72 protein-coding genes, 2 tRNA genes, 3 rRNA genes and 3 pseudogenes (2 of these 80 cut by a window edge) are annotated in these 115343 nt (G+C 60.4%); 49 read left to right on the top strand and 31 right to left on the bottom strand.

Translation table 11 applies throughout. The features are described 5' to 3' along the window. Nucleotides 1–45, top strand: partial view of a TetR/AcrR family transcriptional regulator gene (locus KJF94_RS17375; RefSeq protein ID WP_214377507.1) — the end only. It extends 516 nt beyond the left edge of the window; the window shows 45 of its 561 coding nt (coding positions 517–561); the start codon falls outside the window, past its left edge; its stop codon occupies nt 43–45. A gap of 15 nt (nt 46–60) precedes the next feature. On the opposite strand, the gene KJF94_RS17370 is transcribed toward KJF94_RS17375, so the two are convergent. Further along, the gene (locus KJF94_RS17370) at nt 61–342 is read right to left on the bottom strand and encodes a hypothetical protein (protein ID WP_084323506.1); all 282 of its coding nucleotides are present in this window, start codon (nt 340–342) and stop codon (nt 61–63) included. 170 nt (nt 343–512) lie between these two features. After that, nucleotides 513–1400 (bottom strand): threonine/homoserine exporter RhtA, encoded by an 888-nt coding sequence (gene rhtA / locus KJF94_RS17365; RefSeq protein ID WP_214377506.1) that lies wholly within the window; start codon nt 1398–1400, stop codon nt 513–515. 670 nt (nt 1401–2070) lie between these two features. Here rhtA and KJF94_RS17360 point away from each other — a divergent pair. The 5 genes from KJF94_RS17360 (at nt 2071) to rrf (ending at nt 7268) form a co-directional block, all read left to right on the top strand. Further along, nucleotides 2071–3607: ribosomal RNA gene (locus tag KJF94_RS17360) — 16S ribosomal RNA — on the top strand. Between the two features lie 82 nt (nt 3608–3689). Beyond that, a tRNA-Ile gene (locus KJF94_RS17355) sits at nt 3690–3766 on the top strand. Nucleotides 3767–3794: 28 nt separating this feature from the next. Next, nucleotides 3795–3870, top strand: a tRNA-Ala gene (locus KJF94_RS17350). A gap of 236 nt (nt 3871–4106) precedes the next feature. Next, nucleotides 4107–6998, top strand: a 23S ribosomal RNA gene (locus KJF94_RS17345). A gap of 154 nt (nt 6999–7152) precedes the next feature. Continuing rightward, nucleotides 7153–7268: ribosomal RNA gene (rrf, locus tag KJF94_RS17340) — 5S ribosomal RNA — on the top strand. Together the 16S, 23S and 5S rRNA genes with 2 tRNA genes alongside form the textbook arrangement of a ribosomal RNA operon. A 113-nt stretch (nt 7269–7381) precedes the next feature. On the opposite strand, the gene KJF94_RS17335 is transcribed toward rrf, so the two are convergent. Then, nucleotides 7382–8305 (bottom strand): TIGR03571 family LLM class oxidoreductase, encoded by a 924-nt coding sequence (locus tag KJF94_RS17335; protein WP_214377505.1) that lies wholly within the window; start codon nt 8303–8305, stop codon nt 7382–7384. A gap of 273 nt (nt 8306–8578) precedes the next feature. On the opposite strand from KJF94_RS17335, the gene mrdA reads away from it, so the two are divergent. Continuing rightward, a complete protein-coding gene (mrdA, locus tag KJF94_RS17330; RefSeq protein WP_214377504.1) occupies nt 8579–10471 on the top strand; it encodes a penicillin-binding protein 2 in 1893 nt (630 codons plus the stop codon). Between the two features lie 12 nt (nt 10472–10483). Here the strand turns inward: mrdA and KJF94_RS17325 are convergent, their stop codons facing one another. Continuing rightward, a complete protein-coding gene (locus KJF94_RS17325) occupies nt 10484–11440 on the bottom strand; it encodes a LysR family transcriptional regulator (RefSeq protein ID WP_084321076.1) in 957 nt (318 codons plus the stop codon). A gap of 156 nt (nt 11441–11596) precedes the next feature. On the opposite strand from KJF94_RS17325, the gene KJF94_RS17320 reads away from it, so the two are divergent. From KJF94_RS17320 to qhpG, 12 genes are all read left to right on the top strand, one after another. Further along, on the top strand, nt 11597–12898 hold the full coding sequence (locus tag KJF94_RS17320; protein WP_214377503.1) for an MFS transporter: 1302 nt from the start codon (nt 11597–11599) through the stop codon (nt 12896–12898). Then, entirely contained in the window at nt 12895–13650 is a 756-nt protein-coding gene (locus tag KJF94_RS17315; protein WP_214377502.1) for a class II aldolase/adducin family protein, read from the top strand. Before KJF94_RS17320 ends, KJF94_RS17315 begins: the two co-directional genes overlap by 4 nt. Next, complete coding sequence (locus KJF94_RS17310; protein ID WP_214377501.1) at nt 13647–14576, top strand: 2-hydroxyacid dehydrogenase; 930 nt, start codon at nt 13647–13649, stop codon at nt 14574–14576. Before KJF94_RS17315 ends, KJF94_RS17310 begins: the two co-directional genes overlap by 4 nt. Nucleotides 14577–14696: 120 nt before the next feature. Then, complete coding sequence (locus tag KJF94_RS17305; RefSeq protein ID WP_214377500.1) at nt 14697–16076, top strand: MFS transporter; 1380 nt, start codon at nt 14697–14699, stop codon at nt 16074–16076. 18 nt (nt 16077–16094) lie between these two features. After that, nucleotides 16095–16487, top strand: a complete 393-nt coding sequence (locus KJF94_RS17300) for a RidA family protein (protein WP_214377499.1) — start codon at nt 16095–16097, stop codon at nt 16485–16487. Further along, complete coding sequence (locus tag KJF94_RS17295; protein ID WP_214377498.1) at nt 16480–17091, top strand: RraA family protein; 612 nt, start codon at nt 16480–16482, stop codon at nt 17089–17091. The genes KJF94_RS17300 and KJF94_RS17295 overlap by 8 nt, the downstream gene beginning before the upstream one ends. Before the next feature lie 90 nt (nt 17092–17181). Beyond that, entirely contained in the window at nt 17182–18411 is a 1230-nt protein-coding gene (locus KJF94_RS17290) for a Zn-dependent hydrolase (protein ID WP_214377497.1), read from the top strand. Nucleotides 18412–18576: 165 nt separating this feature from the next. Then, complete coding sequence (locus tag KJF94_RS17285; RefSeq protein WP_214377496.1) at nt 18577–19602, top strand: histone deacetylase family protein; 1026 nt, start codon at nt 18577–18579, stop codon at nt 19600–19602. A gap of 232 nt (nt 19603–19834) precedes the next feature. Next, on the top strand, nt 19835–21739 hold the full coding sequence (locus KJF94_RS17280; RefSeq protein WP_214377495.1) for a sigma-54-dependent Fis family transcriptional regulator: 1905 nt from the start codon (nt 19835–19837) through the stop codon (nt 21737–21739). After that, nucleotides 21739–23457: an ABC transporter ATP-binding protein gene (locus KJF94_RS17275; RefSeq protein WP_214377494.1), complete on the top strand. Its 1719-nt coding sequence runs from the start codon at nt 21739–21741 to the stop codon at nt 23455–23457. Before KJF94_RS17280 ends, KJF94_RS17275 begins: the two co-directional genes overlap by 1 nt. After that, nucleotides 23447–24124 carry a subtilisin-like serine protease QhpE gene (gene qhpE, locus KJF94_RS17270; protein WP_214377493.1) on the top strand — a complete coding sequence of 226 codons (678 nt, stop codon included), beginning with the start codon at nt 23447–23449 and terminating at the stop codon, nt 24122–24124. Before KJF94_RS17275 ends, qhpE begins: the two co-directional genes overlap by 11 nt. After that, on the top strand, nt 24121–25410 hold the full coding sequence (gene qhpG / locus KJF94_RS17265; protein ID WP_214377492.1) for a flavin-dependent monooxygenase QhpG: 1290 nt from the start codon (nt 24121–24123) through the stop codon (nt 25408–25410). Before qhpE ends, qhpG begins: the two co-directional genes overlap by 4 nt. Before the next feature lie 112 nt (nt 25411–25522). Here qhpG and KJF94_RS17260 read toward each other — a convergent pair whose 3' ends face one another. After that, entirely contained in the window at nt 25523–27013 is a 1491-nt protein-coding gene (locus tag KJF94_RS17260) for an aldehyde dehydrogenase family protein (protein WP_214377491.1), read from the bottom strand. 273 nt (nt 27014–27286) lie between these two features. On the opposite strand from KJF94_RS17260, the gene KJF94_RS17255 reads away from it, so the two are divergent. Next, a complete protein-coding gene (locus KJF94_RS17255; protein ID WP_214377490.1) occupies nt 27287–27541 on the top strand; it encodes a DUF1652 domain-containing protein in 255 nt (84 codons plus the stop codon). A gap of 48 nt (nt 27542–27589) precedes the next feature. Here KJF94_RS17255 and KJF94_RS17250 read toward each other — a convergent pair whose 3' ends face one another. After that, a complete protein-coding gene (locus KJF94_RS17250; protein WP_214377489.1) occupies nt 27590–27946 on the bottom strand; it encodes a hypothetical protein in 357 nt (118 codons plus the stop codon). 344 nt (nt 27947–28290) lie between these two features. Between KJF94_RS17250 and peaA the strand changes: the two genes are divergently transcribed. The 4 genes from peaA (at nt 28291) to peaD (ending at nt 32852) form a co-directional block, all read left to right on the top strand. Continuing rightward, the gene (gene peaA, locus KJF94_RS17245) at nt 28291–29871 is read left to right on the top strand and encodes a quinohemoprotein amine dehydrogenase subunit alpha (RefSeq protein ID WP_214377488.1); all 1581 of its coding nucleotides are present in this window, start codon (nt 28291–28293) and stop codon (nt 29869–29871) included. 81 nt (nt 29872–29952) lie between these two features. Then, nucleotides 29953–31383, top strand: coding sequence for a quinohemoprotein amine dehydrogenase maturation protein (peaB, locus tag KJF94_RS17240; RefSeq protein WP_214377487.1), 1431 nt, complete (start codon nt 29953–29955; stop codon nt 31381–31383). Between the two features lies 1 nt (nt 31384). Beyond that, a complete protein-coding gene (gene qhpC, locus KJF94_RS17235) occupies nt 31385–31708 on the top strand; it encodes a quinohemoprotein amine dehydrogenase subunit gamma (RefSeq protein WP_008027961.1) in 324 nt (107 codons plus the stop codon). Nucleotides 31709–31733: 25 nt separating this feature from the next. Next, nucleotides 31734–32852, top strand: a complete 1119-nt coding sequence (gene peaD, locus KJF94_RS17230) for a quinohemoprotein amine dehydrogenase subunit beta (protein WP_214377486.1) — start codon at nt 31734–31736, stop codon at nt 32850–32852. Nucleotides 32853–33006: 154 nt separating this feature from the next. On the opposite strand, the gene KJF94_RS17225 is transcribed toward peaD, so the two are convergent. Both KJF94_RS17225 and KJF94_RS17220 read right to left on the bottom strand, forming a co-directional pair. Further along, on the bottom strand, nt 33007–33408 hold the full coding sequence (locus KJF94_RS17225; RefSeq protein ID WP_214377485.1) for a lysozyme inhibitor LprI family protein: 402 nt from the start codon (nt 33406–33408) through the stop codon (nt 33007–33009). A gap of 48 nt (nt 33409–33456) precedes the next feature. Beyond that, the gene (locus KJF94_RS17220) at nt 33457–34380 is read right to left on the bottom strand and encodes an ADP-ribosylglycohydrolase family protein (RefSeq protein WP_214377484.1); all 924 of its coding nucleotides are present in this window, start codon (nt 34378–34380) and stop codon (nt 33457–33459) included. Nucleotides 34381–34579: 199 nt separating this feature from the next. Here KJF94_RS17220 and KJF94_RS17215 point away from each other — a divergent pair, with 199 nt between their 5' ends. Next, the gene (locus tag KJF94_RS17215; protein WP_214377483.1) at nt 34580–35068 is read left to right on the top strand and encodes an SRPBCC family protein; all 489 of its coding nucleotides are present in this window, start codon (nt 34580–34582) and stop codon (nt 35066–35068) included. Between the two features lie 711 nt (nt 35069–35779). Here KJF94_RS17215 and inhA read toward each other — a convergent pair. Continuing rightward, on the bottom strand, nt 35780–36475 hold the full coding sequence (gene inhA, locus KJF94_RS17210; protein WP_214377482.1) for an isonitrile hydratase: 696 nt from the start codon (nt 36473–36475) through the stop codon (nt 35780–35782). Between the two features lie 90 nt (nt 36476–36565). On the opposite strand from inhA, the pseudogene KJF94_RS17205 reads away from it, so the two are divergent. Then, nucleotides 36566–37547, top strand: a pseudogene (locus tag KJF94_RS17205) (GlxA family transcriptional regulator). On the opposite strand, the gene KJF94_RS17200 reads toward KJF94_RS17205, so the two are convergent. From KJF94_RS17200 to KJF94_RS17185, 4 genes and pseudogenes are all read right to left on the bottom strand, one after another. After that, nucleotides 37516–38418, bottom strand: a complete 903-nt coding sequence (locus KJF94_RS17200) for an alpha/beta fold hydrolase (RefSeq protein ID WP_214377481.1) — start codon at nt 38416–38418, stop codon at nt 37516–37518. The pseudogene KJF94_RS17205 and the gene KJF94_RS17200 sit on opposite strands and share 32 nt — an antisense overlap. A gap of 27 nt (nt 38419–38445) precedes the next feature. Continuing rightward, entirely contained in the window at nt 38446–38841 is a 396-nt protein-coding gene (locus KJF94_RS17195) for a hypothetical protein (RefSeq protein WP_214377480.1), read from the bottom strand. A 318-nt stretch (nt 38842–39159) separates the two neighbouring features. Beyond that, entirely contained in the window at nt 39160–40986 is a 1827-nt protein-coding gene (locus tag KJF94_RS17190; RefSeq protein ID WP_214377479.1) for a glycoside hydrolase family 15 protein, read from the bottom strand. Further along, nucleotides 40979–41077 (bottom strand): annotated as a pseudogene (locus tag KJF94_RS17185) (sugar dehydrogenase); the annotation flags it as partial. The pseudogene KJF94_RS17185 and the gene KJF94_RS17190, both read right to left, overlap by 8 nt. A 217-nt stretch (nt 41078–41294) precedes the next feature. On the opposite strand from KJF94_RS17185, the gene KJF94_RS17180 reads away from it, so the two are divergent. The 10 genes from KJF94_RS17180 (at nt 41295) to KJF94_RS17135 (ending at nt 72923) form a co-directional block, all read left to right on the top strand. After that, entirely contained in the window at nt 41295–42467 is a 1173-nt protein-coding gene (locus KJF94_RS17180; protein WP_214377478.1) for an MFS transporter, read from the top strand. 217 nt (nt 42468–42684) lie between these two features. Continuing rightward, nucleotides 42685–43419: a thioesterase II family protein gene (locus KJF94_RS17175; RefSeq protein ID WP_214377477.1), complete on the top strand. Its 735-nt coding sequence runs from the start codon at nt 42685–42687 to the stop codon at nt 43417–43419. 232 nt (nt 43420–43651) lie between these two features. Beyond that, entirely contained in the window at nt 43652–52903 is a 9252-nt protein-coding gene (locus tag KJF94_RS17170; protein ID WP_214377476.1) for a non-ribosomal peptide synthetase, read from the top strand. A 54-nt stretch (nt 52904–52957) separates the two neighbouring features. Beyond that, nucleotides 52958–54016 carry a TauD/TfdA family dioxygenase gene (locus KJF94_RS17165; RefSeq protein WP_214377475.1) on the top strand — a complete coding sequence of 353 codons (1059 nt, stop codon included), beginning with the start codon at nt 52958–52960 and terminating at the stop codon, nt 54014–54016. Between the two features lie 11 nt (nt 54017–54027). Beyond that, a complete protein-coding gene (locus tag KJF94_RS17160) occupies nt 54028–57126 on the top strand; it encodes a non-ribosomal peptide synthetase (RefSeq protein ID WP_214377474.1) in 3099 nt (1032 codons plus the stop codon). Continuing rightward, nucleotides 57123–68921 carry an amino acid adenylation domain-containing protein gene (locus KJF94_RS17155; RefSeq protein WP_214377473.1) on the top strand — a complete coding sequence of 3933 codons (11799 nt, stop codon included), beginning with the start codon at nt 57123–57125 and terminating at the stop codon, nt 68919–68921. The genes KJF94_RS17160 and KJF94_RS17155 overlap by 4 nt, the downstream gene beginning before the upstream one ends. A 222-nt stretch (nt 68922–69143) precedes the next feature. Then, on the top strand, nt 69144–70109 hold the full coding sequence (locus KJF94_RS17150) for an alpha/beta hydrolase (protein WP_214377472.1): 966 nt from the start codon (nt 69144–69146) through the stop codon (nt 70107–70109). Between the two features lie 116 nt (nt 70110–70225). Continuing rightward, on the top strand, nt 70226–70681 hold the full coding sequence (locus tag KJF94_RS17145; protein WP_214377471.1) for a GNAT family N-acetyltransferase: 456 nt from the start codon (nt 70226–70228) through the stop codon (nt 70679–70681). Nucleotides 70682–71022: 341 nt separating this feature from the next. Beyond that, nucleotides 71023–72177, top strand: coding sequence for an MBL fold metallo-hydrolase (locus KJF94_RS17140; protein WP_214377470.1), 1155 nt, complete (start codon nt 71023–71025; stop codon nt 72175–72177). Then, nucleotides 72174–72923, top strand: a complete 750-nt coding sequence (locus KJF94_RS17135) for a class I SAM-dependent methyltransferase (protein ID WP_214377469.1) — start codon at nt 72174–72176, stop codon at nt 72921–72923. Before KJF94_RS17140 ends, KJF94_RS17135 begins: the two co-directional genes overlap by 4 nt. 212 nt (nt 72924–73135) lie before the next feature. Here KJF94_RS17135 and KJF94_RS17130 read toward each other — a convergent pair whose 3' ends face one another. From KJF94_RS17130 to pvdM, 6 genes are all read right to left on the bottom strand, one after another. Then, a complete protein-coding gene (locus KJF94_RS17130) occupies nt 73136–74296 on the bottom strand; it encodes an alpha/beta hydrolase (protein WP_214377468.1) in 1161 nt (386 codons plus the stop codon). Nucleotides 74297–74490: 194 nt separating this feature from the next. Then, entirely contained in the window at nt 74491–76905 is a 2415-nt protein-coding gene (locus KJF94_RS17125) for a TonB-dependent siderophore receptor (protein WP_214377467.1), read from the bottom strand. Nucleotides 76906–77027: 122 nt separating this feature from the next. Continuing rightward, the gene (locus tag KJF94_RS17120; protein ID WP_214377466.1) at nt 77028–78689 is read right to left on the bottom strand and encodes a cyclic peptide export ABC transporter; all 1662 of its coding nucleotides are present in this window, start codon (nt 78687–78689) and stop codon (nt 77028–77030) included. Between the two features lie 101 nt (nt 78690–78790). Then, the gene (pvdO, locus tag KJF94_RS17115; RefSeq protein ID WP_250548173.1) at nt 78791–79813 is read right to left on the bottom strand and encodes a dihydropyoverdine dehydrogenase; all 1023 of its coding nucleotides are present in this window, start codon (nt 79811–79813) and stop codon (nt 78791–78793) included. Nucleotides 79814–79842: 29 nt separating this feature from the next. Beyond that, complete coding sequence (pvdN, locus tag KJF94_RS17110; protein ID WP_214377465.1) at nt 79843–81123, bottom strand: pyoverdine-tailoring periplasmic protein PvdN; 1281 nt, start codon at nt 81121–81123, stop codon at nt 79843–79845. Between the two features lie 28 nt (nt 81124–81151). Next, nucleotides 81152–82501: a pyoverdine-tailoring dipeptidase-like protein PvdM gene (pvdM, locus tag KJF94_RS17105; RefSeq protein ID WP_214377464.1), complete on the bottom strand. Its 1350-nt coding sequence runs from the start codon at nt 82499–82501 to the stop codon at nt 81152–81154. A gap of 243 nt (nt 82502–82744) precedes the next feature. On the opposite strand from pvdM, the gene pvdP reads away from it, so the two are divergent. After that, nucleotides 82745–84373, top strand: a complete 1629-nt coding sequence (gene pvdP / locus KJF94_RS17100; RefSeq protein WP_214377463.1) for a pyoverdine maturation tyrosinase PvdP — start codon at nt 82745–82747, stop codon at nt 84371–84373. Nucleotides 84374–84477: 104 nt separating this feature from the next. Here the strand turns inward: pvdP and KJF94_RS17095 are convergent, their stop codons facing one another. From KJF94_RS17095 to KJF94_RS17085, 3 genes are read right to left on the bottom strand one after another with little or no spacing between them, the layout of a single operon-like run. Further along, nucleotides 84478–85872 carry an efflux transporter outer membrane subunit gene (locus KJF94_RS17095; protein ID WP_214377462.1) on the bottom strand — a complete coding sequence of 465 codons (1395 nt, stop codon included), beginning with the start codon at nt 85870–85872 and terminating at the stop codon, nt 84478–84480. A gap of 7 nt (nt 85873–85879) precedes the next feature. Beyond that, nucleotides 85880–87853 (bottom strand): MacB family efflux pump subunit, encoded by a 1974-nt coding sequence (locus KJF94_RS17090; RefSeq protein ID WP_214377461.1) that lies wholly within the window; start codon nt 87851–87853, stop codon nt 85880–85882. Then, nucleotides 87854–89026, bottom strand: a complete 1173-nt coding sequence (locus KJF94_RS17085) for an efflux RND transporter periplasmic adaptor subunit (RefSeq protein ID WP_214377460.1) — start codon at nt 89024–89026, stop codon at nt 87854–87856. A gap of 323 nt (nt 89027–89349) precedes the next feature. Here KJF94_RS17085 and KJF94_RS17080 point away from each other — a divergent pair, with 323 nt between their 5' ends. The 7 genes from KJF94_RS17080 to KJF94_RS17050 all read left to right on the top strand — a co-directional run bounded on the left by KJF94_RS17080 (nt 89350) and on the right by KJF94_RS17050 (nt 99946). Beyond that, nucleotides 89350–89829, top strand: a complete 480-nt coding sequence (locus KJF94_RS17080) for a sigma-70 family RNA polymerase sigma factor (RefSeq protein WP_214377459.1) — start codon at nt 89350–89352, stop codon at nt 89827–89829. A gap of 130 nt (nt 89830–89959) precedes the next feature. Beyond that, entirely contained in the window at nt 89960–91297 is a 1338-nt protein-coding gene (locus KJF94_RS17075) for a lysine N(6)-hydroxylase/L-ornithine N(5)-oxygenase family protein (protein WP_214377458.1), read from the top strand. 527 nt (nt 91298–91824) lie between these two features. Further along, nucleotides 91825–94527, top strand: a complete 2703-nt coding sequence (gene mgtA, locus KJF94_RS17070; protein WP_214377457.1) for a magnesium-translocating P-type ATPase — start codon at nt 91825–91827, stop codon at nt 94525–94527. 192 nt (nt 94528–94719) lie between these two features. Next, complete coding sequence (locus tag KJF94_RS17065; RefSeq protein ID WP_214377456.1) at nt 94720–95436, top strand: MgtC/SapB family protein; 717 nt, start codon at nt 94720–94722, stop codon at nt 95434–95436. A 123-nt stretch (nt 95437–95559) separates the two neighbouring features. Then, nucleotides 95560–95973 (top strand): ANTAR domain-containing protein, encoded by a 414-nt coding sequence (locus tag KJF94_RS17060; protein WP_214377455.1) that lies wholly within the window; start codon nt 95560–95562, stop codon nt 95971–95973. 109 nt (nt 95974–96082) lie between these two features. Beyond that, on the top strand, nt 96083–96709 hold the full coding sequence (locus KJF94_RS17055) for a response regulator transcription factor (RefSeq protein WP_214377454.1): 627 nt from the start codon (nt 96083–96085) through the stop codon (nt 96707–96709). Then, a complete protein-coding gene (locus KJF94_RS17050) occupies nt 96710–99946 on the top strand; it encodes a transporter substrate-binding domain-containing protein (protein ID WP_214377453.1) in 3237 nt (1078 codons plus the stop codon). A gap of 3 nt (nt 99947–99949) precedes the next feature. On the opposite strand, the gene dkgB is transcribed toward KJF94_RS17050, so the two are convergent. The 3 genes from dkgB to KJF94_RS17035 form a co-directional block, all read right to left on the bottom strand. Further along, entirely contained in the window at nt 99950–100753 is an 804-nt protein-coding gene (gene dkgB / locus KJF94_RS17045; RefSeq protein ID WP_214377452.1) for a 2,5-didehydrogluconate reductase DkgB, read from the bottom strand. Between the two features lie 231 nt (nt 100754–100984). After that, nucleotides 100985–101524, bottom strand: coding sequence for a PaaI family thioesterase (locus KJF94_RS17040; protein WP_214377451.1), 540 nt, complete (start codon nt 101522–101524; stop codon nt 100985–100987). Nucleotides 101525–101620: 96 nt separating this feature from the next. Beyond that, complete coding sequence (locus KJF94_RS17035; RefSeq protein ID WP_214377450.1) at nt 101621–102529, bottom strand: LysR substrate-binding domain-containing protein; 909 nt, start codon at nt 102527–102529, stop codon at nt 101621–101623. A gap of 104 nt (nt 102530–102633) precedes the next feature. Here KJF94_RS17035 and KJF94_RS17030 point away from each other — a divergent pair, with 104 nt between their 5' ends. The 3 genes from KJF94_RS17030 to KJF94_RS17020 all read left to right on the top strand — a co-directional run bounded on the left by KJF94_RS17030 (nt 102634) and on the right by KJF94_RS17020 (nt 105866). Beyond that, nucleotides 102634–103500: a pirin family protein gene (locus KJF94_RS17030; RefSeq protein WP_214377449.1), complete on the top strand. Its 867-nt coding sequence runs from the start codon at nt 102634–102636 to the stop codon at nt 103498–103500. A gap of 126 nt (nt 103501–103626) precedes the next feature. Beyond that, nucleotides 103627–104253 (top strand): isochorismate family cysteine hydrolase YcaC, encoded by a 627-nt coding sequence (gene ycaC / locus KJF94_RS17025; protein ID WP_008011497.1) that lies wholly within the window; start codon nt 103627–103629, stop codon nt 104251–104253. Nucleotides 104254–104423: 170 nt separating this feature from the next. Further along, the gene (locus tag KJF94_RS17020; RefSeq protein ID WP_214377448.1) at nt 104424–105866 is read left to right on the top strand and encodes a mechanosensitive ion channel domain-containing protein; all 1443 of its coding nucleotides are present in this window, start codon (nt 104424–104426) and stop codon (nt 105864–105866) included. 59 nt (nt 105867–105925) lie between these two features. On the opposite strand, the pseudogene KJF94_RS17015 reads toward KJF94_RS17020, so the two are convergent. From KJF94_RS17015 to KJF94_RS17005, 3 genes and pseudogenes are all read right to left on the bottom strand, one after another. Continuing rightward, nucleotides 105926–108355: pseudogene (locus KJF94_RS17015) on the bottom strand (TonB-dependent siderophore receptor). Between the two features lie 99 nt (nt 108356–108454). Then, nucleotides 108455–109414 carry a FecR domain-containing protein gene (locus KJF94_RS17010; protein WP_214377447.1) on the bottom strand — a complete coding sequence of 320 codons (960 nt, stop codon included), beginning with the start codon at nt 109412–109414 and terminating at the stop codon, nt 108455–108457. Then, nucleotides 109414–109920, bottom strand: a complete 507-nt coding sequence (locus KJF94_RS17005) for a sigma-70 family RNA polymerase sigma factor (RefSeq protein WP_214377446.1) — start codon at nt 109918–109920, stop codon at nt 109414–109416. Before KJF94_RS17005 ends, KJF94_RS17010 begins: the two co-directional genes overlap by 1 nt. Nucleotides 109921–110239: 319 nt before the next feature. Between KJF94_RS17005 and KJF94_RS17000 the strand changes: the two genes are divergently transcribed. Beyond that, nucleotides 110240–110680 (top strand): carboxymuconolactone decarboxylase family protein, encoded by a 441-nt coding sequence (locus KJF94_RS17000; RefSeq protein ID WP_214377445.1) that lies wholly within the window; start codon nt 110240–110242, stop codon nt 110678–110680. Here KJF94_RS17000 and KJF94_RS16995 read toward each other — a convergent pair whose 3' ends face one another. The 3 genes from KJF94_RS16995 to KJF94_RS16985 form a co-directional block, all read right to left on the bottom strand. Further along, the gene (locus KJF94_RS16995) at nt 110681–112273 is read right to left on the bottom strand and encodes a DHA2 family efflux MFS transporter permease subunit (protein WP_214377444.1); all 1593 of its coding nucleotides are present in this window, start codon (nt 112271–112273) and stop codon (nt 110681–110683) included. After that, nucleotides 112270–113391 carry an HlyD family secretion protein gene (locus tag KJF94_RS16990; RefSeq protein WP_214377443.1) on the bottom strand — a complete coding sequence of 374 codons (1122 nt, stop codon included), beginning with the start codon at nt 113389–113391 and terminating at the stop codon, nt 112270–112272. Before KJF94_RS16990 ends, KJF94_RS16995 begins: the two co-directional genes overlap by 4 nt. Before the next feature lie 97 nt (nt 113392–113488). Continuing rightward, nucleotides 113489–114253, bottom strand: coding sequence for an AraC family transcriptional regulator (locus KJF94_RS16985; RefSeq protein ID WP_214377442.1), 765 nt, complete (start codon nt 114251–114253; stop codon nt 113489–113491). Nucleotides 114254–114353: 100 nt separating this feature from the next. On the opposite strand from KJF94_RS16985, the gene KJF94_RS16980 reads away from it, so the two are divergent. After that, nucleotides 114354–115343: the 5' portion of an MFS transporter gene (locus KJF94_RS16980; protein ID WP_214377441.1), read on the top strand. 147 nt of this gene lie beyond the right edge of the window; 990 of the gene's 1137 nt are visible here — the first part of the coding sequence; its start codon is at nt 114354–114356; its stop codon lies beyond the right edge, outside the window.

Below are 115343 nucleotides of genomic sequence, written 5' to 3'. Positions count from 1 at the left end.
AGTTACGATGAGATTGGCCGTCAGATCGCAGGCCCACGAAACTGAAAAGATGGCATTAACCTATTTGCAGATGACGATCATGCTGCGGCTGGTGTAGCCGGCGGGATTGAGACCAAACGGATAATCGCCCGGTTCTTCCACGCCATCCCCGGACTTGGCGATGACTTTGTATCCCTTCGGCGCACACGAATTGGCGGCGCTGGTGTAGCACTTGTCCCAGGATGACGAGAGCCCGGAGCAGTTGACATGCAACCCTTTCTTGCCACGTTTGGTATGGGTTTCCGATGTCGCCGCGCAGCCCGCAACTGCAAGTACGGCGATCAGTATCAAAATTCGTTTCATTGCTGTCCTTAAAGCGTCCCCGGATCTTTGCGCCCGGGTCTGGCTGCATTCGCTTTCGTTCGAAGCGTCTCTGATATCCCTGTCCTGAAAAGTCCATGTCTGACATTGGGTTGCGGGCCTAAACATGGCCTAAATGCGCGGTAAATGCCAGAGCTTCGTCAAATCCTGTATCAATCCGCCGCGACGGCGGGCTTGGCGGCGCTTCCCATGGTCATGGTCGCACCGACGGAAGCCAGAATGATGCACAGGATAGCCATCCACTGTGACAGAGAAAGAAACTCATGGAGGAACAGCAAGCCTGACAGCGCGCCGAATGCAGGTTCAATACTCATCAGTGTTCCGAACGTGCGTGCCGGCATTCGGGTAAGGGCGACCATCTCCAGCGTATAGGGCAAGGCGGTGGACAGGATGGCGACGCCAATGGCCACAGGGATCAACGATGGCGTCAGCAGCGCGGCGCCGGCGTGAACAATGCCGATAGGCGCGACGAACAGCGCGGCGATCATCACCCCCAGTGCGGCAGTCTGCACGCCGTTGTCGGCGCCGGCCTTCTGGCCAAAGAGGATATATAACGCCCAGCAGACACCAGCGCCCAAGGCATAGCCCGCACCGAGCAGATCAATACTGGCAGATGTTGCTCCTGTCGGTATTAACAGCAGCAATCCAACGGTGGCCAGGGCGATCCACAAAAAGTCGATCGCTCGACGCGAGGCATAGATGGCAACCGCCAGGGGGCCGGTGAACTCCAGCGCTACCGCGATGCCCAGAGGAACGGTACGCAAGGACATATAGAAGAGGAAATTCATGCCGCCCAGCGCCATTCCGTAGACGATGACGGTACGCAGGGATTTTGTGGTGAGCTTCGCGCGCCACGGGCGCAGAAGCACGATCATGATCAGGCTGGCGAAGATCAATCGCAGGGTAGTCGTTCCTTGGGCGCCGATAACAGGGAACATGCTTTTGGCCAGGGAAGCTCCGGACTGGATCGACGCCATGGCTATTAATAGCAAGCCCACCGAGAACAAGGTGGAGGCAAGGCTGCGAGGCTGGTCATTCATTGCGTGGCATCGTCCAAGGCAGGGAGCGAAAGGGTTGTTTCGTGTGTTGGGCAATATACTGCGCATTCAAGGCGGGCGCGTCTATATATAAGCGGTGATTTTGAACATCCTGATAGAAAAGCCAAATCAGGGGTTGACGGCAGATTCTGGAAGTCTATAATTCGCCCCACTTCCGGCGCAGTCGAAACGGAAAACTCCTTGGTAAACAAAGAGTTACGCAGTTTTCGACAGCGAGTTGCTTCAGTTCATCGAGGCCTGGAAGGAGTTGAAAGAGCGGTGTTGTTGGGCTCTTTTGACGGTTCGATCGTCTCGGTCGAAAGCGGAGAAAAAGAGGTGTTGACAGCAGCGAACAACGCTGTAGAATTCGCCTCCCGCTAACGAGAGATCGGAAGCGCAAGTGGTTGAAGTTGCAAAGGAAACTTTGAAAACTTCTGAAAATAACCGCTTGACAGATACAGAGGACGCTGTAGAATGCGCGCCTCGGTTGAGACGAAAGATCTTAACCAACCGCTCTTTAACAACTGAATCAAGCAATTCGTGTGGGTGCTTGTGGAGTCAGACTGATAGTCAACAAGATTATCAGCATCACAAGTTACTCCGCGAGAAATCAAAGATGTAACCAACGATTGCTGAGCCAAGTTTAGGGTTTCTTAAAAACCCAAAGATGTTTGAACTGAAGAGTTTGATCATGGCTCAGATTGAACGCTGGCGGCAGGCCTAACACATGCAAGTCGAGCGGTAGAGAGAAGCTTGCTTCTCTTGAGAGCGGCGGACGGGTGAGTAATGCCTAGGAATCTGCCTGGTAGTGGGGGATAACGCTCGGAAACGGACGCTAATACCGCATACGTCCTACGGGAGAAAGCAGGGGACCTTCGGGCCTTGCGCTATCAGATGAGCCTAGGTCGGATTAGCTAGTTGGTGAGGTAATGGCTCACCAAGGCGACGATCCGTAACTGGTCTGAGAGGATGATCAGTCACACTGGAACTGAGACACGGTCCAGACTCCTACGGGAGGCAGCAGTGGGGAATATTGGACAATGGGCGAAAGCCTGATCCAGCCATGCCGCGTGTGTGAAGAAGGTCTTCGGATTGTAAAGCACTTTAAGTTGGGAGGAAGGGCAGTAAATTAATACTTTGCTGTTTTGACGTTACCGACAGAATAAGCACCGGCTAACTCTGTGCCAGCAGCCGCGGTAATACAGAGGGTGCAAGCGTTAATCGGAATTACTGGGCGTAAAGCGCGCGTAGGTGGTTTGTTAAGTTGGATGTGAAATCCCCGGGCTCAACCTGGGAACTGCATTCAAAACTGACAAGCTAGAGTATGGTAGAGGGTGGTGGAATTTCCTGTGTAGCGGTGAAATGCGTAGATATAGGAAGGAACACCAGTGGCGAAGGCGACCACCTGGACTGATACTGACACTGAGGTGCGAAAGCGTGGGGAGCAAACAGGATTAGATACCCTGGTAGTCCACGCCGTAAACGATGTCAACTAGCCGTTGGGAGCCTTGAGCTCTTAGTGGCGCAGCTAACGCATTAAGTTGACCGCCTGGGGAGTACGGCCGCAAGGTTAAAACTCAAATGAATTGACGGGGGCCCGCACAAGCGGTGGAGCATGTGGTTTAATTCGAAGCAACGCGAAGAACCTTACCAGGCCTTGACATCCAATGAACTTTCCAGAGATGGATTGGTGCCTTCGGGAACATTGAGACAGGTGCTGCATGGCTGTCGTCAGCTCGTGTCGTGAGATGTTGGGTTAAGTCCCGTAACGAGCGCAACCCTTGTCCTTAGTTACCAGCACGTAATGGTGGGCACTCTAAGGAGACTGCCGGTGACAAACCGGAGGAAGGTGGGGATGACGTCAAGTCATCATGGCCCTTACGGCCTGGGCTACACACGTGCTACAATGGTCGGTACAGAGGGTTGCCAAGCCGCGAGGTGGAGCTAATCCCAGAAAACCGATCGTAGTCCGGATCGCAGTCTGCAACTCGACTGCGTGAAGTCGGAATCGCTAGTAATCGCGAATCAGAATGTCGCGGTGAATACGTTCCCGGGCCTTGTACACACCGCCCGTCACACCATGGGAGTGGGTTGCACCAGAAGTAGCTAGTCTAACCTTCGGGAGGACGGTTACCACGGTGTGATTCATGACTGGGGTGAAGTCGTAACAAGGTAGCCGTAGGGGAACCTGCGGCTGGATCACCTCCTTAATCGACGACATCAGCTGCTCCATAAGTTCCCACACGAATTGCTTGATTCATTGAAGAAGACGATAAGAAGCAGCCCGAAATTGGGTCTGTAGCTCAGTTGGTTAGAGCGCACCCCTGATAAGGGTGAGGTCGGCAGTTCGAATCTGCCCAGACCCACCAATTTTTGTGTGGGATCCTGTAGCAATACGGGGCCATAGCTCAGCTGGGAGAGCGCCTGCCTTGCACGCAGGAGGTCAACGGTTCGATCCCGTTTGGCTCCACCACTACTGCTTCTGATTGTATAAAGCTTAGAAATGAGCATTCCATCGTGATGGTGGTGAATGTTGATTTCTAGTCTTTGGCTAGATCGTTCTTTAAAAATTTGGGTATGTGATAGAAAGATAGACTGAACGTTACTTTCACTGGTAACGGATCAGGCTAAGGTAAAATTTGTGAGTTTAATCGCGAATTTTCGGCGAATGTCGTCTTCACAGTATAACCAGATTGCTTGGGGTTATATGGTCAAGTGAAGAAGCGCATACGGTGGATGCCTTGGCAGTCAGAGGCGATGAAAGACGTGGTAGCCTGCGAAAAGCTTCGGGGAGTCGGCAAACAGACTTTGATCCGGAGATGTCTGAATGGGGGAACCCACCTAACATAAGTTAGGTATCTTAAGCTGAATACATAGGCTTAAGAAGCGAACCAGGGGAACTGAAACATCTAAGTACCCTGAGGAAAAGAAATCAACCGAGATTCCCTTAGTAGTGGCGAGCGAACGGGGACTAGCCCTTAAGTTGATTTGAGATTAGCGGAACGCTCTGGAAAGTGCGGCCATAGTGGGTGATAGCCCTGTACGCGAAAATCTCTTATCAATGAAATCGAGTAGGACGGAGCACGAGAAACTTTGTCTGAATATGGGGGGACCATCCTCCAAGGCTAAATACTACTGACTGACCGATAGTGAACTAGTACCGTGAGGGAAAGGCGAAAAGAACCCCGGAGAGGGGAGTGAAATAGATCCTGAAACCGTATGCGTACAAGCAGTGGGAGCCCACTTTGTTGGGTGACTGCGTACCTTTTGTATAATGGGTCAGCGACTTATTTTCAGTGGCGAGCTTAACCGAATAGGGGAGGCGTAGCGAAAGCGAGTCTTAATAGGGCGTCTAGTCGCTGGGAATAGACCCGAAACCGGGCGATCTATCCATGGGCAGGTTGAAGGTTGGGTAACACTAACTGGAGGACCGAACCGACTACCGTTGAAAAGTTAGCGGATGACCTGTGGATCGGAGTGAAAGGCTAATCAAGCTCGGAGATAGCTGGTTCTCCTCGAAAGCTATTTAGGTAGCGCCTCATGTATCACTGTAGGGGGTAGAGCACTGTTTCGGCTAGGGGGTCATCCCGACTTACCAAACCGATGCAAACTCCGAATACCTACAAGTGCCGAGCATGGGAGACACACGGCGGGTGCTAACGTCCGTCGTGAAAAGGGAAACAACCCAGACCGTCAGCTAAGGTCCCAAAGTTATGGTTAAGTGGGAAACGATGTGGGAAGGCTTAGACAGCTAGGAGGTTGGCTTAGAAGCAGCCACCCTTTAAAGAAAGCGTAATAGCTCACTAGTCGAGTCGGCCTGCGCGGAAGATGTAACGGGGCTCAAACCATACACCGAAGCTACGGGTATCACTTAGGTGATGCGGTAGAGGAGCGTTCTGTAAGCCTGTGAAGGTGAGTTGAGAAGCTTGCTGGAGGTATCAGAAGTGCGAATGCTGACATGAGTAACGACAATGGGTGTGAAAAACACCCACGCCGAAAGACCAAGGTTTCCTGCGCAACGTTAATCGACGCAGGGTTAGTCGGTCCCTAAGGCGAGGCTGAAAAGCGTAGTCGATGGAAAACAGGTTAATATTCCTGTACTTCTGGTTATTGCGATGGAGGGACGGAGAAGGCTAGGCCAGCTTGGCGTTGGTTGTCCAAGTTTAAGGTGGTAGGCTGGAATCTTAGGTAAATCCGGGATTCTAAGGCCGAGAGCTGATGACGAGTGTTCTTTTAGAACACGAAGTGGTTGATGCCATGCTTCCAAGAAAAGCTTCTAAGCTTCAGGTAACCAGGAACCGTACCCCAAACCGACACAGGTGGTTGGGTAGAGAATACCAAGGCGCTTGAGAGAACTCGGGTGAAGGAACTAGGCAAAATGGCACCGTAACTTCGGGAGAAGGTGCGCCGGTGAGGGTGAAGGACTTGCTCCGTAAGCCCATGCCGGTCGAAGATACCAGGCCGCTGCGACTGTTTATTAAAAACACAGCACTCTGCAAACACGAAAGTGGACGTATAGGGTGTGACGCCTGCCCGGTGCCGGAAGGTTAATTGATGGGGTTAGCTAACGCGAAGCTCTTGATCGAAGCCCCGGTAAACGGCGGCCGTAACTATAACGGTCCTAAGGTAGCGAAATTCCTTGTCGGGTAAGTTCCGACCTGCACGAATGGCGTAACGATGGCGGCGCTGTCTCCACCCGAGACTCAGTGAAATTGAAATCGCTGTGAAGATGCAGTGTATCCGCGGCTAGACGGAAAGACCCCGTGAACCTTTACTATAGCTTTGCACTGGACTTTGAATTTGCTTGTGTAGGATAGGTGGGAGGCTTTGAAGCGTGGACGCCAGTTCGCGTGGAGCCAACCTTGAAATACCACCCTGGCAACTTTGAGGTTCTAACTCAGGTCCGTTATCCGGATCGAGGACAGTGTATGGTGGGTAGTTTGACTGGGGCGGTCTCCTCCTAAAGAGTAACGGAGGAGTACGAAGGTGCGCTCAGACCGGTCGGAAATCGGTCGTAGAGTATAAAGGCAAAAGCGCGCTTGACTGCGAGACAGACACGTCGAGCAGGTACGAAAGTAGGTCTTAGTGATCCGGTGGTTCTGTATGGAAGGGCCATCGCTCAACGGATAAAAGGTACTCCGGGGATAACAGGCTGATACCGCCCAAGAGTTCATATCGACGGCGGTGTTTGGCACCTCGATGTCGGCTCATCACATCCTGGGGCTGAAGCCGGTCCCAAGGGTATGGCTGTTCGCCATTTAAAGTGGTACGCGAGCTGGGTTTAGAACGTCGTGAGACAGTTCGGTCCCTATCTGCCGTGGACGTTTGAGATTTGAGAGGGGCTGCTCCTAGTACGAGAGGACCGGAGTGGACGAACCTCTGGTGTTCCGGTTGTCACGCCAGTGGCATTGCCGGGTAGCTATGTTCGGAATAGATAACCGCTGAAAGCATCTAAGCGGGAAACTAGCCTCAAGATGAGATCTCACTGGGACCTTGAGTCCCCTGAAGGGCCGTCGAAGACTACGACGTTGATAGGTTGGGTGTGTAAGCGCTGTGAGGCGTTGAGCTAACCAATACTAATTGCCCGTGAGGCTTGACCATATAACACCCAAGCAATTTGACTACTCGAAAGAGCATCAGATTGCGGTGTGTGAAGACGAAACGAACCGAAAGTTCGAGAAACAAACACACAAACTATCGCATACCCATTCGCTGGAGCGTGAACCGCAAGGTACACGAGCTGGCTACCGAATTTCTTGACGACCATAGAGCATTGGAACCACCTGATCCCATCCCGAACTCAGCAGTGAAACGATGCATCGCCGATGGTAGTGTGGGGTTTCCCCATGTGAGAGTAGGTCATCGTCAAGATTAAATTCCGAAACCCCTATCTGCGTATGCAGGTAGGGGTTTTGTTTTGCCCGCAGGAAAGTGGCGAAAAAAATGGGCAACCTCATCGGCTGCCCCTGAACTCACTGACATAGTTAATGAAACTTCGGCAGAACGTATTCAGCGATCTCTTCAATAACGTCGGCAACCGGCCGTTCGCTACGACGCACATGCAGGCCAACATGCTGCACACCTGCTTCACGCAATGCCTGAAGCTCATCAATCAACGCCAATCGCCCGCAAATACCGCCGAAACGTACACGTCGCATCGGAGCATGAGGATTGGCCGCCAGATCGAGGTGGACGAAGCTGATGTAAGGCTTATCTCCACCCACTTCCCTCCATAGCCCCACCCGGCGACGATGTTCATCCGGCGTTCCGGGGTAGGCGAGCCAGCCATCCATATGTTCGCCAATCCAGGCAGGTGACTGCTGACCAAGACCTGCCACCAACAATGGCACTGCCTGGTCCCGCTGCGGAAGCAATTGCGCACCTTCAGGCAAGCGGCCTGCACCCTGGTCTCGCAGCAATTCCACCGTATCGCGGAAGATCTCTGCGCGCTGATCGTAATCCACACCAAACAACGGATATTCCATCGGCCGGTCGCCACTGGCCACGCCGAGCAGCAAGCGTCCATCACTCAACTCATCAATACTGTTTGCTGACTTCAAGGTGAGCCAAGGCTGACGCAACGGCAGTACTACCGCCGCTGTACCCAACATGATGTTGTCAGTAATTCCGGCCAGGTATCCAAGGTAGGAAAAGGTTTCGAACACCTGTGCGGCATCGCCGAAATTCGGATCGTAAACCGGTACATCGCGGACCCAAAGAGCTCGGAACCCAGCCTTGTCCGCCAGCCGCGCCATCGCCGCATGTTGCTTCAGGTCCGGAACACCGAAAGGCCGTTCTTCAGCAATCCTCCGCCGCTGGCCATCACTGGACCAATCATTATCCAGTGGCAGCTCCAGGCCAATGGAAAACCCGCTGGAGCCCAGTAATCGTTTGAATCGTGAATGCATGAAAAGACTCCCAGACAACAAAATGGAATGACATGCACACAGTATCCATAGGCCAATCGGCTAGAAAAATGCACGAATGGGAATATCAATCTTGAGCAAAACGCACGAGTACAACCAAAAGCCAGCCGTCGTTTTGGCCCTCAAGGACAACCGTTAGGGGAAATCGCGCTAAATCGATCGCACGGTTTTTGGTATGGTGCAGCTCGTTTTTTAACGGACTGATTTCAAGCCTAGGGATCGGCGCCCCATTTTTGTCAAAGAGCAGCTACAGAAATGCCCGAGCCAATACCGATCAAGGATCACGAAAAAGAGACGCGCCTGGTCAACAAAAGACTGATGGCTTGCGCCTTGTTCGTCGTCTCTATCACCTGCGCACTGGTGGTGCGCCTGTACGTGCTGCAAGTGGTCGAGTTTGACTATCACTCGACCATCTCCGAAAACAATCGCGTCCACGTATTGCCGATCACCCCCACGCGCGGGTTGATCTACGACCGCAATGGCGTGGTTCTCGCGGACAATCGCCCCAGCTTCAACCTGACCATCACCCGCGAACGCGCCTCCGACGTCAAAGAAGAGTTGGACGAGGTGGTCAACCTCTTGCACCTGCCCGCTGAGGACCGGACGCTGTTCGACAAGGCGATGAAGCAGACACGCCACCCATTTGTGCCTGTCACCCTGTTCTATGAACTCAGTGAAGAGCAAATCGCCGTACTCGCCGTCAACGAATTTCGTCTGCCCGGAATCGATGTCGAGCCACAATTCGTTCGCCACTACCCGATGGGCGCACACTTCGCGCATTCGATCGGCTATGTCGGTCGCATCAACGAGAAAGAATCCAAAGCCCTGGATACGGTCGAGTACCGTGGCACTCAATCCATCGGGAAGACCGGGATTGAAAAGTTCTATGAGTCAGAGTTGCACGGCCAGGTCGGTTACGAAGAAGTCGAAACCAACGCTCAGGGCCGCGTTCTGCGGGTGCTCAAACACACCGATCCGATCCCCGGTAAAAACATCGTCCTTAGCCTCGACGTCAAACTTCAGGAAGCCGCTGAAGAGGCCTTGGGTGATCGTCGCGGTTCCGTGGTCGCGCTCGATCCTTCGACCGGCGAAGTCCTGGCCATGGTCAGTAAACCGAGCTTCGACCCGAACCTGTTCGTGACCGGGATCAGCTTCAAGGAATATGCGGCGCTGCACGATTCCATCGACCGGCCGCTGTTCAACCGTGTGCTGCGCGGCCTCTACGCTCCGGGCTCGACTATCAAGCCAGAAGTGGCCATTGCCGGTCTCGACGCCGGCGTGGTTACCCCGCAGACCCGCGTCTTCGACCCCGGTTACTACCAACTTCCCGATTTTGATCACAAATACCGTAACTGGAACCACAGCGGCGACGGCTGGGTGGACATGGACGCGGCGATCATGCGCTCCAACGACACCTACTTCTACGATCTGGCCCACAAGCTGGGCATTGATCGCCTGCACGACTACATGGCGATGTTCGGACTCGGTGAGAAGGTCTCGCTGGACATGTTCGAAGAGTCTGCCGGCCTGATGCCGTCCCAGGCCTGGAAGCGTGCCACGCGCCGTCAGGCATGGTTCCCCGGCGAGACCGTGATCCTCGGCATCGGCCAGGGTTACATGCAGGTCACGCCGCTGCAGCTGGCTCAAGCCACTGCGCTGATCGCCAACAAAGGTATCTGGAACCGACCGCACCTGGCCAAGACCGTAGACGGTGTTGCGCCGGTGGATGAGCATCCGATGCCCAACATCCTGTTGAAAGACCCGCGTGACTGGGAGCAGGTGAACCACGGCATGCAAATGGTGATGCACGACGCACGCGGGATTGCCCGAGCGGCGGCGCAGGGTGCTCAGTACCGGATCGCAGGCAAGAGCGGTACGGCGCAGGTGGTCGCGATCAAACAGGGCGAGCGTTACAACCGGGCGAAAACCCTGGAGCGTAACCGCGACAACGCCTTGTTTGTCGGCTTCGCTCCGGCCGAGCATCCGAAGATTGTGATCTCGGTGATGATCGAGAACGGCGAGGCCGGCGGTCGCGTCGCTGGCCCTGTGGTGCGGCAGATCATGGACGCCTGGTTACTCGATCAGGACGGTCACCTGAAGCCGCAATACGCCACGCCGAGTAAAGCGCCGGGCGATCCTCACGTTTAACTGCTCAAGGCTTCACAGCACAGGCTCACGAATGCTGAGCATGTGCTGGAAGCTTTCGAGGAACACGGTTTCGGCCTGACTCATCTTCTGCTCGCGATTCCACAGCAGCTGGATATCGAAGTCCACCACCCCGTCTTCCGGCGGCAAACGCCAGAGCAATCCTTGCTCGACATCCCTTCGCACCAGATGCGTCGGCAGGCAGCCAATCCCGTAGCCTGCGCAAATCAAGCGATAAATCTCTTCGAAACTCGTCGATGAGGCGACGATCTTGCCGGTAAAGCCCTGCTCGTCGCGGAACAGTGTCAGCGGCGAAAGGTTGCCGCCGAGTTGATCACTGGTGAAACTGACGAAGTTCTCCGCCGCGAGCTGTTCCAGCGTCAGATTTTCTTGTCCGAACAGTCGATGACGCTGGCCACAGAAGTACGCATAGCGCTCGCGAAACAGTACCCGCTGCTCCAGCCGCGGCTGCGGTAAACGACACAGCCCGACGCCAATGGTCGCGGTCTTTTGCAGTAACGAACTGATGATGTTCGAGCTGCCCATCACTTCGACTTCCAGCTCGATTTTCGGATGGGTTTCATGGAAGTCGGCGAGGAAGTCATCGTAGTGTCGCGCCTGCACGCCGCTGACGGTGAGGATTCGAATCTTGCCCACCACGTCGTCGTGACGACTCTCTACTACCGTGCCCAATCGCGAAATATCGCCGTAGATATCCGCCGCAATGCGCAGGACTTCTTCCCCGGTTTCTGTCAGATCGAACCGTCGCCCGCTGCGGGCAATTAACACACATTCCAGTTGTTCTTCCAGTCGTTTAAGCGCCTGGCTGACCGCCGACTGCGTTATGTGCAGCCGCGCAGCAGCACGGCTCATGCTGCCTTCCTGGCCGATCACCAGGTAGGTGCGCAACAGGTTCCAGTCGAGGCGATCGTTGAGAAAACGTCGGCCCACCCAAGGGTTAGTGGAGGTCATGACAATTCCATGTAGTAGCAGTGCTAATAGTAAAGATAAGAATATGAAAATTGACTAATCCTGGCACGGAAGCGATAAAGCCCACAAGCGCCACAGAGTGCAACCATCAACAGCCTTCAGTACCTGCCCAAAACTATAAATACACAGGGTCCTTGCATGCACACCACCGCACAACCGCGAAGAGCCGCGGCCGCCGCTTTCATTGGCACGACAATCGAGTTCTACGACTTTTACATTTACGCCACCGCGGCGGCGCTGGTGCTTGGGCAAGTGTTCTTTCCCAGCAGCGACCCGGTGATGAGCACCCTGGCCGCCTTCGGTAGTTTCGCCGTCGGCTTCATCGCCCGCCCAATGGCCGGCATGGTGTTCGGTCACTTGGGGGATCGCCTCGGCCGCAAGAAAATGCTGCTGGTGACCATGGCGCTGATGGGCCTGGCGACTGCCGGTATCGGCCTGCTGCCCAGCTACGCCAGTGCCGGCATCTGGGCGCCGATCGGTCTCATCGTATTGCGCCTGATCCAGGGCATTTCGGTGGGTGGCGAGTGGGGCGGGGCGGTGCTGATGGCCAGCGAGCATGCGCCGGCCAAGCGCAAAACGTTCTACGCCTCGTTTGCCCAGCTCGGCAGTCCTGCGGGTTTGTTACTGGCCCTGATCGCCTTTCGCCTGGTGACGTCCCTTGAGCCTGAGCAATTCTTGTCCTGGGGCTGGCGTCTGCCGTTTCTCGCCAGCGGTGTGCTGATGATGGTCGGCCTGATGATCCGTTCCGGCGTGCACGAGTCGCCGGAATTCGCCAGGGCCCGAGACAACAAACAAACCGCCCAATACCCGGTGAAAGACGTGATCCGCACCTGCTGGCGGCAGATTCTGTTCGCCGCTGCGGCGGTGACCATTGGCTCCGCCGGATTCTTCTTCACCAACACGTTCATGATCACCTACGTCACCCAATATCAGGGCATCGCGCGCTCGACGATTCTCGATTGCCTGTTTTTGGTGACTGTCATTCAGTTGCTCTCGCAACCGCTCTCCGCACTGCTCGCCGAGCGCATCGGCGAGGGGCGCTTCCTGAAGCTCGTCGCGCTGTTGTGCATGGTCACGCCGTACCCGATGTTTCTGCTGGTGGGTACGCAAAACATTCTGTTGATGACCCTCGGCATCGCCCTGGCGGTGGTGATTCTGTCGGCGCTGTACGCGGTGATCGCCGGTTACATGACCCAGGCGTTCCCGGTGCATCTGCGCTACTCGGGCATTTCCATCGCTTACCAGTTGAGTTGCGCGCTGGCCGGCGGCACCACGCCGCTGATCGGCACGCTGCTGGCGAGCAAGTTTTCCGGACAATGGCTGCCGCTGGCGGTGTTCTTCACCTTGCTCTCGGCCCTGTCCCTGATCGGTGTTTGCGGGCTGGCCCGCCTGCGCGCCAACCCGGTCGTCACCCACGCTGCTAAAGAGGTGTATTCGTGAGTAAACCTGAACACATCGGCCCGGTTGAATGGAAGGCCCGTTGCGAACTGGCTGCGCTGTATCGGCTGGTCGCGCACTTTCGCATGACCGACTTGATCGACACCCACATCACCCTGCGTATTCCAGGGCCGGAACACCATTTCCTGATCAACCGCTACGGGGTAATTTTCGACCGCATGCGCGCTTCGGACCTGGTGCGTATCGATCAGGACGGGCGCATCGTCGATCCGGCCTACGAAGGCCATCGAGTCAACGCCGCCGGCTTCGTCATTCATTCGGCGATCCACATGGCCCGCCCGGATCTCAACTGCGTGATTCACACTCACACCGCCGCCGGCATGGCCGTTGCCGCGCAGAAGCAAGGTTTGCTGCCGATCAGTCAGCACGCGCTGAAGTTCTACGGCAAGTTGGCGTATCACACCTATGAAGGCATCGCGCTGTCGCTGGATGAGCGCGGGCGCTTGATCGACGACCTGGGGCCGCACCGGGCGATGATCCTGCGTAACCACGGCTTGCTGGTCGGTGGGTCGAGCGTGGCTCAGGCGTTTCAGGAAATTCACTTTCTTGAGCGTGCCTGTCAGGCGCAGGTTGCAGCGCTGGCCGGTGGTTGCGAACTGCATTACCCGTCCCCGGAAGTCTGTGCACACACCGCCGAACAGTTTGACCGCGATGAGCAGGACAACATCATCGACCTGGCCTGGGAGGCCGCTTTGACCCTGATCGAATCCCAGCGTGAGTCCTATCTGTCATGAACACCGTTGTTTTGCTGTCCCGCGACACCTTGCTGCTCAAGCAACTGCAAGCCGCGTTTTCTCGCAGCGCGCCGCAGCTCAACACCGTGCTGGCGGATGATCCGCTGGCCAAAAATGCGCAGATCGCGGCGTGCTGGTTTCCCTTGCCGGGCAGCCTTGCGGCATTGCCGAATCTGCAAGTGATTCACTCGGTCGCCGCCGGTATCGATCATCTGGAAAACGACCCGTCGTGCCCGGATCTGCCGGTTTGCCGGGTGGTCGATCCCGGCCACCGTCAGGGCATGACCGAGTACGTGCGTTGGGCGGTGATTCACTATCACCGTGGCTTTGATCAAGTGTTGGAACAACAACGCAAACAACACTGGGAGCGGCCGCTGCAACGGGCGGCGGGGCAATTCAAGGTCGGGGTGATGGGGCTGGGATCGTTGGGTAGCGCCATTGCCCAGGATCTGGCCGCTTCCGGTTATGACGTCCGTGGCTGGGCTCGCCGCAGCAAGGCGTTAACCGGCGTCCAGACATTCGCCGGTGCGCAAAACCTGAACCCGTTTCTTGATGGCGTGGAGGTGCTGATCAACCTGTTGCCGCTGACCCGGGAAACTCGCGGCATCCTCGGTCAGTCAACGTTCGAGCAGCTTGCCAACGGCGCCGCACTCGTCAATTGCGGACGAGGCGGTCATCTCAATATCGACGACCTCGAGCAAGCCCTGCAACTCGGAAAACTGCGCGGCGCGCTGCTGGATGTGTTCGAACAGGAACCACTGCCGGCCGATCACCGTCTCTGGACAATGCCCGGCGTCACGATTACTCCGCACATGGCTTCGGCAGCCTCCCACGACTGTATTGCCGAGCAAGTGGCGGAGAGCTTCCGCCGCTTGAATGCCGATGAACCGTTACTGAACAGCGCCGACCGATTATTGGGTTATTGACGTCACAAACTCGCCCATCAAGTTGGGCGATACATAACAACAATCTCGCACTTTCAACCGATTTACTGCCAGTCAAAACAATTAAATAAACGAGTTCTCAAAGAATTCCTGGAGTCAGTGATGAGCGATCTATCGTCCGCAGAAAAGTCAGGCGCACCGCCGGAAGTTGCTATCAGCATGAAAAAAGTCGCCGTGGCCAGTGTCATTGGCACGACGGTGGAATGGTACGACTTGTTTGTTTTCGCCACCGCGTCAGCGCTGGTGTTCAACAAGGTGTTCTTCCCGGACTTCGTGCCTTTGATCGGGACGTTGCTGGCGTTCGGCACGTTCGCTTCGGCGTACCTGGCGCGAATCGTCGGCGCCGCATTGTTCGGGCATTTCGGTGATCGTTTGGGTCGCAAGTCGATGCTGCTGATTTCGCTGCTGACCATGGGCGCCGCCACCTTCGCAATCGGCTTGTTGCCCAATTACGCGGCCATAGGCATCTGGGCGCCGATCCTGTTGTTACTGCTCAGGGTCATTCAAGGCCTGGCACTGGGCGGCGAGTGGGGCGGGGCGGTGTTGATGGCGGTGGAGCATGCACCGGCCAACAAGCGCGGCTTGTACGGTTCCTGGGTGCAGATCGGCGTGCCCGCCGGGACCATGATTGCCAACCTGGCGTTCCTGGTGATCGCGGCGTGGCTGTCGCCTGAAGACCTGCTGGCCTGGGGCTGGCGCATTCCGTTCCTGGCCAGCGTTTTGCTGATCGCCGTGGGCTTGTACATCCGCCTGAACATCGCTGAAACCCCGGCTTTCAACAAGGTCAAGGAAGCTGAAGTCCAAGTGAAAATGCCGTTGGCCGAAGTCTTTCGCAAGTACTGGAAACAAGTGGTGCTCGGCGGTATTGCGACGATGTCGACCGGTGCGTCGTTCAACATCATCGTCGCGTTCGGCCTGACGTACGGCACGCAGAATCTGGGCTTCAGTCGCAGCGTGATGCTCGGCGTGGTGCTGCTCTCCTGCGCCTGGTGCATCGTCATGTTGCCGGTATTTGGTGCGCTGTCGGACCGTTACGGACGCAAGCCGATCATCGTCGCCGGCATCGTCGCTGAGGCGTTGGTGGCGTTCCCGATGTTCTGGTTGATGGACACCAAAGAGCTGTCATTGGTGATCTTCGGCTACTTGCTGTTGATGACCGCCTTCGCCGCCAACTACGGGCCGATTGCAACCTTCCTTGCGGAGTTGTTCGGTACGCGGGTGCGCTATTCGGGGCTGTCGATCAGCTACATGTTGTCCGGGCTGCTCGGCAGCGCAGCAACGCCCATCGTCACCACCGCGTTGCTCGCAGCCACTGGCAAAGGCTCGTCGGTGGCCTGGTACATGATTGGCGCGGCGCTGATTTCCCTGCTGGCGCTGTTGCTGTTGACCGAGACCTTCAAGCGAGACATCAGCGAAATCCCTGCGGCGGTGACCGCCGACGATCAACCCGCTCGCAAACCTTTCAAATCGGCTGCGGCCTGATCCATGGAGTTCAACAGCATGCGCAGAATCCAGTCAGCCCCGGGCTTCATCGGCCCGGTCGGGCCTTACTCTCAAGCGGTGGTCAGCGGCCATCTGGTGTTCACCGCCGGGCAGATTCCGGCCCAGAGCGGGCTCGACGACCAGCCCGCCGATTTCACTGAACAAGTGCGGCAAACCTTGCGCAATCTCGAGGCGATCCTGATCGAGGCCGGCTCGGACTTCAGTCATGTGATCAAGGTCAATGCGTACCTGACCGATCCCGCGCAACTGGAGCCGTTCAACGCGGTATACCGCGAGTTTCTCGGCCATGCGCCGCCCGCGCGAACCACGGTTTGTGTGGCGCTGTGGGGCGTTTCGCTGGAAATCGATTGTGTGGCCGAGTTGATTGCCAGGGAGTTGCAGCATGGATAAGTCGCAGCTGATCGAGCAGTTCAAAGCGGTGAGCTTTCCTACCCTCGGGCATTTTCTGGAGGAGGGCTTTGCCGACTCGCAACTGCGAGCCATGGTGCCCAATGTGAAACTGGTCGGCCGGGCGTTGACGCTGAAACTGGTGGGCGCCGATGCCATCGCCGTCAACCAGGCGTTGGCGTTGATAACACCGGGCGATGTGCTGGTGATCGACACGGGAGGCGACTGGCAACACGCCCCGGTCGGCGCGGTCACCAGTTGTGCCGCGAGCTGCGCCGGTGCGGCGGGAATCGTGGTTGACGGCGCGGTCACCGATCTGCTGGAGCTGCGTGAAGGCGGGTTACCCGTCTTCGCTCGCGGCACCAGCCTGCTGACCACCAAGTTACATGGCCGGGGCGACAGCGAAATCAATCAGCCAATTCATTGCGCAGGTGTCACGGTGCAGCCGGGCGATCTGGTGCTGGGGGACGACAACGGTGTGCTGTTTCTCGACTGGTCAACGGCGGCCAGTGTGATCGAACAGGCGCTGGCGTCCGATCACGCCGAGCCGCGTTTGCTTGAACGTTTACGCGCTGGCGAACCGGTCGCGCAGGTGTTGCGTGTTTAGGTCGCCACCACCACCACGCGCTCGGCCCGGCAGCCGATTGCGCACAACCGGACAGATCACCTTTTCAGCTGGATTTTCGTGGAGTGATTTATGTTGAAGATTAATGGCGAACGCCTGTGGGCGAGTCTGATGGCGATGGCCGAAATCGGCGCCACCGCACGCGGCGGCAGTTGCCGTCTGGCCCTTAGCGATGAAGACAAGGCCGGCCGCGAACTGTTTGCCCACTGGTGCCGCGAAGCCGGCATGACCCTGAGCGTGGACGCTATCGGCAACCTGTTCGCCCGCCGCGCCGGCACTGATCCGGACGTCGCGCCGGTGATGATGGGCAGCCACCTCGACACCCAGCCTGAAGGCGGACGCTTCGACGGCGTGTACGGCGTACTCGCCGGCCTGGAAGTGGTGCGTTGCCTCAACGACCTCGGCATCCAGACCCGCAAGCCGCTGGAAGTGGCGGTGTGGACCAACGAAGAAGGCGCGCGTTTCACCCCGGCGATGTTCGGCTCGGCGGTGTTCACCGGCATCATGCAACTGGACACGGCGCTGGCGGTGCAAGACATCGATGGCATCAGCGTCGCTGATGAATTGCAGCGCACCGGTTACGCCGGTGAGCGTCCATTGGGTGGCGCGGTGGATGCGTATTTTGAAGCGCACATCGAACAGGGGCCGATCCTTGAGGACAACGCCAAAAGCATCGGCGTGGTCAGCGGCGGCCAGGCGATTCGCTGGCTCGACGTGCGGGTCGAAGGCATGGCCGCCCACGCGGGCACCACGCCGATGCCTCTTCGCAAGGATGCCTTGTACGGCGTGGCGCAGATGATTCAGGCGATCGAAGGTCTGGCGTCTGATTTCGCGCCGGAAGGCCTGACCACCGTCGGCGAGTTGAGCATCAACAAGTCGTCGCGCAACACCATTCCGGGGCTGGTGAATTTCACCGTCGACCTGCGTCATCACCGCGACGAAGCCATCGAGGCGATGGAGCAGCAGGTTCGTGCACGCCTTCAGACGATTGCCGATGAGCGCGGTCTGAAACTGACGATCACCCCGCACTGGATCAGCCCGGCGACGCCGTTCGACGCGGACTGCGTGGCGGCGGTGCAGCAAGCGGTGGACGCGCTGGGCTACGCTCAACAATCGATTGTCAGCGGCGCCGGGCATGACGCGATTCACCTGGCGCGGTTCTGTCCGACAGCGATGGTGTTTATTCCGTGCGTTGGTGGCTTGAGTCATAACGAAGCGGAAGACGTGGTGCCTGAAGATGTGCGGCAGGGTACCGATGTGTTGCTTAACGCCGTGCTGTCCCGCGCCGGCATTGCCAATTAAGGAACAGAGCTGCGAACACAACACCTGTGGCGAGCGAGCTTGCTCGCGCTGGGCTGCGTAGCGGCCCCAAAATTCTGGCAGTTGATGTGAGTGCTGCGCACTCAAGCGCGAGCAAGCTCGCTCGCCACAGGGAATTCGTCCGGATTCAAGATTAGGTATTTGACCATGCGCAGTTTTTTCCATCCCGAACAATTGCTCCATCATCCACGCAGTTACTACTCGCGTGGGCAGATGCGTACGCCGCAGGAAGTGCCCGAGCGCGCGCAGCGACTGGTGCAGGCGTCTCACTCATTGGGCTTTAAAGTCGAGCAACCGGTCGATGCCGGACTTGATCCGCTGCTGGCGGTGCACGGTGCGCCTTACCTGGCGTTTCTGCAGGAAGCGCATCAGCGCTGGAAGGAAATCCCTGAAGATTGGGGCGACGAAGTGATGTCGAACATCTTCGTCCGCGAGCCCAACGCCCTGCGCGGGATTCTGGCTCAAGCCGCGCGGTATCTGGCGGATGGCAGTTGCCCGGTGGGCGAACAGACCTGGCGTTCGGCCTATTGGTCGGCGCAAAGCGCGGTGGCCGGGGCACAGGCGTTGCTCGATGGCGAACCGGCGGCTTACGCCTTGTGCCGTCCACCTGGGCATCACGCTCGAGCGGAGGCGGCGGGTGGTTTCTGTTATGTGAACAACGCGGCGGTGGCGGCGCAGGTGTTGCGCGGCGGGTTTGATCGAGTCGCGGTGCTCGATACCGACATGCACCACGGACAAGGGATTCAGGAGGTTTTCTACGACCGTGATGACGTGCTGTATGTCTCGGTGCATGGCGATCCGACCAATTTCTATCCAGGGGTTGCCGGGTTTGGGGATGAGCGCGGTGTCGGGGCGGGTGAGGGGTTCAACCTCAACTTGCCGATGGCGCATGGTTCGAGCGAGGCGGACTTTCTTGAGCAACTGGACGTGGCGCTGGCAGCGGTGAAGGATTTTGGAGCGCAAGTGCTGGTGCTGTCGTTGGGCTTCGACATTTTCGAGCTGGACCCGCAGAGCAAAGTGGCGGTGACGCGGGAAGGGTTCGCACGGCTGGGTGAGCGGATCCGCAGCCTTGGGTTGCCGTGTCTGATTGTGCAGGAAGGGGGGTATCACCTGGAGAGTCTGGAGGATAATGCGCGGGCGTTTTTTGTGGGGCCGGAGGTGTGGAAGCTCTGATTTTTTGGGGGCTGGGAGGCCGCCATCGCGAGCAGGCTCGCTCCCACAGTGTCCGAGTCGAACCGCCTATTTGTGAACGACGCTGACCCTGTGGGAGCGTGGCTTGCCCGCGAAGAACGATAACGCGGTGCAACGGATGAAACACACTTGCCATCGCCCTGACGTTAACGTAAAGATTGCGGCAGGGCGCTGAACTTAAAAGAGCGCAGGGCGGACCGATCCGGAGCGCTTGATGACGCTAATAAAAACAACTTCCCCCAAGCTGCACCATGAAGCCCGGCTGGCCCGGGAAAAACTCCATCTCGAGGGCGAAGTTCCCGATGGCGTGTTGCGGGCAGAAATCGATGCGTCGTGGCGACGCAGCCTCAGCCATGGCGTGCATTTCAACAGCAAACATGAACTGACACTGGAATCGAGCGCGAGCCTCGATGTGCTGCTGTCGAGCAATCGCCTGCTGATCGACGCGGCGTTGCCGGCCATCGATTACCTGGCCGAGCGCCAGGGTAAGGAAGGGCTGATCATCCTCGCCAATTCCGACGCCACCATCCTCGCCGTCGAAGGCCGTGCCGATCGTCTCAAGGGCAGTGGCCTGCAAGACATCACCCTCGGGGCCTGCTGGAGCGAAGCCGCTCGCGGTACCAACGCGCTGGGCACCGCACTGGTGGAAGCCCGGCCGACAATGATCGATTGCGGCGAGCATTACCTCGATCGCCTGACCGATTTCTCCTGCACCTCGGTGCCGATTTATTGCCCGCAAGGCGACATCCTCGGCGTCCTCGACCTGACCCGCGAAGGCCCGCTCGGCCGCGTTCACGACAGCACCGCGCTGCTGGCCATGGCCGTCAGCCAGATCGAAAGCCGGGTGTTCAACGCCAGTTTTCCCGACCAGATCGTCCTGGCCTTCCACAGCCGTCGGCAATACCTCGAATCCCCTTGGCAAGGCCTGTTGGCGGTGAGTCTCGGCGGGCAGATTCTCGCGGTCAGCGCCCAAGCCTGTCAGTTGCTGCACGCCGAACGCTCGGCATTGGTCGGCCGTCGTTGCGAGGAGTTTCTCGGCGTCGATGGCTTGCAACTGCTGTCGCGTTTGCATCAGGGCGGGGTCGGCAGTCTGCAGACCGCCAAAGGCGAGTTCTTCTACAAAACCCTGCGCGCGCCGCAGCGGTCGATCAACGTCAGCACGCCGCCGCGCAGCACCGCCAAAACCGCTAAACCGCAACCCGATCTCGACACCCTGGCCGGCAGCAATGTCCGCTATGCCCGCGCCTTGCGCATGGCACGCCAGGGGCTGGCCAACGAATTGCCGGTGTTGCTGCTCGGCGAAACCGGCACCGGCAAGGAAGTCATTGCCCGCGCCTTGCACATGGCCGGCAGTCGTTGCGACAAACCCTTCGTCGCGGTGAACTGCGCGGCGATTCCCGAAGGCCTGATCGAGTCGGAACTGTTCGGCTACCGCGAAGGCGCATTCACCGGTTCCCGTCGAGGCGGCATGGTCGGGCGTCTGCAACAGGCTCACGGCGGCACGTTGTTTCTCGACGAAATCGGCGACATGCCGCTGGCCTTGCAGGCGCGTCTGCTGCGCGTCTTGCAGGACCGTAAAGTCGCACCGCTAGGCGCCGGCGAAGAACAGGACATCGACGTCGCCCTGATCTGCGCCACCCACCGCGACCTCAAACGCTTGGTCGAAGAAAAACACTTCCGTGAAGACCTGTTCTATCGCGTCAACGGCATCAGCGTGATGCTGCCGGCTCTGCGCGAGCGCGACGATTTCAGCGGGCTGGTCAGTCGACTACTGGCAAAACTCGACGCACCGACCATGGTCCTGCATGACGACTTGAACCGCTTGCTCGCGGGCTATCACTGGCCAGGCAACATCCGCCAACTGGAAATGGTGTTGCGCACCGCGCTGGCCATGCGCGAGCCGGGGGATACGGTGCTCACCCTCGACCACTTGCCCGACAGCATGCTCGACGAACTGAACGCCAGCGAACGCCCTCCGTCGGGCAGTATTCGCGAAAACGAACTGGAGCTGATTCGCCAGTCCCTGGACAGCCATCAGGGCAACGTGTCGGCCGCCGCCGACGCCCTGGGTATCAGCCGCGCGACCCTGTATCGCAAGCTCAAACAGTTGCGCTCGTGATGCAGCGCCTGATCGTTCGGCTGATTGACAGCCAGAATCCCGAAGCCCTGCAAGCGGCATTGCGCTGGCTGTACAGCTTTGTGCGGCCGCACCGTCTGGCGATTGCCGGACTGTTGGGATTGTCGGTCTGCGCCTCGTCGCTGGTGCTGGTGCAGCCCTGGCTGACCAAGCTGTTGATCGACGATGGCTTGCTGGCGCGCAACTTCCCGATGCTGGTACTGATCGCCGGGCTGATGATCGTCGCCGGGTTGCTTGGGACGGCGTTGTCGGGGATCAATCGTTACCTGCATACGCGTTTGTCCGGGCGGATTCTGTTCTCGCTGCGCGACGACCTTTACCGGCATTTGCAAACCCTGTCGCCGAGTTTCTACGGTCAGCGGCGCATCGGTGATTTGATGTCGCGCCTCGATGGCGATGTTGCGGAGATTCAGCGCTTCGCCGTGGACTCGTTGTTTTCGGCAGTGTCGAGCGTGATCGGTCTGGTGGTGGCGGTGGCGATGCTGCTGACCTTGTCGTGGAAACTCTCGCTGTTGGCATTGGTGCTGATTCCGCTCGATGTGCTCTGGCTGCGCTGGATGCGGCGCAAGGTCGAGCGCGATGTTCGGCAGTTGCGTGAGCGTTCGGCGGACATGTCGTCGTTCATGGTCGAGACCTTGCCGGTGATGAAATTCATTCAGTCGGCCGGTCAGCAACAACGAGAGTCGCGACGACTGGAGGCATTGGGCCAAGGCTATATGAGTCAGTTGCTGCGCCTGCAAGTCACTGAGTTTTTTACCCAGGCCGTGCCGGGCACGTTGACCTCACTGTCCCGGGCCTGTGCGTTTTTGATTGGCGGTTACTGGGTGGTGCAAGGGACGTGGCAACTGGGCGCGCTGATCGCGTTTTCCACGTACCTGGGGATGGCCGTAGGACCGGTTCAGAGCTTGCTCGGACTCTATGTCGCGATTCAGCGGATGACCGTCAGCCTCGGGCGCGTGATGGAATTGCGTGGTGAAAAACCGACGGTACTGACCCCCGTTGAACCCAAGCCAATGCCAACCTCCGGCGAACTGCGTTTCGACGACGTGCACTTCAGCCATGCCGGCCGGCCGAGCACCTTGAGCGGCATCGAAGCGCGAATTCCCTACGGCTTGAAAGTCGCCCTGAGCGGCGGCTCCGGAGTCGGCAAATCGACGCTGATCGACCTGTTGCAACGGCACCACGATCCGCAGTCCGGTCGGGTATTGTTGGGCGAGGTCGACCTGCGGGAACTGGACCTGTTCCAGTTGCGCCGGCGGATTGCCGTGGTCAGTCAGGACATCGTGCTGTTTCGCGGCAGTCTCGCCGAAAACCTGGCCTACGCCGTGCCCGACGCCAGTCGTGAAGCGATTGCCGAAGTGGCGCGGCTGGCGCAACTCGACAGCCTGATCGCCTCGTTGCCCGAAGGCCTCGACAGTCCGTTGGGCGAGCGCGGTCAGCAGTTGTCCGGCGGGCAGAAACAACGCATCGCCATCGCCCGGGCGCTGTTGCAGGATCCACTGATTCTGGTGCTGGACGAAGCGACCTCGGCGGTGGATGAAGCCACCGAGCGCGAAGTGATCGAGGCCATCGATCGACTGTTTGCCGGGCGCACGCGCATTCTCATCAGTCATCGCCCTTCAACCCTGGCCGACGCCGATCTGCGCTTCGAATTGCTCGACGGCGTGCTCACTTCGAAAACGGTGCAGCATGAAGTCTGAACTGCGAATCGGAGTGGTAGACAGCGGTCATTCGGCGGCGCAGCGGGTTCAGGTGATCGCGGGGCGACGCTTCTCGTTGCTGGAGGACGGACTGGCGGAAAGCGCTTTGCGCGATGATCCGCTGGGCCACGGCAGCGCGGTGATCGAGGCCATCGGTCGGCGGGCCCCTTCGGCGGTGTTCTGCGTGGCTCAGGTTTTCGATCAGCGTGGTGTCACCAGTGCCTTGCAGATCGCCACGGCCATTGACTGGCTGGTGGAGCAGGACGTGCGCCTGATCAATCTGAGCCTCGGGTTGCGACAGGATCGCAGCCTGTTGCGCGAGGCGTGCGCAGGGGCGGTGGCGCGGGGCATTTTACTGTGTGCGTCCAGCCCGGCCCAGGGCGAGGGTGTGTTCCCGGCGAATTATCCGCAGGTGTTGCGCGTGACCGGCGATGCGCGTTGTGCCGAACAGGAGTGGTCGTGGCTCAACAGTGCCCAGGCGGATTTCGCCGCGTGCGTACACGGGACGTATCCGGGGCAGTCCGGCGCCAGTCTGGGCTGCGCGGCGTTGAGCGGGCACATTGCGGGTTTCCTGGTTGCACAACCCGAGGTGAGCAACGAGCAGGTCATCGACTGGCTGCGGGAAAACGCGCGTTATCGCGGGCCTGAGCGGCGTTTGGGCCCATGATTCTGATTCTTGGCGCAGGGCCGGCGGGCGCGGCGGTGGCCCTGGGTTTGCGGCGGCTCGGTTACGCGGTGACGCTGGTCAGCGAGTGGCGACGGTTTGCGGCGCTGGAAGGCGTTTCCATCCGGGTGCTGGAAGCCTTGCGCGGTGCCGGTCTGCATCAAGCGTTGGCGGATGCGGCGTTGCCGTCTCAACGGCAGGTGTCGTGGAACGGCCAGCAGCATGCGCAAAACATCGAGTTTCTGCTGGACCGCCCGTACTTTGATCGAGGCCTGCGTGAAGACTTGCACCTGGCGGGCGTTGAGTTGGTCGAAGGTCGAGTGCTGAGCGTTCAGACCTCGGCTGCGGGACATCGGGTCGAGATTGAAGGGCACGAAGCGCTGGTCGCCGATTTTCTGGTAGAGGCACGCGGACGCCAGGCGCCGGCGCTCGGCAAAGGCTTGCGCGGGCCGGAGACGGTCAGTCTGCTCAATCGTTGGCAAGGCGCGCCGGGCGCCACCGCCAGCGCCGTGGAAAGCCTTGAGGACGGCTGGGCGTGGATGGCACGGCGGGCGGACGGTCAGTGTTACTGGCAGTGGACGGTGGACGTGGCCAGCGCGCATTTGCCGGGCAAGGCGCAGTTGCTCGATTACTGCCGCCAGCGGCGCCGGAATTCCACGTTGGCGCAGGCGTTTTTTGGGGGTGTTCCCGAGGTCGATCTACAACTGCATGCCCGCAGCAGCACCGCGATTCTGAGCCCGCAGGTGTGTGGCGAAAACTGGATTCGGGTCGGCGATGCGGCGATGGCGGTGGATCCGCTGTCTGGCAATGGCATCTTTCAGTCCTTGTCCTCGGCGTTGCAGGCGCCGACGGTGATCAATACGCTGTTGCGAAAACCTGAGCGGGCGGCGTTGGCCCAGCGTTTTCATCAGCAACGGGTGGCGCAGTTGTTTTTGCGGTTTGCGCGGATCGGGCGGGATTTTTATGCCGATGAGCAGCGTTGGCCGGATCAGCCGTTCTGGCAGGCGCGGCGGCAGTGGCCGGATGCGCAGGTGGCGCATGCCGAAGCGGATTTTTCTTCGTTGAGAATCGAGCGAGCACCGGTGTTGAAAGAGGGGTTTGTGGATGAGGCTGAGGTGGTGATCACGGCGGATCAGCCGTTGGGGATCTGGCATGTGCAGGGCGTTGAGCTGGCGCCGTTGGTGCGGCGGTTGCGGACCGAGTCTGCTGAGCAGGTGTTGGCGGGATTGACGGTGGAGCAGGGGCGGGTGATGCGGAGTTGGTTGTTGGCTCAGGGGTTCAAACCTTGAATGTGTGGTGACTGGTGTGGCCTCTTCGCGGGCAAGCCTCGCTCCTACAGGGGGGCGCATTCCCTGTAGGAGCGAGGCTTGCCCGCGAAGGCGGCCTGAAGAACGATGAAGATCAGAGCTTGATCAACACCGACTTCAACTCCGTGTAATGCTCAATCGCCGCATACCCCATCTCCCGCCCAACCCCCGACATCTTGTACCCGCCAAACGGCAGCGCCGGGTCCAGGGCGCTGTGGCAATTGACCCACACCGAGCCGGACTTGATCCGCGGAATCATCCGGTGCACTGCCGCCAGATCATTCGACCAGATACTCGCCCCCAACCCGTACGGGCTGTCATTGGCCATGCGCAACGCATCGGCCTCATCATCAAACGGAATTGCGACCAGCACCGGGCCGAAGATCTCTTCCTGCACCAGCGAATGCTTCTGATCGACATCGACGATCACCGTCGGTTTGACGAAGAATCCCGGCCCGAATTGCTCACCACCGCAGGCGATGGTCGCGCCACTTTCCCGGCCTTTTTCGATGTACCCGTAAACCCGTTCCTGCTGCCGCGCGGAGATCAGCGGCCCCATCTCCACGCTCGGGTCCAGCCCGTTGCCGAGCTTCATGGCGTTGGCAATGTCGGCGATGTCCGCCACCACATTGTCGAAATGCTTGCGCTGCACATACAGGCGCGAACCGGCACAGCATACCTGGCCCTGATTGAAGAAAATCGCACTGGCGGCGCCCGCGGCGGCGGTCTTCAGATCGGCATCGGCCATGACGATGGTCGGCGATTTGCCACCCAGTTCCAGGGTGACCCGGGTCATGGAGTCCATGGCGATCTTACCGATCTGCTTGCCCACGGCGGTGGAGCCGGTGAAGGTCAACTTGTCCACCAGCGGGTTTTGGGTCAGGGCTGAACCGGCAGTGATGCCAGTGCCGGTGACCACGTTGAACACACCTTCGGGGTAACCGGCTTCCAGCACCAGTTCGGCGAGTTTCAGCGCGGTCAGCGGGGTTTCGTCGGCAGGCTTGAGCACCACGGTGCAGCCGGTGGCCAGGGCCGGGCCAAGTTTCCAGCAGGCCAGCAGCAACGGAAAGTTCCAGGCGACGATGGCGCCCACCACGCCCACCGCTTCGCGACGAATGAAACTGTGAAACTGATCGTTCGGCATCAGCGGCAACGACACTTCAACGCTGGAACCTTCGATCTTGGTCGCCCAACCGGCCATGTAGCGCAGGAAGTCGATGGACAATTGCACGTCCATCACCTGGGCCACCGCCGCGCTTTTGCCGTTGTTCAGGCATTCCAGTTGCGCGAGCAGTTCGGCGTCGCGCTCCATCAGCTCGGCGAGTTTCCACAGCAAATTCTGCCGCTCGCGAGGGCGGGTGCGAGTCCAGGCGGAATCATCGAATGCCTGACGGGCCGCGAGCACCGCACGGTCAACGTCTTCCGGCGTGGCCCGCGGCACCACGCACAGCACTTCGCCGGTGGCCGGGTTGTGCAGGGGCATGGTCTGGCCGTCGGCGGCCTCGACCCAGTCGCCGCCGATAAGCATGCGTGGGGCGCGCTGGATGAACGCCGAGGTGGCGGGAAGCAGGTAGGGGAGCGTCATGGCGAGGCCTCTTGTTGTTCGTGAGAACGAGGCTTTCGCAATGGCTGTGCCAAGTGCCGAAAAGGCGCCGCCCGCCCAAGGCTGGCGCGTGGTTTGAGCGGGAAGGGGAGGATGAACGGATCAATTTTGTCGCATTTCGCGACACTCTCTGAGACGACGAGCAACCGGTTCTCGGCCTTGAGACACCTTCGGTTGGGGATTAGAATTTTCAGGCTCGGTGGGTGAAATGACGGAGCATTTACCCGGCACATATCTGGTGTAAGGGAGGTTGCGATGTTCCTTTCAACTCTGGAAATCCAAAGCATCATCGAACACAGTTTTCTACCCGCCGTCTGCACCTGCAACATGGAAGCGGACCAGTCCCTGACGATCCGGGTCTGTGACTGCATGACCGGCAAAGTGGACCTGGTGGCCACTCACGTTCCCCTATGGACACTGGACAGTCCCCATGCCATCGCCACGCTGGTGGCGGACATGCGCCAGGAAATCGAGGCTCACAAAAGCATTCATCCCACCTATTCGATCTGAACCAGCGTCAAGCCGCACCGTGTAACCGGTGCGGCTCGCGCTGAGCAATCAGGCGGCCACCTTCCGGGAAATCTCGTCGAATGTGTTGCCATCAACGGCAGCCAGCAGTTTTCTGTCGTCCTTGAGCGTTGCCAGAAAGGTGACTTCGGTTTCTTTCCCGGTCAGCATGAAACCGGCAATCGCACCAATGGGGCCTAGCAGCATGGCGCCGGCGACACCGAAGCCGATAGCTTCCTTGATGCTGTTGATCGAATCCTCGTTGGCGACTTCCACGCTTTTGAACGAAGAGAGGGGCAGGGTGATGCCGGGCCACGGGTGAAGCGACGTTCTCAGGGTGAAAACGCCGTCTGTGTACTCTCCGTCACCCTGCAGAAAGTCCCCCGCGAGGACAGTGATGCTTACCATGGTGTGACCCCCCGAATGGCAATGGGTGAACACTTATTTCGCTCCCGCAGGGGACTGCCGTCAATGGTCGGGCGATGAGCTGTTCCGGCCACGCATCTATGCTTGTCTCAGACTGCAACAACTGTCGCGATATTAGACGCAGGCGCTCTCGATCAGGCAGGGCCAACAGCAGTCAACTTCACGCAACCGCTTGATAAAAAAGGTAATCGGCAAGCTGGCACGCTCCGTGTATTGCTCATCTCAGACGTTTCTCTTGCCTCCGTCTGCGGTGCGCCGCCGACGGCAGAAACCATAAAAACGATAAGCCACAAAAATAAGAAAGCACCGTGCGAGGTTCGACGTTGATGAAGAGAAAACTCCGATCAGGCCTGAGCGCCAGTCTGCTGGCCGTGGCCGCTTGTGTGGCGCTGCATTCGCCTGACAGCCTGGCAGCCCGCGACGCCCAGACCATCCTCAAGGAAACCTGTCAGGGCTGTCATACCCCCGAAGCCGACAACGCCCTGAGCCGCATCAGCCACCAGCGCAAAACCCCGGAAGGCTGGCTGATGAGCATCGCCCGGATGCAGACCATGCACGGTTTGCAGATCAGCGATGACGACCGCCGCACCCTGGTCAAATACCTGGCCGACACCCAGGGCCTGGCGCCGAGCGAGACCGATGGCGTGCGTTACGCGCTGGAGCGCCGACTCAATACTGTCGAGAAATTCGACGACCAGACCAGCCAGATGTGCGGCCGCTGCCACTCCGGTGCGCGGGTCGCCCTGCAACGGCGTCCGGCCCAGGAGTGGGAGCGTCTGGTGAACTTCCACCTCGGCCAGTGGCCGTCGCTGGAATACCAGGCCCTGTCCCGCGACCGCGACTGGTTCGACCTGGCTCGAAAAGAAATGGTGCCGCTGTTGGCCAAGCGTTATCCGCTGGACAACCCGGCCTGGAAAAAATGGCTGGGCACCGCGCCGAAAGCCGAGGCGCTGGTGGGCGACTGGAGCTTCAGCGGCCACTTGCCGGGTAAAGGCGCACTGGCCGGGGTGATGAGCGTAAGCGCCGATGGCGACGACACGTTCAAGGTCAGCGTCAAAGGCCAATACGCCGATGGCACGCCGTTCAACGGTGACGGCAGCGCGATTCTCTACACCGGCTACGAATGGCGCGGCAACGTGACCATCGACGGCGTGACCATGCGTCAGGTGTTTGCCGCCCAAGGCAACGCGATGCAGGGCCGGATGTTCGAGGCCGAGCATGATGAGCGAGGTCTGGACTTCGTCGCCGCCAAGCAGGGCAGCAGTCGTTTGCTGGCGGTGCAGCCGGGTTATCTGAAGGCCGGCGTCGAGACGGAAGTGACCCTGATCGGCAGCGGTCTCACCGGCAAACCGAACTTCGGCAAAGGCGTCGAAGTGGTCGAGGTGGTCGAGCAAAACGCGGATCGAATCAAGGTCAAACTCAAGGCCGCCGCCAATGCCCAACCGGGCCTGCGCAACGTCACCGTCGGCACACTGAAAGGCCCGACCCTGTCGGTCTACAGCAAGATCGCCGAAGTCAAAGTCGTGCCCGAGTTCTCGGTGTCGCGGATCGGCGAGGGCGGTGGTTCGACGCCGAAAGTCCAGGGCCGTTTCGACGCGGAAGCCTGGGGCAAGGGTGCTGATGGCAAACCGTATCGCATCGGCGTGTTCCCGGCGCAGTGGTCGGTCGAAGCCTTCGACGACCGCGCCAAGGAAGACGAAGACGTCAAGTTCGCCGGCACCATGCAGGCTGACAGCGGCGTATTCACACCGGGCGATGCCGGGCCGAACCCGCAACGCAAAATGTCCACCAACAATGCCGGCAACCTCAAGGTGATCGCCGCCGTCGACGACGCAGGGAAATCCCTGACCGGCGAGGGCCACATGATCGTCACCGTGCAACGCTGGAACAATCCACCCATTCCATGAGTTGGCTGATTTCAATCGATTCAGACACTTTTTTGGAATGACCGCAGGCCCCGTAAACCGGGGTTTGCACAGGAGGTTGCGATGGGCGCTATTTTGAATCTGGTTGAGCGGAATCTGCATGAAGTGCACGTCGATGCCGACCGCATGCTGTTTCACATCCCCAGCAGTTCGCTGTTCGCCAGCGATGAGCTGACGGGCACCATCATCGACACGTTGCGCGGTCCCGGCTGTTCGTCCGAGGACCTGATCCAGCGCCTTGCCACACGCTTTAACGGCGAGGAAATCACCGAGACACTGCGTGAGCTGATGTCTCTGGAACTGGTCAGCGACGGTTCGCCGCTGACCCCGGACATCGGCACCAAACGGGTCGAGCGCACCGCGATCAACACCGTGGTGCTCAACGTCAACACCGGCTGCAACCTGAGCTGCACCTACTGCTACAAGGAAGACCTCGACAAGCCGTCGGCCGGCAAAAAAATGGACGTCGAAACGGCTATTGCGTCAGTGGAAATGCTGCTGCGTGAATCCCCGGATGAAGAACGTTTCACCGTGGTGTTTTTTGGCGGCGAACCGCTGAGCAACCGCAAGCTGATCGAGTACATGGTCGACTATTGCGAGAAGCGTTTCCGCGAGGCGGGCAAGTTCGTCGAGTTCGTCATGACCACCAACGCCACGCTGCTCACCGAAGAGACCGTGGACTACCTGAATGCCCATCGCTTCGGGCTTTCGGTCAGTATCGACGGACCGAAAACCGTGCACGACCGCAACCGCATCACCGTGGGCGGGCAGGGCACGTATGACGTGGTGCGGCGCAAGGCCGAGATGCTGCTGTCGCGCTACAACAGCCGTCCGGTGGGCGCACGGGTGACCCTGACCACCGGCGTCACCGACGTCGAAACCATCTGGGATCACCTGTTCAACGAACTGGGGTTTGCCGAAGTCGGCTTCGCCCCGGTGACCTCCGGAGACATCAGCACCTTCAACCTCACCAGCGACGAACTGATCGAAGTGTTCGCCAGCATGAAGAGGCTCGGCCGACGTTATCTGGAAGCGGCGCTGGAGCACCGCAACATCGGCTTCTCCAACCTGCACCAGTTGATCACCGACATCCACGAAGGCCACAAAAAAGCCCTGCCATGCGGCGCGGGCCTGAAGATGCTGGCGGTGGATCACAAGGGTGAGCTGAACCTGTGCCACCGCTTTACCGGCTCATCGCTGCCAACCTTCGGCAACGTGCACAGCGGTGTGAAACAGGTTGAGCTGAATGACTTCCTGTCCCAGCGCCTCGACCGCAGCAACACCGGTTGCGAAGACTGCCAGATCCGCAATCTCTGCTCCGGCGGCTGCTACCACGAGAGCTACGCCCGTTACGGCGACCCGACCCACCCGACGTATCACTACTGCGAACTGATGCGTGACTGGGTCGACTTCGGCATCGAGGTCTACACCCGGATCATGGCCCACAACCCTGCGTTTATCAGCAGCTACATCACTCCGCGCAAGGCTCACTGATATGAAACATCTCAAGGCAATCAATAATAAAGCGTTGAAACTCGATGAGGCCGCGGCCGAAAACCGCATCGAAGAAGTGGTGGCGATGAGTTCCGTCGCCGGTTGCGCCTCGACCACCGACCCGGGTTGGGAAATCGACGCGTTTGGCGGTGTGTCGTCGCTGTGCCAGCCGATGGAAGCGGACCTTTACGGTTGTTCCGACCCTTGCTGGTGGCCGGCCCAGGTGCCCGACATGATGAGCACCTACCCGGACTGGAACAAGGATGCCCAGGCGTCCAACGACAACTGGCGCAACCTTGGCACTGTCTTCCCGAAAGACAAGTGATCGGACAGAGAAGAAGGATTCCAGCATGCACAGCATCAAAGCCTGCGGCCTGGCCGCGTTCGCCGTCCTGAGCGTCTGTTCGTTCAACGTTCTGGCGGATGAAAACACCGCTCTGCAAGACGGTCACGAGTACATGTTGACCACCAATTACCCGAACAACCTGCACGTGATCGACCTGGCCACGGACACGCTGTTCAAGACCTGCAAGATGCCGGACGCCTTCGGTCCGGGCACTGTTCAGTTGTCGCCGGATCGCAAGACCGCTTATGTGCTGAACAACCATTACGCGGATGTCTACGGCGTCGAGCTCGATAGCTGCAAACAGGTGTTCCACGCCAGCATCACCCAGAAGCCGGGGGAGAAAGCGAAGTCGATGTTCGCTTTCACCCTCAGTCATGACGGCAAGGAACTGTTCGCCATCGCCAACCCGACGTTGATGCTCAATGATCGCTACGAAGTGCAGCAGCCGCGACTGGATGTCTACGCCACTGATGCCGGTATGGACGCCAAACCGGTGCGCAGTTTTCCGGCGCCACGGCAACTGACCATCATGCAGAGTGGCGACGACGGCACGCTGTACGTGGCTGGGGCGGACGTCTACAAGGTCGATGTCAAAACCGGCAAGTTCGACGTCCTGATCCCCAGCCGTCACTGGAAACGGGCGAACTACAGCGCGCCGGACGTGCTGTATGTGTGGAACCAGCAAACCTATCGCCATGACTTTTCGTTGCTCTACACCGCGGCGAAATTCAAGGACAAGAAGCAGGATCCCGCCACCGCCGAGTATCTCTACGGACTGTTCAGCATCGACCTGAAAACCGGCAAGACCGAAACCACCGACTTCGGCCCGCTGACGGAAATCTACTTCAGCGGCATGCGCTCGCCGAAGGACCCGAACCTGATGTTCGGCGTGCTGAATCGCCTGGCCAAGTACGACATCAAGGAAAAGAAAATGCTGCAGGCGGCGACGCTGGATCATTCCTACTACTGCATTTCCTTCAACAAGGAGGGCAGCAAGATTTATCTGGCCGGGACGTTTAACGATGTGGCGATTTTTGATGCCGACAGCCTGAAGCAGATCGGCAACATCAAATTGCCGGGTGGGGATATGGCGATTACCACGGCGCAGATATTTGTCCGGTAGTTACGGCGTCTGATCTGACGCCATCGCGAGCAAGTCGAATCGTCGTACCGCCGCTCCCACAGTGGATCTTCAGTGTGCTCACCATGGTGTGAACATCATAGAACCCTGTGGGAGCGGGCTTGCCCGCGATGAGGCCCTGACAGGCACTAGAGCATCAAACCCCAGGCACCGGACAACTCAAATCCCCCTCCTGACACTTCAAGTAAATTTTGAAAGTCTCCACCCGCGCCTTGGTCAACTCCGTGATGCAATTGCTGTAGATCAACGGATAAACACTCCCACCCTCAACCCCGGACGCGGAGAACTTGCACTCGGCATCCCGAAACCCGATCCACGCCCGCTGCGCGCCAACCAACAGCTTCTTGCTGTCGGGACTGCCCTTCAAGCGCTCGGTGATCTGCTGGTAAAGCGCATTCAACTCCTTGTCCGCCGCCTTGTTCTGCTGCGCCGCACATTGATTCATCGTGGCCTGGTCGGTGGCGTTGTCGCAATCGACGGCATGGGCGACGGTGGTAAACAGCAGCGGCGTCAGCGCCAGTAGCAAGCGTGGGTGCATGGGGATTCTCGCTGTGACCGGAAAAGTGAGGGGCAGTGTAGCGAAGCCTCATTCGCTTGCGGTGTGGTCGGTTGAAACCTTGAGCAAGCGATCTGCGTAAACCTCGATGTTTTCGCGCCAGTGCAACTTAGTCAACCAGCCATCGGGAATGGCCTGCACACCGTAGTGGGCTCCGGCCAACTGACCAACGATGGCTGCGGTGGTATCGGCGTCATCGCCCAGGTTGGCGGCTTTCAGGATGGCGGCTTCGAAACTGTCGGTGTGATGAAAACACCACAGCGCCGCTTCCAGTGAGGCGACGCAGTAACCGCTGCCCCGGATATCACTTTCAGGTTTGACGAGGTAATCGCCTTGGGCGATGGCCGCGACCTTGGGTTCCAGGAATGTCGTTGCCGGCAAGCCGAGTAAATCCGCCTTGGCTGCGCCTTGTAATGCATTGCAGATTAGTTCAGCGAACAAATGACAACATTCGATCGCTTCTGGTGCCGCGTGGGTCGTGCGGGAACTGTTCGCGGAAAATGTCCGGATGCGGTCGCTGTCGGGGAAATGGTACAAAACCACCGGCACCAGCCGCATCAACGAGCCATTTCCCGCCGTGTAGGGATCGGTTGAACCGGCGAAGGGGTCGCCGGTTTGCTGATACCGGGTCAAGGCATCACTGACGGTCATGCCAATGTCGAAGCATTCCCCGGTCGAACTCAGGTAACCCCATTGCCACCAATTGAGGTAGCGGCCCATCTGGTCGGTGGCATCGAAGCCGTTTTTGCTCAGCAGGCTTTCGGCCAGGCACAACGCCATCGAGGTATCATCGGTCCATTGCCCGGGCTTCAGATGGAAAGGGCCGCCGCCCACCATGTCAGACAAGGGCCTGAACGAACCGCGTGGCTGGAACTCGACAGTGGTGCCGACGGCATCACCGCAGGCCAGGCCCAGCAGGGCGCCGCGATAACGTTCCGTGAGTGAGGGCTGCATGAATCTTCCTTGTCCGGTCAATGTCGTCCCTGCAAACGGTAGCAGTTCCAGTCGGTTGACTCTCGTTCTCAACCGCGAACTTTGGCGCGGATGTGAGGCCGAATATTTCAGGCAGGGTTGATTGAGAAACCTGATTGATACAACTTTAAGGTTGGTCTTGTGGTCTTACAGGCCTACTGTTCAGTACAGGAGGTGACTTATGAACCCAGCATCAGATCGCATCGAAAGGAAGATCCTGCTTAAAGCGCCGCGCTCGCAGGTCTGGCGTGTGCTGGCCAACGCCGAAGCGTTCGGGCAGTGGTTTGGCGTGGCACTGGAAGGCAAGCGTTTTGTCGCCGGCGAATGGACTCAGGGGCAGATTACCTACCCCGGTTATGAGCACTTGCTGTGGAATGTCCTGGTAGAGCGAGTCGAGCCGGAGCGGGTATTTTCGTTTCGCTGGCACCCGTATGCCGTCGAGCCGGAAGTCGACTACTCCCAGGAGCCCACCACGCTGGTGAAGTTCGAGCTTGAAGACATGGATAACGGCACCTTGCTCAAGGTCACCGAGTCCGGTTTCGATCACATTCCCCAGACGCGGCGGCTAAAGGCGTTCCGCATGGACAGCCGTGGTTGGGATGAGCAGATGAGCAACATCGAAGAATTTCTGAAGATCAACACCAAGGCTCGCCTGCAGCAGAGCGAGTAGTGGGCGCAAGTTCGAACCCAGGTTGAAAGGCGACTGCAGGCCCGGAAACTCGCGGCTTCCAGGCTAGACACCTGATGCGTCTAAGGGTTTTCGGAAGGGGTGGTATAGCGAATGTCTTACACGCAGTGGTAACTATGTCGCCTGTTGCAGATTGGATCCGATGCGTAATCTGGCTTCATCAACCGGGGCACAGGAAGTGCTTCGGGATCAAGGATGATCGGCCATCAGCACGGAACGCTATCGACAGGGAGTCGACATGGTCTTGGGAAAAACCCGCTTCGGCGGGTTTTTTTTCGTCTGCTGAAAAGCTGACCATTTTCTTTGTGGGAGCGAGCCTGTGTGGCGAGGGAGCTTGCTCCCGCAGAGTCGCGAAGCGGCCCCAAAAGCTTTGCGACTGCTTCGCAGCCGAGCGGGAGCAAGCTCCCTCGCCACACCTGCCCCCGCACCACACTTTGCAGATTTGGGGCTTTGATGGTCAATGGCTTACACCAGAGCGCGGGTATGTCGTCTGTTTATGCTTCAACAATGCAGTTACTCTGGATCCATCAACTGAGTCGCAGGATGCACTCAGGATCACGGATGATCGACCATAGGCCTGGATGGCTGCTGACAGGAGTCGCAATGGTCTTGAGAAACCCGCTTAGGCGGGTTTTTTTGTGGGCGATGGAAAGTCCTCGGTGAAGCCGGACACTGGCTGCACCGAGGAATGGATCAGCGTACTGAAGCCTGATCGAGCTTCGCCGCAACACGCTCGGTGATTTCCGAGCGCAATTTCAACGACCCGGCAGCCCGTTTCCGCGCGTCTTCCAGCACGCTGACCGGCGCCGTCTCAGGGCAGCCCGAAGCAAACGGCGGCGCCGGAGCATATTCCAGCTGCAACTGCACCAGCTGCGCCGTGTCCTTATCGAACAATTCAGCGGCCAATGTCAGCGCGAAATCGATGCCCGCGGTGATCCCGCCACCGGTCAACAGATTGCCATCGCGCACCACCCGATCCTTCACCGGGATCGCACCCAATGGCGCGAGCAATTCGTGATACGCCCAGTGAGTGGTTGCGTGTTTACCCTTGAGCAGGCCCGCAGCGCCCAGCACCAGCGCTCCCGTGCACACCGAAGTGACATACCGCGCATGGGCCGCCTGAGCCTTGATGAACGCCAACGTTTCGTCATCCTCCATCAACGGCCCGACACCGCTGCCGCCGGGAATGCAAATCACATCCAGTGCCGGGCAGTCGTCGAAGGTGACAGTGGGCTTCAGCACCAGGCCGGTGCTCGCGGTGACTGGCATCAGGTCTTTCCAGATCAGATGCACCTTCACGTTCGGCAACGAGGCCAGCACGTCATAAGGGCCGGTCAGGTCCAGTTGCTGAACCTGCGGGAACAACAGAAAACCGATCTGCAACGTCATGGTGTTTTTCTCGTGAGGTGGGTGGACGGCTTCACTCTAGGCTCGTAGGATTTGGCGCATACGCCAATTATCCCACGAATTACGCCAAACATGCCCAAGACCATCCATGTGCTCGCGTTCGCCAATGTGCAACTGCTCGACGTCACCGGGCCCTTGCAAGTGTTCGCCTCGGCCAACGACATTGCCCGCCAGAAAGGTTTGCCGCCGCCTTACGCGCCGACGGTGATTGCCCACGGCGGGGGCGGTGATGTCGTCGGCGGGGCTGGCGTTGTTGGCCGAACCGTTGCCCGGGCAAGGCAGCGACACCTTGATCATTGCCGGCGGCTGGGGCGTTTACGCGGCGGCGGAGGATGCGGCATTGGTGGCATGGGTGCGTGAGCATGCGGCGGGATGCCGTCGGGTGGCATCGGTGTGCACCGGGGCATTTTTACTGGCGGCCAGTGGCTGGCTCGATGGTCGCCGGGTGGTCACGCACTGGACTCGTTGTGAGCAGCTGGCGCAGATGCACCCACGGCTGCAGGTCGAGCCCAATCCGATTTTCATCAATGACGGCCCGGTCTGGACCTCGGCCGGGGTCACTGCCGGCATCGACCTCGCGCTGGCCATGGTCGAAGAAGACCTCGGTCGCAACATGGCGCTGGAAGTGGCGCAACAATTGGTGGTTTTTCTGAAACGTCCGGGCGGCCAGTCGCAGTTCAGCGTGACCCTGTCATTGCAGAAGGAAGGCAGCCGATTCGATGACCTTCATGCCTGGATCAGCGAACATCTCACCATGGATCTGGGTATTCCCACCCTGGCGCTACAGGCCGGCATGAGCGAACGCAGCTTCGTCCGCCACTACCGCGCCGACACCGGCCAGACGCCCGCGCGAGCCATCGAACTGATTCGGGTCGAAACTGCGCGACGCCTGCTCAGCGATACCGGCGTGCCGATCAAACGGGTCGCGGTGCAGTGCGGGTTCGGCAGCGAAGAGACGCTGCGTCGCAGTTTCCTGCGCGCCATGGGCGTGACACCGCAAGCCTATCGCGAGCGGTTTTCCGTCAGCGCTCCAGCAGATCCAGTAACGCCCTGATCGTTGCTTCAGGCGCTTCTTCGGGGATGTTATGCCCGACGCCTGGCAGCACGCGCCGCTCATAGCTGCCAGTGAAATGTTCGATGTCGTCATCGATTTCCGCTGCCGGACCCACGCCATCGTCGGCACCGCAGAGGGAGATCGTCGGAACATTGATCGGCGGTTGCCGGGTCAGTGCCTCTTCGATCGACTCCAGCGCCGGATCACCCTCGACATACATGAAGCGATGGCGATAGGAGTGAATCACGACGTCGACGAAATCCGGGTTATCGAATGCCGATGTGCTGAGCGGGTATCGCTCGGGACCTTCGGCCCAGGTCGGTGACCACAATTTCCACAGCAATTGGCACAGGGCGCGGCGATTTTCGGTCAGGCCTTCAACGCCGCGCGGGGTGTGGAAGTAGTACTGATACCAGAGCCGATGCTCGGTTTCCGGGTCCAGTGGCCGGGTCGAACGGGGAATGTCCTGAAGGTTGTAACCGTCACCGGTCACCAGGCAACGAACCCGCTCCGGCCACAGCGCCGCGACAATGCACGCCGCACGCCCACCCCAGTCGTAACCACAGAGGGCGGCTTGTCTGATGTTGAGTGCGTCCATCAGGTCCAGCAAATCCTGAGCGAGGGCGGCTTGCTGACCGGAGCGCAGGGTATCGGGACTGTTGAACCGGGTAGGGCCATAGCCGCGCAGATACGGGACGATAACCCGATAGCCTTTGCCGGCAAGGACTGGTGCGATGTCGTCGTAGGCGCGGGGCGAGTAGGGGAAGCCGTGGAGCAGGATGACGGGGTCGCCGGTGGTGGGGCCGTGCTGTTCGTAGGCGAGTTTTAGATGCGGAGTCAGCGCATGGTGGATCAGTGCGTCATTGTTCATCTAACTCTCCAGACAGGTTGCCAGGGGTCATTCTTGAACGTCGGTTTCCGCCATCTGATTAAAGTATTTGGAGCGATCCGGCGTAAACGTCACCACCATCCTGGTCCGCGAGCAGGTCAACGCCTGTTCTTCGCTTAAATCAACCTCCAGATCTTCCCCGCGCAGACCCTGCCATTGCGCAAGGTATTTGAGCGATCCGTACTTTTCGAGTTTCTTCAGACTGCGGCTGACGCCACCTTTCCAGCCCAGCACCGGCAATTCGCCGGCGCGGCATTGTTGGGCGAGTTCGGGGAAGCGGGCGGCGCGTTGGCGGCCGATTTCCCAGCATTTGATCAGGCCTTTATCGGGGCCTTCCCACAGTTCGTCGCGGTTCAGGCCTGTGCGGAGTGGGGTATCGATGCTGCGGTGGATACGCTGGGTCATTCGGGTTCCTTGAATTCGGGTTTTGTTGGACAGCTCCGCTGTGCCCGTTGACGAGGGATGTTAGGTGGGGATGTAACGGGTGGCAACAAACGATTTCGGGATGTTGGCATCGGGTTTTGTTTATGAAACGTAGGACTTTGCTCTACACGAAACCTGTGGCGAGGTAGCTTGCTCCCGTTCGACGGCGAAGCCGTCGCAAGCATTGCATCCGCGTTTACCTGACACACAGAGTCGAGTGATTTAGGGCCGCTTCGCAACCCAGCGGGAGCAAGCTCCCTCGCCACAGGTGATGAGTGGGGTCAGCAAAGCGACGCGGTCTCACGGCTGCCAGTAATTCTTCTCCCCACTCAATTTCCGGTCCAGAAAACTCGCCGCGCTGATCAGCGCCAGGTGCGTCAGCGCTTGCGGTGTGTTGCCCAGATGCCGCGCATGGCTGTCGAACTCTTCGGCATACAACCCCAGTGGATTGGCGTATCGCAGCAGTTGTTCAAACTCCAGATGCGCCTTTTCCACCTGACCGGCGCGGGCCAGGCATTCGACGTACCAGAACGAACACGCAGCAAACGCGCCTTCGGTGCCGTCGAGGCCGTCGATGCGCGTTTCTTCGTTGCGGTAGCGGTACACCATGCCGTCGCGTACCAGGGTTTTCTGAATGGCTTCGAGGGTCGATAGCCAGCGCGGATCCTTGGCGCTGACGAAACGCACCAGCGGCATCAGCAACATCGAACCATCCAGCGCAGTACCGCCGATGTGCTGGACGAAATGCCCCCGTTCTTCGTTCCAGAAGTTTTCCCAGATGTCGGCGTAGATCGCCTGACGGGTCTGGTCCCACCGGGCAAAAGGGGCGGGCAGGGAGCGTTTGGAGGCGAGGCGGATCGCCCGGTCCAGCGCCACCCAGCACATCAATCTAGAGTGCAGGAAATGATGCTGCTCGCCGCGCATTTCCCAGATGCCGACGTCTTTTTGCTGCCAGGTTTCGCAGACCTGATCGACCACTTCCACCGCGTGTTTCCAGCCTTCATGGGAGATGGCGTCGCCGTACTTGTTGACCAGGTACACCGCATCCATCAGCTCGCCGAAGATATCGAGCTGGACCTGATCGTACGCACCGTTGCCGATGCGCACCGGCGTGGCGCCGCCATGGCCGGACAGGTGCGAGAGTTCTGTTTCTGGCAGTTCCTGGCGGCCATCGATGGCGTAGAGAATGTTGAGTTTCATCGGTTTACCGTGGCAGTCGCTGACCCGCCCGCGCAGCCAGCGCATGTAATCGTTGGCCTCCTGGACAAACCCCAGGCGCATGAAGGCATAGACGGTGAACGAGGCGTCGCGGATCCAGGTGTAGCGATAATCCCAGTTGCGTTCGCCGCCCGGTGTTTCGGGTAAGCCAAACGTAGCGGCGGCTACAATCGCGCCGTGTTTGCGTGAGGTCAGCAGCTTCAGCGCGAGGGCCGAGCGGTTGACCATTTCCCGCCAGCGACCGCGGTAGTTGGACTGGCCGGTCCAGTCACGCCAGAACTTCAACGTGCGCTCCATGCACAAGTCTGCGGCCCCTTCCTTGAAGCGGGGATCGTCGAAGCCGCCCAGCAGGAACTGCGCGCCCTGGCCCTGTTCCAGGGTGAATTCGGCCACCGCCGCGTCGCCCTCGACACGCAACACCTGATCCGAAGACAGGCGCATGGACGGCTGATCGGCGGCCTCGAATACCACTTCATTTTCGTCCAGTCGCGCACGGGTTTTGGCGCGAGCATAGTCATGCCGCACGGCGCAGCGCATGTGGAACGTCGCCTGGCCGCTGACCACCCGAACCCGGCGTATCAGCACCGGCAGATCATCCTCGCTGTCGCCGATCGGCAGCAGGTCGGTGACCTCGACCACCGCTCTGTCGCTGAGCCAGCGGGTTTGCAGCACGTTGGTATCGGGCAGGTAGATCTGCTCGCGGCGGGCGTCGGGCAGGTCCGGGGAAAGTTGGAAAATGCCGGCTTCGGGCGTGTCCAGCAGCGAACAGAAGATCGACGGGCTGTCGAATTCCGGCCAGCAGAAAAAATCCACGCTGCCCTTGTCGTTGACCAGTGCCGCGCTGCGCATGTCGCCAATGATGCCGTGGGCGTCGATGGCGCTTTGTCGTTCGGGATGATGATCAGCCATTGCCGCGAAACTCCGGATAGAGGCTCATGCCGCCGTCGATGAACAGGGTGGTGCCGACGATGTAGTCGGAGGCACCCATGGCGAGGGCGACTTGTTGGGCGGGGGACATCAGCATGTAAGTGAGCGCGTTGAGGTGAGGGCCTAATCAGCTGACTGGTTTGGACTGCCGAGAGTTCATTTGGTGGAAGGATAGTGGTGACTGTTCTGGCCTCATCGCGAGCAGGCCTTCACATTCAACCAACAATAAGCCGCTTTCCCCACAACCAGCCTTGTGGCAACTTGCAGGCCCTTGTCGAGACCTGCTGCCCATGGCCAACCCTTACCGCGAACTGTTCAAAGCCCCGGGCAGCCGAGCCTTCGTGCTGGCCGGGATGATCGCGCGCATGCCGATTTCCATGACCGGCATCGGCCTGATCACCATGCTCTCCCAGCTCCAAGGTGGTTACGGACTGGCCGGCGCGGTGGCGGCGACGTTCGCTTTGGCGACGGCTTTTTGCGCTCCGCAGGTTTCACGGTTGGTGGACCGTTTCGGGCAGCGCCGGATCTTGCCGGTGTCGGCGTTGATCGGCGGCGGGGCGTTGTTGCTGGTGTTGCTGTGCACGCGTTTGCAGGCGCCGCAATGGACGCTGTTCGTGTTCGCCGCGCTGGCCGGTTGTATGCCGAGCATGTCGGCGATGGTGCGGGCGCGGTGGACCGAGGTCTATCGCGGCCAGCCGCAATTGCAAACCGCGTATGCCCTGGAATCGGTGCTCGACGAAGTCTGTTTTATTGTCGGGCCGCCGCTGTCGGTGGGGTTGTGTGTGGTGGCGTTCCCCGAGGCCGGGCCGCTGGCGGCGTTGCTGATGCTGGCGATCGGGGTCACGGCGTTTGTCCTGCAACGGGACACGGAACCGGCGATTCATCCCCATGAAGAACACCATCGGGGCTCGATCATTCGTTCCGGCGAGATTCAGTTGCTGGTGCTGCTGATGGTCGCCTTGGGCACCATTGTCGGCGTGGTGGATGTGGTCAGCGTGGCGTTTGCCCAGCAGCAGGGCCAACCGGCGGCGGCGAGTATTGTGCTGTCGGTATACGCGATCGGCTCATGTTTGGCCGGGCTGGCGTTCGGGGCGTTGCGCTCGAAAGTGCCGTTGCCGCGACTGTTTCTGTACGGCGGGGTGGCGACGGCGGTGACTACGTTGCCGTTGCTGCTGGCGAGCAACATTCTCGGGTTGTCGCTGGCGGTGTTCGTCGCAGGGCTGTTTTTTGCGCCGACGCTGATTGTTGCCATGGCGTTGGTGGAGCGTATCGTGCCGCCGGCCAAACTCACTGAAGGCCTGACCTGGCTGGTGACCGGGTTGAGCATTGGCGTCGCGATTGGCGCGGCCAGTTCGGGTTGGCTGGTGGATGCGTTCGGGGCGCGAAGCGGGTTCTGGGTGGCGATTGCGGCGGGGGCGGTGGTGCTCGGTTCCGCAATCCAAAGCTTTCGCCACCTTAAGTAAATCATTCACCGAACCTGTGGCGAGGGAGCTTGCTCCCGCTCGGCGGCGAAGCCGTCGTAAATCCGCAACCAAAATTTACCTGACACACAGAGGCGGCTGGTTTTGGGGCTGCTCCGCAGCCCAGCGGGAGCAAGCTCCCTCGCCACAATTCATATCAAACTAATTCCCCGCGGCGCTCATCCGTTCTCTTTACAGACAACTTTTCGAGGTGAGCCCGGTGACCCAGCTGACATTGCTGTGCCTGCCCTATTCAGGCGCGAGCGCCATGGTCTACAGCCGCTGGCGGCGCAAACTGCCGGAGTGGCTCAAGCTGCAGCCGGTGGAACTGCCGGGGCGCGGCGCGCGGTTCGGCGAGCCATTGCACACCGACATGCGGCGCCTGGCGCTGCAACTCGCGCAGGAACAGAAAGCCACGCTCAAGGCACCGTACGCGCTGTTCGGCCACAGTCTCGGCGCTTTGCTGGCCTGCGAAATGGCCCATGCCTTTCGCTCGCTGGGTTGCCCGGAGCCGGTGGCGCTGTTCGCTTCAGGCACCGCCGCGCCGACGATGCGGGCTGATTACGATCAGGGTTTTGCCGATCCGAAAACCGATGCCGAGCTGATCGAGCAACTGCGCACCCTCAATGGCACCAGCGAAGAAGTGCTGGCCAATGAAGAGCTGATGAGCCTGACGCTGCCGATCCTGCGCGCTGACTTCCTGCTGTGCGGCCGTTTCACGCCGATCCAGCGCCCGCGGCTGAAATGCCCGGTGCACGTGCTCGGCGGCAAGGCTGATCGCGCGACCACCGAACAGCTGATCGGCTGGAGCAAGGAAACCCACGGCAGCTTCTCCGTGGACATGCTGGCCGGCGGTCACTTCTTCATCCATGAGCACGAAGCCAAGGTGTTGCGGGTGATCAAGGACCAGCTCGATGTTCACCATCGCCGGCACGCCATGGCCGCCACTGCCTGATCCAGTCCCTGTAGGAGCCGAGCTTGCTCGCGATGGCGTTGTACCTGTCGACATCAATGTTGAATGTCAATCCGTCATCGCGAGCAAGCTCGGCTCCTACAGGTTCGAGGTGTAGCTCCGTTTTACCACCCCTCCTGATACTTATTCTCATTCGCTAATTTTTCCGGTCTGCATTCGTTTTATAGGGACGACGTGCCTTTGTGCTTCCCGCCACTGATCCGGATGCTTAGAAATGAATGCTGAAGACTCCTTGAAACTTGCTCGCCGGTTTATCGGGTTGCCCCTGGAAAAGCGCCAGATGTTCCTTGCGGCCTTGCAAAAGGAAGGCATTGATTTCGCCCGGTTCCCGATTCCTGCGGGCGTCGAGGCCGAGGATCGTCAGGCGTTGTCTTACGCCCAGCAACGCATGTGGTTTCTCTGGCAACTGGATGCGCAAAGTGGCGCCTACAACCTGCCTGGTGCGGTGCGTCTGACCGGGCAGTTGAACCTGCCTGCGCTGGAGCAGGCCTTTGCCAGCCTCGTGGAGCGTCACGAAACCCTGCGCACGGTGTTCCAGCGCCAGGCCGACGGCAACCTGCGGCAAGTGCCGGCCAGCGCACCGCTGGTGATCGATCATGTGGATTTCAGCGCATTGCCGCCCACTGATCGCGAACGCGCCGTCGCCCAAGCGGCGGAGCAGCAATCAGTGTTGCCCTTCGATCTCTCGGTCGGCCCGTTGCTGCGCGTGACGCTGCTCAAGCTTGCCGAACAGGAACACGTCCTGCTGCTGACCCTGCACCACATCGTTTCCGATGGTTGGTCGATGAACGTGCTGATCGACGAATTCATTCGCTGTTACGACGCCTTCGAGGCCGGTGCACAACCGCAACTCGCGCCGTTGCCGATCCAGTACAGCGACTACGCGTTGTGGCAGCGCCGCTGGCTGGAGGCGGGTGAACAGGCGCGTCAACTGGATTACTGGCAAGCGCAACTCGGCGATGAACACCCGGTGCTGGAGCTGCCCACAGACCACTCGCGCCCGGCGATGCCGAGCTATCGCGGCACCCGCTACGAATTTGCCGTCGACCCGCAACTGGCCGAGCAACTGCGTGCCACCGCGCAGAAACACAACATCACCCTGTTCATGCTGTTGCTCGGTGCGTTCAACGCACTGCTGCATCGCTACACCGGGCAAACCGACATCCGTGTCGGTGTGCCGATTGCCAACCGCAACCGTGCGGAAATCGAAGGCCTGATCGGCTTCTTCGTCAACACCCAGGTGCTGCGCACCAGGCTCGATGGCCACACCCGCGTCGAGGATTTGCTGCGCGCCATCAAGGAAACCGCCCTCGGCGCCCAGGCCCATCAGGACCTGCCGTTCGAGCGCTTGGTCGAAGCGCTGAAACTGGAACGCAGCCTCAGCCACACGCCGCTGTTCCAGGTGATGTACAACCACCAGCCGCAGGTCGCGGACATGTCCAGCATCAGCACCGCTTCCGGCCTGGTGCTGGGCGCGATCGAGTGGGAAGGGCGCACCACGCAGTTCGACCTGACCCTCGACACCTACGAAAAGGGCGGCAAGCTGCACGCCGCACTGACCTACGCCAGCGACCTGTTCGACGCGCCGACCATTGCGCGCATGGCGCAACACTGGACGCGCCTGTTGCAGGCGATGGTGGTCGATTCGAATCAGCGGGTCGGCGAGCTGCCGATGCTGGCGGCGGATGAGCAGCAGGTGCTGGTGCACGACTGGAACCGCACCGCCGAAACTTATCCCGTCGAGCAATGCGTTCATCAACTGATCCACGCCCAGGCCTTGCGCACACCCGAAGCGTCCGCGCTGGTGTTTGGCGACCGGCAGCTGACTTATGCACAGCTCGATGCGCGCACCAATCAATTGGCTCATTACCTGCGCGAGCAGGGTGTCGGCCCCGATGTGCTGGTGGGGATCGCCGTCGAGCGTTCGCTGGAAATGGTCATCGGCCTGTTGGCGATTCTCAAGGCTGGCGGCGCTTATGTGCCGCTCGATCCGGAATATCCGGCGGAACGCCTGGCCTACATGATTGAAGACAGTGCGGTTGGTGTGTTGCTGACTCAAAGCGCCCTGGCTGGCGCGCTGCCGACCGAGGGCATCAAGGTCATCGCACTGGATCAGGACGAGGATTGGCTGGACGGTTACAGCGAAACCTGCCCGCAGGATTCGGTGAATCCGCTGAACCTGGCCTACGTGATTTACACCTCCGGTTCCACCGGCAAGCCCAAGGGCGCTGGCAATAGTCATGCGGCGCTGGTCAACCGTTTGTGCTGGATGCAACAGGCGTATGGGCTGGATGGTAGTGACTCGGTGTTGCAGAAAACCCCGTTCAGTTTCGATGTGTCGGTCTGGGAATTCTTCTGGCCGCTGATGACCGGCGCCCGTCTGGTGGTGGCGCCGCCGGGTGCGCATCGCGAACCGGCGCGGTTGATCCGCCTCATCGGCGAGTTCGGCATCAGCACCTTGCACTTTGTGCCATCGATGCTTCAGGCGTTTATCCACGAGCCGGGCGTTGAAGCCTGCACCAGCCTCAAACGCATCGCGTGCAGCGGTGAAGCCCTGCCGCTGGACGCCCAGCTTCAAGTGTTCGCCAAGCTGCCGGGCGCCGGGTTGTACAACTTGTACGGGCCGACCGAAGCGGCCATCGACGTGACCCATTGGACCTGCGTTGACGAAGGCGCCGACAGCGTGCCGATCGGCCGGCCGATTGCCAACTTGCGTACCCATGTGCTGGACGCGCAATTGCTGCCGGTGCCGGCGGGCGTGGCGGGGGAGTTGTACCTGGGCGGCGCCGGTCTGGCGCGCAGTTATCACCGCCGTCCGGGGCTGACGGCCGAGCGGTTTGTGCCGTGCCCGTTCCATGACGGCGCGCGCCTGTACCGCACCGGCGACCGGGTGCGCCAGCGTGCCGACGGGGTGATCGAATACCTCGGCCGTCTCGACCATCAAGTAAAACTGCGCGGCCTGCGTATCGAGCTGGGGGAAATCGAAACCCGCCTGATGCAGCATCCGCTGGTGCGCGAAGCCGTGGTCCTGGTGCAGGGCGGCAAGCATCTGGTGGCGTACCTGGTGCTGGAAAACGCCGAGGCGCAGTGGCCGGAAACCCTCAAAGCCTGGCTGCTCAATAGCCTGCCGGAATACATGGTGCCGACCTACCTGATGCCACTGGATGCCCTGCCGGTGACCGCCAACGGCAAGCTGGACCGCAAGGTCCTGCCGCAACCGGATGCGGCGCCGCAACAAGCGTTCGTCGCGCCGCAAGACGCCATGCAAACGGCGCTGGCGCAGATCTGGCAGGACGTGTTGGGGCTGGAGCGCGTGGGCCTCGAAGACAACTTCTTCGAGCTGGGCGGTGACTCGATCATCTCCATTCAAGTGGTCAGCCGCGCCCGTCAGGCCGGCATCCGTCTCAGTCCGCGTGACTTGTTTCAGTGCCAGACCGTGCGCAGCCTCGCGCTGGTGGCGGCGTTCGATAACCGCAGTTCCATCGACCAAGAGCCGGTCAGCGGCGAGGTGGTGCTAACCCCGGCGCAACTTTACTTTTTTGAGCAGGCCATCGCGCAGCCGCAGCACTGGAACCAGTCCTTGTTGTTGACGCCACGCGAGGCGCTGAACCCTGAAGCTCTTGAAGCCGCGCTGGTCGCGGTGATCAACCATCACGATGCCTTGCGCCTGCGTTTTACCGCGAGTGTCGATGGCTGGCAGCAGCGCCACGGATCGCCGGTCGAAACAGCGGGGCTGTGGCAGCGGCAGGCGGCGTCGACCGAGGCTTTGACGGCCCTGTGCGACGAAGCGCAACGCAGTCTCGACCTGGCCGATGGGCCGTTGCTGCGCGCGTTGCTGGTCAGCCTCGACGATGGCACACAACGCCTGTTGCTGGCGATCCACCATTTGGCGGTGGACGGCGTGTCGTGGCGGGTGCTGCTCGAAGACCTCCAGCAGGCCTACGCCCAATTGGCCGCTGGCAGCGTTGCGACATTGCCGGACAAAACCAGCGCCTATCAACACTGGGCCAAACACCTGCAAGCGCATGCCCGCACGCTGGATCAGCAACTGCCGTACTGGCAGGCGCAACACGCCGATGCCCGCGACCTGCCGTGTGAAAACCCGCTGGGCAGCCTGCAGCATCGCCACGGCCACAAGATCGAATCGAAGCTCGACGCCGGGTTGACGCGGCAGCTGCTGCAAACGGCCCCGGCGGCGTATCGCACCCAGGTCAATGACTTGCTGCTGACGGCGCTGGCGCGGGTGATCTGCCGCTGGACCGGGCATCACTCGACGCTGATCCAGCTTGAAGGCCATGGCCGTGAAGACCTGTTCGACGACCTCGACCTGACGCGCACCGTAGGCTGGTTCACCAGCCTGTTCCCGGTGCGCCTGCGACCTCAAGCCGACACGGCGAATGCGATCAAGGCGATCAAGGAACAACTGCGCGCCATCCCCGACAAAGGGCTGGGTCATGGCTTGCTGCGCTACCTCGGCGAGCCGGCCCAGCGTGAGTCCTTGCAAGGGTTGTCGGCGCCACGGATTACCTTCAACTACCTCGGCCAGTTCGACCGCCAGTTCGATGACGATGCGCTGTTTGTACCGTCGCTGGAAAGTGGCGGTCAGGCCCAGGGTGACGATGCGCCGCTGGCCAACTGGCTGACCCTGGAGAGTCAGGTCTATGGCGGTCAACTCTCGCTGCAATGGGGCTTCAGCCGCGAAATGTTCGCCGACAGCACCGTCCAGCAACTGGCTGATGCCTACAGCGAAGAACTCACCGCGCTGATCGAACATTGCTGCGCCACGCCGGCGGGTCAGGTCACGCCGTCGGACTTCCCGCTGGCCAGGATCAACCAGGCGCAGCTGGACGCGTTGCCTGTCGCGGCACCGGCTATCGAGGACATTTATCCGCTGACGCCGATGCAGCAGGGCATGCTGTTCCACACCTTGTATGAGCCGCAGGCCGAGGCCTACATCAACCAACTGCGCCTGGACATTCAGGGGCTGGAACTGGCGGCCTTCGGTCGGGCGTGGCAAGCGGCGATCAACCGTCACGACATTCTGCGCAGCAGCTTCCATTGGTTGGGTCTGGAATCTGCTCATCAGGTAATTCATCGCCAGATCGACCTGCAATTGCAGGTGATCGAGGCCGCCGATATCGACCTCGATGCGCTGGCCGCCGAAGAGCGCAGCCGTGGTTTCGAACTCAGCGCCGCGCCGCTGTTCCGCCTGATGCTGGTGCGCCAAAGCAGCGACGCCTGGCACCTGATCTACACCAGTCATCACATCCTCATGGACGGCTGGAGCAACGCGCAGTTGCTCGGCGAAGTGATTCAGCATTACGCCGGGCAAACACTGGCCAAACCCCTGGGGCAATACCGCGACTACCTGGGCTGGATTCAGCAGCAGCCACTGGCGGCGGGCGAGCAGTTCTGGAAACAGGCGCTGGCCGCCCTCGAAACGCCGACGCTGCTGGCGCAAGCCTTGCCGACGCCGGTCGAGGGGCGTGGCATGGGCGAGCATCACCTGACGCTGGAAAGCGCCGCGATGCAGCGCCTGGCGGAGTTCGCCCGGCAGCAGAAAATCACCCTCAACACCTTGTTGCAGGGCGCGTGGGGTCTGCTGTTGCAGCGCTACACCGGCCAATCGTGCGTGGCGTTCGGCGCAACGATTGCGGGACGATCCGCGCCGTTGCCGGGCATCGAGCAACAGTTGGGTCTGTTCATCAACACCTTGCCGATCATCGCCAGGCCACACTCCGGTCAGCCGGTCAGCCAATGGCTCAACGAACTGCAAGCCCTGAACCTGAGCCTGCGCGAGTTCGAACATGTGCCGCTTTACGACATCCAGGGCTGGGCGGGGCAGCAGGGCAACGCGCTGTTCGACAGTTTGCTGGTGTTTGAAAACTTCCCGGTGGCCGAAGCACTGAAGCAAGGCGCTCCGGCGGGACTGACCTTCGGCGCACTGCGCAATCACGAAATCACCAGCTACCCGCTGACCCTCGGCATCGAAGTCGGCGCCAGCCTGCGTCTGGAATTCAGTTTCGATCAGGCTTTGTTCAGCGCCGCGCAGATCGAGCGACTGGGCGCGAACCTGCTGCATGTGCTGGAGCAATTCGTCGCGCAGCCGCAACAGGTTCTGGGGGCCGTCAGCCTCTTGGATGCCAAGCAAAAAACTCAGGTGTTGCTGGGCTCGCGTCCCGCCGCGCCGCTGCTGGACAGTCCATTGCTGGCGCATCAACGCTTCGAGCAGCAAGCGGCACGCACGCCCGATGCATGGGCCGTAATCCTCGGTGACGAGCGACTGACTTATGCACAGCTCAACGCCCAGGCCAACCAGCTCGCCCATCGCCTGCGCGAGCACGGTGTGGCGCCGGGCCAACGGGTCGGCCTGTCGGTGCGGCGCAACGCGCAGATGATCGTCAGCCTCATGGCCATCCTCAAGTCCGGCGCCGGTTATGTGCCGCTGGACCCGGACTACCCGGCCGAACGTCTGGCCTACATGATCGAAGACAGCGGGGTGGATCTGCTGCTGGCGCAACCGGAGCTGCTGACCGATGTCGCGTTGCCCGAAGGCTTGCCGCGTCTGGCGCTGACGGCGGCGTCGCTGGCCGGCTATTCCACGGCCAACCCGGTCAACTTCGCCTGTGCCGAAGACCTCGCGTACCTGATTTACACCTCCGGCTCCACCGGCCGGCCGAAAGGTGTGTGCCTGGCCCACGCCGCGCTGCGCGAGTTTTGCGTGATTGCGGCGGACTATTCGCAGCTCAGTGCCGACGACCGTGTCCTGCAATTCGCCACGTTCAGCTTCGACGGCTTTGTCGAGCAGTGCTATCCGCCGCTGTGCGTGGGCGCGGCGCTGGTGTTGCGCGGTGATGAACTGTGGGACACCGACACCTTGTACCGGCAGATCATCAAACAGGGCGTGACGTTGGCGGACTTGCCGGCGGCCTATTGGTATTTGCTGGCTCAGGAGTGGGCCGCGCAGCCTCAGCGTGACAAAGGCCGGTTGCGTCAGGTCCACGTCGGTGGCGAAGCCATGTCGCTGGAAGGCCTGAAGCTCTGGCATGCCGCCGGTCTCGGCGACGTACGCTTGCTCAACACCTATGGGCCGACCGAGGCCACCGTGGTCTCCAGCACTCACCTGTGCACCTTGGCCGACACGCAAAATCTGCTCGGCGTGCCGATTGGCCGCGCGTTGTCGGGCCGGGCGCTGTACGTGCTGGACACCGAGGGCCATCTGCTGCCAACCGGTTGCGTGGGCGAGTTGTGCATCGGCGGTGACGCCGGCATTGCCCAGCACTATCACCAGCGTCCGGGGCTGAGCGCCGAGCGTTTCATTGCCGATCCGTTTTCCACCACGCCGGGCGCACGCTTGTACCGCAGCGGCGACCTGGCGCGGTATCGCGAGGACGGCGCGCTGGAATACCTGGGGCGCATCGACCACCAGGTGAAAATTCGCGGTTTCCGCGTCGAGCTGGGTGAGCTGGAAGCGCACCTGCAAGGCTTGCCGATGATCAGCGAAGCCGCGGTGCTGGTGCACGAAGGCGTCGGTGGCAAGCAACTGATCGGCTATGTCGTGCCGGTGTTGCCGAATGCTGATTCGCGTCAACTCACCGAAACCGTGCGCCAGGCTTTGGGCGAGCGGCTGCCGGACTACATGCTGCCGGCGCAACTGGTGGTGATGAGTGCGTTGCCACTCAACCGCAACGGCAAACTCGACCGCGCCGCGCTGCCGGCGCCAGAGGTCTGGGAAGCCGTGGCCGGCACCGCGCCGCAAGGCGAGCTGGAAATCGAGCTGGCGCAGATCTGGCAGCAGGTGTTGCAGGTTGCCCGTGTCGATCGCGAAAACAGCTTCTTCGAGCTGGGCGGGCATTCGTTGCTGGCCACGCAGATCGTCTCGCAGATTCGCCAGCGCCTGGGCTTGTCGGTGAGTTTGCGCAGCCTGTTCGAACACCCGCGCCTGCAGGATTTCGCCGCTCAGGTGCAAGGCCTACGGCACGACGCCAATGTCTGCGAACGCCCGGCGCTGGTGGCGGACCTTTCCGGCGAACGCCAGCCGTTGTCCTTTGCCCAGCAACGGTTGTGGTTCCTGTGGAATCTGGAACCCGACAGCTCGATGTACAACATGCCGGGCGCCTTGCGTTTGCGCGGTGAGCTGAACCTGTCGGCGTTGCAGAAAACCTTTGAAACGTTGGTACAACGCCACGCCGTGTTGCGCACCACGTTCTATGAGCAAGACGGCCTCGCCTGGCAGCGAGTACACGCCGAACTGCCGTTGAACTTCGCCGCTAGCGACCTGCGGCATTTGCCGGCGCCGGACGTCGAAGCCGCGCAACTGGCCCGTGAGGAAGTTGCCCGACCATTCGATTTACGCAATGGGCCGTTGCTGCGGGTGCGGGTGTTGCAGGTCGCGGATCAGGAGCATGTGTTGCTGCTGACAGTGCACCACATCGCTGCGGATGACTGGTCATTCCGTATTCTGATCAATGAGTTCGTGACCTTGTATCCGACCCTCAACCAGGGTGGCGTCGCATCGTTGCCGGAACAGGTCGTGCAATACGCCGACTTCGCCAAATGGCAGCGCCAGTGGCTGGAGCAAGGTGGTGAGCTGCAACGTCAGCTCGATTACTGGGTCACGCGCCTTGGCCAACCGCAAACGGTCCTGGAGCTGCCGAGCGACGGCGATCAGCGTCAGGCGCAGGAAGGCGCCAGCCAACATTTCACCTTGAATGCGACCTTGAGTCAGCAGTTGCGCGACTTCGCCCAACAGCGTGGATTGTCGCTGTTCATGGTGCTATTGGCCGGCTTTACCCTGGTATTGCGTCAGCGCACCGAGGTCAGTCGCGTACGCATCGGCACCGATATCGCCAACCGAAATCAAGTTGAGCTTGAACAAATGGTCGGCTTCTTCGTTAACCAATTAGTGCTGCAAGTGGAGGTCGATGCGGACCAGGCTGCCGGGCAACTGTTGCAAGCCTGTCGCCGCGCAGTTCTGGAGGCTTCGGACCATCAGGACCTGCCGTTCGAGCGACTGGTGGAAGCGTTGCGTCTGCCGCGCCGGGCCGGGCGTTCGCCGTTGTTCGACATCAAGTTGATCTACCAGGAAGGCGTCGGTCGTTTGCCGTCCATGGACGGCCTGCTGGTCGAGGACTTCCCGTCGGGCCGGCAAGCCGCCGAGATCGGCATGGTCGCTGCGTTCTACAACGAGGCTGAACACATTCACCTGAGTTTCGAAACACCCGCCGGGCAGTACCTGCCGAGCACGCTGGAAAGCCTGTTCGAACAAATCGAGGCGGTGCTGCAAGCGTTGTTGCGCGCCGACGAGCTGACGGTCAGCGAATTGCTGGACCTGGCCACGGATGTGCAACGCCGCGCCGATGCGCGCCTGAACGAACAACGCAAGGCGTTGTTCGGCGGGCGCATGGCGATCAAGCGCCGCTCGGCGATTCGTGGCACGCCGGCAGCGCAAACCGCGGCGGACTGATTTATTGCGGCGGCGCCAACCGGGCACCGCCGTCATCATTTTCTGGAGGGGTTTATGACTGTTTCAACCACCAAGTCCATTCCCAAAATCGGCCGCGGTGCGCGCAAGAGCCTGTCCACCGACCCGACCCGGCTGGTGAGTTTTGCGCCGATGTTCGACGGCATCAGCATGCCCCTGGTGTGCCGCCCGGCGGTGCCCGGCGTGAGCCTGGTGGAGTGGGCGACGGAGAATCGCGCACTGATCGAAAGCAAGCTGCTTGAGCACGCAGTGATTCTGTTCCGTGGCTTCCAGGTGGCTGACATCGCCGAGTTCAACCGCTGCGTGGCGGCGATTTCCGACGGTGCCCTGGAGTACCTGTTCCGCGCCTCGCCACGGACCCAGATCACCGGCCAGTTCAAGATCTACAGCTCCACCGACTACCCGGCGGCGGAGAAAATCTTCCCGCACAACGAGCATTCCTACTCGCCGGTGTTCCCGCGTCACCTGTACTTCTACTGCGACACGCCCTCGACCACCGGCGGCGAAACCCCGTTTGGCGACACCCGCGAAATCCTCGCGCGAATCGACCCGGCCGTGCGCGAGGAGTTTCAGCGTAAACGCATCATGTACGTGCGCAACTACGGCGACGGCATGGGGCTGCCGTGGCAGACCGTGTTCCAGAGCGAGGACCGCGCGGAAGTCGAAGCCTACTGCGCCAAGATCGGTATTCAGGCCGAGTGGAAGTCGGGCAATCGCCTGCGCACCCGGCAAAACGGCCCGGCGATCGTGCGCCATCCGCTGACCGGCGAGCGCATCTGGTTCAACCACGGCACCTTCTTCAACGCGCTGACCCTGCCGGACAGCATCCGCGACAACCTGCTGGGTGAATTCGGCCCGCTGGACCTGCCGCAGAACACCTTCTTCGGTGACGGCACGGCCATTCCCGACGACGTCATCCGCCACCTGCAAGGCATCTATCGCGACGTGATGGTCGAGTTCGCCTGGGAGAAGGGCGACGTGGTCCTGCTGGACAACATCCTCAGCGTGCATGCGCGCAACGAATTCACTGGCTACAGAAAAATCCTCACGGCCATGGCCATCGCGCAGAAAAGCGCCGACCTGGATCAGGAATAAGGACCCTCGACATGAACACCACCGCCCTCGAACCTTCGGTAGACGTTTTTCAGACTTCGGCCCAGCAAGCCTTTTATTTGCGCGCTCAGGAGCTGGGCGGACAGGCCTTGTTCGCCGCCCTGACCGTGCCGGTCGCCCAGGCTGTAGAGGCGCGGGCATTGCGCGCGGCACTGGATGAGTTGGGCCAGCGCCATGAAACCCTGCGCACGGTCTATCGCCGTTTGCCGGGCATGAAGTGGCCTGTGCAAAGTCTGTGCGAAGAGCTGCCGGTGACGCTGCTGGATAACGTGTCTTCGGTGGCCGAAGCCCTGAGCCGTAGCCGTGAAACCCTGTCTGCCGATCCGGCTCGAGTATTGGTGGTGACGCCCGTGCAAACCGCAGGAGGTCAGCATTTCGTCACGTTGCTGGCGCCGGCCAGCAGCCTCGATGAAGTGTCGCTGCAGGTGCTGTCGGCGGAGCTGGCGAGCCTGTTGCGCGGCGAAACACTGGCCGACAATCGGGAAGATTTGCAGTACCTGGATTACACCGCGTGGCAGGAAGAACTGCGCGAAGAAGACATCGGCCATCAAGGCGCGGCGTTCTGGCGCAACCTGCTACAGCAGTTCGCGCTGGCGCATCATTTGCCCTTCGAAAAAGCCGTTGACCTGACTTTGGTTCGCCATCAGGCCACGCTCGACGACGCGGCATGGCTGGCCGATGTGCAACGGGTGGCCGACGATCAGGGTGTCGAGGCGCAGCGTGTGGCGCTGTTGTTGTGGAGTGCGTTCGTGGCGCGCATCGGCAATCAGGAAAAGTTGCTGATGGGCTGGGAAGTGGCGGGGCGCAACGAGCAGACCGAAGCGACCCTGGGGCGTTTCGCCCGTCGTTTGCCAGTGGCCTTCGACAACCGCAGTAACGAGACCCTGGCGCAAGCGCTGGCATCGTTTGCTGCCAGCGTCGAGCAATCGCTGTCCTGGCTCGACTGCCTCAACGAATTCGAACTGAGCGCCGAAGTCGCGACGCCGCTGCGTTATGGCCTGGTGTTTCAAGCCGACGCCGAGGCGAACATAGAAGTGGGCGACGCCAACCCGGAAGTCCTGCGTCTGCGGGTTCAGGGTGAACACTTGCAGCTGTCGTGCCTGGCCGGCGCGGTGCCCGAGTCGATGCTGGCGGCCTGGCTGGAACAGTTTGTCGAATTCAGCCGTCAGTTGCTGACCTCGCCCGAGCTGACCTTGGGCCAGGCCACTCAGGTCAACGCGGTGCAACTGACCCGTTTGATCGAGGACTTCAACCCGCTGGCCGCCGAGCAGGCATTGCCGTGCCGCTACCTGCAAGACCTGTTCACCGAACATGCACGCCTGCATCCGCAACGCATCGCCGTGAGCGTCAATGGCCAGCGCCTGAGTTATGCCGAGCTGGATGCACGCTCCAACCAAGTGGCCAACACCTTGCGCGCCCAAGGTGTGGCGCCGGACGAAATCGTTGCGGTTTACGGTCAGCGTTCGCTGGAAATCGTTATCGCACTGCTCGGTACACTCAAGGCCGGCGCCGCGTACTTGCCGCTCGATCCCAACTACCCGATCGATCGTCTGACGTTCATGTTGCAGGACGCCGCAGCGTGTCAGGTCCTGGCTTGCCAGCCGCTGCCGGAAGCGTTGCACAGTGAGCGAGTGATTTCGCTGATGGCCGATGCCGAGGTCTGGTCCGCTTCACAAGAGCAACCAATGCCGCTGGGCGACAGCGCCAATCTGGCCTACGTCATTTACACCTCCGGCTCCACCGGCAAACCGAAGGGCGTGATGATCAGTCACGCCAACGCGGTGGCCTCGACCCTGGCGCGCAGCGCGTTCTATCGTCAGCCGTTGCGCGCGTTCCTGATGCTCTCGTCGTTCTCGTTCGACAGTTCGGTGGCCGGGGTTTTCTGGGCGTTGGGGCAGGGCGCGACCCTGTGCCTGCCGGACGAAGACAGCTACAAGGACCCGGCGCTGCTGGCAGCGTTGATCCAGCGTGAAGAGGTTTCCCACTACCTGACCTTGCCGTCCTACCACGCGCAGATTCTCGAACACCTCGGCGACCATGCCCTGGCCTGCGTGATCGTCGCCGGCGAAGCGTGCAGCAACGCGTTGGTCGCACGACATCGCGAGGCCTTGCCGCAGTTGGCGCTGGTCAACGAATACGGCCCGACTGAAGGCACGGTCTGGTGTTCGGCGTGGGAACTGCCGCTGGGTCAGGATGACGACACCATCCCGATTGGCCAGCCGATTCCGGGGATGCGCATCCACGTGCTCGGCCCGGACTTGATGCCGGTGGCCGTGGGCGTCGAAGGTGAGCTGTATGTCGGCGGCGCCGGCATCGCTCGCGGCTATCTCAAGCGCGCCACGCTGACTGCCGAACGTTTTGTTCCCGACCAGTTTGCGAAGCAGGCCGGTCAGCGCCTGTACCGCACCGGCGACCTCGCACGCTACCGCGCCGATGGCGTGCTGGAGTACCTGGGCCGGGTCGATCATCAAGTGAAAATCCGCGGTTTCCGCATTGAACTGGGCGAGATCGAATCCGCCATGCTCAGCGCACCTGGCATCGAAGACGCCGCCGTCATTGCTCGCGAAACGCCGACCGGCCCGCAACTGCTGGGCTTCGTGATTTCCCCGGCCGACACCGCCGACATCCGCCTCAACGAATTGCGCAGTCACCTCGGCGAAGCGCTGCCCGAGCACATGCAGCCGGCTCGCTTGCAAGTGCTGGAACGCTTCCCGCTGATGCCCAACGGCAAACTCAATCGCCAGGCCTTGCTCGACCTCGACGTACGCCGCAGTGCCTTCGTCGCCCCGCGCACCGACCTGGAAAAAGTCCTGGCGGCGATCTGGGCCGAAGCGCTGCACGTGGAACGTGTCGGCGTGCACGACAGTTTCTTCGAGCTGGGCGGCCACTCGCTGCTGGCGACGCGGATTCGCGCGCGGATTCAGGAAGAACTGAACCTGGCGATCCCGCTGAAGCTGTTCTTCGAAGGCGACACGCTGGAGCGCCTGGCGGCGGAAATCGAGCAGTTCCGTCAGCAGAGTGAACACAAAGAAAACGATGTAGACGCGCTGGAAGCGTTGTTCGACGAAGTGGATGAGGAACACACGCGATGAGTGCTGCACCGGACAGAATGATGACCCTGGCCCAGCGTTTCTGCGGCTTGAGCCTGGACGCGCGGCGTGCCTTGCAAGAAAAGATGCACGCGCAGGGCCTGACCCTTGAGCTGCTGCCGATCCCGCCAAGGGACCCGGCGGTCGACACGTTGCCGGCGTCCTACGCGCAGCAGCGTTTGTGGTTTCTGTGGCAGATGCAGCCGCAGGCGACCGCGTACAACCTGACCGGTGCCTTTCGCCTCAGCGGTGAGCTGAACCGCGCAGCGCTGGCGCAAACCCTCGCCGCGCTGGTGCAACGTCATGAAGTGTTGCGCACCACCTTCGTCTTCGACGAGCAGCACGTGCTGCAAAAAATTCACCCGCAGATGGATGCGCCGCTGGTCGAGGCCGACGCCGCTGATGAAGTCGAACTGCAGCGTCAGATCGCCCTGAACGCCGAGCAGCCGTTCGACCTGCAGCATGGCCCGCTGATGCGCTGCCGGTTGATCCGTCTCGACGCGCAACAGCATGTGCTGGTGCTGACGTTCCACCACATCGTCACTGACGGCGGTTCGCTGCCGATTCTGTTACAGGAGTTCACTCAGCTCTATGCGCAACTGAGCGCCGGGCAGCCGGCGCAACTGCCGGAGCTGGGCATTCAGTACGCCGATTTCGCCCGCTGGCAGCGTCTATGGCTGGAGGCCGGCGAGGCCGAGCGTCAGCTCGAGTACTGGCGTGAACAACTGGGTCGCGAGCACCCGCCGCTGAACCTGCCGGCCGACCGTCGTCGCCCGGCGATCCCGAGTCAGCAGGGCGCCAGCGTCGAACTGAAAGTGCCGGCCGAACTGGCGATCAACCTGAAGGATCTCGCCCGTCGCGAAGGCTGCACGCTGTTCATGGTGCTGATGGCCTCGTTGCAAACCCTGTTGCATCGCTACAGCGGCGAACGGGACATTCGCGTCGGCGTGCCGATTGCCAACCGTACCCGTCAGGACGTGGAAAACCTGCTGGGCTTTTTCGTCAACACCCAGGTGCTGCGTACCCAGCCCCATGCCGATCAGCCATTTCTGCAATTGCTGGCCGAGGTCAAAACCGCGGCACTGGGCGCACAGGCGCATCAGGATCTGCCTTTCGAGCAACTGGTCGATGGGCTCGATGTCGAACGCAGCCTGAGCCATACGCCCTTGTTCCAGGTGATGTTCAACCACCAGCGCGATGCCGGCGGCAAACAGCGCTGGGACTTGCCGGGCCTGAGCGTCGAACCGCTGATCTGGGATGAAAAAACCACCAAGTTCGACCTGATGCTCGACACCGTGGAGAACGACGACGGCATCCACGCCTCGTTCGTTTACGCCACTGAATTGTTCGACGCCTCGACTATCGAGCGTCTGGGGCAGCATTGGCTGAACCTGTTGCAAGCGATTTGCGCCGACGGTTCGGTCGCGTTGGCGGACCTGCGCATGCTCGCCTCAACCGAGCAGCAAGCGACTTTGCTGGACTGGAACCGCAGCGCCGCTTCGCAGGCCACAAACTTGCTGTGCGCTCATCAACTGATCGAAGCCCAGGCTGCCGCGCACCCGCACAACATCGCGGTGACCTGCGACGGTGCCACCCTCAGCTACGCGCAACTGAACCAACAGGCCAACCGCATCGCCCATCGTCTGCGCGAACGCGGCGTCGGCCCGGACGTGTTGGTGGGAATCGCGCTGGAGCGGTCGCTGGAGATGATCGTCAGCGTGCTGGCGATCCTCAAGGCCGGCGGCGCCTACGTGCCGCTGGACCCGGAATACCCGCAGGACCGTCTGGCCTACATGCTGGCCGACAGCGGCACGCGCCTGTTGCTGACCGACTCCGCGTTGTTGCCGCGACTGCCGTTGTCCGAAGGCATCGAAGTGATTTGCCTCGACCACGCCAGTGACTGGCTCAATGAAGCGTCCGCCGAATACCTGCCGAACCTGACCCACCCGGAAAACCTCGCGTACGTCATCTACACCTCCGGCTCCACCGGCAAACCCAAGGGCACGTTGTTGCCGCACAGCAACCTGACCCGCCTGTTCAGCGCCACCGAACACTGGTTCGGTTTCAACGCGGACGACGTCTGGAGCCTGTTCCATTCCTACGCCTTCGACTTCTCCGTGTGGGAAATTTTTGGCGCGCTGTTCTACGGCGGCAAGCTGGTGGTGGTGCCGCACGCCATCAGCCGTTCCCCGGAAGAGTTCGCCCGCCTGCTGTGCGATGAACAGGTCACGGTGCTGAACCAGACACCGTCGGCGTTCCGCCAGTTGATGCCGTTTGCCTGCGCCAATGCCCAGGGCATGGCCTTGCGTTATGTGGTGTTTGGCGGTGAGGCGCTGGACGTCGCGAGCCTGCGTCCGTGGTACGACGCGTTCGACGACCAGCAGCCATTGCTGATCAACATGTACGGCATCACCGAAACCACCGTGCACGTGACGTACCGGCCGTTGTCCCGCGCCGACCTCGACAGTGCCAACAGTTCACCGCTGGGCGAGCCGATTGCCGACCTGCGCTGGTACGTGCTCGACCCGCGCCTGAACCCGGTGGCCAAGGGCTGCGTCGGTGAGCTGTACGTCGGTGGTGCCGGTCTGGCGCGCGGTTATCACCAGCGCGCCGACCTGACCGCCACGCGGTTTGTCCCGGACCTGTTTGCCGATGAAGCGGGTGCACGCCTGTATCGCACCGGCGACCTCGCGCGCTATTGCGCCGACGGCAGCATCGAGTACGCCGGGCGTATCGACCATCAAGTGAAGATTCGTGGTTTCCGCATTGAGCTGGGAGAAATCCAGGACCGTCTGCAAAGTCACCCGGCCATCGAGCAAGCGTTGGTGTTGGCGCCTGAGATCAATGGCAGCCAGCAACTGGTCGCGTGGTTCACCGTCACCCAGGACGTCGCCGATCTGCGTCAGTCGTTGCGCGAACACCTGCAGGCGGGCCTGCCGGATTACATGGTGCCGGCGCATTTGCTGAAGCTCGATCACTGGCCGCTGACCAGTAACGGCAAGCTCGATCGCAATGCGCTGCCCAAGCCTGATGCCGCTCTGGCGCAGCAGGTTTACACGGCGCCAGCGGACGAGATGCAAGTCGCGTTGGCGGCGATCTGGCAAGACGTGCTCAAGCTTGATCGCGTTGGGATCGACGACAACTTCTTCGAACTGGGCGGCGACTCGATCATCTCGATTCAAGTGGTCAGCCGTGCGCGTCAGGCCGGGATCCGCATCACCCCGCGTGATCTGTTTCAACACCAGACAGTACAGAGTCTGGCGAAGGTCGCCCAGCGCAGCGCCGGTCTGGTCATCGATCAGGGACCGGTGCGCGGCGATGTGTTGCTGACGCCGATCCAGCACTGGTTTTTCGAGCAAAACATCGAGGCCCGGGACCACTGGAACCAGTCGGTGTTGCTGGAACTTCGCGAACCGCTCGACAGCGCCTGCCTGCAACAGGCAGTGGCCGCGCTGCTGGAACATCACGACGTGTTGCGCCTGCGTTTGCGTCAGGTGGATGGCGTTTGGCAGCAGGCTCAGGCCGAACACTGGAACAGCGCCGAACTGTTGTGGCAACGTCAGGCTACGAACGCCGACGAGCTACTGACCCACTGCAACGCCGCCCAAGCCAGCCTGAGTTTGCAAGACGGCCCGCTGTTGCGCGCCTTGCTGGTGGACATGGGCGCGGCCGGTCAGCGCTTGCTGTTGGTGGTGCATCACTTGGCGGTGGACGGCGTGTCCTGGCGTCTGTTGCTCGAAGATCTGCAAACGGCCTATGACCAGGCGCGTCAGGCTCAACCCCTGCGCCTGCCGGCCAAATCCAGCGCCTATCAAGCCTGGGCGGCGCGTTTGCAGTTGCATGCGCAAAGCCCTGAACTGGCGAGTCAGGCGGCTTACTGGCAGCGCCAGTATCACGACGTGGTGGTGGACCTGCCCGCCGATAATCCACAAGGCAGTCTGGCCAGCGAACATGCCGTGAGCGTGGAAACCGTGCTCGACAGCACCTTCACTCGCCAATTGCTGCAAGACGCTCCGGCGGCTTACCGTACGCAGGTCAACGACCTGTTGCTGACGGCGTTGGCGCGGGTGCTGGGCGACTGGACCGGCCAGCCCTCGACCCTGGTCAAACTGGAAGGCCACGGCCGCGAAGACCTGTTCGACGACATCGACCTGACCCGTACCGTGGGCTGGTTTACCTCGATCTTCCCGGTCAAGTTGACCCCGACCAGCGATCTGGCAGGCAGCATCAAGGCGGTCAAGGAACAGCTGCGCGCCGTGCCGGACAAAGGCATCGGTTTCGGCATCCTGCGCTATCTGGCGCAGGCCGGTCTTGAGGCGTTGCCTCAACCGCAAATCACCTTCAACTACATGGGCCAGTTCGATGCCAGCTTCGATGAACAGGCACCGTGGCGTCCGGCCCGGGAAAGCGGCGGCGCCGAACAAGGTGCTTCGGTATCGCTGGACCGTGGCCTGAGCATTAACGGTCAGGTGTACGCCGGGCAACTACGCCTGAGCTGGACCTTCAGCCGCGAAGTGTTTGCCGAGCACACCGTGCAGCGTCTGGCGGAGGCCTATGCCGCCGAGCTGCAACAGCTGATCGAACACTGCCTCAGCGGTGCCGGTGGCCTGACGCCGAGTGATGTGCCGCTGGTCAGCGTCGATCAGACGCAGCTCGATGCACTGCCACTGGCGGCGCGTGAAATCGAAAACATCTTCCCGCTGTCGCCGATGCAGGAAGGCATGTTGTTCCACAGTTTGTTCGCCCCGGATGCCGGCGCTTACATTCCGCAAATGCGCGTGGACGTGCAGGGCATCGAGGTCGAGGCTTTCCGCAGCGCCTGGCAACAAACGCTGGAAAACCATGAAGTGCTGCGTGCAGCGTTCTTCAGCGAGAGCAATGGCTCGCGACCGTTGCAAGTGATTCTGGCCCACGCCACGCTGCCATTGACCGTGCTCGACTGGCGCAATGAAGCGGATCAGGCAATGGCCCTGGAACGGCTGGCCGAAGACGAGCGCCTGCGCGGTTTCGACCTGACGGCCGCGCCGTTGCTGCGCCTGACTCTGGTGCAGACTGCGAACGACACGCATCACCTGATCTTCACCAACCACCACATTCTGTTGGACGGCTGGAGCACCTCGCAGTTGTTCGGCGAAGTGCTGCAGCGTTATTCCGGTGTGATGCCGGTGGCGGGTGGCGGTCGTTATCGCGATTACATGACGTGGCTGGGCGGGCGTGATCGTGCCGCGTGCGAAGCGTTCTGGCTGGAGCAATTGCAAGCGTTCAGCGAGCCGACGCGTTTGGCCGGCGCAATGCCGGGACCGGTCGCAGGGCAGGGCGATGGTCATCGCACCGTTCACCTGAGTCTGGACCGCGCCGCCACCGAGCGCCTCAGCGGTTTCGCCCGTCAGGCCCGCGTCACGCCAAACACTTTGCTGCAAGCAGCGTGGGTGTTGCTGTTGCAGCGCTACACCGGCCAGCGCACCGTCGCATTCGGCGCCACGGTGTCGGGGCGTCCGAGCGAGTTGCAAGGCATCGAGCAGCAAGTCGGCCTGTTCATCAACACCTTGCCGGTCATCGCCACGCCGCATCCTGAGCGCACGGTCGGCCAATGGGTGGACGAGGTGCAGGCGCTCAACCTCAAATTGCGCGATGTCGAATACACGCCGCTGGCGGATGTACAGCGCTGGGCCGGGCATTCCGGCGAGGCGCTGTTCGACACGCTGCTGGTGTTCGAAAACTACCCGGTCGCCGAGGCGCTGGAGGGCGGTAATCCGAGCGCGCTGAAGTTTTCCGGTATCAGCAATCACGATCAGACCAGTTTCCCGCTGGCCATCGCCGCCGAGCTGGGCCAGTGCCTGGACCTGCGCTTCAATTACGACACGGCGCTGTTTGCCGCCGAAGCCATCGAAAGCTTGAGCAATCGTCTGGTGGCGTTGCTCGATGCCATGGTCCGTGAGCCGCAACAAGCCCTGGGCCGACTGAGCCTGCTCGACGCCGTGCAGACTGAGCAGCAAGTGCAAGGCTTCAACGACACCGCCGTGACCTGGCCCGACGTGCGCCCGGTCAATCAGTGCTTTGAAGCTCAAGTGTTGAAAACACCGGATGCTCCGGCATTGGTATTTGCCGGTCAGACCCTGACGTATCGTCAACTCAACCAACAGGCCAACCGACTGGCGCACTACTTGCGTGCCCAAGGTGTCGGCGCCGAAGTGCTGGTCGGCATTGCCGCCGAGCGGTCGCTGGAACTGGTGATCGGCTTGCTGGCGATCATGAAGGCCGGTGGCGCCTATGTGCCGCTGGACCCGGATTACCCGCGCGAGCGCTTGGAGCACATGTTCGAAGACAGCGGCGTGCATGTGCTGCTGACCCAACGTCATCTGCTGGCGCAATTGCCGATTCCGGCCGGCACCATGGCGATCTGCCTGGACGACAGCGCTCAACTGATCGAAGGCTTGAGCGACGAAAACCTGCCGTGCGTGGTCGAGCTGCAATCGCTGGCGTACATGATTTACACCTCCGGCTCCACGGGTAAACCGAAGGGCGCGGCCAACCGGCACGATGCGTTGTACAACCGCATCGAGTGGATGCAGGGCGCGTACCCGCTGGACGGACGCGACACCGTGCTGCAAAAAACGCCGTTCAGTTTTGACGTGTCGGTGTGGGAGTTCTTCTGGCCGCTGATGGTCGGTGCGCGCCTTGCGATGGCCGAGCCGGGCGCCCACCGTGACCCGGCACAGCTGGTGCGTTTGATCGAGCAATATCAGGTCAGCACCCTGCATTTCGTGCCGTCGATGCTGCAGGCGTTTGTTCAGGGCGAAGGCTTTGAACGCTGCGCGAGCCTGCGGCAAATCATGTGCAGCGGCGAAGCGCTGTCGGCGGACTTGCAGAACAGCCTGTTCCGCGTGCTGCCCGGCGTTGGTCTGTACAACCTGTACGGGCCGACCGAAGCCGCCATCGACGTGACCCACTGGACCTGTGTCGATGACGGTTCGATCAGCGTGCCGATCGGTTACCCGATCGCCAACCTGGTGACCTACATCCTCGACGACAGCCTGCAACCGCAAGTGGCGGGCTGCGTCGGTGAACTGTACCTGGGCGGCATCGGCCTGGCGCGGGGTTACCACCGTCGTCCGGACCTGACGGCCGAGCGTTTCGTCGCCAGCCCGTTCGGCGTACAAGGCGAGCGCCTGTACCGCACCGGCGATCTGGCGCGTTACCGCGAGGACGGCGTGATCGAATACGTCGGCCGCATCGATCATCAAGTGAAGATCCGTGGCTTGCGCATCGAGCTGGGCGAAATCGAAGCCTGCCTGCTGGAATATCCACAGGTGCGCGAGGCCGTGGTGATCGCGCTGGATGTCGGTAAATCCAAACAGCTGGTGGCTTACGTGGTCGGCCAGTCGTTGGTGCTCGACACGCTGAAGCAGCACCTGCGTAACGCGCTGCCCGAGCACATGCAGCCGAGTCATCTGCTGATGCTTGAGCAATTGCCGGTCACGCCAAACGGCAAACTTGATCGCCGGGCGTTGCCGCAACCCGATCAGCAGGTTCGCGAATACGTCGCGCCGCGCAATGCCGTGGAGGCGACGCTGCAAGACGTGTGGCAGGCGTTGTTCGAAGTGCCGGTCGGCATTCAGGACAACTTCTTCGAACTGGGCGGCGACTCCATCGTGTCGATCCAGGCGGTCAGCCGGGCGCGCAAGGCCGGCCTGAGCATTTCGCCCAAACACGTGTTCAGTCACCCGACCATCGCTGAACTGGCGACGGTCGCCCAGGCCGTGGATGCCGTGGAAGCGGCGCCGGTGATGGCGGCGCCAGTGCTGAAAATCGAACTGAGCGAAGCGCAATATCAGGCGCTGGAATTGACGGCGGACGAGGTGGACGACGTTTATCCACTGTCGCCGATGCAGCAAGGCATGCTGTTCCACTCGGTGCAGGACGGCGACTCGGGGCTTTACGTCAACCAGATCGAAGTGGGCGTGCGTGGCGTTGACGGTCCGCGCTTCCGCGAAGCCTGGGCCGACGCCGCGCAGCGCCACGCGATCCTGCGCACCGCGTTCCTCTGGGAGGGCGACAAGGAGCCGCTGCAAGTGGTGCTGTGCAACGCGCCGGCGCTGCTGACCGAACTGGACTGGCGCGGTGTGGAAAACCAACCCGAGCGCGTACGTCAGTTGGCCACCGATGAACGTGAACGCGGCTTCTCGCTGAACCGCGCGCCGTTGTTGCGCCTGCTGCTGGTGCGTCTGGAAGACGACCGCTATCGCCTGATCTGGACTTATCACCACATCCTCATGGACGGCTGGAGTGTGTCGCGCCTGATCGGTGAAGTGCTGCGTCATTACAGCGGTGACGCGCAGGAACCGGTGGCTGCGTATCGCGACTACATCGACTGGCTCGGCCAGCAGGTGGCCGAGGCCAGCGAGGTGTTCTGGAAAGACAAACTCAGCGCATTGGAAGGCGCCACGCACCTGGCCCGCGCGTTGCCGGTGAAGGCGCCGCAAACAGGTTATCACGCGATCTATACGCACCTGAATGCTCAGCAAACCGCGCGTTTGCAGGCGTTTGCCCAGCAGCAGCAAGTGACGCTCAACACCCTGGTGCAAGCCGCATGGCTGTTGCTGTTGCAGCGCTACACCGGTCAACGCACGGTCACGTTCGGTGCAACCGTGTCGGGCCGTCCGGAAACCCTCAACGGTTCGGAGAACATGCTCGGGCTGTTCATCAACACCTTGCCGGTGGTCAACAGCGTGCCGACCGAAGCGAGCGTCGGTGACTGGCTGCGCGAGATCCAGGCCTACAACCTCGACATCCGCGACTTCCAGCAAACCCCGCTCAGCGATATCCAACGCTGGGCCGGGCAGGGCGGGCAGTCGCTGTTCGACAGCATCATCGTCTTCGAAAACCAGCCGGTGGACCGCACGTTGCGTGAATGGAACGGCGATTCATTGCGCTTCGAAGACGTCTCCGACTTCGGCCTGACCAGCTTCGCGATGGACTTGATGGTCAGCCTTGATGAGGGGCTGCGCATCGAGTACATGCACCAGCGCGATCAGTTCGACCTGGCCACCGTCGAAGTTTTGCGCAGCCACATGGAAAGCCTGATGCAGCGTCTGTGCGACAACGCCGAGCGCGCGGTGGGCGAGTTGGGCTTGCTGACGCTGGACGAAGGCCGGCAACTCGACGGCGAGCTGCCGATGCTGGCCGATGACCACGAACGGCCGGTGCATGAGCTGATCCGTGAGCGGGCGCGCCTGCAACCGGACCACACCGCGTTGGTGCTCAGCTATGCCGACCACGACGCCGAGCGCTTGAGTTATGCCGAGCTGGATCGTCGGTCCGATGCCTTGGCGGTTCATTTGCTGGAGCAGGGCGTGCAGGCCGAAGACGTGATCGGCGTGTTCATGGAGCGTTCGCTGGAACTGGTGGTTTCGCTGTTGGCAGTGATGAAATGCGGTGCCGCCTACGTGCCGCTGGACCCGCAATACCCGCAGGAACGTCTGCGCTACATGATGGCCGACAGTGACATGCGTTTGTTGCTGACCCAGGAGCGTTTGCGTGACACGGCGCAACTCAATCCGGGCACGCCGATGGTCGCCGTGGACCGCTTGAACCTCGATGTCGAAGTGTCGGCGCCGCTGAGCAACGTACACGCCGAGCAACTGGCCTACTTGATTTACACCTCGGGCTCGACCGGTAAACCGAAAAGCGTCGCCGTGGCCCACGGGCCGTTGAGCATGCACGTGCAGGCGATTGCCGAGTTGTACGAAATGGACCCGGGCAATCGCGAACTGCATTTCATGTCGTTCGCCTTCGACGGTGCCCATGAACGCTGGATTACCGCGCTGATCAGCGGCTCCACTCTGGTGGTGCGTGACAACACCTTGTGGACCGCCGAGCAGACGCTGGCGGTGTTGCACCGTCAGCGCATCACCGTCGCCTGCTTCCCGCCGGCGTACCTGCTGCAGCTGGCCGAACATGCCGAGTTGCAGGGCGGTGATCCGCCGCCAGTGCGCATCTACTGCTTCGGTGGCGATGCGGTGCCAGACGCCACGTTCGAGCGAGTCAAGCACACGCTCAAGCCGCAATACCTGGTGAACGGCTACGGCCCGACGGAAACCGTGGTCACGCCGTTGCTGTGGAAAATCGCTGCCGACGGCCACTGTCAGGCGATGTATGCGCCGATTGGCCGCCGCGTCGGCACCCGCAGCCTGCATGTGCTGGACATGGACCTCAATCCGTTGCCGGTGGGCATGGTCGGCGAGTTGTACATCGGCGGTCGTGGCGTTGCGCGCGGCTACCATCGTCATCCGTGGCAAACCGCCGAGCGTTTCATCGCGGACCCGTTCAGCCGCGACGGCGGTCGTCTGTACCGCACCGGCGACCTGGTGCGCCGCCGCGAGGATGGCGTGTTCGATTACGTGGGACGCATCGACCATCAGGTCAAAGTGCGCGGCTTCCGTATCGAACTGGGTGAAATCGAAGCCCGTCTGCGTGAGCAAGTCGGAGTAAACGACGCCCTCGTGGTGGTGCGTGACAGCGGCCAGGGTCCGCAACTGGTGGGTTATGTGGTCGCGGCCGAAGACGACGGTCTGGGCCTGCGTTGCCAGGCCGCCTTGCGAGAAAGCCTGCCGGATTACATGGTGCCGACGCAGATCGTGGTGTTGCCGCGTTTCCCGCTGACACCCAACGGCAAGCTCGACCGCAAGGCCCTGCCGGACCCGACCTTCGAAGGCCGCGACTACGTGGCCCCGCGCACGCCGCTGGAATGGGCACTGGCCGAGATCTGGCAACAAGTGTTGGGTGTCGACAAAGTCGGCATCACCGACAATTTCTTTGAGTTGGGCGGTGATTCGCTGCGCACGCTCAAGGTGATCTCGAAGGTGCGGGCGCTGAATGAGCCGGACTTCCAGCTGAAACTGCGCGACATGATGGCCAAACCGACCATCGCCGGGTTGTCCGGTGTCGATGAGCAACCGGTCAAACAGAGCCCTGAACCGCTGTTGCTGTTGAACCAGCCAGTGGATGATCAGCCGGCGCTGTTCTGCCTGCACGCCGGTTTCGGCACCGTGTTCGACTACGAACCGCTAGCCCGTCGACTGGAAGGTCAGCGCACGGTGTATGGCGTGCAATGCCGCATGCTGCTTGACCGCCAGTGGCACGACGCTTCGCTGCAGCAAATGGCTGCGGACTACGTCGAAGCGATCCGCCGCAAACAAGCGCAAGGCCCGTACCATTTGTTGGGCTGGTCGTTGGGCGGGGCGCTGGCGTTGATGGTCGGCGACCTGCTTGAACAGCAGGGCCAGCGTGTGGCGTTCGTCGGTCTGGTGGACAGCTTTGTGCCGACCCAGGCCAACGCCGTCGCCAGTGTCGATGAGTGGCGCGCAGACCTGAGCGAGTTCCTCGGTGCAGCGTTGAGCATGGACAGCGAAGTCGTTGCCCAGGCGTTGAGCGTCGAAACCTCGGGCGATCAGGACGCGGTTGCGCGGATCATTCGCACAGTGATCGACACCGAAGGTGAGCAGGCCAGCGGTTACGCGTTGCTCGGTGCCGACGAGTTGGCGCAGACGTTCATGGTCAGCACCCGCTTGAAGGCGCTGTCGCGGCAGGTCGAGACCTTGCCGCTGCCGAACGCCGAACTGTGCTGCTGGTGGGCCGATGGCAACCCGACGGCCGAACGCGCGACGCTGGAACGTCAGCAACCGCGGCTGCGCAAGGTGCAAACCGTCACCGCCAGCCACTTCGATATCCTGCAACGGGAGGAATGCCTGAGCGCCGTGGTCGCGGTACTCGATCGGGAGGTGGTGCCACAGGCGTAAGGTTTGCCGTCCACTCAAGAAAAATATCGAGGCTTGCAAAAACTTGTGGCGAGGGAGCTTGCTCCCGCTGGGCTGCGCAGCAGTCCTTTTTTGGGGCCGCTTCGCGACCCAGCGGGAGCAAGCTCCCTCGCCACAGAAGAGCATTGCGCTTGTGTGCCCTAATGAACGGCCCTCACGGTTCGTTTATAGGTCGAGCTTTTTATTTTTTGGAGACGACCGCCCATGGCACTGCACCCGGACATCGAGGGTTTTCTAGAGCTGGCCGAATTCGGCCGCCTCACCGGTAAAAGCCTGCCCATGCACGAGCTGAGCCCGACTGAAGCACGCCAGCAATTCGAACAAACCTCGCAGCTGCTCGATGCTGCACCGATGGGCGCGCTGACCGTGACCGCGGTCGGCATTCCGGCCCGCGACGGCCATCTGCTCAACGCGCGCCTCTACGCTCGCCCGTCGCTGGGCACTCAGGAGCGCCCGGTGCTGCTGTATTTCCATGGCGGCGGCTACGTGGTCGGCAGCCTCGACTCCCACGACACCCTGTGCCGGCGCCTGGCGCTGGCGGGTGGTTTTGCGGTGCTGTCGGCGGATTATCGACTGGCCCCGGAACACCGTTTTCCTACCGCTTATGAGGATGCCGAAGACGTGACGCACTGGCTGGCCACCACTGGCGCGAGTGCTTTGGGGCTGGACGCCACGCGCATCGCATTGGCGGGGGACAGCGTCGGTGGCAGCCTGGTGGCCTCGTTATCGATCGCCATCGCGCAGAATCCGCAAGCCTGGCCGCTGACGCCACGGGTGCAAGCGTTGCTGTACCCGGTGATCGATGCCGTGGAAAAACGCCCGTCCCTCGCACGTTTTGCCGAAGGCTATCTGCTGGAAGCGACCACGCTGGAATGGTTCTATCAGCAGTACCAGCGCAGTGCCGATGATCGTCGCGACTGGCGCTTTTCACCGCTGTTCGCCGAGACCTTGCAAGGCCTGACGCCGACGGTGTTGTGGCTGGCCGAATACGACCCGCTGCTGGACGAAGGCCTGGCCTGGGCTGAAAAATTGCGTGCGGCAGGGCAACCGGTGGTGCTGGACGTGAAGGCAGGGATGACCCACGACTTCGCGCGGATGGGGGAGATGGTTCAGGAAGTGCCGGGGATGCTGGAGCAGCTGGCGGGGTTGATTACTGAAAGCCTGGGTTGATGCGTTTGAGGTGATCGGGCTTTTCGTCCGGGGAGGTCGAAGTGGTGTCTGGCGGATTTGGCGTTCCAGGCTGCCTCCCTTTACGATCACTCAACCTCACGGAAAGAAGTACTCAAATGGACTGCCTGATCCGAACCGCCACAAGCGAAGATGCAGCCGCCATCAGCCAAGTCATCATTGGCGCGCTACGTGACACCAACGCCCAGGACTACACGCCAGCAGTGATCGAGCAAGTGGCGCAAAACTTCTCACCGCAAGCCATCCTTCGCTTGCTGACTCAACGTCGAGTCTACGTAGCGACGATCGACCATCATATTGTTGCAACAGCCAGCCTTGATCATGACGTGGTCAGAAGCGTATTCGTCGACCCGACCCAACAAGGGAAAGGCATAGGAAGGCGGTTGGTGGCGATGATCCAGTCAAGCGCCCTCAGCGGAGGGGTCAGTCTGTTGCGGGTCCCTTCCTCAATCACGGCAGAAGGCTTTTACGCATCGCTTGGCTTCAGAAAAGTCCGAGATGAATTTCACGGAGCGGAACGCACGATCATCATGGAGCTGAAGTTGGGGAAATAGCGCCTTATTGCGCAGTTGAAAGACGACTGTCGACTTTGAGTTTAATAGGAAGAAAAATATCTTTTGGACGTGTTTTGTCCAGGTAGGTGTTATTAAGATTTGTAAGATAATTAACAAGTATAAATAGATCTGTAGCGGAATTTTTTATGATTAATGTAAGTTTCGCTAAAGCCTGATATTTAAGGGTTGTATATTTTGATAGATCTTTACTTGGTCGGGTTAAGTGTTCTTCTTGCTTTGTTTTATGGGTGATTGCTCGCAAAATAAAAATGAGATATTATGTGGTGTTTATTTTATGCGTTTTTTATTGGTTTAATTAATGAGTGCGAAGGATCCGGTCGGTGGATATAGAATTTGTTAATCACGCCTCATTACTGCTGAAAGATAAAGAAAGTTATTTCCTTACTGACCCCTGGTATGTTTCACCTGCGTTTGGTGGTTGGATTCAAAACCCCTCGCCCAAAACTAAAGTGATTGAGAAGTTACTCTCTATCCCTGCAAGCAAGCTTAATGTCATTATCTCCCATGGTCACGACGATCACCTGGATGATTTCTTCATTCGCCAACACTTGGCGGACGCCACGTTCTATGTTCCGAAGTTCAAGACCAATGGACTGTCCAAGCGTATTGAGCGGCTCACAGGGCGTTACCCGGTCGAACTGACGGATGAAGCTTATTACGTCAATGGGGTAGAGTTGCGATGCTTCATCAATCCGGAATTTACCGAATATGATTCGGTTGTTACCGTCATTACTGAAACGGAGGCGGTTATTCATGCCAATGACAACTGGCATGAATACCCTGCGACCCTGACGGATGCACTTAATAAGTGCTTGACTGCCGTCCCTGTTGAAAACCGATACTTTTTTATCCAGTTTGGTATCGCGGATTGTTTTCCGGTCAACTACCCGTCCTTCGATAGTCAAAGCGCAAATGAGATGATCGAATCTCGTTTCAAGTCATATCAGGATGCAACCACTGCAAACCTTAAACACTTGGGGCTTGATAAAGGGTATTACTACGCGAACCAATCGCTGTATCAATATCCCGCTTCCTGGGAAAACGGATCGCTCTATGATATGGCGCAAGATTTTTTGCGCAGAAATCCGGGGCCGTTCGTTCAATGTACCGCGGGCATCGACGTGAAAACCGGCCAGCCTCATGACGTCACAAACGACGAGTTGTTTGATTTTCTGCTGGGAAAACTTGAGCGCTTTTTAAATAACGCCATTGGCGGCCCAATCCCGGTCAAGTTGATGACTGCTTCCAATCAATATGAAAGTGGTTCCGTCGGTTATGAGGCTTCGCGACAGGTTTGGTCGCGGATATTTAATGCCGAACTGACGCTGGAAGCCATTATCATTGGCGGAATGGGGCTCATACACCGGCCGGATCACAATATATCGAGCATCCACGCCAAGGTTTCCAAGCTGGCTTATCTGATTCAAAGCAAATTAAATTCGAACGGTCTTAATTTTTTAATGGAAAGCAAATGAGAACTCAAGACGGTCAGCTGTTTTTCACCCCTCCCAATCAGGCAGATGCTTATAAAGAACTGCGGGGTATTCATGGCGAAATTCATGACATTGCAGGGGAATATTGGAATTGGCCTTCGGTAGCGACGCTGACCAGACCGTCATTGGCGCGAATCCTGAACCTTAATTTTCTCTACGATGAAATGCTGCCTGTCGCAGGTTCGATCTGCGAGTTTGGCGTTCATTATGGCAGCAGCCTGGCTACGTTACTCAATCTCAGGGCCATCAAGGAACCCTACAACTACTCCCGACACATTTTCGGGTTTGATACCTTCAGCGGGTTTGCCGGGGTTGACGAAAAAGATGGCGGACTGGTGAAGTCGGGTGACTTTCATATTGACGAAGGCTACGAAAAATTATTAGAACGGCTTCTGCTGGCTCAAGAGTCGCTAAGCCCTAATAATCACTTGAAGAAGTTTTCCCTGATCAAGGGAGACGCTTCAGTGACTTCGAAACAATGGCTTGAAGATAATCCTCACTCAATCATATCAATGGCCATTTTTGATATGGATGTTTACAAGCCGACGAAGGATGTTCTGGAAGCGATCAAGCCAAGATTGTCAAAAGGGTCGATCGTGGTATTTGATGAATTGAACTGCCCGCACTTCCCGGGTGAAACACAAGCGTTGTTTGAGGTGTTTGATATGAACACCATTGAAGTCAAGCGCTCACCTTTCCTGCCGTACACCTCCTATTTCCGTTTGTAAGTATTTCTTGGGGGAACGCTGAAGCAGATCTGCTGAAGTACCCACACACCCCCAAAGAACATCACTGGGCCGCAAGTGGCCCAGTGGTGAAAGAAGCCAAATGAACAAGGATTATGAAAGCGCTTTACGCTCTGAAGCCAATAGCCCTTACTTTACGATCAGCCAACCAGAATCTTGAGGTTGCCCACGCCTTGAGAATGAAAGTAAAAAACTCAAGGCGTAAAGCGCCAATAAATTCCGTTAGTATCATTTATCTTGGAGAGGTTTCGACGCTTATCTGCTCGTGCGCCCGTGTTTATTATGTTGTAGATGTCATAAATTAGCGTGGTTGAGTCGCCGTAATAAGAGTGACTGAGAAAGTCTGTTTTAATCAGGCTGGCGTCCACGGTGTCAACGCCTGGCATCACAATAAGATTGTCTGAGATATACCCGGCTCGCGGGTAATCGTGAAATGTCTTTGATGCGAGCAAAGCCATGTCTTTATCTAACGCATACATCGTAACTGGCCATTTTGCTGATTCGATGCCAGGAACAATTTCATCCGCAAATACATCGGAATCTATATCTGGAGCTGCCAGAATCACTTCTTTTATTTTAGCCCTGAGCTCTGGGTGTTGAATGTTAAGAGTGACAAGCCCAGCTGCAACTGCCCGATTACCCATGCTATGTGCAATCAAATACACACCTTTGATATTGGGGTTTTCGAGGTAATCGACTAAAAATTTATAATATTTGGTCTTCGCCGCTTCTGCAGCCGCTTCGTCGGGAACATAGTTTTTCGGGTTTCCAGCCGAAGGCCAACTGTAGAAAGCCGGTACACCCTTGAAATCCAGATCGTATGCCATCTGTGCCGTACGTTTCGCGGCGTCCTCGAACGAAACATTATATCCGTGTACGTAAATGAAAGATGTTCCGTTTTCTTTTAGTCTATGACTGATAAGCTTTTCAAATTCTGCCTTGGCAACGACACCGCCACCTACAATAGATACATGTTTTTCGGGATTTTCAGTCCATTCAAGTTTAAACCATGACGGGGATTCGATAATTCCTGTTTTATGGTTGAAGGGGATTTTTACATGGCAATACCCATAAACCAGAGACTTTCCTCGCTTTTTACCCAAAGCATCTACGCAACCGTAATCGGAAATTATGTTTCGATTGCTGGCAAAAAAAACCGTGACGATTCCGGTCATTTTATCGACAAACTCATTGTGAGTCTCATCAACGGAAGAGGGCGGGGGCTCCTCGACAGATACTTCGGAAACTGGCTCTGGTAGCGGAACATCTACAGGTGCAGGCGCTACAAGGGCGGCGCTGCAAGCCGTTAAAAAAGTCAGCGCAACAACTAGCATTGAACGTGCGATAGCTTCCATTCGTATCGGTCTCATGCTGATGAGTGGTTCGAGGATGGGAATAAAAGCAGTTAAGACAAAATAAAGGGTGATGTCCAATGGAAATCAAAATGACATCTCTGCGTGATGGCCTTTGCTCCGCTCCCGCTTACCTCAAAAACAAAACCGGGCCGCAAGCGGCCCGGTGGTGTGTAGCTTTTTGACGATCCAGAAACTCAGTACTGAGCCCGCAACGTCAACGTCAAATTCCGCGGATCCCCATAGAAGTTAGTCCCCCACGAAGCATCCACACGGTCGTAGTACTTGCGATCAAACAGGTTGTTGCCAGTCAGTGTCGCCGACAGGTTCTCGTTGAACTTGTAGCCCACCTGAGCCGTGGCAATGCCATAACCGCTTTGTTCGAAGCGCACTTCACGCTGGTACCAGGTCTTGCTGACTACGCGCACGCCGCCGCCGACGCTGAAGTCTTTGAGCGGGCCGTCGGCGAATTCGTATTTGGTCCACAGGTTGAAGTTGTGTTTAGGCGTGATGGTGCTGAAGGTTTTGCCTTCGGTGGCGTCGTCAGATTTCACCAACTTGGTGCTGGTGAAGGCGTAGCCGGTGGCGATGCTCCAGTTGTCGGTCAGGTTGCCGCTCAACTCGGTTTCCCAACCCTGGCTGCGTGCCTTGCCTTGGGCTTCGTAGCTATTGGTGTCGGAGTTGTATTCGGCGCGGTTTTCGTCGTAGATGCGGAACATCGCGATGCTGGCATTCAGGCGACCGTCATAGAATTCGCGCTTGAGGCCGATTTCGTATTGCTTGCCTTTGCGCGGTCCGATTGGCGAGTTGTCAGCACCGGCTTCGCTTTGTGGCTTGAACACGCCGGTGTAGCTGGCGTAGGCCGACAGTTCCGGGGTCAGCTTGGCGATGATGGCGCCGTAGGGCACGACCTTGCGGTTGATGCTGGTGTGGGCTTCGCCGAAACTGTTGAAGAAGGCGTTGGCGTTCTTCGCGTCGCTTTCGTACCAGGTCACGCGGCTGCCGCCGATCACGTCGAGCCAGTCGGTGACGTTGAACTTGGCGCGGGTATAGAGGCCGTATTGATCGGACTTGGACCAGTTGCCGTTGACGCGCTCATAGTCGTTCTTGGGAATATCGATACTGCCCGGGTTGTAGACGTTGATCGGGAAATACTCGCCGCCACCGTATTCGAAGTCTTTGTCGAGGTGCTGGTACTCGGCACCGACGGTGAACTCGTGTTGGCGGTCAGCGAATTCGAACGGCGTGGTCACGAAGCTGTCGACGCCGATGGTCTTGATGTGGGTGTAGTAGTCATACGCCACGGCCCAGCTGTCGCCATTGGGCTCGACCGCACCGTCTGCCCACGTGAAGTTTCGCTGTGGCGTTTCTGCGTCGCGGTAGGTGACGGTGGTCTTGAACTGACCGCCGTTGTCCAGCGCATGATCGACCTCGGCAAAGGACTCCCAGACTTTCTCGTTCAGGGTGTTCCACTTGGCATCGACGAACGTCGAGCGCGGCACGTCGAGCAATTTGCCGTCGGCAAAGGCCGGCAGACCGAACGCCGGGGTGGAATGGTTCTGCTGATAAGCGCCGCCGACCGACAGGGTGGTGGACGGGTCGAGGTCGAATTCCAGGCGACCGTACACCATCGGGCGTTCGTTCTGGGCGGAGTCGACGAAGGATTTGTTGTTCTCGTAAGCGGTGATGAAGCGCCCGCGCACGGTGCCCTGATCGTTCAACGGGCCGGTGACGTCCACCATGGAGCGGTAGTGGTCATAGGAACCTGCGCCCAGTTCGCCACCGAGGGCGAATTTGTTCAGGGCGCGCTTGCGGACCACGTTGATGGTGCCGCCGGGTTCGCCAGCGCCTTGATACAGGCCCGACGGGCCGCGCAACACTTCGACGCGATCGTACATCGCGAGGTCGAAGCTGGTGCCCATGTCGCCCTGGCCGGTCGGTTGCGACACGCCGTCAACCTGCACCTGATCGACGAGGAAGCCGCGCATGTAGACGTCGTTCAGGCTGGAACCGGAGTTGTACGTCTTGATGGTGACGCCGGTGACCTGGCGCATCGCGTCTTGCAGGCTGTTCATGTTCTGGTCGTCCATGCGCTGGCGCGTGACGACGGACACCGACTGCGGGATGTCCTTGAGCTTGATGTTGCCCTTGCCGATGCTGACTTCATCGGAGGTGTATGAATGCGTGCCTTCAGTCGTCGGCCCCGGTGCCACGCCGGAAATCGCGGTCGCGCCCAGTTGCAGCGCGCTGGAGTTTCCCGCTGCTGGAACCAGCGATACGGTGTTGCCAGTCAATTGAAAAGTGATGCCGCTCCCCAGCAGCAACGTGTTCAATGCCTGTTCCGGCTCCAGATTGCCGGAAACCGCCGTGGACTTGAGACCGTTGACCATGTCCTGGCTGTACAGGATTTGCAGGTCGGTCTGTTGACCCAGTTGCTGCAGCGCGCTGGCCAGCGATTGCGAGGGAACGTTGACGTTCACCGGAGCCGCCTGGACTTCAGACGTACCCAGCAGCAACAGGGTCAGCAACGCACCCGGTACGACTGTTCGGAATTTCTTTTGCGGCGCGATGGCCACTGCCAACGGCGCGCGGGACAGGGTAGGGCTTTGCATTGCTCAAATCGCTCCTAAGGTGTGCATTTTTTTAGTTAATGATAATTATTATTAGACGCATCACCCCGACGAAACCGGAAAACAAACCCGAAAAAATCGTCGAGTGAGTGGTATTGCTGTGCTCAGGCGGTTGCCCGCTCAGTCACCACGCGGCCCGATTCCATGCGCACCAGCTGATCGGCCATGTCGAAATAGCGATCGTCGTGGGAGATGACGATGATGGTTTTGCCCAGGCGCTTGAGGTCCGGAAGCAGCTCGGTGTAGAAGATCCGGCGGAAGGTCGGGTCCTGGTCGGCCGCCCATTCGTCGAACACCAGCACCGGCCGTTCTTCCAGCCAGGCATTGACCAATGCCAGGCGTTTACGCTGGCCGGTGGACAGGTCGGTGGTGGTGAAACTGCCGTCCTTGACGCTGACCTTGTGCGCGATTTCCAGGCGTTGCAGGTATTTGTTGGCGTCTTCGGGAATGTGCTGATCGCCCTGCACCACGTCATCGAACAAGTAGTAGTCGGCAAAAATCGTGGTGAACAGTTGGCGATAGTCGTCACGATTCTGCGCGTCGATGCTGTCGCCGTTGAGCAGGATGGCGCCCTGTTGCGGCGCATAAAGGCCGAGCAACAATTTGATCAGCGTGGTCTTGCCGCAGCCGTTTTCGCCGACGATGAAAACGATGTCGCCCTGTTCGATGGTCAGGTTCACCGGTCCCAGACGGAACGCTTCACTGCCCGGTGCGGCGGGGAAGGCATAGCTGACGTTGTCCAGTTGCAGGCTGTTGACCACGGCCGGTTTTTTGCCAGTGTCGTTGAGCAACAGATGCGGTTCGGGCGAGGAGAACTGGCTCGACAGTTCGGCGATGCGGCGGAAGGCAATACGTGCCCGGCTGACCACCGGCAAGGTGCCAACCAGATGCTCGATGGGGCCTTTCATGTACAGCAACACCAGGACGAAGCCGCTCATCACCGACTTGTCGGCGCTCGGCCAGAACGATTGCAGGGCCAGCGCCAGGCCGATGACCACGAAGAACAGCATCGACCCCAGGGTCTTGGCGATCACGAAGGTATTGATCGAACGCACCTGGGTGTTGCAGATGAAATCCGCCGTGCCCTGAATGCCCGAAGTGAACATCCGCTGGCGGCGCGGACGGTGAATGCGCAGTTCCTTGGCGCCGCCGGCGATGGCGTTGTAATGCTTTTGCAATTCGTCTTCGGCGTCGCGGGCGGCCATGAAGCCTTTGATGCCCTTGCCCTGGGCGTAGAACTGGATGCCGGTGCCGATGGCGATCGCCAGCACCATCATCAGAAACATCGGCCACGACAACAGGGCCAGGTAGCCCATGCAGCCGAGGGTCACGGTCAGGGAAATGGCCAGCGGCGCGAAGGCGAACGCGAAGTCGCTGATGGTGTCGACGTCATGGGTCAGCACCGGGATCAAGCGGTGGCTGCGATAGCGTTCGATCTGTTCGATGGGGGCCGAAAGGACCTTTTCCCCCAGCTCTTTGCGCAGCTTGGCAATGATGTGCTGGCCGACATAGTTGGTGCCGATGTCCGAGCAGATCGAACTCGCCAGCGCCAACAGGCAAAGACCGCCGAACAGCGCGACCACGCCTTGGGTCAGGCCACTTTCCGAATGCAGGGCATTGTTGATCGTGGCCAGCAGCACCGTCACGCTCAGACCGCCCACCATGCCCAGAATGATCGACAGGCTGACCACCAGCCGGAACGGTTTCAGGAGGGTGAACAATTCATGAATTGCACCGCGCGTAGGCTGGGTCTTGAGGAAATGCATTTGAGGACGGTCCCTTGGGTCGTGAGGCATACCCAGTAGAACGTGTGGTCAGGCGTTTAATTTAGACGGCCGCCGACTGGCGGCGGCCGCAGGAGGAGGGGTCAGCCTTTGGACGGCAGATCGCGCACCACACGGAAACCGATCCAGTCGCCACGGGTTTGCGGGTAGATGTTGTTGCGGTTGCCGGAACGCGAGAACACCGGCGCTTCCCCCCAGTCGTTACCGCGAATCTGCAGGGCTTCGCAGTTGGGTTCGACCCAGGCGCTGCCATCGGTAGGGGCGCCCACGTAATCGGTGTGTTCGCAGTCGGCGATCCACTCGTAGACGTTGCCGTGCATGTCGTACATGCCGAAGGCGTTGGCTGGGAAGCTGCCGACCGGGGAGGTGTAGCTGTAGCCGTCGGTTGGCCCGTAAGTATTGGCATGGGTGGCGATGCTGTACTCGGTGCCTTCATCGAACGGGAACGGGAACGGCCCCGTTGAACCGGCACGGGCGGCGTATTCGCGTTGGGCCTCGCTGACGATGTGGTAGTGCTGGCCGGTCTTGATGGACAGCCACGCGACATACGCGCTGACCTCGGCAAAGTTCATGCACACCGCCGGCTGACGCGGGCCCTGTGGATAACGTGGCTTGCTGTTGATGCATTCGCGACCGGGGCGGGTGTCGCCGTCGGGAATGGTGATCCCGGTTTCCTTCAGGTATTGGTCCCATTCACCGGCGGTGATCTGGTAACGGCTCATGGCGAATGGCTTGGCGAACGTCACTTCGTGCATCGGGCCTTCATCGGGCTCGCGACCGACTTCACCTTCCGGTGTGCCCATGGTGAAGGTGCCGGCAGGCAGCACCACCATTTCCGGGCAGTTGCGGCAATCCTTGAACACCTTGCCCGGCAGCGGCGCGGTGGAGGCCTGGGCGGCGACGGGCAACAACGCCAGCAGTGCCAATACTGCGTAAACATAAACCTGTGGCGAGGGAGCTCGCTCCCGTTGGGGCGCGAAGCGACCCCCGCTCTTCGCCTGAAGAACAGGGTCTGCTGCGCGGCCCAGCGGGAGCAAGCTCCCTCGCCACTGGTTCAGCAATGCCCAGGACTGAGCAGCAATGAATCGGTGCAGGAGGTTTTTCATGAGCATTCTCGCTAAAGGGAATCGGTGTGTCAGAGCTTGCTGGCCAACAGCGTCATGACGCGGTCGATGTGCGCCTCGGTGTTGAGCAGGCCCGGGGACAGACGAATGATCGGGCCGACATCGCGGTCGACGGCATCGCAGACCACACGCTGGTCCATCAGGAAATTGGCGACTTCCTCGCAGTCCCGGTTCTTGATGCGGAAGAAGGTGAAGCCGGCGGAATACTCGGGCGACAACGGCGTGACGAGCTCCACCGACGGATGCTCCTGCAAGCGTTTTTTCAGGTAGCTGTTGATCTCGTGAATGCGCGCCTGAACCTCGGCCTTGCCCAGATCAAGATGCAATTTGAACGCTTCGGTCAGCGCCCAGCGGTGTTCAAACGAGTGGTAGCCGCCGTAGGTCATCACGGTCGAAAACGTGGTCGCTTCAGAGAACGTCGGAATGGTCGGCGTGATGTCTTTCATCTCGTCGGAGCGCGCGCAGATGATCCCGGTGCCCCGTGGGCCGAACATCCATTTGTGGGTGCCGGCGATGAAGTAGTCGCAATGCATGTCCGGGAAATCGAGGTTTTCCACGCCGAAGCCGTGGACGCCATCGACTACATAAAGGATGCGATTGTTTTCCTCACGGTCGCGGTTTTTCTCGGCGACCAGTTTGCCGATCTCGCCGATCGGCAATTTCACACCGCTGCCGGAGTGCACCCAGGTCATGCCGAGCACGCGGGTCTCGGGGCGAATGTTGCGGGCAATCGACGCCAGTATTTCATCGGTCGAAACCTTGTACGGGTCTTCGAACAATTTGATTTTGCGAACCTGGGTGCCGTCCTTTTGCGTGCGGAATTCAAACACGCTGTTGGCGGCGTAGTGCTCATGTTCGCTGGTGAGGATTTCCTGATCCGGACGCACATGAATGCCGGCGTAAATCATTGCCAGGCCTTCGGTGGTGCTGCCGGTGAGGGCGATCTGCGAGGGTTTGGCTTTCAGGTAACGGCCGGCCCACACGCGGACTTCTTCTTCGCGGCGTTCGGTTTCGCCACGATGCCAGTCCATGGCCAGGCCCGGGTTGCGGTCGAGGTTGGCGCGGTGCATCTCGATGGCCTCGCGCACGGGCCTTGGGTGCGAGGTCACCAGAAAGTTGGCGAAGTGCAGGTAATCGGGGTCTTGATTGAACAGCTGGCGAAACTGCGCCCATTTGTCTTTGGGCAGCGGCGCCGGCGTGGCGGCCAGCGCCGGCAGGTTGACCGCGGAACTCAGGGGGATGCCGGCCGCGATAACGCCAGCCTGTTTGAGGAAGGTACGACGGTTGGTCATGGATTCGGTTCGCTTGGCAAAGTGACGATCAATGTTTGACGACAGGCCGGGAGGACTTCTGTACCTGGTCCCAGACCCGCAGGAAATTGCCGCCCCAGAGCTTGGCAATGTCGGCCTCGCTGTAGCCGCGGCTGATCAGCTCTGCGGTGACGTTGCGTGCCTCGCTCACGTCTTTCCAGCCGTTCAGGCCGCCGCCGTCGTTGAAGTCGGAGCTGATGCCGACGTGGTCGATGCCGATTTTTTTCACCGCATAGTCGATGGCGTCGCCGTAATCCTTGAGGGTGGCTTTCGGTTCTTCATCGATGATGCCGTAGAGCTGGCTGGCGTATTCGCCGAAACGCTGTTCCGACCACACGGTGATCACCGGGTCACCCGGCATCAGCGCCATCTCCAGGCCTTGCAGCGGTTGCAGGTCGAAACGCGCACGCAGGGCGTTGAGTTTGTCTTGGGTGGCCTGGCTCAAGGGCTTGATGTAGGTCGGGAAACCGACAATCTGCACCACGCCGCCGCTGTGCTTGATCAGCTGCATTTCCTGGTCGCTGAGGTTGCGCGGGATGTCCACCAGCGCCCGTGGTGCCGAGTGCGAGGCGACCATCGGCGCACGGCTCAACTGGCTGACTTGTTCCAGGGCCTTGGTCGACATTTGCGACACATCGATGATCACGCCGAGGTCGTTCAGGCGATGCACCGCTTGCTTGCCCAGCTCGGACAGGCCGCCGAGGGCGTCGCGGGAATCGTTGAAAAACGGCAGTGGCCGGGACGAATCGGCCCAGGCGTTGTTGCCCACGTAACTGAAGCCGAACATGCGCATTCCGCGGGCGGCCCATTTATCCAGGGCGTTGACGTCATTGCCCAGCGGGTAGGCGTTGAGCATGCTGATGAACACGGCGAACTTGCCCTCGCCGTGCAGGCGCCGGAAGTCGTCCGGGGTGTAGGCAATGGCGACCTGATTGGGGAAGTCGCGTACCAGGGTGCTGATGATTTTGTAGCGGGTTTCCTGCTCGTGACGGGCTTCATCGATGAACCCGGCTGTCGGGCGGTGCGGGGCGTTGTCGCCGTTCCAGATTTCCGGCCAGCCGAAAATGGTCAGCGCCGCGCCGGACAGGCGACCGCGTGCGGCCTTGACCAGGTCGAACTGGCCGCTGCCGTCCTTGTCGGCCTCGTTTTCGGCGGTGCCGAAATCCATCGGCACGGTGATGTGGCTGTCGAACGAGAGGATGCGCTCTTGCAGTTCATCCGCCTGTTTCATCACTGCGACCGGGTAGCCGGGGTTGTCGTTGAACCAGTGATCCCAGGCCGCAAACCCTGCCGCGCCAGCGATGGCCAGCGCCAGGGGCAGGCCAATGAAAAGAGCCTTTTTCGAACGAGGTTTTGTCATTGCCATCTCAGTCAGGTTCGCCGTCGAGGGTGCAGGCGCGGGGGCCTTTGCTATCTGGGAAGAACGAGTGGCCGGGTGAGAAATTTAGTGCGCTTGAGGGCCTCTTCGCGGGCAAGCCTCGCTCCTACAGGTTTTCCAGTTGCCTGTAGGAGCGAGGCTTGCCCGCGAAGCTCTTAAATTTGTGAAGACAACAAACGTTCTAGCTTGGATAAAGCCTGCTCCATGGCTGACACAGGTAGGGCAATGACGATTTCTCGACGATGGTTCCTGGCGGGTCTGGCACTGACTGGCGCTGCCCTGCCTGCGGCGTATTACGGGCATCGCGAACTGACAAAACCGGACCCGACGATTACCCCCGGTGAAGCGTCATTCGACGTCGCGGATGTGGCCGGACAACGTCTGGCCAATACGCTGCAGGGCGTCTGGGACATCCGTTTCGAAGGCCGTGACGCCGGGCTCGACGGTTTGCCTCGCGAGGGGTTGCAGCTGTTGCTCGACGTCGGTCACAAGGGCCGTGGGCTCAATGGCTTTCTCGATACCTTTGATGCGCTGCGCGGCGAACCGACGCCGCGCTATCGCGTCCTCGGCGACCTGGCCGGCACGAACACCACCGAGTTGAGCTGGCGCCTGATCGATACCCGATCCCCGACCGGGACGCCGGACTACGAATTCACCTTCAAACTCGACGAAGTCTGGGCCGTATTCGGCAATGCTGGCAGCGGCACCTTGAGCGGGCGCGTGCTGCGTCTGGATCGTCCGCTGGCCTTGACCGCTCAGGACAATCGTTTCGTCGCGGTCAAGCAAGTGTTCCCCGAGGCGCGTGAACGCACAGGCCTGGGCCCGGCGTTGCTGGCGTGGCTGATTTCGCCCGAGCACCGTTTGTTCCATCAGCTCTGGCACGCCTCTCGAGACAAATGGCATACCTTGTCCGAGGACAAGCGCAACGCCTTGCGCGGGATCGGCTGGCAGCCGGGGCTTCGCGACAAGGAGCGCGATGCTCGCGGGCCGCGCAAGGATCGCAACGGCTCGGGCATCGACTTTTTCTTCATGCACCGCCACATGCTCGGCACCGCGCGTTCCTTGCAGGATTTGCCGTCCTGGCAGCAGTTTCCATTGCCGCAACCAGAGCTGGTGCGTGATCGCCAAGGGTTTGCCCGTTACTTCGACAACCACGACGGCACCGCGCTGCCTCCAGCCTGGCGCGCCGATGACGATGACGAGTATTCGCAGTGGGTCGCCGATCTCAAGACCGCCGAGACTTACCACAGCAATTTCCAGGTCTGGGAATCGCGCTACCGTGACCCGCGTTACTTGTCGAAACTGACCCTGGGACAGTTCGGTTCCGAGGTCGAGCTGGGCCTGCATGACTGGCTGCACATGCGCTGGGCGTCAGTGCCCCGGGACCCGTCCAATGGACAGCCTGTGCCGTTCGCGCGGGACACCGCAGACTTTTCCGCCCGATGGTTCGCGGCGGAAAACGACTTCCTTGGCGACCCGTTTTCCTCCCATGTGAACCCGGTGTTCTGGCATTTTCACGGCTGGATCGACGACCGTCTCGAAGACTGGTTCCGCGCGCATGAGCGCTTTCATCCGGGTGAAGTGAGTCGATTGGAGGTCCAAGGCGTGCCGTGGTTCGCGCCAGGTCGCTGGGTCGAGATCGACGATCCGTGGCTTGGCCCGAGTACCCATGGCTGCAACGCCACGCCGGGGTTGCAGGTGGGCAAGTCGGTGGAAATGGACCCGGAAACCATGAAGCTGGCGTTGCGGATTACCTTTGGTGAAGACGAGAAGAAGCTGGAGGATCTGTTCCGCAAGGTGCCGCAACGGCCGTGGTATGCGCGGAATCTGAAGGCTAAACACAGTCCGGTTTGATTACCGCGTAATCGTTCTTCGCGGGCAAGCCTCGCTCCTACAGGAGATTAAATTTACTGTAGGAGCGAGGCTTGCCCGCGAAGAGGCCATCACTAGCAATTAAGCTATAAAACCTGCCACCCACCCCCAAGCGCCTTGTACAACGCAATACTCGCCTGCAACCTCGACAACCGCAGCTGCACATTCAAATCCTGCGCGGCATACAACGTGCGCTGCGTCTCCAGCACCGTCAGCAAATCCTCGGCCCCGGCCTGATAGCGGCTTTGCGCAATATCGAATGCCGTTTGCGCCTGATTCAACTCTTCACTTTGCCATTGGCGCTGGGCGTCGAGACCGCGAATACCGGTCAGGGCTTTTTCCACGTCGGCAAAGCCGTTGATGATCGCGCCGCGGTAGGTTTCCAGCAGTTCTTCCTGACGGGCCGTGGCTTTGTCGCGTTCGGCGCTCAGGCGTCCGTTGTTGAAAATCGGCGCGACCAATCCGGCGGTGAGGTTGTAGAACGGGCTGCGCAGCACATCGTTAAAGGTGTCGGCGCCAGAACCGATCTGGGCGCTCAATGTCACCGTGGGCAGCATTTTCGCCCGGGCCACGGTTACGTCGGCCCGGGCGGCCGCCAACTGCGCTTCGGCGCGAGCAATGTCCGGGCGCCGGTTGAGCAAGTCGCTGGGCACGCCCGCACCGATAACCGGCCAACTGAGTTGATCGAAGCGCTGATCATCGAGCTTCAATGCTTGAACGGGGCGGCCGAGGAGGGCAGCGAGCGTGATCCTCGCTTCTTCGGCTTGCTGCTGCACCAGCGGCAGCTGCCGTTGTTGCGCGGCGACCAGGCTCTTTTGCTGGGCCAGTTCCAGGGCGGTGGCCGAACCTGCGTCGAAGCGGGTTTTTACCAGGTTCAAAACCTTTTGCGCATTCGCCAGATTGAGCTGCGCGATACGGTGTTGCTCTTGCAGCGACAGGGCTTGCGCGTAGGTGCTGGCGACCGCGCTGAGCAGCGTCAATTCCACCGTGTCGCGATCGAACTCGCTGGCCCGCAGGCCGAATTGCGCACTGTCGCGGGAGGCGCGCTGGCCGCCCCAGAAATCGATTTCATAACTGGCGCTGAGGCTGGCGTCGAAGTAATCCACCGCCTTGTTGCTGTCGTCGGCGTCCAGTTGGCTGTAGCCGTCACCGCGCATCAGCTTCTGGCGATTGGCGTTCATCGCGGCTTTCACTTCCGGCAGCAGCGAACCGCCAGCAATCACAGTCGTCGCCCGGGCCTGACGAACTCGCGCCAGTGCCGCTGACAGGTCATAGCTGCCGACGCGGGCCTGTTCAATCAGTTGATCGAGCTGCGGGCTGCCAAAGTGCGTCCACCACCGGGCGTTGCTCAACACGGCGTTTTCACTGTGCGCCGATTGCCAGGCGGGCGGCGGCTGCAAGCCACTGTCCGGACGCGGGTCCGGGCTGGCGCACGCGCTGAGCAACACGCAGAGGGTCAACAGGCTGAGTGGCGCTTTCATAGATCGATCATTCACTGGTAAGGGCCGTGACCGGGTCGAGCCGGGCAGCTTTGCGAGCCGGCATGAAGCCGAAGACAACACCGGTGACCAAGGCACAGCCGAAAGCACCGAGTACCGCTATCAAAGAAAACGCGACGGCCACTTCGCTGAGGATCAGCACACCGCCGACGATCAGCGCCAGGGCAATGCCGGCGAGGCCGCCGACCACCGAAAGCATCACCGCTTCGGTGAGGAACTGCCGCAGGATGTCGCGCTGGCGAGCGCCGGTGGCCATGCGAATGCCGATCTCGCGGGTGCGTTCGCGCACGGTCATCAGCATGATGTTCATCACGCCAATCCCGCCCACCAACAGCGAAATCGCGGCGATCGAACCGAGCATCAGCGACAGGGTATTTTGCGTGCGTGCCTCGGCCTGGATCATTGCCGCGTTGTTGGTCAGCTCGAAATCCTTCTTGCCGTCGTGCAGACGCAACATCAGCTGCTCGATGGCCATTTCTGTTTCTTTGACCTTGCGCGCATCAGCTGCCGCGATGGCCACGTATTCGGGGTTGTGAGTGCCGAACAGCCGGACGCTGGCGGCGGAATACGGGATGGCAATGCGGTCGTCGCTGTCGGTGTCGCCGGAGCTGGCGCCTTTTTCCGCGAGCACGCCGACCACCTGGAACGGCACGTTTTCGATCAGGATGTATTGGCCGATCGGGTTGGCCACGTCCTTGAGCAATTTGGTCCGCACCTTGTGGCCGATCACCGCGACAGCCGCTGCGTTGCGTTCATCGTCCTGGGTGAAATAGCTGCCTTCCACCACCGGCCAATTGAAGATCGCCGGGAAGTTGGTGTCGTTGCCGCCAACGTAGCTCAGATGATCGAGGTTGCCGAAACGCACCCCGGCTTCCTCGCCGTTGACCGGCATGATGCGCGTCACTTGCGGCAGGCTGCCCACCGCCGCGACGTCATCGAGGGTGATGATGCCCAGCGGCGTTCGCGGGTTGGGTGCCGAGCCGCTGAGGTAAATGATGTTCGAGCCGAACGCGCCCATTTGCGCCATCACCTGACGCTTGCTGCCTTCGCCGACGGCCAGCATCACTACCACCGACGCGACGCCGATGATGATCCCGAGCAACGTCAGTGCGGTGCGAAACCTGTTGATCCACATCACCCGCCACGCGGCGTGCACCGCGTCCACCAGCTCGCCTTTCCAGGCTCCGGTGGCCTCGGCGCCCTCGCTCAGGCGCTTGCGCAAGTCGACGGCCTGCAGCGCGCCGGGGTTGGCCGAGGTTTGCACGTGGGGGTTGTCGTGGGCGCTGTCGCTGATGATCAGCCCGTCGCGGATTTCGATGATGCGTTTGGCCCGGGCCGCGACTTCGCGGTCGTGGGTGATGAGGATGACCACGTGGCCCTGGCTCGCCAGTTCATCGAGCAGCGTCATGACCTCGGCGCCACTGTGGCTGTCGAGGGCGCCGGTGGGTTCGTCGGCGAGGATGATGTGGCCGCCGTTCATCAAGGCACGGGCGATGGAGACGCGTTGCTGTTGGCCGCCGGAGAGTTGATGTGGCCGGTTGCCGGTGCGCGAGGCCAGGCCGAGGCGGTCGAGCAGGGCGGCGGCGCGGGCATGGCGTTCGGCGGCCGGCAAGCCTGCGTAGATGGCCGGCATCTCGACGTTTTCCTGGGCCGAGCCGGACGGGATCAGGTGGTAGCCCTGGAACACAAAGCCAAAGGCTTCACGACGCAGCCAGGCCAGTTCGTCGCTGTCGAGTGCGGCGACGTTTTCCCCGGCGAAGCGGTATTCGCCCGAAGTCGGGCGGTCGAGGCAACCGAGGATGTTCATCAGCGTCGACTTGCCGGAACCGGACGCACCGACAATCGCCACGAACTCACCGGCATGGATCGACAGGTCGATACCTCGCAACACGTGAACCTGCGGTGAATCGCCGCCGCCGTAGGATTTGCGGATGTCCTGCAGGTCGATCAGTGGCGTCAGCATTCAGCCGCCACTCCCGTCGGCCGGGCCAATCAACAGGTGATCGCCTTCCTGCAAGCCGTCGAGGATCTGCACCCGCAGGCGATCGCTGATGCCGGTGCGCACGTCACGTTGCTCGACGCGGCCATTCCTGGCGACGACCTGAGCGGTCTGAATGTTTGGTTGCGTGCCGCCTTGCAGCGCGGCGATGGGCGCCGTGAGCACGTCTTTCGCCTGGTTGGAAACGAAGAACACCTGGGTGGTCATTTCCGCCATCAGCGCGTTGTCGGCGTTGTCGACATCGAGCAACACGGTGTACAGCACCACGCGGGCGCTGCCGCTTTTGCTCGAACTGGCCGGGCTGCCGCCGCCCTGGCTGGTCTGGTCCAAAGGTTTGGGCGGCACCGGCAGAATCTGCCGCACGGTGCTGCTCCAGCGTCGCTTGCCGCCGCTGAGTGTGGTGAACCAGGCGGTCATGCCGGGTTTGACGTGACCGATGTCGGCTTCCGACACCTCGGCCCAGACGGTCATCGGCGACAACTTGGCGATGCGCAGAATCAACGGCGTTTGCTGCTGCGCGTTGAGGGTCTGGCCTTCACGGGCATCGAGTGCGACCACGGTGCCGGACATCGGTGCGTAAATGCGCGTGTAGCCGAGCTCGGCCTGATCGCTGCGCAAGCTGGCCTGGGCCTGGCGGATTTGTGCCTGGAACATGTCGATGCGCGCCTGGGTGGCGCGCAGCTCAGCCTGGGCGGTTTGCACGTCTTCTTCGCGCGTGGCGCCGCCGGCCTTGAGGTTCTGCTGGCGCTGGAACTTTTGCCGGGCCAGTTCGTGTTGCGCCCGTTGTTCCTCGAGTTGCGCCTTGAGGTTTTCGATCGAGAAACGCCCGGCGTCGAGTTTGGCCTGTTGCGTGGACGGATCGATTTCCACCAGCAACTGGCCTTCCTTGATCACGTCACCGACTTCCACGTGGATCTTCTGGATCTGCCCGGACGCCTGCGCGCCGACGTCCACGTAGCGTCGAGGTTGCAGGGTGCCGAGGGCCGTGACACTGCTTTCGATGTCGCCGCGGCTGACTTGCACCGTGGCAAATTTGTCTCGCCCGGGCGGGATGACCTGCCAGGCAGCCACAGCGATAACGGGGATCAGACAAAGTGCTACAAGCAGGGCGCGTCGGGTCTGTCGGGGACGTTTCATGCAGGGTTCCGGCCAATGGATATCGGCCCGTCGCTCAGCCTGCGCACGAAATCTGGCAACAGTTGAACGCTGTCGGGAAGCCGACAGAGACGGGGAGCTGTCCTTTATACGAGAAAAGCGGCGGGGAATTTAGGCGTGGACATTTAGGGTTACACCTGTAGTTCAAGACTATTTGTCGGGCAAGACAAAGCAACACTTTAAATCTATATGAGAATTACTATAAATTACACACCTGAACTGCCACTATCGTGCCACTGCCCATTTCGGCGGTCGTTGCGGTGGCTCAAGGAAAGAAACCGCACCCGTGCGGCCGGGAGTCATGGTTGGAAAACTACTATCGCGAGCTGGTGTGTTTCCTCAACGCCAAGCTGGGCAACCGTCAGGTGGCCGAAGATGTGGTGCATGACGCTTATGTGCGGGTCCTGGAACGTTCCAGCGATACGCCGATCGAGCAGCCCCGGGCTTTCCTGTATCGCACCGCGCTCAATCTGGTGATCGACGACCATCGGCGCAATGCCTTGCGTCAGGTCGAGTCGCTGGAGGTGCTCGACAACGAAGAGCGCTACTTCACCCCATCCCCTCACAACTGCCTCGATCACGGCCAGCGCCTGGAGATGCTCCAGCGTGCGTTGGCGGAATTGCCGCGGTTGTGCCGCGAGAGTTTCCTGCTGCGCAAGATCGAAGGGATGTCACACCCGGAGATCGCCGCACATCTGGGCATTTCCCGCGCGTTGGTGGAAAAGCACATCGTCAATGCGATGAAGCATTGCCGGGTGCGGATGCTGCAATGGGACGCCCACTGAGCGTTTGTTGTTAAATTTTATTTCATTGTCCTCGTTCCTACTCAACAGACGACCTGCTGTGCTCCCAAGAATGGCCAGGTCACTTAGGCTTCCTCCCCTTGTTGAGGGGTTCATCCAGAGGACACTGGAAATGACACAGGCAATTGCATCGCCCATCGTTCACGACCTGATCGGCGTCGGTTTCGGCCCTTCGAACCTGGCGCTGGCCATCGCTCTGCAAGAGCGCGGGCCGAGTCAGGGCGAGCTGGATGTTCTGTTTCTCGACAAGCAGGCGGACTATCGCTGGCACGGCAACACCCTGGTGACCCAGAGCGAGTTGCAGATTTCCTTCCTCAAGGACCTGGTGACCCTGCGCAACCCGACCAGCCCCTATTCCTTCGTCAACTACCTCAAGCACCATGGCCGTCTGGTGGACTTCATCAACCTCGGCACCTTCTATCCGTGCCGCATGGAGTACAACGACTACCTGTGCTGGGTCGCCGGGCAGTTTGCCGAACAGAGCCGCTACGGCGAAGAAGTGCTGACCATCGAGCCCGTGTTGCACAACCAGCAGGTCGAAGCGCTGCGTGTGATCTCCCGCGATACCCAGGGCCAGCAACACGTGCGCACCGCCCGTTCGGTGGTGGTGAGTGCCGGTGGCACGCCGCGCATTCCCGAAGCGTTCAAGGCGTTGAAGGATGACGGTCGGGTGTTCCATCACTCGCAGTACCTGGCGCAGATGGCCAAGCAACCGTGCGTGAACAATCATCCGATGAGCATCGCGATCATCGGTGGCGGGCAGAGCGCGGCGGAAGCCTTCATCGATCTGAACGACAGCTTCCCGTCGGTGCAGGTGGACATGATCCTGCGCGGCTCGGCGCTGAAGCCGGCGGACGACAGCCCGTTCGTCAACGAAGTGTTCTCGCCGGAATTCACCGACCTGGTGTTCCAGCAGGCGAGCAGCGAGCGTGAGCGCCTGGTCAACGAGTACCACAACACCAATTATTCGGTGGTGGACATTGACCTGATCGAACGCATCTACGGCATCTTCTATCGCCAGAAAGTCTCGGGCATTGCCCGTCATGCTTTCCGCACCCTGACCACTATCGAAAAAGCCACCGCCACCGAGCGTGGAATCGAACTGGCCGTGCGTAACAACGCGACCGGCGAAGTCACGGTTCGTCATTACGACGCTGTGGTTCTGGCCACCGGGTATGAGCGTCAGATGCACCGCAAGCTGCTGGCGCCGCTGGAGGACTACCTGGGTGATTTCGAAGTGGACCGCAACTACAAACTGATCGCTGACGAGCGCTGCAAGGCCGGCATCTACATGCAGGGCTTCTGCCAGGCGAGCCACGGGTTGAGCGACACCTTGCTGTCGATCCTGCCGATTCGCGCGGATGAGATTGCGGGCTCTTTGTATGAACATGGCAGGAGCCGTGGGCAGGGTCGGTCGGTGATGGACTTGCTGCTAGCGACAGCCAGTTAAGATTTTCGGCGTCTGTAAAACCGCTATCGCCGGCAAGCCGGTCTCGCTCCCACATTTGATCTTTGTCTTACACAAAATTTGTGTTCACTGAAGATCCACTGTGGGAGCGAGCCTGCTCGCGATGGGGCCCTCATTAACTCCACAAATCCTTAATCCTGAACCCTTCCTGAAGAACCCCTCAATTCCCCAACGACTTGCCAATACTTCGTTTACTCTCCACAAATCGGGGCGTAAGCTTCGCGCGTTTTCATCAATAGCGGAGACCCACAGTGGGTACTTGTTCGAGTGACAGTAGTCGGCCGGTTCCAATAACCGGCACATTCTCGGCAAGATAACGCGCAAATTCTTGTGCCGTTGTCTCGCCGAATAGCGAGCAGCGGCATCCCGATCGCGGCCAGTCCTGGTCCGTGTCCCGATGTCCTCTCATCGACGCTGAACCGTGCGTGATGTTCGACTTTTTTTGTCGTCATCGCGGCGTATCGACACGCCTGCTGGAAGGTTTCCCGGCTGACCCTGGGGGAACTGCCATGAACCTGACCCTGCTCAAAGAATTCTTCGCCGGATTCCTGCGCACCCGCCACATCGCCCGACACTTCCGTCGCCTGGCGTTGCTGGAAAATTTCACCGACACCACGGTCAGCCGCGAGGTGCCGCCGACCCTGGCGCAAACTCTGGTGAGCGCCGCCAACAGCGACACCGGCCAACTGCTGGACAACCTCAGCAGCCACACCGACGGCCTGAGCGAAGCCGAAGCCGACGCACTGCGCGTGCAATTCGGCCTCAACGAAGTCGAGCACGAGCAACCGCTGCCATGGTGGATTCACCTGTGGCACTGCTACAAGAATCCGTTCAACCTGCTGCTGACGTTGCTCGCGGCCATCTCCTGGCTGACCGAGGACATGAAAGCCGCCATCGTGATTTTCTCGATGGTGGTGCTCTCGACCTTGCTGCGCTTCTGGCAGGAAACCAAATCCAACCAGGCGGCCGACGCGCTCAAGGCGATGGTCAGCAACACGGCCACGGTGATGCGTCGCGATGCCCTGCGCACCGAAGTGCCGATCAAATTGTTGGTGCCGGGCGATCTGATCGTGCTCTCGGCCGGCGACATGATTCCCGCCGATTGCCGTGTGCTCAACGCCAAAGACCTGTTCGTCAGTCAGGCGGCCATGACCGGCGAATCGATGCCGGTGGAAAAATTCCCTCGCCAGCAGGACAGCGACACGAGCAACCCGCTGGACCTCGACAACATCCTGTTCATGGGCACCAACGTGGTGTCCGGCACGGCGATTGCGGTGATTCTGACCACGGGCAACAGCACCTATTTCGGTGCGCTGGCCCAGCGAGTCGGTGCCACCGACCGCGCGCCGACGTCGTTCCAGACCGGGGTCAACAAAGTCAGCTGGCTGCTGATCCGCTTCATGTTCGTCATGGCGCCGCTGGTGCTGTTCATCAACGGTTTCACCAAGGGCGACTGGACCGAAGCGCTGCTGTTCGCGCTGTCGATTGCCGTGGGCCTGACCCCGGAAATGCTGCCGATGATCGTCACCTCGACCCTGGCCAAGGGCGCGGTATTCCTGTCGCGCAAAAAAGTCATCGTCAAACGCCTCGACGCGATCCAGAACTTCGGCGCCATGGACGTGTTGTGCACTGACAAGACCGGCACCCTGACCCAGGACAAAATTTTTCTGGCGCGCAACGTCGATGTCTGGGGCAACGACTCCGATGACGTGCTTGAAATGGCCTACCTCAACAGCTACTACCAGACCGGCCTGAAAAACCTGCTGGACGTGGCGGTACTCGAACACGTCGATGTCCACCGTGAACTGAAAGTCGGCACGGCGTTTCGCAAGGTCGACGAGATCCCGTTCGACTTCACTCGCCGGCGCATGTCGGTGGTGGTCGCCGAGCGCGATCACTCGCACCTGCTGATCTGCAAAGGCGCGGTGGAAGAGGTGCTGGCGGTGTGCACGCGGGTGCGTCATGGCGTGATCGATGAAGCGCTGACCGATGACCTGCTGGCGCGGATTCGTCAGGTCACCGCTGCATTCAACGCCGAAGGACTGCGGGTGGTGGCGGTCGCCGCGCGGCCAATGATCGAGGGACGCGACACCTATAGCCTGGCGGATGAGCAAGCACTGACGCTGATCGGTTACGTGGCGTTTCTCGACCCACCGAAGGAAAGCACCGCGCCGGCCCTGAAAGCATTGGCCGCTCATGGCGTGGCGGTAAAAGTGCTGACCGGCGACAACGAACTGGTGACCGCGAAGATCTGCCGCGAAGTCGGCCTGGAGCAGCAAGGCTTGCTGATGGGCAACGACATCGAACGCATGACGGACGCGGAACTGGCCGTGGCCGTGGAGACCACCAACGTCTTCGCCAAACTGACGCCGACGCACAAGGAACGCATCGTTCGTCTGCTCAAAGGCAACGGCCATGTAGTCGGGTTCATGGGCGACGGCATCAATGACGCCCCGGCCCTGCGCACCGCCGACATCGGCATTTCGGTGGACAGCGCCGTGGACATCGCCAAGGAAGCGGCGGACATCATCCTGCTGGAGAAAAGCCTGATGGTGCTGGAGGAGGGCGTGCTGGAAGGGCGCCGCACCTTCGCCAACATGCTCAAGTACATCAAGATGACCGCGAGCTCGAACTTCGGCAACGTGTTCTCGGTGCTGGTAGCGAGCGCGTTCATCCCGTTCCTGCCGATGCTGCCGATGCACCTGCTGGTGCAGAACCTGCTCTACGACATTTCGCAGATCGCCATCCCATTCGATAACGTCGATGAAGACATGCTCAAGCAACCCCAGCGCTGGCAACCGGCGGACGTCGGGCGCTTCATGCTGTTCTTTGGCCCGATCAGTTCGATCTTCGACATCACCACGTTTGCCTTGATGTGGTACGTGTTCGACGCCAATACCCCGGACCATCAAACCCTGTTCCAGTCCGGCTGGTTCGTGGTCGGGCTGCTGACGCAGACGCTGATCGTGCACATGATCCGCACGCCGAAGATCCCGTTCCTGCAAAGCCGCGCGGCCATGCCGCTGATGGTGATGACCGGGATCATCATGGCCGTGGGCATCTTCCTGCCGATGGGACCGTTGGCGCACTACTTCAAATTGCAGGCGTTGCCGTCGCTGTATTTCGTGTTCCCGCCGGTGATTCTGCTGGCGTACATGGCGCTGACCCAGGCCGTGAAGGGCTTCTATGTCCGCCGGTTTGGCTGGCAGTAAACCAAACACATTTGCTGTGCCGAAACCCTGTGGCGAGGGAGCTTGCTCCCGCTCGACTGCGCAGCAGTCGCAAACCGGCTGACACGGTCTACCGGAATATCTGCGTTGTCCGGTTTTTTTGGGGCCGCTTCGCAGCCCAGCGGGAGCAAGCTCCCTCGCCACAGGGGTTCTATGTCGTTCAAGGATTTTTCGATGCAAGCACTCAACAACATCAACCTGACCTCGCTGGTCGACACCCTGGTCAGCCTCAGTGCGGCCTTCATCCTCGGTGGCCTGATCGGCTTCGAACGCCAATACCGTCAACGCACGGCCGGCCTGCGCACCAATGTGCTGGTGGCGGTGGGTGCGGCGATTTTCGTCGACATGGCCAACCGCCTCGGCGGTGCCGAAGGGGCGGTGCGGGTGGTTGCCTACGTGGTCTCCGGCATCGGCTTTCTCGGTGCCGGGGTGATCATGCGCGAGGAGGGCAACGTACGAGGCCTCAACACCGCCGCCACCTTGTGGGCCTCGGCGGCCGTCGGTGCCTGCGCCGGTGCCGACCTGGTCCTCGAAGCCTTGCTCGGTACGCTGTTCGTGCTGGCGGCCAATACCTTGCTGCGGCCGATCGTCAATAACATCAACCGTCAGCCGCTGGACGTGATTTCGGCTGAAGTCACCAACATCGTTTACGTGATAGCCCGACGCTCGCAGCAGAAAGCCGTACTGGCGCTGCTTGAGGCGGAACTCGAGCGCTGCAATTACCCGGCGAGCGATGTGGACGTGCACGCATTCGGCACCGAAGAAATCGAGGTGGAAGCGACGCTCGCGACGACCTCGGTGGACGGCGATGAACTGGATGCTCTGGTGGCTCGGATTTCGACGTCGACGCTGGTGGTACAGGCGTTCTGGAGTCCGAGTACGACGGAATAGCGTTGATTCCCCTCTGACAACGGACGGGATGCCCTGGTTTTTAGGAATAGTCCTACAGAAAACTCGTTGGCTCTTCCGTAGCCTTGCGGCCTCACGAATCTGAAACCCTTCTGGGGGCCCCGGTTGCCGAACAAAGCGTTGCGAATCCTGATTGCCGACCAGCAGCATTGCCAGCGGATGAGAATCGAGCGCCTGTTCAACCGGCTCGATTACTACCGCGTGGCGCCGGTGCAGGACCTTGCGGAATTGCTGACGCTGGTCGAGTACGGGAGCGAGCCTTTTGATCTGGTGGTCATCAATGCCTCGCTGGCGGGTGAAGAGCTCGACCTGCCCGAATTCTTCCTCGATAACCCACAGGTTCATCACGCATTGATCTATGACGGCGAGCAGGTGAAGTTGCCATTGATCCCTGCCTGCAGGCAGCAGGAGGTTCAGGTGAACCTCGCCACGCTGCCTGATCTGGCGTGCATTCAGCGGTTGATGGCAAGGGTTGATCCTCGATTGCCGTTCGTCGGCACTGTCATTTCTGTCAGGTAGTTTTGCGCTGTTTTCCGTGCAAGAGTCTTCGCGCAACTGCTGCGTTAATCCGGGTTCGGCCCATGGACATTCTTTGTCCCCTCGTCGTGTATTTGCACAGGGAGTTGCCATGAAGTCAGCGCTGATAGCGGACGACCATCCGGTGGTTCGCGCAGCCGTCAAAATCCTGCTTAAACAGTTAGGGTTTCAATCGATTTACGAGCTGTCCAGCGGCAACGAGGTCTTTTCGGCGATCCGTGAGCATCAACCTGATCTGGTGCTGCTGGATCTGATGATGCCCCGTCTCGGCGGGCTGGAAGTACTGGCCCGCATCCAGGCCAGTGATGAGCGATGCCGGGTGCTGGTTTTCACCGGCCAGGACCCCCGGTTTTATCAGGACCGCTGCATGCGTGCCGGCGCCGTGGCGTATGTTTCCAAGTCCAACGATTTGCAGCATTTGCACGATGCAGTGCTTGCGGTGATGGCCGGTTACACCTATTTCGCCGAGCTGTCGTCGAGTTCGGTGGCGCTGAGCACGATGCAACGCAGCGAGAAGGAGATGATCGACAAGCTCTCCGACCGAGAACTGACCATCTTTCTGTACCTGGCCAAGGGGTTGGGCAACAAGGAAATCGCCGACCTCATGAACCTGAGCCCCAAGACCACCAGCACCTACAAGACCCGGCTGTTAGAAAAACTCAACGTTGAATCCAATGTACACCTGAGTGAACTCGCCAAACGCAATCATCTGATCTGAATGAAGACCTTCCGACGTTCGCGTAGCCTGCTACTCCTCGCACTGCTGGGCTGTCTATGGATATCCAGCGTCTACGCAAAGCCGCAAACCCTGAAATTACTGGGACGCTCCAGCGTCGACGACTACGACGTCAAACTGTCAGATGCCGATTCGCGCCTGCTGCGGCAAAAGGGCCGGTTGGTGTTGGCCATCTCGGCGCCGGATTACCCGCCCTTCGACATCACCACCACCGGCACGGACTATGAAGGGTTGACGGCTGACGTTGCAGGGTTGCTCAAACAGCTGTTGCACGTGGAGATCGACGTTCACCGCTATGCGACGCGGGACGATGCGGTGCGGGCGATCAAGGAAGGCAAGGCTGATTTGCTGGGAACAGCCAATCGTTACGAGGTCGAGGACCCACAGTTGCGGATGTCCGCTGCCTATGCGGACGATCAACCCGTCGTGCTGACCCGCACGGATTCGACTGCGCCGCTTGACCCCGATCTGGCCAATAAACGGCTGGCGATGCTGTACCACTATTTGCCCGAGCAGCAAGTGCGGGCGTTTTATCCCAAGGCGAATGTCGAGCTGTATCCCTCGACGCTTGAGGCGGTGGGGGCCGTGGCGTTCCGTCAGGCGGACGCTGTCCTCAGCGATGCCATCAGCGCCCACTACCTGATCAGCAAAAACTACCTCAACAATGTTCAACTGGCCGATTTTGCGCTTCTGGAGTCCGGGCGTTTCGCGTTCGCGATGAGCAGCGACAGTCATCAGCTGCAACGCATCGTCAACCGGGCGCTGGCGGCGATTCCGACCAATGAACGGATGAACATCCTGCGCCGATGGGGCGGCAGCGGGACCTCCATCGCAGGCACTCAGGCCCCGCTCTTCAGCGTCATCGAGCAACGCTGGCTCGACGATCATCCGCGCGTACGAGTAGCGATCAACGAAAACCTCATGCCGATTTCATTCATCGACAGTGAGGGCAAGTACCGGGGCATCAGCATTGATGTGCTGGCGAAAATCAGCCTGCGCACCGGCTTGAAGTTTGACATTCAACCCACCCGGTCAGTGGCTGAAATACTGGAATGGATCAGGACCGGGCAGGTCGATCTGGTCGCCGGGATCAGCCCCAGCATCGAACGTGAAATCGAACTGCGCTTCACCCGACCGTTTTTGACCAGCCCTAATGTGCTGGTGACGCGTATCGCGCCGGGCAATCCCCGAACACTGGATGACATGGCGGGAAAAACGCTGGCCATCACCCAGGGCAACAGTGCCGGTGAATTCATTCGTCAGCACTTTCCGCGGATTGAACTGGTCAATGCGCCATTGACGGCGCAAGCGATGGAAATGGTGGCCCAAGGCAAGGCGGACGGCGGCATCAACTCGCTGATCGGCGCCAGGGTCATGATTTCCCGGCAGTATCGGGACCGGCTGCAAGTGACCAGCACCGTCGGCACCGACCCGGCCCGCAGCACCCTGGCGACCGGTCGCGAGGCGGTGGTGCTGCATTCGATTCTGGACAAGGCGCTGCTCAGCATTCCACTCGAAGAAATCGATGCAATGACTAGCAACTGGAGCAATGACCTGATGGTCGAGCCAAGCTTCTGGCTGGGTCACCGTCAGGATATTTTCCAGGCCTTTGCCGCCGCCGGCGCCTTATTGTTGCTGGCACTGGCGTGGATTGCCTGGCAGCGCCGGCAGATTCGTCTGCGTCAACAGTTGCTCAGTCAGTTGCAGGAGGCCAAGGACGCCGCGGACGATGCCAATCGTGCGAAAACCACGTTTCTGGCCACGATGAGCCATGAAATCCGCACGCCGATGAATGCGCTTCTTGGCATGCTCGAGTTGGCGCTGAAGCGGGCGGATGAAGGCGTTATCGACCGTCCGGCCATCGAAGTGGCGTCCAGTGCCGGCCAACAATTGCTGGCGTTGATTGGCGACATTCTGGACATCGCCCGTATTGAATCGGGGCATTTGTCCCTGACACCGGAACGGGCCAATTTGCGTACGCTGGTCGAATCGTTGTGCCGGGTGTTCGAAGGCCTGGCGCGGCAGAAGAATCTGGAATGGCGCGTGGATCTGGATAAGCGCAGCGACTGCGACGTGCTGATCGACCCCACTCGATTCAAGCAGGTGCTGTCCAATCTTCTGAGTAACGCAATCAAGTTTACCCGTGAAGGCGAAGTGAGCCTGTCACTGCGGGTCGAACCTGGCGTGGCGGGGCATCTGGTGGTGAGCATACGCATTGCAGACACTGGCATTGGCATCAGCGCACTCGATCAGCAGCGACTGTTCAGTTCGTTCGTGCAGGCCGGTAACAATCCGCATTCAGGCCGGCAAGGTTCCGGGCTGGGGTTGGTGATCAGCCGGACTTTGTGCGAAATGATGGGCGGCCGGTTGCTCCTCGAAAGCACACTTGGACGTGGTACGCGGATCGATGTCTGCCTTGAACTGCCCGTGTTGCCTGCGCTGCCCTCCTGCGATGCGCCCGAAGAAGAAGGGCTGCCGCAGACGCGTCAGCTGAAGATTCTGGTGGTCGACGATTACCCGGCCAACCGTCTGTTGATGTCCCGGCAGTTAGGCTATCTGGGGCACAGCGTGATGGTCGCCGAGGAGGGGCGGCAAGGATTCGAAAGCTGGCGTGCATACGAATTCGATGCGGTCATGACCGATTGCAACATGCCGGTGCTCAACGGGTATGAATTGACGGGTGCGATACGCGATGAAGAGCGTGCGCAGGGATTGCCGCCAACGCTGATTCTGGGGTTGACCGCCAATGCGCAACCCGATGAGAAGGCCCGTTGCCTGGAGGCGGGCATGGACGACTGCCTGTTCAAACCGATCGGCCTGCCGGATCTGAGTGCCTGGTTGGCCTCCAGGTTTGCAGGTGAACCCGTGCCGGTTATCGAAGCATCTGAAACCCCCGAGATCGATCTGAGTGGCCTGCTGCAATACGTCGGTGACGACCATGAATTGATCACGCAATTGCTACGCGATGTGGTCAAGACCAATCGCACTGATCGGGATGAGCTGCTCGAGGCGCATGCGAGCGGCGAGCAGCAGGTGCTTCGCACGCTCGCACACCGTATCAAGGGCGGGGCGTTGATGGTTCGGGCGGTCAGCCTGATCGAGTGTTGCGAGGTCCTGGAGCGTGCCTGCAGTGAGGGTCATGCGGCGCAGATCGACGCCGCGGTTGAACAGTTGCAGCAGGCCATGACGCGGCTGGACCAGAGCCTGGCGCAGGGTTGACGTTCAATCCCAGTTCGGCGCGATGCCTTTGGGGCTGGTCAGGCGCTGGCCGCGATCAAGACCGGCGATCAGCGCCATGTCGGCGTCGCTCAGGGTCAGGGCGCAGGCTTTCAGATTGCTTTGCAGGTTGGCGCGTTTGGTGGATGAAGGAATTACCGCGTAACCGAGTTGCATCGCCCAGGCCAGCGTCACTTGCGCAGGCGTTGCTTGCAGGCGATCGGCGATCTGCTGGATGACCGGGTCTTTCAGCACTTCGCCGTAAGCCAGGGTCATGTAGGACGTGATCTGGATGCCCTGGCTCTGCGCGAACTCGACGACCTTGCGGTTTTGCAGGTACGGGTGCAGTTCGATCTGATTGGTAGCGATGTGCTCGGCACCGACGGCGGCAATCGCCTGTTTCATCAAGTCGACGGTGAAGTTGGAAACGCCGATCTGGCGGGTCAGACCGAGCTGTTTGGCTTCGAGCAGGGCGCCCATGAATTCTTCGACTGGCACCTGGTCTTCCGGCGATGGCCAGTGGATCAGGGTCAGGTCCAGGTAGTCGGTTTGCAGTTTGCTCAGGCTTTCCTTGAGGCTGTCGATCAAGCGGTCTTTGGCGAAGTTGGCGACCCAGATCTTGCTGGTGATGAACAGCGCGTCACGGGCGATGCCGCTGGCTGCGATGGCCTCGCCGACCTCGGCTTCGTTCTCGTAGATCTGTGCGGTATCGATGACTCGATAGCCCAGCTCCAGGCCGGTGCTCACCGAATCGATGACCACCTGGCCTTGCAAGCGAAACGTACCAAGACCGAATGCGGGAATAGACATCAATGACTCCAGGGTTTGCAGTGGGAATGGGCACGAGTATCCGCGTCCGCATCCTTGAGAAAAACCGCTGGTGGGGCAAAGCAATGTTTACGGTAAGTCATGAATCGTAAGGGAGGAGGATTAGCGGTGTTGCAGCGGACGCCTTCGCGGGCAAGCCTCGCTCCTACAGGAACAATGTGCCTTTTGTAGGAGCGAGGCTTGCCCGCGAAAGCTGCAACTCGGTTTAACGACTTACCCCCGCGCCTCAAGAATCATGCAAGTCGTCGACCCCGTCGCATACAACCGGCCATCCACATCATAAATCCGCCCCTCGGCCAGCGCCGTCGAGCGTCCCAGATGGACAATCTTGCCCTCGGCCCGCACCGGTCCACTGGCGCCGGTCAACGCACGAACATAACTGATGCGCAGATCCAGCGTCGTATACCCCTGGCCTTTTTTCAGCTGCGTGTGAATGGCGCACCCCATGCACGAATCCAGCAAGGTCGCCGCATAGCCGCCATGCACACTGCCCAGCGGGTTGTAATGCCGCGAATCCGGTGTGCCCTGAAAGACGAACAGCCCGGCCGACCATTCGATGGGGATGAAATCCATCAGCGTGCCAATGGGCGGCGAGGGCAGTTCACCGTTACCGATGCCGTCGAAGAATTCGCTGGGCGACAGCGCGCTGACCTCGGCCATCGACAGACTGCCCGGGCCGGCCAGCCGTGCGCGCATGGCGTCTTCCTGGGCAATCCATTGAGCGAGGGTGGCTTCTCGGTTGGGGCTTTGCATGATCATGTCCTCGAGCGGGCGCGGATATTATGGTTGTAATCTGCGTTGATATTATGTCCGAAATAAAAACTCCGCCAGCCCCGCATGTCCAGTCCTTCACGCAATATCGCTGTGACTGAATTCCTCCCCCAGAAAGTCGATCAACGCCCGCACTGACGGCAGTAGTCCACGACGCGACGGGAAGATCGCGTGGACGATCCCGCACTTGGGCGCCCACCCCGGCACCAGTTCCACCAGGCGTCCGGCGGCGATGTCATCGCGCACCACCACGCTGGGCAGGTGCGCGACGCCGATACCCGCGAGTACTGCGTGACGCAAGGCCAGCAGGTCATCGGTGACCATGCGCGGCGCGTGCCGAATCAGCGCACTGGCGCCGTCCGCGCCGAACAACTCCCACTGATATTCACGCTGCGCCGCGCCCCAGTGCACGCTCGGCAAACCGCTGAGGTCGGCCGGAGAGGCGGGTGACGACAGTCGTTCGGCGAACGCCGGGCTGCCCACCAGGCATTGGGTGCTGTTGCCCAGCACCTTCATCACCATGTCGGTGTTTTCCAGCGGCGGAAAGCGAACGCGCAGGGCAATGTCGAAACCTTCGTGAATCAGGTCGACCCGGCGGTTGGTGCTCTCGATGAATAACTCCACCAGCGGGTACTTGAGCATGTAGCGGGTCAGCATCGGGCCGACCCAGGAATTGAGCAGTGCGGTGGGGCAACTGATGCGCACCAGGCCCTGGGGCTCGGAGCGGTTGCGTTCGATCAGTTCGGCGGCGCTTTCCGCCTCGACGCGCATGGCCAGGCAGCGCTGGTAATAGGCCTGGCCAATTTCCGTCAGCGAACAATGCCGACTGGTGCGATGCAGCAAACGCACACCGAGGCGCTCTTCGAGTTCGGCGATGCGCCGGCTGAGCTTCGATTTGGGCATGTCCAGTGCCCGCCCGGCCGCGGCGAAACCCTGATGTTCCACCACTTGGGTGAAGTAGTAGAGGGTGTTGAGGTCTTCCACCATCGTTCTCCATATAGAACGCTAAGGCTGATTTTTGCAGTCTAGCGCACCAAAGGGTTCGGTTTTAAGCTTTGTTCATCGCGTCAAACCACAGATTTGGAGGCAGCATGAAAAACATCATCGGCATCTACACCAGCCCACGGACCCATTGGGTTGGCGACGGTTTTCCGGTTCGTACGCTGTTTTCCTACGACAACCTGGGCAAACACATCAGCCCGTTTTTGCTGCTCGATCACGCCGGTCCCGCTGAATTCACGCCGACCACCGAGCGTCGTGGCGTTGGTCAGCATCCGCACCGCGGTTTTGAAACCGTGACTATCGTTTACAAGGGCGAACTGGAGCACCGCGACTCCACCGGCAGCGGCGGCAAGATCGGCCCGGGCGATGTGCAATGGATGACCGCCGCCTCGGGAATTCTCCACGAAGAATTCCACTCCGAAGGCTTCGCCAAAACCGGCGGCACCCTCGAAATGGTGCAGCTGTGGGTCAACCTGCCAGCCAGGGACAAAATGGCCGATGCCGGTTACCAGACGATTCTCGACGGCGACATCCCAAGCATCCCGCTCAAGGACAAGGCCGGCAGCCTGCGCCTGATCGCCGGCGAGTTCGACGGCCACACCGGTCCTGCGCGGACATTCACCCCGGTCGACGTCTGGGACCTGCGCCTCAACGGCGGCAAGTTGCTGACCCTCGATCTGCATGAAGGTCGCAACACCGCGTTGGTCGTGCTGCGCGGCACGGTTCAGGTCAACGGCCTGGAGCTGGTGCGCGAAGGGCAGTTGGCGTTGTTCGAACGCAATGGTAACCAGATCAATCTGGAAGCCAATAACGACGCAGTGGTGTTGCTGCTCAGCGGCGAGCCGATCGACGAACCGATCGTCGGCCATGGCCCGTTCGTGATGAACAGCGAGCAGGAAATTCACCAGGCTTTTGCTGACTTCCAGTCCGGCCGGTTTGGCCAGATGCACGGTTGAAACACGGATATACGGTTACACCGCGCCAGGCATGACTGACTACGCTTGTCTGGCCGCGTTTGAACGATCAATCAAAACACCTGTTCGCCGAACTGTTCGGCATCGACTAAAAGCGAGGATGACCCCATGACTACTTCTTACAAACGTCTCGACAAGGATAACGCCGCCGTTCTGTTGGTGGATCATCAGGCGGGCCTGCTGTCTCTGGTGCGGGACATCGATCCGGACCGTTTCAAGAACAACGTGCTGGCCCTGGCTGACCTGGCCAAGTACTTCAAGTTGCCGACCATCCTCACCACCAGTTTCGAAACCGGCCCCAACGGTCCGCTGGTGCCTGAACTAAAAGCGCTGTTCCCGGACGCGCCTTACATTGCTCGCCCTGGCCAGATCAATGCCTGGGACAACGAAGATTTCGTCAAGGCGATCAAGGCCACCGGCAAGAAACAACTGATCATCGCCGGGGTGGTGACCGAGGTGTGCGTGGCATTCCCGGCGCTGTCGGCCCTGGCTGAAGGCTTTGAGGTGTTCGTGGTGACCGACGCTTCCGGTACGTTCAACGAGTTGACCCGCCAATCGGCCTGGGACCGCATGTCGTCGTCCGGCGCGCAACTGATGACCTGGTTCGGCCTGGCCTGTGAGCTGCATCGCGACTGGCGCAACGACGTGGAAGGCCTGGCGACCCTGTTCTCCAACCACATCCCGGACTACCGCAATTTGATGACCAGCTACAACACGCTGACCAACAGCAAATAACCCGATCTCCTGTGGGAGCGAGCCTGCTCGCGATGACGGTACGACAGTCAACTTTGCAGTGACTGTCAGACCGCTATCGCGAGCAGGCTCGCTCCCACATGTTTTGTGTTGTTCTCAGGCCCGCGTTTGCTCCTACACTGTGCCCATCCGTACATGGCTGGAGTCGCTCGATGCTGTCACTGCTCACCAATCACCCGTTGATCTGCGCGCTGATCCTGATCCTGATCGACCTGGGATTGTGGCGCCTGATCAGCGCCGGTGGCAGCAACTGGAAACTGGTGGTGCGGCTGGTGATTTTCGCGCTGTTCAGCATGCTGCTGTTCAACGAGGGCTTGAATCCGCTGGAGCCCGCGCCCTGGGCCGACAATGTGCCGCTGCACCTGGCGGCGACCGGTTTGCAGATTGGCTGGTGGCTGTTCGGTGCACGAACCCTGACGGTGCTGATCGGCGCGGTGATGATGCAGCGGGTCGGGCATACCGGGCGCTTGCTCCAGGATTTGCTCGGCGCGGTGATTTTCCTGATCGCGATCATCGCAGCGCTGGCCTACGTGCTCGATCTGCCGGTCAAAGGCGTGCTGGCCACCTCCGGTGCGTTGGCGATCATCGTCGGCCTGGCGTTGCAAAGCACCCTCAGCGATGTGTTCTCCGGGATCGTCCTCAACACCACCAAACCCTACCAACTGGATGACTGGATCTCCATCGACGGCACCGAAGGCCGGGTCACCGATATCGATTGGCGCGCCACGCGCCTGCAAACCGCCCAGGGCAGCATGGCGGTGATTCCCAACTCGCTGGCGGCGAAAGCCAAGATCGTCAACTTCAGCCGACCGAGCGACATGTTCGGCGTGTCGATCAGCCTTCAACTCAGCCCGCACGCACGGCCGCAGACGGTGATCGATGCGCTGGAACGGGCGATGGAAGGTTGCCGTTATCTGCTCGGCAAACCGGCGCCGAGCGTTTCACTGAAAGGTTCAAGTGCCACCGGCGTGGAATACGAAATCAGTGGCTTCGTGGTCTCGATGGATCAGAAACGCATGGTGCGCAATCTGCTGTTCGACCTCGCGTTCCGGCACTTGCAGGCGTCGGGCGTGAGCCTGTTGTCCAGCGTCGAATCGAATGCTCCGGCGGGTCTGTCACGTCCGCGGGCGTTGCTGGAAAGCTCGGCGATTTTCTCGACCCTGCGCCAGGAAGAGAAAGAAACCTTCAGCCAGCACATGACCCTGCAAACCTTCCGTCCCGGGGAAGTGATCCTGCCGGCGGGGGAGGTCAGCGATCATTTGTTCATCATCGAATCCGGCGTGGTGTCGGTGGCGCTGAGCCGCGCCGGGGTCAAGTTCGAATCCGGCCGCATGGGGCCGGGTGAGGTGATCGGCGAGGGTGGGATCCTGTCGGACACCGCGCTGCCGGCGGACTTCACCGCCAAGACGGCCTGCAGCTTGTACCGGATCGAGAAGGACTACCTCAAACCGTGCCTGGATGCGCGGCATGACATCGGTGAAGCGATGAAGGCGCTGCTGGATTTCCGCTTGCACAAGGCGCAGACGTTGACCCAGGAAGCGCCGAAGGTGGTGGCGAAGAAGGGATTTTTGCAGTGGCTGCGGAGTCGGGCCTAAGGGGTGTGTTGAATGGCCGCTGCGCGGATCGCGGGCAATATCCGCCTCACTGCAAAAAATCAGAAATCCAAAGTCGCCGACACCTTCAACGTCCGGGGCGTCCCCTGCGTCAGATACCCGCCATTCGCCGACGCCCAATACGCCTTGTTCGCCACGTTCTCCAGATTGGCCCGCAGGGTGATTTCCTTCTCATCAAGCCTGAACGCATACCGCGACCCCACATCAAAACGGTTCCACGCCGGAATGCTCTGAGTGTTGGCGGCATTCAAATATTGCCCACCCGTGCGCAGCATCCGCGCACTGAGCGCTGCGCCTTCAATTCCTGGCACGTCCCAATCGGCACCCATATTGAGTTGAAAGCGTGGCACGCCGACGGCGCGGTTGCCGTCGTTGACGCCGTTGGTGCTGCCTTCGATCTCGGTCTTCATCAGTGTCGCACCGGTCAGCAGGCGCAGGCCATCGAGGGGTTCGCCGTAGATGTTCAACTCCACGCCTTTGTTCTGCTGCTGGCCATCGACCCGAAAGATCCCGTTCTGCGTATAGCTCGACGGCTGTTCGATGCGGTACACGCCCAGGCTCGCGCCATAAGTGTCCATGTCCAGACGCACGCCGGCTTCGATTTGCTTGCTGCGCACCGGGGCGAAGGTTTCGTCGCGGTTAATCGCGCTGGTCGGCGGCGTCGGGCCCTTGGCCAGGCCTTCGATGCGGTTGGCGTAGAACGAAACGTGTTCCCACGGCTTGATCACCAGGCCATAGACCGGGGTGGTGATCGACTCTTCATAGCTTGAGGTGCGCGCGCCGGTGGTGGTGTTCCAGCCGTCGACGTTCAGCGTCTGGCGGCGTACGCCGAGGGTCAGCAACACGCGATCATCGATGAAGCCCAGGGTGTCGGACACCGCCGCGCTGCGCAGGGTGTTCTTGCCGACGATGCGCGGATCATGAATGTCGCTGCCGAATGAAGTGGCCCGTGGACGCGGTTTATCGGTGACGTCGTAGAGGTTGGTGCTGTAGCGCCCGGCGGTGGCAATCGTTTCGAACGCCGAGCGCTGCTGACCCCAGATGCCTGCCAGACCGAGGTTGAGCTGGTGGCTGATCGGGCCGGTATTCAAATGCCCATTGAGGCCGGCCATCAGGCTTTGGTTATCCTCGTCGTGCGGCGGGTAGAGCATGCCGCCACGGGCATTGCCGTTGAGGTTGGTGACGGTCAGCGACGAGTACACGCCGTTTTCCCGGGTGTGTTTGGCGCCGCCGGACACGTAGGCGGTCCAGCTGTCGCTGAGGTCGTATTCGGCGCGGGCCATGCCGAAGGTGTCTTCCAGTTGCGAGTAGCTCCAGCTCTGCGCATAGCCGGCATTGGCGTCCGGTACCTTGGGCGCTTTCTGCAAGGACGAGTCGACGTACACCACCGAACGGCCCTGATTGATCACTTGTTTCTGGTAGCCCAGGTCCGTCGACACGCGCAGGCGATCACCGCGATAGTCGAGGCCGAGGCTGATCAGCGACGAGCGCTGGTCTTCATCATCGACCGCGGTGTCGCCTTCGCGTTGCATCAGGTTGATCCGCGCGCCGAAACGGTTGTCTTCGCCAAAGCGCTGGCCCAGGTCGAGATGCCCGCCGACCCGGCCATCGGCGCTGTAATCGAGGGTGACGCTGCGGGTTGGCACATCATTGGCGCGTTTGGGTTGCAGGTTGACGCCGCCGCCAATCCCGCTGCCGCTGGGCGTGACCCCGTTGACGAAAGCGTTCGGCCCCTTGAACAGCTCCACCCGTTCCAACGCTTCGGTGGCGATGATCTGCCGCGGCAAAACGCCGTACAGGCCGTTATAGGAAATGTCGTCGGACGCCAGCGGCAAACCGCGAATCATGAACACTTGGGAGAAGTTGCCGAAACCGGAGGACTGACGCACCGAGGCATCGTTGAGCAACACATCGCCGACGGTTTGGGCCTGTTGGTCGGCGATGGTTTTGGCGGTGTAGCTGGTGACGCTGAACGGCAGGTCTTTCAACGCCTGATTGCCGAGCATGCCGACCTGCGCCACTTTGGCCACCTGGCCACCGCCGTAGGTGTCAGCGTTGTCGTCGCGCAGGGCGCTGACGTTGGTGGCGCCCAGTTCCAGCGCGCCGTCGGCGGCGATTCGCGGCGCCACGGTTTAACCGTTTCCGCCCGTACTGATCAGCTCGAAACCACTGCCCTCAAGCAATTGCGCGAAGCCCGATTGCACGCTGTAGTTGCCCTGCAATCCTGGACTTTGGCGATTGCCCAATTGTGTCGGATCGAACGACAGCGGCACCCCGACTGCCACGGCAAATTGCGCCAGCGTCTGGCTGAGCAACCCTGGCCCGATGTTGACGTTGCGGCTGGCGCTTTCGTTGACACTGTCGGCGGCCTGACTGGTGACGGGCAGCAACGCGGTAAAGGCCAGGGCAATGCTCAGGCTCAGGGCCTTGAGCGGGAAATCGGCGGGGCGGTGCAGTGGCGTTGAAGTCATTCGGCGTTCCTGTCGAGCGCGTGGAATTGAAAAGGTCTATCCACACACCGAACGAAACGCAGAAAGGTATCAGGGGGAGTGAAAAAAAATGCGGCGCGGTCACACCTGCGGTTCGACCGACATCCAGTATCGGGTCAGGCTGCTGATTTTAAGCGGCAGCGTATCGCTGAGCAGGCGCAGGCTGGCGTCGGTATCGCGCAGGGAAAAGGCCCCCGACACCCGCAAACCCGCGACATCGGCATGACAGCGCAACACGCCGGGACGGTAGCGGCTCAATTCGCCGAGCAATTCATCCAGGCGCATATTGTTGGCCAGCAACATGCCCTTGTCCCAGGCCAGGGCGCTGGTGTCGAAACGTTCCACCGGGTCGGACCGGTCGGGCTTGAAGCTCTGGCGTTCACCGGCCTTGAGGGTGGCGCTCTGTGAAAGCAACAGCGGCGTGACGTCCACGAGCCCTTCGAGCACGGACACCTGACTTCGCGAGCCATGGATCCGCACGCAAAACCGGGCACTCGTCGCACGGGTAATGCATTGCGGGGTTTCAACGATAAACGGCCGAGCTCCGGGATCCCTCGCGGCGCTGATCAACGCTTCGCCATCCAGCAACATGACGCGCCGCTCATGCCCGTTGAAGGCAATGTTGACTGCACTTTCCGTGTTGAGCAGCAGCTCGCTACCGTCGGGCAATTGCAGGCGTTTCTGTTCGCCCACGGCGGTACGCTGATCGGCGGTCCATTGTTGCCAAGGCATATGTTGCGAGGCGAAGCCCAAAGGGCCGGCCATTAAAAACAAACCCACACGTGTGAGGGTCTGGCGACGGCTGAGGCCTTCTTTGCGCGCAGCGCGCTGCAGGGTCTGGATGGCGAGGTTGGCCGGAACGCTGCGAACCTCGCCGAGCAGCGCTTCGGCCCGCAGCCAGGCCTGGGCATGCTCGGCACTGCGGTTGCGCCAATGGGCAATGGCCTGATGGTCGGACGGCGTTGCGGTGCCAGAATGCAGCTGCACCAGCCAGTCGGCGGCTTCGCCGAGAATCTGCGGGTTGATCATCGACGAATTCATCAGGCAACACTCAGGCAGGCAATGAACGCGGCGCGCATGTGCCGTTTGACGGTGATCAACGACACACCCAGGCGTGTAGCGATCTGCGCGTAGGTCAGCCCCTCGATCTGCGACAGCATGAAGGTGTCGCGAGTGACTGTCGGCAATTCGCGCAACAGCGCTTCGATGCGCATCAGGGTTTCGAGAATCAGCAGGCGGGTTTCCGGCGACGGGACTTCGGCGACCGGCAGTTGAGCGATGGTTTCCAGATAGGCGCGTTCGATGTCCTGACGTCGCCAGCGGTCGATCACCAGGCCCTTGGCGATGTGCGTCAGCAAGGCGCGGGGCTCGCTGCCAAAGGGTTTGACGACTTGCCGGGTCAACAGGCGCAGGAACGTATCGTGGGCCAGGTCGGCCGCGTCGCAGCGGTTACCGAGTTTTCGATGCAGCCATCCCTGAAGCCAACCGTGGTGTTCGCTGTAGAGGGTGTGGATGTGCTGGTTCGAAGGCTGGTCGGCTGACGACATGGGGGACAGATACTCGTTTCGGGCATCCTGGCCTGATTGCAATTAAGAATTGATCGCATTCTAGTGGCGTGGACCGAGTGCTGGCAATCAGCCTGACAGACTATTTTTCGCACCCTTGTAGGAGCGAGCTTGCTCGCGATGGACGTTAACGATGACGCGTTCTGTCTGAATAAACGCGCCGCCCTTGAGTTCATCGCGAGCAGGCTCGCTCCTACAGGGCTTGTGGGGTGGCCTCCTCGACTTCTGGAATATTGGCTATTTGAGCTGTGGGCCTACGGGATTAACTTAGCTCCACCCCCACTTGCTACTGGAGTCCGCCATGAAAGCTCGTACCGATTTCTACACCGCTTCCCCTGATGCACTGAAAGCCATGATCGCCCTGGAAACCGCCGTTTCGAAGCTGCCGCTGGAAAAGAACCTGATTGAACTGGTCAAGCTGCGTGCGTCGCAAATCAACGGCTGCGCCTTCTGCATCGACATGCACACCGCCGATGCCATCAAGGGCGGGGAAACCCCGCGTCGCCTGTTCGCCGTGACAGCCTGGCGCGAGGCACCATTCTTCAGCGATCGCGAACGTGCTGCGCTGCTCTGGACCGAATCCCTGACCCAACTGAGCCTCACCCACGCTCCGGACGAAGACTACGAAGTGGTCAGCGCGCAGTTCACGCCAAGGGAAATGGTCGACCTGACCGTGGCGATTTCCACCATCAACAGCTGGAATCGTCTGGCTGTGGGTTTCCGCAAAACACCTCAGGCCTGATCAGTGAGCATCTGCTGACGGCGCCGCCGGTGGTTGCACCTTGCGCATCAAGGGCACCATCGCCGTGGCAATGACGAAGCAGACTCCGATCATTAAAAACGCGTCGCCGTAGGTTTGCGTCTGTGCTTCGCGGAAGGTCAGCAACCATAACTGATGCAGGCTGGCGGTGACACCCGCGTCACCGCTCTGGCCGAGGGCGGCAAAGTTGTTGCCGACCTGGGACAGCCACTGATTCAGCGCCTCGTTGGTGCTGTTGAGGTTTTCCGCCAAGCGGGTGAAGTGCAGGTTGGTCCGGTCATTGAGGATGGTCGCGCAGGCGGCGATGCCAATGGCGCCGCCGAGGTTGCGCATCAGATTGAACAGACCCGAAGCATGTTTGAGCCGGGCGGGCGCCAGTCCGCCGAGGGTCAGGGTGACCGCTGGCGGCACCGCCAGTTGCTGGGCAATCCCGCGCAGGGCTTGCGGCAACATCAATTCCTTGGCCCCCCAGTCATGGGTGATCGGGCTGAAATCCCACATCGACAACGCGAACAAGCCAAGGCCGGTCATCATGATCCAGCGCAGATCGATGCGGTTGGCCAGAAAGGCGTACAGCGGAATCGCCATGATCTGGAACACCCCGGTGGAGAAAACCGCCAGACCAATGTCCAGCGCGCCGTAGCCACGCACCCGGCCGAGAAACAGCGGCGTCAGGTAAATGGTGGCGAACAGGCCGATCCCGGTGACGAACGAGAAGAAGCAGCCGAGGGCGAAGTTGCGGTCTTTCAGGGCGCGCAAATCGACAATCGGGTTGGCCACGTGCAAGGTTCGGCCGATGAACGCCAGGCCCGCCAGAGCACTGATCCAGGCGGTGGTCAGGATCGTGCGGTCACTGAACCAGTTCCAGCGCGGGCCTTCTTCGAGGGTGTATTCCAGGCAGCCGAGAAACAGCGCCAGGAACACCATGCTCAGGTAGTCGGCGCCCTTAAGCAGCGACAGTTCCGGCTGATCGATTTTCACCAGCATCGGCACCGCCACCGCAACGAAAATCCCCGGCACCAGGTTGATGTAGAACAGCCAGTGCCAGGAGGAAACGTCGGTGATCCAGCCACCAATCACCGGTCCCAGTGTCGGCGCCAATGACGCCACCGCACCGATGGTCGCGGCGGCGATCACCCGTTGTTTACCGGTGAAGAAAAAGAACGCGGTGGTGAACACCAGCGGGATCATCGAGCCGCCGAGAAACCCTTGCAGTGCGCGGAAGGCGATCATGCTCTGGATGTTCCAGGCCGCGCCGCAAAGCAGGCTGGCCAGGGTGAAACCCACCGCGGAAGCGCAGAACAGCCAGCGTGTCGAGAACACTCGCGAGAGCCAGCCGGACAGCGGAATCACGATGATTTCGGCGATCAGGTAGCTGGTTTGCACCCACGCGGTTTCGTCAGTGCCCGCCGAGAGTCCGCCGCCGATATCGCGCAATGACGCGGAGACGATCTGGATGTCCAGCAGCGCAATGAACATGCCGATGCACATGGTGGCGAAGGCAAACACCTTGGTCGCCGTCGCCATGCTGGCGGCATTGAACGGTTGCGCAGGGACGGCGAGGGCGCGGCTCATGGTGCGCTGGCCACGGCTGGGGTTTCAGGCGCCTTGCGCGTATCCACTTCAGCGGTCACTGACAGGCCCGGGCGCAGATGGCCGAGCACGCCATCGGCCGGATCGAGCACGATCCGCACCGGCACCCGTTGCACGATCTTGGTGAAGTTGCCGGTGGCGTTTTCCGGTGGCAACACGCTGAACTGCGAACCACTGGCCGGCGCGAGGCTGTCCAGATGACCGTGGAAAACCTGCCCCGAAAGCACGTCGGCACGGATCACCACACGTTGGCCGGGGGTCATGTGCGCCAGTTGGTCTTCCTTGAAGTTGGCATCGACCCACAGCCCACTCGCCGGCACCACCGACAACTGTTGCGAACCGGCCTGCGCATACGCGCCGACCCGCGCCCGGCGATTGCCGATCACGCCATCCATCGGCGCGCGCAACTCGGTGTAACCGACGTTCAGTTGCGCCAGATCACGCTCGGCGCGGGCCTGCATCAGCGCGGCGCGGGCTTGTTGTTTCTGCGTGGCGATCACGTTCAACTGACGTTGCGCGGCCAGCAGTTCGGCCTGGGCTTTCGAGCTGAGCGCTTGAGCCGTCTTGAAGGTGGCGTCCGCGCGCTGGGCGCTTTCTACCGAGACGGCATTGCTGCTCACCAGTTTTTTGTAGCGTGCGTTGTCATCCCGCGACCGGGCGGTTTCGGCGCCGGCGGCATCGATCCCGGCGCGGGCCTGACCGATCACCGCCTGTTGCAGTTGTTCGGTGGCGTCGAGGTTGGCGAGCAGGGCTTCTTCAGCCGCCACCGCGCCTTCGGCTTTGGCCAGGTTGGCGCGATAGTCGCGGGAGTCGAGGCGGATCAGCACATCGCCGGCCTTCACTTTCTGGTTGTCGGTGACCAGCACTTCTTCGATGTAACCCGCGACCTTCGGCCCGATAACCGTCACATCGCCACCGATGTAGGCATCGTCGGTTTCTTCGATGAAACGGCCGGCGGTCCACCAATGGGCCGCATAGATGCCCGCGAACACCAGGGCGGCGATGGCCAGGGTCAGCAAGATCAGGCGTTTGAGCAGGGGAGGCTTTGGAGTGGTCACCGGGACAGCCAGGTCGGGCTCAACGTGGGGCATGCTGGTCATGGAGGGTTACCTGTAGGAAACGGCATTTAATTACGTACGTAATATGACGCATGTCATATTTAGTGGCAATTTATTTTTGTTGCCGGTCGTCAGGTGCTTATTTCAGCCAGGCGCCGGGGGTGATGCCCGTCATGTCCTTGAAGAAAGCGATGAATGCGCTGTCGCTGGCAAACCCCAGTTCGAACGCGCTGTAACCGATGTTGCGCCCGGTGGCGAGCAATTCGATGGCGCGCATCAACCGCCACTGTTGGCGCCATTGCTGATAGCTCATGCCGGTTTCACGCTGGAAGATTCGGCCGATGGTGCGGCCGCTGGCACCGATCTGTGCTTCCAGGACCTGAAGTTCGGGTGGCAACTGATCGAGCGTTGCGAGCAGCGGCGCCAGGCGTTTGTCCCAAGGCAAAGGCAACAACATCGGTTGTTGCGCGGCGTCGCGGATTTCGCTGAGGCACAGGCTCAGCAAGGGAACGAATTTGCCCTGCTGCCAATCGGTGTCGAAGTCGGCGAGGGCGATTGGCTCCAGCACCGCGCGCAGTAACGGGCTGACCTCAATCACACAGACCTGTTGCGGCAGCTCGGCGCACAACGCGGGTGTCAGGTAAATCGAGCGGTAGTCGACGCTCTGCAGCATCACCGCGCGGTGCGCCACCCCGGACGGAATCCAGGCCGCGCGGGAGGGCGGCAGCAGGCACAACTGCTGCGCAAGGGTAATTCGGGTGCAGCCTTTTCGGGTGAACAACAGCTGGCCGCGTTGATGCTGATGCACACCCGAATCGTGATCGCCAAGGGTCGCGGCGATACCGATGACGGGTGCCGGGTAACTGTCGGGGTCGAATCGTGCACGGGCATCGAGCCAAGCCATGGTTTGTCCGATTTCATCGATTAGTTGTCAGGGTTTTGATAGTACGTCAGTCACGGCTTCTTAAGCTGCTCGCCAGTTTTTCCTGAAGAGTGAAGTCGTGATGAATTCCAGAAGCCTGCTGGTGTTGGCAATCGCCTTGCTGATGTTTCCGCAGATCGCCCAAACCCTTTACAGCCCGGCGTTGGCGGACATTGGCCAGGTGTTTGCCGTTGGGCCCAAAGAGGCGGCTCAAACCCTGTCGGTGTTTTTCCTGGCCTTCGCGTTCGGCGTGGTGGTCTGGGGCCGGATGTGCGACCGCATCGGACGTCGACCGTCGATGCTCGCTGGCCTGGCGGTGTACGCCGGTGCATCCATGCTGGCGCTGAACGTCCGCACATTCGATGCGTTGTTGATGGCGCAAGCGCTGGCCGCGTTTGGTGCGGCGGTGGGCTCGGTGGTGACGCAAACCGTCCTGCGTGACCGCTTCAAGGGCGCGGAACTGGCGCAAGTATTTTCGGTAATGGGCATCGCGCTGGCGGCGAGTCCGGCGATTGGATTGTTCACCGGGGCGAGTCTGGTGGAAGGTTTCGGTTATCGAGGTGTGGTGGGGTGCCTGTTGCTGCTGTCCTCGGTGTTATGGCTGTGGTGCCTGCGCGTCTTGCCCGAGACACGACCGCAGCCTGTAGTAACGCCAGCCCTGTTCGAGACGCTGCGGCAAATGCTCGGCGACCGCGATATCTGGCGTTCGGCGCTGCTGGTGGCGCTTTTCAACGTTGCGCTGTTCAGCTACTACAGCCTCGGCCCTTTCGCGTTTCAGCGATTGGGTTTGAGCATGCAGATGTTCGGCTATAGCGGGGTGATCCTGGCCTTGGGCTCCGGCCTTGGTGCCTGGCTCAACAAACGCCTGCTACATCGCGGGCTCAACGGTTCACAGCTGATTCGGCTGGCGGCGCTGTTGGCCTTGGCGGGCGGCGTTGGCGTCTGGCTGATGCAGGGCAGCGGTCTGTTTGTGCTGGCGATGCTGCTGGTGGTACTGGCGTTCGGTATGGCAATCCCGAACGTTCTCGGCTCGGCACTGGCCGGCTACGGGGATCGGCTGGGCACGGCGGGT

It is taken from the genome of Pseudomonas hormoni (genome assembly GCF_018502625.1).
Classification (GTDB): domain Bacteria; phylum Pseudomonadota; class Gammaproteobacteria; order Pseudomonadales; family Pseudomonadaceae; genus Aquipseudomonas; species Aquipseudomonas hormoni.
The sequence above is the reverse complement of the archived record's forward strand: the minus strand, read 5'-3'. Positions and strand labels throughout refer to the sequence as shown.

Excerpts from the sequence above, each read along its gene's own strand:
- KJF94_RS17370 (WP_084323506.1), bottom strand. The coding sequence starts at position 342 with ATGAAACGAATTTTGATACTGATCGCCGTACTTGCAGTTGCGGGCTGC.
- rhtA (WP_214377506.1), bottom strand. The coding sequence starts at position 1,400 with ATGAATGACCAGCCTCGCAGCCTTGCCTCCACCTTGTTCTCGGTGGGC.
- KJF94_RS17335 (WP_214377505.1), bottom strand. The coding sequence starts at position 8,305 with ATGCATTCACGATTCAAACGATTACTGGGCTCCAGCGGGTTTTCCATT.
- mrdA (WP_214377504.1), top strand. The coding sequence starts at position 8,579 with ATGCCCGAGCCAATACCGATCAAGGATCACGAAAAAGAGACGCGCCTG.
- KJF94_RS17325 (WP_084321076.1), bottom strand. The coding sequence starts at position 11,440 with ATGACCTCCACTAACCCTTGGGTGGGCCGACGTTTTCTCAACGATCGC.
- KJF94_RS17320 (WP_214377503.1), top strand. The coding sequence starts at position 11,597 with ATGCACACCACCGCACAACCGCGAAGAGCCGCGGCCGCCGCTTTCATT.
- KJF94_RS17310 (WP_214377501.1), top strand. The coding sequence starts at position 13,647 with ATGAACACCGTTGTTTTGCTGTCCCGCGACACCTTGCTGCTCAAGCAA.
- KJF94_RS17305 (WP_214377500.1), top strand. The coding sequence starts at position 14,697 with ATGAGCGATCTATCGTCCGCAGAAAAGTCAGGCGCACCGCCGGAAGTT.
- KJF94_RS17300 (WP_214377499.1), top strand. The coding sequence starts at position 16,095 with ATGCGCAGAATCCAGTCAGCCCCGGGCTTCATCGGCCCGGTCGGGCCT.
- KJF94_RS17295 (WP_214377498.1), top strand. The coding sequence starts at position 16,480 with ATGGATAAGTCGCAGCTGATCGAGCAGTTCAAAGCGGTGAGCTTTCCT.
- KJF94_RS17290 (WP_214377497.1), top strand. The coding sequence starts at position 17,182 with ATGTTGAAGATTAATGGCGAACGCCTGTGGGCGAGTCTGATGGCGATG.
- KJF94_RS17285 (WP_214377496.1), top strand. The coding sequence starts at position 18,577 with ATGCGCAGTTTTTTCCATCCCGAACAATTGCTCCATCATCCACGCAGT.
- KJF94_RS17280 (WP_214377495.1), top strand. The coding sequence starts at position 19,835 with ATGACGCTAATAAAAACAACTTCCCCCAAGCTGCACCATGAAGCCCGG.
- KJF94_RS17275 (WP_214377494.1), top strand. The coding sequence starts at position 21,739 with ATGCAGCGCCTGATCGTTCGGCTGATTGACAGCCAGAATCCCGAAGCC.
- qhpE (WP_214377493.1), top strand. The coding sequence starts at position 23,447 with ATGAAGTCTGAACTGCGAATCGGAGTGGTAGACAGCGGTCATTCGGCG.
- qhpG (WP_214377492.1), top strand. The coding sequence starts at position 24,121 with ATGATTCTGATTCTTGGCGCAGGGCCGGCGGGCGCGGCGGTGGCCCTG.
- KJF94_RS17260 (WP_214377491.1), bottom strand. The coding sequence starts at position 27,013 with ATGACGCTCCCCTACCTGCTTCCCGCCACCTCGGCGTTCATCCAGCGC.
- KJF94_RS17255 (WP_214377490.1), top strand. The coding sequence starts at position 27,287 with ATGTTCCTTTCAACTCTGGAAATCCAAAGCATCATCGAACACAGTTTT.
- KJF94_RS17250 (WP_214377489.1), bottom strand. The coding sequence starts at position 27,946 with ATGGTAAGCATCACTGTCCTCGCGGGGGACTTTCTGCAGGGTGACGGA.
- peaA (WP_214377488.1), top strand. The coding sequence starts at position 28,291 with ATGAAGAGAAAACTCCGATCAGGCCTGAGCGCCAGTCTGCTGGCCGTG.
- peaB (WP_214377487.1), top strand. The coding sequence starts at position 29,953 with ATGGGCGCTATTTTGAATCTGGTTGAGCGGAATCTGCATGAAGTGCAC.
- qhpC (WP_008027961.1), top strand. The coding sequence starts at position 31,385 with ATGAAACATCTCAAGGCAATCAATAATAAAGCGTTGAAACTCGATGAG.
- peaD (WP_214377486.1), top strand. The coding sequence starts at position 31,734 with ATGCACAGCATCAAAGCCTGCGGCCTGGCCGCGTTCGCCGTCCTGAGC.
- KJF94_RS17225 (WP_214377485.1), bottom strand. The coding sequence starts at position 33,408 with ATGCACCCACGCTTGCTACTGGCGCTGACGCCGCTGCTGTTTACCACC.
- KJF94_RS17220 (WP_214377484.1), bottom strand. The coding sequence starts at position 34,380 with ATGCAGCCCTCACTCACGGAACGTTATCGCGGCGCCCTGCTGGGCCTG.
- KJF94_RS17215 (WP_214377483.1), top strand. The coding sequence starts at position 34,580 with ATGAACCCAGCATCAGATCGCATCGAAAGGAAGATCCTGCTTAAAGCG.
- inhA (WP_214377482.1), bottom strand. The coding sequence starts at position 36,475 with ATGACGTTGCAGATCGGTTTTCTGTTGTTCCCGCAGGTTCAGCAACTG.
- KJF94_RS17200 (WP_214377481.1), bottom strand. The coding sequence starts at position 38,418 with ATGAACAATGACGCACTGATCCACCATGCGCTGACTCCGCATCTAAAA.
- KJF94_RS17195 (WP_214377480.1), bottom strand. The coding sequence starts at position 38,841 with ATGACCCAGCGTATCCACCGCAGCATCGATACCCCACTCCGCACAGGC.
- KJF94_RS17190 (WP_214377479.1), bottom strand. The coding sequence starts at position 40,986 with ATGGCTGATCATCATCCCGAACGACAAAGCGCCATCGACGCCCACGGC.
- KJF94_RS17180 (WP_214377478.1), top strand. The coding sequence starts at position 41,295 with ATGGCCAACCCTTACCGCGAACTGTTCAAAGCCCCGGGCAGCCGAGCC.
- KJF94_RS17170 (WP_214377476.1), top strand. The coding sequence starts at position 43,652 with ATGAATGCTGAAGACTCCTTGAAACTTGCTCGCCGGTTTATCGGGTTG.
- KJF94_RS17165 (WP_214377475.1), top strand. The coding sequence starts at position 52,958 with ATGACTGTTTCAACCACCAAGTCCATTCCCAAAATCGGCCGCGGTGCG.
- KJF94_RS17160 (WP_214377474.1), top strand. The coding sequence starts at position 54,028 with ATGAACACCACCGCCCTCGAACCTTCGGTAGACGTTTTTCAGACTTCG.
- KJF94_RS17155 (WP_214377473.1), top strand. The coding sequence starts at position 57,123 with ATGAGTGCTGCACCGGACAGAATGATGACCCTGGCCCAGCGTTTCTGC.
- KJF94_RS17150 (WP_214377472.1), top strand. The coding sequence starts at position 69,144 with ATGGCACTGCACCCGGACATCGAGGGTTTTCTAGAGCTGGCCGAATTC.
- KJF94_RS17145 (WP_214377471.1), top strand. The coding sequence starts at position 70,226 with ATGGACTGCCTGATCCGAACCGCCACAAGCGAAGATGCAGCCGCCATC.
- KJF94_RS17135 (WP_214377469.1), top strand. The coding sequence starts at position 72,174 with ATGAGAACTCAAGACGGTCAGCTGTTTTTCACCCCTCCCAATCAGGCA.
- KJF94_RS17130 (WP_214377468.1), bottom strand. The coding sequence starts at position 74,296 with ATGGAAGCTATCGCACGTTCAATGCTAGTTGTTGCGCTGACTTTTTTA.
- KJF94_RS17125 (WP_214377467.1), bottom strand. The coding sequence starts at position 76,905 with ATGCAAAGCCCTACCCTGTCCCGCGCGCCGTTGGCAGTGGCCATCGCG.
- KJF94_RS17120 (WP_214377466.1), bottom strand. The coding sequence starts at position 78,689 with ATGCATTTCCTCAAGACCCAGCCTACGCGCGGTGCAATTCATGAATTG.
- pvdO (WP_250548173.1), bottom strand. The coding sequence starts at position 79,813 with ATGAAAAACCTCCTGCACCGATTCATTGCTGCTCAGTCCTGGGCATTG.
- pvdN (WP_214377465.1), bottom strand. The coding sequence starts at position 81,123 with ATGACCAACCGTCGTACCTTCCTCAAACAGGCTGGCGTTATCGCGGCC.
- pvdM (WP_214377464.1), bottom strand. The coding sequence starts at position 82,501 with ATGACAAAACCTCGTTCGAAAAAGGCTCTTTTCATTGGCCTGCCCCTG.
- pvdP (WP_214377463.1), top strand. The coding sequence starts at position 82,745 with ATGACGATTTCTCGACGATGGTTCCTGGCGGGTCTGGCACTGACTGGC.
- KJF94_RS17095 (WP_214377462.1), bottom strand. The coding sequence starts at position 85,872 with ATGAAAGCGCCACTCAGCCTGTTGACCCTCTGCGTGTTGCTCAGCGCG.
- KJF94_RS17090 (WP_214377461.1), bottom strand. The coding sequence starts at position 87,853 with ATGCTGACGCCACTGATCGACCTGCAGGACATCCGCAAATCCTACGGC.
- KJF94_RS17085 (WP_214377460.1), bottom strand. The coding sequence starts at position 89,026 with ATGAAACGTCCCCGACAGACCCGACGCGCCCTGCTTGTAGCACTTTGT.
- KJF94_RS17075 (WP_214377458.1), top strand. The coding sequence starts at position 89,960 with ATGACACAGGCAATTGCATCGCCCATCGTTCACGACCTGATCGGCGTC.
- mgtA (WP_214377457.1), top strand. The coding sequence starts at position 91,825 with ATGAACCTGACCCTGCTCAAAGAATTCTTCGCCGGATTCCTGCGCACC.
- KJF94_RS17065 (WP_214377456.1), top strand. The coding sequence starts at position 94,720 with ATGCAAGCACTCAACAACATCAACCTGACCTCGCTGGTCGACACCCTG.
- KJF94_RS17055 (WP_214377454.1), top strand. The coding sequence starts at position 96,083 with ATGAAGTCAGCGCTGATAGCGGACGACCATCCGGTGGTTCGCGCAGCC.
- KJF94_RS17050 (WP_214377453.1), top strand. The coding sequence starts at position 96,710 with ATGAAGACCTTCCGACGTTCGCGTAGCCTGCTACTCCTCGCACTGCTG.
- dkgB (WP_214377452.1), bottom strand. The coding sequence starts at position 100,753 with ATGTCTATTCCCGCATTCGGTCTTGGTACGTTTCGCTTGCAAGGCCAG.
- KJF94_RS17040 (WP_214377451.1), bottom strand. The coding sequence starts at position 101,524 with ATGCAAAGCCCCAACCGAGAAGCCACCCTCGCTCAATGGATTGCCCAG.
- KJF94_RS17035 (WP_214377450.1), bottom strand. The coding sequence starts at position 102,529 with ATGGTGGAAGACCTCAACACCCTCTACTACTTCACCCAAGTGGTGGAA.
- KJF94_RS17030 (WP_214377449.1), top strand. The coding sequence starts at position 102,634 with ATGAAAAACATCATCGGCATCTACACCAGCCCACGGACCCATTGGGTT.
- ycaC (WP_008011497.1), top strand. The coding sequence starts at position 103,627 with ATGACTACTTCTTACAAACGTCTCGACAAGGATAACGCCGCCGTTCTG.
- KJF94_RS17020 (WP_214377448.1), top strand. The coding sequence starts at position 104,424 with ATGCTGTCACTGCTCACCAATCACCCGTTGATCTGCGCGCTGATCCTG.
- KJF94_RS17010 (WP_214377447.1), bottom strand. The coding sequence starts at position 109,414 with ATGAATTCGTCGATGATCAACCCGCAGATTCTCGGCGAAGCCGCCGAC.
- KJF94_RS17005 (WP_214377446.1), bottom strand. The coding sequence starts at position 109,920 with ATGTCGTCAGCCGACCAGCCTTCGAACCAGCACATCCACACCCTCTAC.
- KJF94_RS17000 (WP_214377445.1), top strand. The coding sequence starts at position 110,240 with ATGAAAGCTCGTACCGATTTCTACACCGCTTCCCCTGATGCACTGAAA.
- KJF94_RS16995 (WP_214377444.1), bottom strand. The coding sequence starts at position 112,273 with ATGAGCCGCGCCCTCGCCGTCCCTGCGCAACCGTTCAATGCCGCCAGC.
- KJF94_RS16990 (WP_214377443.1), bottom strand. The coding sequence starts at position 113,391 with ATGACCAGCATGCCCCACGTTGAGCCCGACCTGGCTGTCCCGGTGACC.
- KJF94_RS16985 (WP_214377442.1), bottom strand. The coding sequence starts at position 114,253 with ATGGCTTGGCTCGATGCCCGTGCACGATTCGACCCCGACAGTTACCCG.